This window comes from Pseudomonas sp. GD04015, assembly GCF_029837675.1.
GTDB lineage: Bacteria > Pseudomonadota > Gammaproteobacteria > Pseudomonadales > Pseudomonadaceae > Aquipseudomonas > Aquipseudomonas paralcaligenes.
Window position 1 is genome coordinate 166267 of sequence record NZ_JAOEEE010000001.1, and the last position, 111381, is coordinate 277647.

The window sequence follows — 111381 nt, forward strand, 5'->3', positions numbered from 1 at the left end:
CGCAGCGCCTTCAGTCGGCCGGTGCGTGGCCCGCGGGCTCGCTTTCCGGTAAGCTCTGCGCCCCCTGCGAGACTGACCCATGCGTGTTGCCGACTTCCATTTCGACCTGCCCGACGCCCTGATCGCCCGCCATCCGCTGGCCGAGCGGCGCTCCAGCCGCCTGCTGGTGCTGGACGGCGCGAGCGGCGAGCTGGCGCATCGGCGCTTCGCCGACCTGCTCGACTACCTGCGCCCCGGCGACCTGATGGTGTTCAACGACACCCGGGTGATCCCGGCGCGCCTGTTCGGCCACAAGGCCTCCGGCGGCAAGCTGGAAATCCTGGTCGAGCGGGTGCTGGACAGCCATCGGGTGCTGGCTCACGTGCGTTCCAGCAAGTCGCCCAAGCCGGGCTCGCTGATCCATATAGAAGGTGGCGGCGAGGCCGAGATGGTCGCCCGCCACGACGCGTTGTTCGAGCTGTGCTTCGGCGAAGAGGTGTTGCCGCTGCTGGAGCGGGTCGGCCACATGCCGCTGCCGCCCTACATCGACCGCGCCGACGACGCCTCCGACCGCGAACGCTACCAGACGGTGTATTCCGACCGCGACAAGGCCGGCGCCGTGGCCGCGCCGACCGCCGGGCTGCACTTCGACGAGGCGCTGCTGGCGGCGATCCGCGACAAGGGCGTGGACACCGCCTTCGTCACCCTGCACGTCGGCGCCGGCACCTTCCAGCCGGTGCGGGTCGAGCGCATTGAGGACCACCACATGCACCGCGAGTGGCTGCAGGTCGGCCCGGACGTGGTCGCCGCGGTCGCCGCCTGCCGCGCCCGTGGCGGCCGGGTGATCGCGGTGGGCACCACCAGCGTGCGCTCCCTGGAGAGCGCCGCCCGCGACGGTCAGCTCAAGGCGTTCAGCGGCGACACCGACATCTTTCTCTACCCGGGCAAGACCTTCCATGTGGTCGATGCCCTGGTCACCAACTTCCACCTGCCGGAATCGACCCTGCTGATGCTGGTCTCGGCCTTCGCCGGCTACCCCGAGACCATGGCTGCCTACACCGCGGCGGTCGAGGCGCAGTACCGCTTCTTCAGCTACGGCGACGCCATGTTCATCACCCGCAACCCCGACCCGCGCGGTCCCGAGGAGACTCCATGAGCCACATGTCCTTCGAGCTGCTGGCCAGCGACGGCCGTGCCCGCCGCGGCCGCCTGACCTTCCCCCGCGGCGTGGTGGAGACGCCGGCCTTCATGCCGGTGGGCACCTACGGCACGGTCAAGGGCATGTTGCCGCGCGACATCGAGGCCATCGGCGCGCAGATCATCCTCGGCAACACCTTCCACCTGTGGCTGCGTCCTGGCACCGAGGTGATCAGGAAGCACGGCGACCTGCATGACTTCATGCAGTGGCAGGGGCCGATCCTCACCGACTCGGGCGGCTTCCAGGTGTTCAGCCTGGGCGCCATGCGCAAGATCAAGGAGGAGGGCGTGTACTTCGCCTCGCCGGTCGACGGCGCCAAGGTGTTCATGGGGCCCGAAGAGTCCATGCAGGTGCAGCGCGACCTGGGCTCGGACATCGTGATGATCTTCGATGAATGCACCCCGTACCCGGCCGACTTCGACACCGCCAAGCGCTCCATGGAACTCTCGCTGCGCTGGGCCAAGCGCTCGAAGAACGCCCACGAGGGCAATCCCTCGGCGCTGTTCGGTATCGTCCAGGGCGGCATGCACGAGGAACTGCGCCTGCGTTCCCTGGAAGGGCTGCTGGAGATCGGCTTCGACGGCCTGGCCATAGGCGGCCTCTCGGTGGGCGAGCCGAAGGAAGAGATGATCCGCGTGCTGGACTTCCTGCCGCCGCACCTGCCGGCCGACAAGCCGCGCTACCTGATGGGCGTGGGCAAGCCGGAAGACCTGGTCGAGGGCGTGCGCCGCGGCGTGGACATGTTCGACTGCGTGATGCCGACCCGCAACGCGCGCAACGGCCACCTGTTCATCGACACCGGAGTGATCAAGATCCGCAACGCCGTGCACAAGCACGACGACTCGCCGCTGGACCCGGCCTGCGACTGCTACACCTGCCGGCACTTCTCCCGCGCCTACCTCTACCACCTGGACAAATGCGGCGAAATGCTGGGAAGCATGCTCAATACCATCCACAACTTGCGCCATTACCAGCGCCTCATGGCTGGTTTGCGCGAGGCAATTCAACAGGGTACATTGGCCGCCTTTGTCGACGCCTTCTATGCCCGGCGCGGCCTGCCGACGCCGCCGCTGGAGCCCTGAGAGTGGCCGGGCGGTTGAAATTTACCGCTTCGCCTCCATCTATGCGCGATGGCCGACAACAGCCGGCCAACCAGACAACAACAGTTTCAAGACCTCGAAATAGGAGTTTTCCATGAGCTTTCTGATTCCCGCCGCCTATGCCGACGCCGCCGCGCCGGCCGCTGCCGCCGGCCCCGCCGGTACCGGCTTCGAGTGGGTGTTCCTGATTGGCTTCCTGGTCATCTTCTATCTGATGATCTGGCGTCCCCAGGCCAAGCGCGCCAAGGAGCACAAGAACCTGCTCGGCGGCCTGCAGAAGGGCGACGAGGTCGTGACCAGCGGCGGCATCGCCGGCAAGGTCACCAAGGTGACCGACGACTTCGTGGTGATCGAGGTTTCCGACAACGTCGAACTCAGGTTCCAGAAGCAGGCCATCGCGGCGACCCTGCCGAAGGGCACCCTGAAAGCCATCTAACGATTCATCTTCAGTCACGACGGGGCGCTTCAGGCGCCCCGTGTCATAACGGGCGGCGTCATGCTCAACAAATATCCTCTGTGGAAGTACCTGCTGATCCTGGCCGTACTGGCCGTCGGCTTAATCTATTCCGCGCCCAATCTGTACCCGGATGACCCGGCCATCCAGATCAGCGGCGCCAGCTCCGCGCTCGAGATCGGCCAGGCCGACCTCGACCGCGTCGGCAAGGCGCTCGAAGAAGCGGGCATCAAGGTCAAGGACGCGAGCCTGACCGGTCAGGGCAAGGGCGGCCTGATCCGCCTGTTCAAGCTCGGCGACCAGCTGCCGGCCAAGGAGCTGGTGCGCCGCTCCCTCGGTGACGATTACGTGGTGGCGCTGAACCTGGCCCCGACCACGCCCCAGTGGCTGCGCAGCCTCGGCGCCGGCCCGATGAAGCTGGGCCTCGACCTGTCCGGCGGCGTGCACTTCCTGCTGGAAGTGGACATGGACAAAGCCATGGACGCCCGCCTCAAGGTCTACGAGAGCGAGATCAAGAGCCTGCTGCGCAAGGAGCGCGTGCGCTACCGCAGCCTGCCGCAGCAGGACGGCGCCATCCAGCTGGGCTTCTCCGACAGCGAGTCGCTGGAGAAGGCCCGCGGCCTGATCACCAAGAACTTCAACGACTTCGACCTGACCACCGCCGAGCGCAACGGTCTGTCGGTGCTGCGCCTGCCGCTGAGCGAGGCCAAGCGCGCGGAAATCCGCGAATACTCGATCAAGCAGAACCTGACCACCGTGCGCAACCGGGTCAACGAGCTGGGCGTGGCCGAGCCGCTGGTCCAGCGCCAGGGCGCCAACCGCATCGTGGTCGAGCTGCCGGGCGTGCAGGACACCGCCGAAGCCAAGCGCATCCTCGGCAAGACCGCCAACCTGGAATTCCGCCTGCAGGCCGAGTCCGAGGCGCCGCGCGCCACCACCGAGCCCTTCGAGTTCCGCGAGTCCGGCCGCCCGGCCGTGCTGCTGGAGCGCAGTCTGATCATCACTGGTGACCAAGTCACCGACGCCCAGGCCAGCTACGACGAGAACGGCCGGCCCCAGGTCAACATCCGCCTGGACGGCCATGGCGGCGAGCTGATGAACCGCGCCACCCGCAACAACGTGGGCCGCAGCATGGCGGTGATCTTCATCGAGCAGAAGCCGGTGACCCAGTACGTCAAGCAGATGGTCGACGGCGTCGAGAAGGAAGTGGCCGTCTCCTCCTTCAAGGAAGAGAAGAAGATCATCAGCCTGGCCACCATCCAGTCGGCGCTGGGCAGCCAGTTCCGCATCACCGGCCTGGACGGCAAGGGTGAATCCTCCGAATTGGCCCTGCTGCTCCGCGCGGGCGGTCTGGCGGCGCCGATGTACTTCGCCGAGGAGCGCACCATCGGCCCGAGCCTGGGTGCCGAGAACATCGCCAAGGGCATTGACTCCACCTGGTGGGCGCTGGTCTTCGTGTCGATCTTCGTGATCCTGATCTACAAGTTCTTCGGGATCCTGGCCACCGTGGCGCTGGCCTTCAACCTGGTGTTGCTGGTCGGCCTGATGTCGGTGATCGGCGCGACGCTGACGCTGCCCGGCATCGCCGGTATCGTGCTGACGCTGGGCATGGCGGTGGACGCCAACGTGCTGATCTACTCGCGGATACGCGAGGAGCTGAACAACGGCATGGCGGTGCAGCGGGCCATCCACGAGGGCTTCGACCGCGCCTATTCGGCGATCATCGACAGTAACCTCACCACCCTGCTGGTCGGCGGCATCCTGTTCGCCCTCGGCACGGGCCCGGTGAAAGGCTTCGCGGTCACCATGTCGCTGGGCATCCTGACCTCGATGTTCACGGCGATCATGTTCACCCGCGGCATGGTCAACCTGATCTTCGGTGGCCGTAACATGAAGAAGCTGTGGATCTGAGGAATGGCCATGATCAAGAACACCATCCGTTTCATGGCGATCCGCAACATCGCGTTCGCCATCACCGTGCTGCTGACCCTCATCGGCTTCGGCGCCCTGTTCGCCAAGGGCCTGAACTTCGGTCTGGACTTCACCGGCGGCACCCTGATCGAGCTGCAGTACGAGAAGCCGGCCGATCTGGAACTCATCAAGCGCGAGCTGGGCGAGGCCGGATACACCGACGCGGTCGTACAGAGCTTCGGCGCCACCACCGACGTGCTGGTGCGCCTGGCCGGTGACGATCCGCAGCTGGGCCGGCAGGTCGCCGACGCGCTGCAGAAGATCGACCCGGACAGCCGGTTCGAGCTCAAGCGCGTCGAGTTCGTCGGCCCGCAGGTGGGCGAGGAACTGCGCGACCAGGGCGGTTTGGCCATGCTGCTGGCGCTGGCCGGCATCCTGCTGTACCTGGCCTTCCGCTTCCAGTGGAAGTTCGGCGTCGGCGCGGTCGCCTCGTTGTTCCACGACACCGTGCTGACCCTGGGCATCCTGGCCTTCTTCCAGATTCCCTTCGACCTGACGGTGCTGGCGGCGGTGCTGGCGATGATCGGCTACTCGCTGAACGACACGATCATCATCTACGACCGTATCCGCGAGAACTTCCGTGTTCTGCGCAAGGCCGACCTGATCGAGAACATCGACATCTCGGTCACCCAGACCCTGCTGCGGACCATCGCCACTTCGTTCTCCACCGCGCTGGCGCTCATCGCGCTGTTGGTGTTCGGCGGCGATACCCTGGCCAACTTCGCCCTGACCCTGCTGGTCGGCGTGGTGGTGGGTACCTACTCGTCGGTCTACATCGGCGCGACCGTGCTGGTCTGGCTGAAGCTGACCAGCGAGGACCTGATTCCTCCGACGGTCGCCGAAGAGGTGGACGAGCGTCCCTGAGTCGCTCAGGTCGCCCGACGAAGCCCGGCCCCGTGCCGGGCTTCGTGTTTTCGGGGTGTGCGCTTCGTCGCACCTCGGGCCGCTCGGCCAGCGCAACGGGAACTCACCCCAAATGGCTCAATCCAAGGCTGGGAGTAGGGCGTGAACGCCCGGCAACCGAAGTCTCTGGAGGACCCCATGAACAAGTCGATGATCGTAGGTGCAGTGCTGGGCGCGGTGGGTGTGACCGCTGGCGGCGCGATAGCGGCCTATAGCCTGGTGGGCGGCCCCCAGTACGCCGAGGTGCTGGCCGTGCAGCCGGTCAATGAAACCATCAAGACGCCGCGCGAGGTCTGCAAGGACGTGGCCGTGACCCGCCAGCGCCCGGTGCAGGATCAGCACCAGATCGCTGGCACCGCCATCGGCGCCGTGGTCGGCGGCCTGCTGGGCAACCAGGTCGGCGGCGGCAACGGCAAGAAGATCGCCACCGTCGCCGGCGCCGTGGGTGGTGGCTACGCCGGCAACAAGGTGCAGGAAGGCATGCAGCAGCGCGACACCTACACCACCACCGAGACCCGCTGCAGCACCGTGACCGATACCAGTGAGAAACTGGTCGGCTACGACGTGAAGTACCAGCTCAACGGCAAGGTCGGCCAGGTACGCATGGATCGCGACCCGGGCAGCCAGATCCCGGTCAACAAGGAAGGCCAGCTGGTGCTGTCGCAAGTCGCCCAGTAACGGCGACCGGAAACGAAAAAGCCGCCCGAGGGCGGCTTTTTCATGGGCGCTCGATCAGCGTTTCATCGACGGCGCCAGGTGCGGCTGGATGGCGGTCAGCACCGCCTTGAAGCACTTGGTGTTGCCGGCGACCACCTGGCCCTTCTCGAGGAAGTCGTGACCGCCGCTGAAGTCGCTGACCAGGCCGCCCGCTTCCTGGATCAGCAGGGCGCCGGCGGCCATGTCCCACTCGGACAGGCCGAACTCCCAGAAGGCGTCGTAGCGGCCGGCGGCGACGTAGGCCAGGTCCAGGCTGGCGGCGCCGGCGCGGCGGATGCCGGCGGTCTGGCCGACCAGGCTGCGGAACATGCCCAGATAGTTGTCCAGGTTGTCGACCTGCTCGGCGCGGAACGGGAAGCCGGTGCCCAGCAGGGCGCCGTCCAGGCTCTTGCGGTTGCTGACGCGGATGCGCCGGCCGTTGACGGCGGCGCCACGGCCGCGGCTGGCGGTGAATTCTTCCTGGCGCACCGGGTCCAGCACCACGGCGTGCTCCAGGCGGCCGCGGTACTTGCAGGCGATGCTGACGGCGAAGTGCGGCACGCCGCGCAGGAAGTTGGTGGTGCCGTCCAGCGGGTCGATGATCCACTGGTAGTCGGCGCCGTCGCCGCTGCCGGCGATGCTGCCGCTTTCCTCGCCGAGGAAGCCGTGGGTCGGATAGGCCTTCTGCAGGGCCTGGATGATGGTCTGCTCGGCGGCGCGGTCGACTTCGCTGACGTAGTCGTTGGCATCCTTCTCGTTGACGGCGATGACGTCCAGGCGTTCGACGGAGCGGATGATCAGTTCGCCGGCACTGCGCGCAGCGCGCAGCGCGATATTCAGCATGGGCTGCATGGAAGGTTCACCTGGATCGTTAAAGAGTAAAGCCGGCCATTCTAGCAGACTGGCTTTTTCTGTGCAGCCGGCTCGTCGTTGTGCATGACATCGGGCTGGGGGCTTCTGTAACATTCATGGCCCTTTCGCATCCTCGGGCGGAGCTGGCGTTGCTGCAGAACATTCGCGTGGTGCTGGTCAATACCAGCCATCCCGGCAATATCGGTGGTGCCGCACGGGCCATGAAGAACATGGGCCTGTCGCGTCTCGTGCTGGTCGATCCGCAAGACTTTCCCAGTAGCGAGGCGGTGGCGCGCGCCTCCGGCGCTACCGACATCCTCGACAGTGCCGTGGTCGTAAAGACGCTGGAGGAGGCTTTGGTCGGCTGCAGCGTGGCCCTCGGAACCAGTGCTCGTGACCGGCGCATTCCCTGGCCGCTGCTGGACCCGCGCGAGTGTGCGACCACCTCGCTGCAACACGTCGAGCAGGGCGGCGAGGTGGCGCTGGTGTTCGGTCGTGAATACGCCGGCCTGACCAACGACGAGCTGCAGCGCTGTCAGTTCCATGTGCATATCCCGTCGGACCCCGAGTTCAGCTCGCTGAACCTGGCGGCGGCGGTGCAGGTGCTGACCTACGAGGTGCGCATGGCCTGGCTGGCCGCGCAAGGCCAGCCGACCAAGATGAACAAGCTGGAAACCACGGCGATGCTCAATACCCAGCCGGTGACCACGGATGAGCTGGAGCTGTTCTACGGCCACCTGGAGAGTACGCTGGTGGAGATCGGCTTCCTCGATCCCGCCAATCCGCGCCACCTGATGTCGCGCCTGCGGCGCCTGTACGGGCGCAGTGGCATCAGCAAGTTGGAAATGAATATCCTGCGCGGCATCCTCACGGAAACCGGGAAGGCGGTGCGTGGCGAGCCTCACAAGCGGAGTAGAGACGATGTTTGAGCGTGTGCGCGAAGATATCCAGAGCGTTTTCCATCGGGATCCGGCGGCGCGCAATGCCTTCGAAGTGGTGACCTGCTACCCGGGGCTGCACGCCGTCTGGCTGCACCGTGTCGCCCATGCCCTGTGGACGAGCGGTTGGAAGTGGCTGGCGCGGGTGGTTTCCAATTTCGGTCGCTGGCTGACCGGCATCGAGATCCATCCGGGGGCGAGGATCGGTCGGCGCTTCTTCATCGACCACGGCATGGGCATCGTCATCGGCGAGACCGCCGAGATTGGCAACGACGTCACCCTCTATCAGGGCGTGACCCTGGGTGGTACCAGCTGGAACAAGGGCAAGCGTCACCCGACCCTCGAGGACGGCGTGGTGGTCGGCGCCGGCGCCAAAGTGCTGGGTCCGTTCACCGTGGGCGCCGGCGCCAAGGTCGGCTCCAACGCCGTGGTGACCAAAGAGGTGCCGCCCGGCGCCACCGTGGTCGGCATCCCGGGGCGGATCATCGTCAAGAGCGACGACGAGCAGGAGGCCAAACGCCAGGCCATGGCCGAGAAGCTCGGCTTCGATGCCTACGGCGTGGGGCCAGACATGCCCGACCCGGTGGCGCGCGCCATCGGCCAGTTGCTGGACCATCTGCATGCCGTCGATGGCCGGCTCGAAGGCATGTGCTCCGCGCTGAAGGAACTGGGCAGCGACTACTGCGCCAAGGACCTGCCGGCGCTGCGCGACGAGGACTTCGCCGACGTCTGCAAGGAGCAGGGCGACAAGCCTGCTGCCTGACGACAGATAGTCTGCTATCATTCGCGCCCCGCACGGCCTCTATACCTGACTATTTTAATTGGTCTTATAGTTGACCTAAATAGTCGGAAAAGAGGATAATCGCGGCAACTCAGTTCACCCGTGGTGCGAAAACCATGCGTCTGACCACCAAAGGCCGTTACGCCGTCACAGCCATGCTCGATCTGGCGCTGCATGCCCAGAACGGGCCGGTTTCGCTCGCGGATATCTCCGAGCGGCAGGGCATTTCCCTGTCCTATCTGGAGCAGCTGTTCGCCAAGCTGCGCCGTGGCAACCTGGTCAGCAGCGTGCGCGGTCCGGGTGGCGGCTACCAGCTGTCGCGGGACATGCGGGTGATCCAGGTGGCCCAGGTGATCGACGCGGTGAACGAATCGGTCGACGCCACCCGTTGCCAGGGCATGGGCGACTGCCACTCGGGCGATACCTGCCTGACCCACCATCTGTGGTGCGACCTCAGTCAGCAGATTCACGAATTCCTCAGCGGCATCAGCCTGGCTGATCTGGTGACCCGGCGCGAAGTGCAGGAAGTCGCCCAGCGCCAGGACCAGCGCCGCTGTAACGGCAGGATGCCGCAGCTGGATAAGATCGAAGCGTCCGCCGTCGAGTGAGCAGGGCGCCTGCCTGAAATAGGAGATACCTGATGAGATTGCCGATTTACCTCGACTACTCCGCCACCACCCCGGTCGATCCGCGCGTGGCGCAGAAGATGAGCGAGTGCCTGCTGGTGGATGGCAACTTTGGCAACCCGGCATCGCGCTCCCACGTGTTCGGCTGGAAAGCCGAGGAAGCGGTGGAGAACGCCCGCCGCCAGGTCGCCGAGCTGGTCAACGCCGACCCGCGCGAGATCGTCTGGACCTCCGGCGCCACCGAATCCGACAACCTGGCCATCAAGGGTGTCGCGCACTTCTACGGCACCAAGGGCAAGCACATCATCACCTCGAAGATCGAGCACAAGGCGGTGCTGGACACCACCCGCCAGCTGGAGCGCGAAGGCTTCGAGGTGACCTACATCGAGCCGGGCGAAGACGGCCTGGTGACCCCGGCCATGGTCGAGGCGGCATTGCGCGACGACACCATCCTTGTGTCGATCATGCACGTCAACAACGAGATCGGCACCATCAACGACATCGCCGCCATCGGCGAGCTGACCCGCTCCCGCGGCATCCTGTTCCACGTCGACGCGGCCCAGTCCACCGGCAAGGTGGCGATCGACCTGGACAAGATGAAGGTCGACCTGATGTCGTTCTCCGCGCACAAGACCTACGGTCCCAAGGGCATCGGCGCCCTCTACGTACGGCGCAAGCCGCGCGTGCGCCTGGAAGCCCTGATCCACGGTGGCGGCCACGAGCGCGGCATGCGTTCCGGCACCCTGGCGACCCACCAGATCGTCGGCATGGGCGAGGCCTTCCGCATCGCCAAGGAAGAAATGGTGCAGGAGAACGAGCGCATCCTGGCCCTGCGCGACCGCTTCTACCGGCAGGTCGAGGGCATGGAGGAGCTGTACGTCAACGGCAGCCTCACCCAGCGCGTGCCGCACAACCTGAACCTCAGCTTCAACTACGTCGAGGGCGAGTCGCTGATCATGGCGCTCAAGGACCTGGCGGTCTCTTCCGGTTCCGCCTGTACTTCCGCCTCGCTGGAGCCTTCCTACGTGCTGCGCGCCCTGGGGCGCAACGACGAGCTGGCGCACAGTTCGATCCGCTTCACCTTCGGCCGCTTCACCACCGAGGAAGAAATCGACTACGCCGCCAGCAAGGTGGCCGATGCGGTGAACAAGCTGCGTGAGCTGTCGCCGCTGTGGGACATGTTCAAAGAAGGTGTCGACATATCCAAGGTCGAATGGCAGGCACACTGATTTCGAGTCGCCTGTAGAGCGGCACCTGATGAGAGAGGATTGGCAGCATGGCATACAGTGAAAAGGTCATCGACCATTACGAAAACCCCCGCAACGTCGGCAAGATGGATGCCGAGGACCCGAATGTCGGTACCGGCATGGTCGGCGCTCCGGCGTGCGGCGACGTGATGCGTCTGCAGATCAAGGTCAACGAGCAGGGCGTGATCGAAGACGCCAAGTTCAAGACCTACGGCTGCGGCTCGGCCATCGCCTCCAGCTCCCTCGCCACCGAGTGGATGAAGGGCAAGACGCTGGACGAGGCCGAAACCATCAAGAACACCCAGCTGGCCGAGGAACTGGCCCTGCCGCCGGTGAAGATCCACTGCTCCGTGCTCGCCGAGGACGCCATCAAGGCCGCCGTACGCGACTACAAGCAGAAGAAAGGTCTGCTCTGACACCACCGAGGATCCGCTATGGCCATCACCATGACTGAAGCCGCCGCTCGCCATGTGCAACGCTCGCTCGAAGGGCGCGGCAAGGGCGAGGGCATCCGCCTTGGCGTGCGCACCACCGGCTGCTCGGGCCTGGCCTATGTGCTGGAGTTCGTCGACGAAGTGGCGGGCGAGGATCAGGTGTTCGAGAACTTCGGCGTCAAGGTGATTATCGACCCGAAGAGCCTGGCCTACCTCGATGGCACCGAACTGGACTTCGTCCGCGAAGGCCTCAACGAGGGCTTCAAGTTCAACAACCCCAACGTGCGCGGCGAGTGCGGCTGCGGCGAGAGCTTCAACGTCTAAGGCGGGTTGTTGTGGGCAGTCCCTGTCATTTCGCCCTGTTCGAGCTGCAGCCCGCGTTCCGGCTGGATCAGGCGCAGCTGTCGGCGCGCTATCGCGAGCTGGCCAAGGCCGTGCATCCGGATCGCTTCGCCGATGCCGGCGAGCGTGAGCAGCGCCTGGCGCTGGAACAGTCGGCGCGCCTCAACGAGGCCTATCAGGCCCTGAAGAGCGCGCCGCGGCGTGCGCTTTACCTATTGGCGCTGGGCGGCCGCGAGCTGCCCTTGGAAGTGACGGTGCAGGACCCCGAGTTCCTGCTCCAGCAGATGCGCTGGCGCGAGGAACTGGAAGACCTGCAGGACAGTGCCGACCTGGCCGGCGTGGCGGCGTTCAAGAAGCGCCTCAAGGCGGCCCAGGATGAGCTGGACGAAGGTTTTTCCGCCTGCTGGGACGATGCGTCGCGACGCGAAGAGGCCGAGCGCCTGGTGCGTCGCATGCAGTTCCTCGACAAGCTGGCCCACGAAGTGCGCGATCTGGAAGAGCGCCTCGACGACTAACCCGGCGCAGCCCGCGCTGCGCGCCTGATACCTAGAGCACCATGGCCCTACTGCAGATCGCCGAGCCCGGACAGAGCCCGCAACCCCACCAGCGCCGTCTGGCGGTGGGTATCGACCTGGGTACCACCAATTCGCTGGTCGCCGCCGTCCGCAGCGGCCTGTCCGCGCCGCTGGCCGATGCCGAGGGGCGGGTGATCCTGCCGTCCGCGGTGCGCTACCACGCCGATCACGTCGAGGTGGGCGCTTCCGCCAAGGCTTCGGCCGCGCTGGACCCATTGAACACCGTGCTGTCGGTCAAGCGCCTGATGGGGCGTGGTGTCGAGGACATCAGGCAGCTCGGCGACCAGTTGCCCTATCGCTTCGCCGAGGGTGAGTCGCACATGCCGTTCATCGAGACGGTGCAGGGTGCCAAGAGCCCGGTGGAAGTATCGGCGGAAATTCTCCGCTCCCTGCGCGAGCGCGCCGAGTCGACCCTGGGCGGCGAACTGGTCGGCGCGGTGATCACGGTGCCGGCCTATTTCGACGACGCCCAGCGCCAGGCCACCAAGGATGCCGCGCGCCTGGCCAATCTCAATGTGCTGCGCCTGCTCAACGAGCCGACCGCCGCCGCCGTGGCCTACGGCCTGGACAAGGGCGCGGAGGGTGTGGTCGCGATCTATGACCTGGGCGGCGGCACCTTCGATATTTCCGTGCTGCGCCTGACCCGGGGCGTGTTCGAGGTGCTGGCGACCGGCGGCGACAGTGCCCTGGGTGGCGACGACTTCGACCATGCCATCGCCGGCTGGATCATCGAGCGGGCCGGCCTCTCCCATGACCTCGACCCGGCGGCCCAGCGCCGCCTTCTGCAAGCCGCCTGTGCGGCCAAGGAAGCGCTGACCGAGGCCGGCAGTGTGTCGGTGGTCCACGATGGCTGGTCCGGTGAGCTGAGCCGGACGCAGTTCGAGGCGCTGATCGAGCCGATGGTCGCCCGCAGCCTGAAGGCCTGCCGTCGCGCCGTGCGCGATGCTGGCATCGAGGTCGAGGAGGTCGAGTCGGTGGTCATGGTCGGCGGCTCCACCCGTGTGCCGCGCGTGCGCGAGGCGGTGGGCGAGCTGTTCGGGCGCCCTCCGCTGACCGATATCGACCCGGATCAGGTGGTGGCCATCGGCGCCGCGATCCAGGCCGACACCCTGGCCGGCAACCAGCGCGGCAACGGCGAGGAGCTGTTGCTGCTCGACGTGATCCCGCTGTCCCTGGGGCTGGAAACCATGGGTGGGCTGATGGAGAAGGTCATTCCGCGCAATACCACCATTCCCGTGGCGCGGGCCCAGGACTTCACCACCTACAAGGATGGCCAGACGGCGATGGCCATCCAGGTGCTGCAGGGTGAGCGCGAGCTGGTCAAGGACTGCCGCTCCCTGGCGCGCTTCGAGCTGCGCGGCATTCCGCCGATGGTCGCCGGCGCGGCGAAGATCCGCGTGACCTTCCAGGTCGATGCCGACGGCCTGCTCAGCGTCGCCGCCCGCGAACTGGGCTCCGGCGTCGAGGCGAGCATCCAGGTCAAGCCGTCCTATGGCCTGACCGATGGCGAGATCGCCCGCATGTTGCAGGACTCCTTCCATAATGCCGGTGGCGACAAGGATGCACGTGCCCTGCGTGAGCAGCAGGTCGATGGCGAGCGTCTGCTCGAGGCCGTGCAGTCGGCGCTGGATGTCGATGGCGAGCGGCTGCTCGGCGACGACGAGCGGATTGCCATCCTGGCGAGCATGGACGAGCTGCGCGAATTGCTGGCGACCACTGACGTGGCGGCCATCGAGCGGCAGACCAAGCGCCTGTCGCAGATTACCGACGCCTTCGCCGCGCGGCGGATGGACTCGACGGTGAAAGCCGCTCTGGCGGGGCGCACTCTGAATGAAATCGAGGATAACTGATGCCACAGGTCATTTTTCTGCCGCACGAGAAGTTCTGCCCTGATGGCATGGTCGTGGAGGCCGAGCCCGGCACGTCGATTCTCGAACTGGCCCATGCGCACCACATCGAGATGGAAAGCGCCTGTGGCGGTGTCTGCGCCTGTACCACGTGCCACTGCATCATCCGCGAGGGTTTCGACTCGCTGGAAGAGGCCGACGAGCTGGAGGAGGATTTCCTCGATCGGGCCTGGGGCCTGGAGGCACAATCGCGCCTGGCGTGCCAGGCGGTCGTCGGGACCGAGGACCTGACCGTCGAAATCCCGAAATACTCGCTCAATCATGCCGCCGAAGCGCCGCACTGATTCTAAGGAACCGTCATGAGTCTGAAATGGGCTGACGTGCTGGACATCGCCATCGAACTGGCCGAAAGCAAGCCGGATGTCGATCCGCGCTACATCAACTTCGTCGATCTGCACCGCTGGGTGCTGGCCCTGCCGGACTTCGCCGACGACCCGCAGCGTGGCGGCGAGAAGGTGCTGGAGGCCATTCAGGCGGCCTGGATCGAAGAACTCGACTGAGTCGTGCCCCTCAAGGGCACGGCCCTACGCATTTCCCCCTAACCCGCGTATAATTCGCGGGTTTAATTTTTCGCTTTAACTCTCTGGAGCTTCACATGGCTGTTCAACGTACTTTCTCCATCATCAAGCCGGATGCCGTCGCCAAGAACGTCATCGGTGAAATCACCACCCGTTTCGAGAAGGCCGGCCTGCGCGTCGTCGCTTCCAAGATGGTCCAGCTGTCCGAGCGCGAAGCCGCTGGTTTCTACGCCGAGCACAGCGAGCGCGGCTTCTTCAAGGATCTGGTTGCCTTCATGACTTCCGGTCCGGTCATCGTCCAGGTGCTGGAAGGTGAAGACGCCGTTCTGAAGAACCGTGAGCTGATGGGCGCCACCAACCCGAAAGAAGCCGCCGCCGGCACCATCCGCGCCGACTTCGCCGTTTCCATCGACGAGAACGCCGTACACGGCTCCGACTCCGAGGCTTCCGCCGCTCGCGAGATCGCGTACTTCTTCTCCGCCACCGAGGTGTGCGCTCGCATTCGCTAAGCGCGAACCGGCGAGGGTGAATCCATGACTGATGCTGCCAAGACCAACCTGCTGGGGCTGACCCAGGCGGAAATGGAAAGCTTCTTCGAGAGCATCGGGGAAAAGCGCTTCCGTGCCGGTCAGGTCATGAAATGGATTCACCACTTTGGCGTCGAGGACTTCGATGCCATGAGCAATCTCGGCAAGGCCCTGCGCGAAAAGCTCAGTGCCTGCGCCGAGATTCGCGGTCCCGAGATCGTCAGCCAGGACATCTCCGCCGACGGCACCCGCAAGTGGGTGGTCCGCGTGGCCTCCGGCAGTTGCGTCGAGACCGTGTACATCCCGCAAGGCGGCCGTGGCACCCTCTGTGTGTCGTCCCAGGCCGGCTGTGCGCTGGATTGCAGCTTCTGCTCCACCGGCAAGCAGGGCTTCAACAGCGACCTGACTGCCGCGGAAATCATCGGCCAGGTGTGGATTGCCAACAAATCCTTCGGCACCGTGCCGGCCAAGATCGACCGTGCCATCACCAACGTGGTGATGATGGGCATGGGCGAGCCCCTGCTGAATTTCGACAATGTCGTGCCGGCCATGCAGATCATGATGGACGACCTCGGCTACGGCATTTCCAAGCGCAAGGTGACCCTGTCCACCTCCGGCGTGGTGCCCATGATCGACAAGCTGGCGACCGTCACCGACGTGTCCCTGGCCCTGTCGCTGCACGCACCGAACGACGAGCTGCGCAACCAGTTGGTGCCGCTCAACAAGAAGTATCCGTTGGACGTATTACTGGCGGCCTGCCGCCGCTACATCGAGGGTCTGGGCGAGAAGCGCTTCCTGACCATCGAGTACACCCTGCTCAAGGACGTCAACGACCAGCCGGAACATGCTGCGCAGATGATCGCACTTCTCAAGGATTTTCCTTGCAAGATCAATCTGATTCCGTTTAATCCCTTCCCCTTCTCCGGTTACGAACGGCCGAGCAACAACGCCATCCGCCGTTTCCAGGATCTGTTGCACAAGGCCGGTTTCAACGTCACCGTCCGTACCACCCGTGGCGACGATATCGACGCCGCCTGCGGGCAACTGGTCGGCCAGGTGCAGGACCGTACCCGTCGCAGCGAGCGTTACATCGCCGTACGCCAGCTGGGTAACGAGGCCGCAGAGCCTCGCAACGCCGCCAACCGAAATTGAAGGGGGAATTTCATGACCTTGCGCGCCGCGCTTTATCTGTCTCTTGTCTGCCTGCTGGCCGGGTGCGTCCGCACCGGCGGCCCGGTCGATCCGATGAGCACGCGAGATGGTAGGGATGCCGCGCGCGACGCCTATATCCAGCTGGGCATCGGCCATCTGCAGAACGGCTCCACCGAGCTGGCCAAGGAGCCGTTGCGCCAGGCGCTGGCGCTGGACTCCTCCAGCGCCGAGGCCTACGCCACCCTGGCGGTGGTCTACCAGTACGAGATGGAGCCCAAGCTCGCCGACGAGAACTACCGCAAGGCCATCGCGCTGAAGAAGGGCGATGCCCGCCTGCTGAACAACTACGGCGGTTTCCTGTTCGAGCAGAAGCGTTACAAGGAAGCCTATGAGCAGTACCTCAAGGCCTCCGAGGACACCCTCTATGGCGAGCGCTCCCGGGTGTTCGAGAACCTCGGCCTGACCGCCCAGCAACTGGGCAAGCGCGAGGAAGCCAAGCACTACTTCGAGCGCGCCCTGCGGATGAACAGCCAGCGCTCGGTCTCTCTGCTGCAGATGGGCCTGCTGTCCTTCGAGGACAAGGACTACGTGGCCGCCCGCAGTTACTACGCCAGCTACAGCCAGCAGGCCCGGCAGACCCCGCAGAGCCTGTTGCTGGGCACCCGCCTGGCCCGGGTGTTCGAGGACCGCGACCAGGCGGCCAGCCTGGGGCTGCAGTTGAAGCGTCTCTATCCGGGTACCCCGGAGTATCAGCAATATCTGTCGGAGCAGTGATGAAGCCTTCGCATCCTGAAGTTGTTGCCGCGCCCCGGGTCAACCCCGGGGAGACGCTGCGCAAGGTGCGCGAAAGCCGGGACCTGGCGCTGGACGACGTGGCGGTGCAGCTCAACCTGACCGCGCAGGCCTTGCGCCATCTGGAAGAGGGCGCCTTCGAGCGGTTGCCGGGGCATACCTTCGCCCGGGGTTACGTGCGCGCCTACGCCAAGCTGATGGGGCTCGACCCCAATCGCCTGGTGAACGACTTCGACCAGTACACCGGTACCGACGCCAGTGGCGCCAGCGTGGCCAGCCTGGTGCGCATCGAGGAGCCAGCGCGCCTTTCCCAGAGCCTGGTGAAATTCTTCAGCGTGGTGGTGCTGCTGGCGCTGGGCGCGGCGGGCTTCCTCTGGTGGCAGAGCGAGACCGAGCGTCTCGGCAACGATTCGGCCAAGACCAGCAGCCTGGAGCACGTCGAGGTCGAGGCCGCCGATGGCACCACCGAGCTTCATCCGCTGGGCGAGCCGGAAGACCAGGCCGTCGCCGATGCCCAGGTGGAGCCGTCTCCAGACGAGGTGACGCCGCCGGCCGAGTCCGCCGCCGAGGCCGAAGCGCCTACGGTCGCGGGTGCCGACGCCGCTGTCCCGACACCGCCCGCCGGCGCCCAGGCTCCGGCGGTGGTTCCGACTGTCCCGCCCGCCGCCTCACCCCAGACGCCGCCGTCCACGGCCGCCGCCGAGACTCCGGCCCCGGCAGCCAGCGCCCCCGTGACGCCCGCCGCCGGCGAGGCGCTGGTCAACCTGCAATTCACCGCGGACTGCTGGACCCAGCTCACCGATGCCAACGGCAAGGTGCTGCTCAGCGCCCTCAAGCGCCGCGGCGACAGCGTGGAACTGGCCGGCAAGGCGCCGCTGGAGCTGCGCCTGGGCTACGCCCGCGGTGTGGTGGTGCTGGTCAATGGCCAGGCCGTCGACGTTGCCCCCTTCATTCACGGTGAAACCGCCCGCCTCAAACTGGGGCAGTGAGCCAGAACATGCATTGCGAATCCCCCATCAAGCGTCGCCTGTCCCGCAAGATCTGGGTCGGCTCGGTACCGGTCGGCGGCGATGCGCCGATCGCGGTGCAGAGCATGACCAACACCGAGACCTGCGACGTCGAGGCCACTGTCGGCCAGATCCAGCGCCTCGAAGCCGCCGGCGCCGACATCGTGCGCGTCTCCGTGCCCTCCATGGAGGCGGCCGAGGCCTTCGGCAGGATCAAGCAGCAGGTCAACCTGCCGCTGGTCGCCGACATCCACTTCGACTACCAGATCGCCCTGCGTGTGGCCGAGCTGGGCGTCGACTGCCTGCGCATCAACCCGGGCAACATCGGCCGTGAAGATCGCGTGAAAGCCGTGGTCGAGGCTGCCCGCGACAAGGGTATCCCGATCCGCATCGGGGTCAACGCCGGCTCCCTGGAAAAGGACCTGCAGAAGAAGTACGGCGAGCCGACGCCGGAAGCGCTGGTGGAGTCCGCACTGCGCCACGTCGAGCATCTGGACCGCCTGAACTTCCCCGACTTCAAGGTCAGCGTGAAGGCCTCCGATGTGTTCATGGCCGTCGAGGCGTACCGCCTGCTGGCCAGGCAGATCGAGCAGCCGCTGCACCTGGGCATCACCGAGGCTGGCGGTCTGCGCTCCGGCACCGTGAAGTCCGCGGTTGGCCTGGGCATGCTGCTGGCCGACGGCATCGGCGACACCATCCGCATCTCCCTCGCCGCCGACCCGGTGGAGGAGATCAAGGTCGGTTTCGACATCCTCAAGTCCCTGCGCCTGCGCTCGCGCGGCATCAACTTCATCGCCTGCCCGAGCTGCTCGCGGCAGAACTTCGACGTGGTTAAGACCATGAACGAGCTGGAGGCGCGGGTCGAGGACCTGCTGGTGCCGATGGACGTGGCCGTGATCGGCTGCGTGGTCAACGGCCCGGGCGAGGCCAAGGAAGCGCACATCGGCCTCACCGGCGGTACGCCGAACAACCTGGTCTACATCGACGGCGCCCCGGCCTCGAAACTGACCAACGACAATCTGGTGGACGAGCTGGAGAAGCTCATCCGTCGCAAGGCGGCCGAGAAGGCCGAGGCCGACGCGGCCGTCATCGCCCGCGGCTGACAAGGAATATTCGTGAGCAAGACCCTACAAGCCATCCGTGGCATGAACGACATCCTGCCGGAGCAGACGCCCGCCTGGCGCTACCTGGAAAGCACCCTGGCCAGCCTGCTCGACGGCTATGGCTACAAGGAAATCCGCCTGCCCATCGTCGAGTACACCGAGCTGTTCGCCCGCGGCATCGGCGAGGGCACCGACGTTGTGGACAAGGAGATGTACACCTTCCTCGACCGTAACGAGGAGTCCCTGACCCTGCGTCCGGAAGGCACCGCCGGCTGCGTGCGCGCGGTGCTCGAACACGGCCTGTCCGGCGGTGGCCAGGTGCAGAAGCTGTGGTACGCCGGCCCCATGTTCCGCTACGAGAAGCCGCAGAAGGGTCGCTACCGCCAGTTCCATCAGGTGGGTGTGGAAATCTTCAACCTGCCGGGGCCGGACGTCGACGCCGAGCTGATCGTGCTGACCTGGCGCCTGTGGCAGAAGCTCGGCCTGGCCGACGCGGTGACCCTGCAGCTCAACAGCCTGGGTTCCAGCGAGGCCCGCGCGACCTACCGTGACGCCCTGGTGGCCTACCTGCGGGAGCGCTTCGACCAGCTCGACGAGGACAGCCAGCGCCGCCTGACCACCAATCCGCTGCGCATCCTCGACAGCAAGAACGCCCAGACCCAGGCCCTGCTGGCCGACGCGCCGTCCCTGGCCGACTATCTGGACGAGGAGTCCCGCCTGCACTTCGAGGGCGTCAAGGCGCGCCTGGACGCGGTGGGCATCCGCTACGAGATCAACCCCAGGCTGGTCCGTGGCCTCGACTACTACAACCGCACCGTGATCGAGTGGGTCACCGACAAGCTCGGCGCCCAGGGCACGGTGTGCGCCGGTGGCCGCTACGACGGCCTGGTCGGCCAGCTCGGCGGCAAGCCGACCCCGGGTGTGGGCTTCGCCATGGGCGTGGAGCGCCTGGTGCTGCTGCTGGAGACCCTGGAACTGCTGCCGGCCGAGCTGAACAGCCCGGCGGACGTCTACCTGTGCGCCTTCGGCGAGGCCGCCGAAGTGGCCGGCCTGGGCCTGGCCGAGCGCCTGCGCGATGCCATCCCCGGGCTGCGCCTGCTGGTCAACGCCGGCGGCGGCAGTTTCAAGAGCCAGTTCAAGAAGGCCGACAAGAGCGGCGCGCGCTTCGCCCTGATTCTGGGTGAGGACGAACTGGCCGCCCGCGTGGTAGGTTGCAAACCCCTGCGCGACGACGCACAGCAACAGAACATTGCCTGGGATGCGCTGCCGGCGCATCTCGCCGCCTGCCTGCAGGCCTGAGAACAAAGCGAATAAGGAGTTATCGGGGTGAGCATGACCGAAGAAGAACAGATTGCGCAGCTGAAGGACTGGTGGCAGCGCAATGGCAAACCCCTGCTGACCGGCGGCGTGCTTGCGCTGGCCCTGGTGTTCGGCTGGCAGGGCTGGCAGCACTACAAGACTAGCCAGGCCCAGGGCGCGGGAGCGCTCTATCAGCAGATGCTCGAGTCCACCTTCACGGCCGATGGCCAGCCGGACGTCGGCAGGGTCACCGAACTCGCCGCCCGCCTGAAGAAGGAATACGGCGGCACCAGCTACGCCCAGTACGCCAGCCTGTTCATCGCCAAGCTGGCCGTGGAAAACGGCAAGCTGGACGATGCCATCGCCGAACTCAAGCCGCTGCTGGACAAGCCCGCCGACGAAGCCATCGGCGAGATGGCGCGCCAGCGCACCGCGCGCGTGCTGGCCGCCCAGGGCAAGGTCGAGGAAGGCCTGAAGTTGCTGGATGGCAAGGTCGGCAAGGCCTGGCAGGCCAGCCGCGAGGAACTCAAGGGCGACCTGCTGGTGCAGCTCGGCCGTGGCGACGACGCCCACGCCGCCTACCAGAAGGCTAAGGAGTCCCTGGCCGAGGACGCCGCCGTGGGTGGCCTGCAGATGAAGCTCGACGACCTGGCCAAAGGGGATGCCTGACGTGATGCGTTGGAAGAATGCAGCGATGCTGGCCCTGGCCGTACTGGCCGTGGGTTGCAGCAGCAACAGCAAGAAGGAACTGCCGCCGAACGAACTGCCCGACATCCAGGAAGAAGTACGCCTGGATGCCCGCTGGAGCCGTTCGGTCGGTGATGGCCAGGGTGATCTGTACAACCTGCTGACGCCTGCCAGCGACGGCGAGCGCCTGTTCGCCGCCGCCGCCGACGGCGAAGTGGTCGCCCTGGATCGCCTGACCGGCGACAAGTTCTGGGAAGTCGATCTCGATCTGCCGATCTCCGGTGGCGTCGGCGCCGGCTACGGCCTGGTGCTGGTCGGTACCCTCAAGGGCGAGGTGATCGCCCTCGACGCCAGCAGTGGCGAAGAGAAGTGGCGCGCCCGCGTCACCAGCGAAGTGCTCTCCGCCCCGGCCACCAACGGCGACGTCGTCGTGGTGCAGACCCAGGACGACCGCCTGATCGCCTTCGACGCCGGCACCGGCAGCCAGCGCTGGATCTACGAGAACAGCCCGGCCGTGCTGACCCTGCGCGGCACCAGCAGCCCGGTCATGACCAACAGCCTGGTGATCGCCGGTCTCTCGTCCGGCAAGCTCCTGGCGCTGGACGCCAGCCGTGGCATTCCGGTGTGGGAACAGCGCGTGGCTGTGCCGCAGGGCCGTTCCGAACTGGAGCGCATGGTCGACATCGACGGCAACCTGCTGCTCACCGGCGGCAACCTGTACGTGGTGAGCTACCAGGGCAAGGTCGCCGCGTTCGACGCGGAATCCGGCCGCCCGCTGTGGACCCGCGACGCGTCCAGCTACGTGGGCCTGGCCCAGGGCTTCGGCAGCGTCTACGTCAGCCTGGCCAGCGGCGCCGTGGAAGGCGTCGACGAGAACTCCAATTCCGCCCTGTGGAACAACGATGCCCTGCTGCGTCGCCAGCTGTCCGCGCCGGAAGTGTTTTCCAGCTACGTGGCGGTCGGTGACTTCGAGGGCTATCTGCACCTGCTGAGCCAGGTGGACGGCCATTTCGTCGGTCGCGAGAAGATCGATGGCGACGGCGTGCGCGTCCGTCCGCTGGTGATCGGCGACTGGATCTATGCCTACGGCAACAGCGGCAAGCTGGTCGGCCTGACCATCCGCTAAGCTGAGTTGCAAAGCCCGGCCGCTGCCGTTCGACGGCAGCGGCCTTTGTGTTTTCTGAGGTAAATGTCGATGGTTCCTGTAATCGCCCTGGTGGGCCGCCCCAACGTCGGCAAGTCGACGCTGTTCAACCGCCTGACCAAGACCCGCGACGCCATCGTGGCCGAATACGCGGGCCTGACCCGCGATCGCCAGTACGGCGAGGCCAAGTGGCAGGGGCGCACCTACATCGTCATCGACACCGGCGGCATCTCCGGCGACGAGGAAGGCATCGACGCCAAGATGGCCGAGCAGTCCCTGCAGGCCATCGAGGAAGCCGACGCCGTGCTGTTCATGGTCGACTCGCGCGCCGGCATGACCGCCGCCGACCAGATGATCGCTGAGCATCTGCGCAAGCGGAACAAGCGCCGCTTCCTGATCGCCAACAAGGTCGATACCGTCGACCCGGACATCGCCCGCGCCGAGTTCAGCCCGCTGGGCCTGGGCGACGCCCTGCCGATCGCTGCCGCCCACGGCCGCGGCATCACCCAGATGCTGGAGGCCGCGCTGGGCATCTTCCCCCGCGACGATGGCGAGCCGGAGCCGGTCGAAGGCGAGGAGGGCGCGGAAGCCCCGGCCGAAGAAGTGGTCGCCGAGGGGCAGGAGGCCAAGCGCATCCCCGGCCCGAGCGAGAAGGACGGCATCAAGATCGCCATCATCGGCCGCCCCAACGTGGGCAAGTCGACCCTGGTCAACCGCATGCTCGGCGAGGAGCGGGTGATCGTCTACGACCAGGCGGGAACGACGCGGGACAGCATCTATATCCCGTTCGAGCGCGACGAGGAGAAGTACACCCTGATCGACACCGCCGGCGTGCGCCGCCGCGGCAAGATCTTCGAGGCCGTCGAGAAGTTCTCGGTGGTCAAGACCCTGCAGGCCATCCAGGACGCCAACGTGGTGATCTTCGTGATGGACGCCCGCGAGGGCGTGGTCGAACACGACCTCAACCTGCTCGGCTTCGTGCTGGAGACCGGCCGCGCGCTGGTCATCGCCCTGAACAAGTGGGACGGCATGGAGCAGGGCGAGAAGGACTATGTGAAGACCGAACTGGAACGCCGGCTGATGTTCGTCGACTGGGCCGACATCCACTTCATTTCGGCCAAGCACGGCACCGGCGTCGGCCACCTGTACAAGTCGGTGCAGACCGCCTTCAAGGCCGCAGTCACCCGCTGGCCGACCAACCGCCTGACCCAGATCCTCGAGGACTGCGTGCAGGAACACCAGCCGCCGACCGTCAACGGCCGCCGCATCAAGCTGCGCTACGCCCACCTCGGTGGCGCCAACCCACCGCTGATCGTGATCCACGGCAACCAGGTGGATTCGGTACCGAAGACCTACACCCGCTACCTGGAAAACACCTACCGGCGCGTGCTCAAGCTGGTTGGTACGCCGATCCGCATCGAATACAAGGGCGGCGACAACCCGTTCGAGGGCAAGAAGAACAAGCTCACCGAGCGCCAGGTGAACCGCAAGAAGCGCCTGATGAGCCACCACAAGAAGGCCGAGAAGAAGCGCAAGGACAAGAAAAGGTAGTTTCCAGCACGGGGCAATCGGGTGGAGCAGCTGTACGCACAACCCGACACCCCGTCGTCCCCGCGAAGGCGGGGGCCCAGCGAGGCGGCTACTGGATTCCCGCCTGCGCGGGAATGACGGAATTTCCTGCCTGCCTTGCTCGTACAGGGCCTCTCTACCCGGTTACTCCTGGTTACAGCGGCAAGCGACAAGCTGCAAATGGAGCCGGACCGCTTTTTCTTGCGGCCTGAAGCTTGTAGCTTGCAGCTTTCCCCGAGGAAGTCCCGATGCTCGCCAGCAAGCTGCCCAATGTCGGCACCACCATCTTCACCCGCATGTCCCAGCTCGCCGCGGAGACCGGCGCGCTCAACCTGTCCCAGGGCTTTCCCGACTTCGACGGCCCGCAGGCGCTGCGCGAGGCGGTAGCCCGGCATGTGCTGGAGGGGCGCAACCAGTATTCGCCGATGACCGGTCTGCCGGCCCTGCGCCAGCAGGTGGCGGCCAAGCTCGCCCGCAGCTACGGCGTGCAGCGCGACGCGGACAGCGAGATCACCATCACCCCCGGCGCCACCGAGGCGATCTTCTGCGCGGTGCAGGCGCTGATCCATGCGGGCGACGAGGCCATCGTCCTCGATCCCTGCTACGACAGCTACGAGCCCTCGGTGGAACTGGCCGGCGGCCGCTGCGTGCATGTGCCGCTGGCGCTGCCGGACTTCTCGGTCGACTGGCAGCGCCTGGCCGACGCCATCACCCCGCGCACTCGCCTGATCTTCCTCAATTCGCCGCACAACCCCAGCGGCGCGCTGCTCACCCGCGAGGACCTGGACCGCCTGGCCGACCTGATCCGTGGCCGCGACATCCACATCATCAGCGACGAGGTCTACGAACACCTGATCTATGACGGCGCCCGCCATGCCAGCGTGCTGGCCCACGAGGAGCTGTACGCCCGGGCCTACGTGGTCAGCTCGTTCGGCAAGACCTACCACGTCACCGGCTGGAAGACCGGCTACGTGGTGGCGCCGCCAGCGCTGACCGCCGAGCTGCGCAAGATCCACCAGTACGTCAACTTCTGCGGGGTGACTCCGCTGCAGCACGCGCTGGCCGACTTCATGGCCGCGCATCCCGAGCATGTCGAGGAGCTGCCGGCCTTCTACCAGGCCAAGCGCGACCTGTTCTGCGATCTGCTGGCCGACTCGCGCTTCCGCTTCACCCGCGCGCCGGGCACCTACTTCCAGCTCGCCGACTACTCGGCGATCCGCCCGGACCTGGACGACGTGGCCATGGCCGAATGGCTGACCCGCGAGCACGGCGTGGCGACGATTCCGGTTTCCGTGTTCTACCAGCAGGCGCCAGCCGGCCTGCGCCTGGTGCGCTTCTGCTTCGCCAAGCGCGAGGAGACGCTGCGCCAGGCCGCCGACAGGCTCCGCTCCGTGTAGTGGAGTGGGAGCGGCCTTGGCCGCGATGTTTTCGCGGCCAAGGCCGCTCCCACAAAGATTTCAGGAGTTACCCATGAATAGCAGACCCGATCTCGAACTGGCCCTGATCCAGAGCGAACTGGACTGGCACGACGCCGCGGCCAACCGCGCGCGCTTCGAGCCGTTGCTGGAGCAGGCGCGCGGTGCTGATCTGGTGGTGCTGCCGGAGATGTTCAGCACCGGATTCTCCATGCGCTCGGCCGAGCTGGCCGAGCCGGAGGACGGCCCCACCACGGCCTGGCTGCGCGAGCAGGCCCGGCGCATCGACGCCGTGGTGACCGGCAGCCTGATCATCCAGGCGGCCGACGGCAGCTACCGCAACCGCCTGCTGTGGGCGCGCCCGGACGGTTCGCTGGCGCACTACGACAAGCGCCACCTGTTCCGCATGGCCGGCGAGCACAAGCACTACGCCGCCGGCGAGGAGCAGGTGCGGCTGGAGGTGAAGGGCTGGAGGGTGCGGCCGCTGATCTGCTACGACCTGCGCTTCCCGGTGTGGAGCCGCGACCCGCGTGACACCGACCTGCTGCTCTACACCGCCAACTGGCCGGCCGCGCGGCGCCAGCACTGGAACCGCCTGCTGCCGGCCCGGGCCATCGAGAACCTGTGCTACGTCGCGGCGGTGAACCGCATCGGCAGCGACGGCAACGGCCACCCCTACAGCGGCGACTCCCAGGTGCTGGACTTCCAGGGCGAAGCCCTGCTGGCGCCGGGCGATGCCCCGGGCGTGTTCAGTGTGCGTCTGCCCGCCGCCGACCTGGCGGCCTACCGCGAGCGCTTCCCGGCCCATCTGGACGCCGACACCTTCCACCTCGACTCGAACTGACAGGAGACATCCGCATGGACGCCAAGCCCGACAACAACCCCTACCAGGCGCCCCAGGCCGACCTGGTCACCGCCGGCCAGGCCAGCGGCCCGCTGTACCGTCTGAGTGCCGTGGGCATCGCCACCTTCTTCGGCACGCCGCTGGCCGGCGCCTACATCGCCGCCCACAACCTGCGCGCCCTGGGGCTTCAGGAGCGGGTGCGCAACACCTGGTGGCTGGCCATCGGCCTGTTCGCCGTCGTGATGGTGATCGGCTACTGGCTGCCGGACGGCGCGGGCATCGGCATGACCGTCGCCCAGGTGATCGGCATGCACCAGTACGCCAAGGCGCAGTTCGGCGAGGCGATGGAGGGGCACGCCGGCCCCTTCCGCTCCAACTGGCGGGCGTTCGGCATCTCCCTGCTGTTCCTGCTGGCGTTCCTCGTGGTGGTGTTCGGCGCGGCGCTGGTGATCGGCGTGGGCGAGGGCGAGATGACCACGTTGGGTGGTCCTGTGTCGGTTGAATAGCCGCAACCGCGAAAAACGCCGGGCCAGGTTATGGCTCAATTGAGTGTTGGATACCTCTGTGGGAGCGGCCTTGGCCGCGAAGCTGTGTTGTCAGCTCCATTCGCGGACAAGTCCGCTCCTACAGGGGCGAGTTCACCAACAACTGGTTGTGCCCGGTGAACAGCAATACTGCGTGGCCCGGTAGGGCGGGTGAAACCCGCGGGTTCCACCCGCCCTATGCGGCGCCAGCCTGCTTGAGGGAGGCCATGTCGATCACGAAGCGGTACTTCACGTCGCTCCTGAGCATGCGTTCGTAGGCCTGGTTGATCGACTGGATCGGGATCATCTCGATGTCTGAGACGATGCCGTGCTCGGCGCAGAAGTCGAGCATCTCCTGGGTTTCGGCGATGCCGCCGATCAGCGAGCCGGCGATGCGGCGGCGCTTGAAGATCAGGCCGAACACGTCCGGCGACGGGTGCGGCGACTCGGGGGCGCCGACCAGGGTCATGGTGGCGTCGCGCTTGAGCAGGGCCAGGAACGGGTCGAGCGGGTGCGGCGCAGCCACGGTGTTGAGAATGAAGTCGAAGCTGTTGACGTGGGCCGCCATCTCCTCGGCGTTCTTCGACACCACCACTTCGGCGGCACCCAGGCGCAGGGCGTCGTCGCGCTTGTTCGGCGAGGTGGTGAACAGCACCACGTGGGCGCCCATGGCGCTGGCGATCTTCACCGCCATGTGGCCGAGGCCGCCGAGGCCGACCACGCCGACCTTCTGCCCCGGGCCGACCTTCCACTGGCGCAGCGGCGAGTAGGTGGTGATGCCGGCGCACAGCAGCGGGGCGACCGCCGCCAGGTTGTCGGCGTGGCGGATGCGCAGGACGAACTTCTGGTCGACCACGATGTTGTCGGAGTAGCCGCCGTAGGTGTTCTCGCCGCCGAACACCGGGCCGTTGTAGGTGCCGGTGAAGCCGTTCTCGCAGTACTGCTCCAGGCCTTCGGCGCAGGAGGCGCAGTGGCTGCAGCTGTCGACCATGCAGCCGACCCCGGCGACGTCGCCGACCTTGAAGGCGCTGACGTTGGCGCCCACGGCGACCACCTTGCCGATGATCTCGTGGCCGGGCACCGAGGGGTACAGGGTGTTCTTCCATTCGTTGCGGGCGGTGTGCAGGTCCGAGTGGCAGACGCCGCAGTAGAGGATGTCGATCTTCACGTCGTCCGGGCCGACGGCGCGGCGCTGGATCTCGAAGGGGGCCATTGGCGCCTGTGGGTTCTGGGCGGCGTAGGCGAGGGTCGTGCTCATGGAAATCTCCTGGGCGGATCGATGGGCCGAAGGAGAGGTTAGTGCAGGGCGATGGCGGCGGGGTTGCACGATCCTGCCGAATCCATGCCCAGAGATGGCGGAACGAAAAGGGGGGCCGAAGCCTAATGCCAGTCAGTTAAGGTGTTTTCAATGGTTGGCGAGCGCCATCCACCCTGTGGGAGCGGACTTGTCCGCGAACGGGGCTGACAACAAAGCTTCGCGGCCAATCGGAATGCCGCCCAACCGCTCCCACAAAGGCCGAGTCTGTTCGCACGGCCGACTCAGGCATAGCCAGGGAAAAACGCCGTGATCCAGCAGGGCAATCGCGGCGTTTCTCTTAACTGACAGGCATTAGGCCGAAGCCCCCTGTGTCCGATGCCGCCGGATCAGGCCGCGGCGCTGTCGCCAGAAGCCTGGGCCAGGGCGCGGTTGAGCGCGCTGAACAGGGCGCGGAAGGTCGCGGTGGTCAGGTTCTCGTCGATGCCGATGCCGTGCAGCGGGCGGCCACCGTTCAGGCGCACCTCGATGTAGGCCGCGGCCTGGGCGTTGGTGCCGGCGCTGATGGCGTGCTCATGGTAGTCCATGATCTCGATGCTTTGCGGCAGCGCGGCGACCAGTGCCTCCAGCGGACCCTTGCCGGTGCCGTGCTTGCGGCGCGTCTCGCCGTTGTGGCTGACCTCGACGTCCACGGTGCAGATGCCGTTCTCTTCCTGCAGGCGATGGCCCTTCAGCGCGTAGGGGCTGTCGGCCTCGAGGTACTCGCTCTGCAACAGGCGATGAATCTGCTGGGCGGTCATCTCCAGGCCGAGGCGGTCGGTCTCGCGCTGCACCACCTGGCTGAACTCGATCTGCAGGCGGCGCGGCAGGGTGATGCCGTACTCCTGTTCGAGCAGGAAGGTGATGCCGCCCTTGCCGGACTGGCTGTTGACGCGGATCACCGCCTCGTAGTCGCGGCCGATGTCGGCCGGGTCGATCGGCAGGTACGGCACTTCCCAGACGGCGTCGTCCTTCTGCTGGGCGAAGCCCTTGCGGATGGCGTCCTGGTGCGAGCCGGAGAACGCGGTGTGGACCAGGTCGCCGACATACGGGTGGCGCGGGTGCACCGGAATCTGGTTGCAGTCCTCGACCACCTTGCGCACGGCGTCGATATCGGAGAAGTCGAGCTGCGGGTGCACGCCCTGGGTGTACATGTTCAGCGCCATGGTCACCAGGCAGAGGTTGCCGGTGCGCTCGCCGTTGCCGAACAGGCAGCCTTCCACGCGGTCGGCGCCGGCCATCAGTGCCAGTTCCGAGGCGGCCACGCCGGTGCCGCGGTCGTTGTGGGTGTGCAGGCTGATGATCACGCTGTCGCGCTTGTCGATGTGGCGGCCGAACCACTCGATCTGGTCGGCGTAGTGGTTCGGCGTGGCGCACTCGATGGTCGCCGGCAGGTTGAGGATCAGGCGGTTGGCCGGGGTCGGCTGGAACACGTCGATCACCGCGTTGCACACCTCGACGGCGAAGTCGGTCTCGGTGCTGCTGAACACCTCCGGCGAGTACTCGAAGCCCCAGCGGGTTTCCGGCGCGGCGTCGGCCAGGCGCTTGATGGTCTTGCCGGCGGCCACGGCGATGGCCTTGACACCCGCCTTGTCCTGGTTGAAGACGATCTTGCGGAAGCTCGGCGCGCAGGCGTTGTAGTAGTGGACGATGGCCTTCTTCGCGCCCTTGAGGGACTCGAAGGTGCGCTCGATGAGGTCGTCACGGGCCTGGGTCAGCACCTGGATGGTCACGTCGTCGGGGATGTGGCCGCCTTCGATCAGTTCGCGGACGAAGTCGAAGTCGGTCTGCGAGGCGGACGGGAAGCCCACTTCGATCTCCTTGAGACCCACCTGCACCAGGCACTTGAAGAAGCGCATCTTCTTCTCGGCGTCCATCGGCTCGATCAGCGACTGGTTGCCGTCGCGCAGGTCGGTGGACAGCCAGATCGGCGCCTTGTCGATGATCTTGTCCGGCCAGGTGCGGTCCGGGAGCTGGATCGGCGTGAACGGGCGGTACTTCTGGGACGGGTCTTTGAGCATGGTCATCGGGCTAGATCCTTGTGTCGGCGGCAGGCCGGGGCGAATCGCGAATTCGGTGGTGCGTCGGGGGGGAGGGGGCTCAGCCGCGCAGTCGCGGGCTGACCAGGCGCTGGCAGGCGTATTGACGCAGCAGGATGAGGGTGTGGGCGGTTTTCATGGCGTTCACCTTAATCAGCGAGGTGAAAGCTGGCAAGGCTTCTCGGAAAAACGCCAGAAAATCGCGCAATTGGTTTTTTATAGGATTTTTATTGCCTGATCGTGGCGTTCGGCGAGAGCGGCTTGCGTCCGGGCGCGCGGTCTCGCCACGCGCCCGGGGCGGATCAGCGGTCGGCGCCCGCCAGGCGCTGGAAGTCCGCGCCGCCGGGGTTCTGGAACACGCGCAGGCCGAAGGCGGGCAGGATCGCCAGCAGGTGATCGAAGATGTCCGCCTGGATGCGCTCGTACTGCGCCCACGCCACGGTGTTGGTGAAGCAGTAGATCTCCAGCGGCAGGCCGCTCTCGCCCGGTTGCAGGTGGCGCACCAGCAGGGTCATCTGCGGGTGTACCTCGGGGTGGTTGCGCAGGTAGCGCTCGACGTAGGCGCGGAAGGTGCCGAGGTTGGTCAGCTGGCGGCCGTTGAGCGGGTCGCCGAAGCCGGCGTTGTACTGCTGCAGCTCGGCGCGCTTCTGTTCCAGGTAGTCGCCGATCAGGTCGAAGCGGTGCAGTTGCTCCAGGCCCTCGGCGTCGAGGAAGCGCACGCTGTTCTGGTCGAGGTGCAGGCAGCGCTTGATGCGCCGGCCGCCGGACTCCTGCATGCCGCGCCAGTTCTTGAACGAGTCGGTGATGAAGCGCTTGGTGGGGATGGTGGTGATGGTCTTGTCCCAGTTCTGCACCTTGACCGTGTGCAGGGCGATGTCGATGACGTCGCCGTCGGCGTTGAGCTGCGGCATCTCCACCCAGTCGCCGACGCGGATGATGTCGTTGGAGCTGATCTGCACGCTGGCCACCAGCGACAGCAGGGTGTCCTGGAAGATCAGCAGCAGCACCGCGGCCATGGCGCCGAGGCCGGACAGCAGGATCAGCGGCGAGCGGTCGATCAGCGCGGCGATGATGAGGATCGCGGCGATGGCGAACACGGCGATCTTGAGCACCTGCACGTAGCCCTTGATGGGCCGCAGGTGGGCGTCGGGGCGGCGCTGGTAGAGGGTGTTGACCAGGCCCAGCACCTCGCTGATCGCCAGCGCCAGGGTCAGCACCACGAAGGCGCCGCAGACATTGCGCACCACGGTGACCACCTCGGCCGGCAGGCCGGCGATCAGGCCCACGCCGAGGGACAGGATCAGCGCCGGGACGATGTTGGCCAGGCGGGCGATGACCTTGGAGTCGTTGAGCACGCTGTCCTGGCCCAGGGCGGTGGCGCGCAGCGCGCGGTACAGGCCGCGCAGGAGGATGCGCTTGACCAGCCAGTTGGCGATCCAGGCGGCCAGTACCAGCAGGCTGGCGCCGATCAGGGTGAAGAGTTGCGGGTGCTGTTCAAGCCATTGCAGGGCTTCGCGATACTGTTCGGGCATGGGTCTCCTCGACAGGTGGTGTTTCCGGTGGCCGGCCGGGGCGCGGCAAAGTGCATTACCCTAACAAGGAGCGGTGGGTAATGCCGGCCGGTTTTCTTACCAAACCTGTCTGACCTGTCAGGAGAGAGATCATGAGAACTGTTTTTGTCGCGTTGCTGGGGCTGCTGGCCGGCTGCGCCAGCGGCCCGCGCAACGACCAGCTGCCGCTGGACGAACACCTGGCCAGGCTCGGGCTGCGCCAGGGCGAGGCCGTGCAGGCGATATCGCGCTATGACATCGGCGGCTGGGAGTACCTGGACAAGCGCCACATCAGCGTGGGCCGCGCGCCGGCGCGGCGCTATCTGGTGGAGTTCACCCGGCCGTGCGACCGGCTCGGCTTCTCCAGCATCATCGGCTTCAGCTCGACGGTGGGCCAGTTGACCCGCATGGACCACATCACCGTGACGGACATGGGCGACATTCCCCAGACCTGCCAGATCGAGAGTCTGTACCGGCTGGAGAGGGTGGAGAAGAAGGCGCCCTGAGGCAGACGGGGCGGCGCGCGCCGCCCCGCGAAGGTCAGAACTCGCCGCGCAGGGCGAGGGAGAAGTTGCGCGGCTCACCGTAGTAGTAGTTCACGCCGATGGCGCCAATCTTCTCGTAGTAGTACTTGTCGAAGAGATTGTTGGCGTTGAACTGGACCGAGTAGTGCTCGTTGAAGCGATACCCCAGCATCGCGTTGTAGATCGCATAGCCGCCCTGTTCGGCACGTGCGGCGCCGTTGACCGAGTAGATGTCGCTTTGCGCCTGCACGCCGCCACCCACGGTCCAGGCGGAATAGGCGCCGGGCAGCTGGTAGGTGGTGAACAGGCGCAGCAGGTGTTTCGGGTCCGTGGTGCGCAGGACGTTGCCGGCGTTGGCGGCGGTGTCCTTCAGGTACTCGGTGGTGGTGTAGGTATAGCCGCCGGCGACCTGCCAGCCGGGCATCAGCTCGCCGGAAATCTCCAGTTCCACGCCCTCGCTGCGGCTCTTGCCCGAAGCGGACTTGCAGAACCCGGTGGGGTAGTACGGCGGGCATTGCTGAACGCCGTCGGTGATCGAAGGGTCGTCCAGCGCCTTGCCGATCAGGTTGGTGCGGAACACCGAGACGGCGCTGTTCAGGCGGCCCTCGTAGAATTCGCCCTTGAGGCCCACTTCGTACACTTCGCCGGTCATGGGTTCGATTACCGAGCCCGTGCTGTCGAACACCGCCTGCGGGGAGAATATCTCGGTGTAGCTGGCGTAGGCGCTGATGGCCTCGTTCAGGTCGTAGATGAGGGCGGCGTAGGGCACCACCTCCCGATTGACCCGGTAGTCGCCGGTCGTGCTGGTGCGCTGGTCGAAGTCGTACCAGTTCAGGCGCGCGCCGAGAATGGCGGTGAGCGGATCGGCCAGCGAGATGTTCCAGCTGGCGTAGAGGGCTTCCTGGGTGGTGATGGTGTGGGTCTGCGGGTTGGCTGTCGGGCTGGTGCGGTCCTTGTTGACCTGCGACGGGTTCCAGTTGCGCAGGTCGACGCCACGGGCGTTGTAGCCCCACACAGACTCGACGCCGATGCTGTCGGACTCGTAGCGCTCGGCGCCGACGGTCAGGCGGTGTTCCCTGCCCAGCAGGTTGAAGGTGCCGTCCAGCACGGCTCCCAGGTTGGTGTGCAGGGTCCTGCCGCCGCCGTCGCTGAAGTTGTAGGACACGTCCCACAGGTAGGGATCGGTGGCGCCTCTCGGCCGCGCCAGGTTGGTCTGCTGGAAGCCGTGGTCCTTGTAGGCGAAGCGGTTGCGGCTGCCGTTCAGCTTGAGCGTCCAGCCATTGTCGAAGACGTGCTCCAGCTCGGCGAAGTACTGCGTGCCGGTACGGTCCCAGCGGGCCCAGTTGGCGCCGAGGAAGGTATCGCGGGAGAACGGCAGCGGCGAGCCGTCGAAGTCCGCCGGCAGGTTGCCCCAGGCGCCGGTGGCATCCAGTTCGGTGTATTCCAGCCCCCCGGTCAGCGTGGTGTTTGCGCCGAGGTCGGCGGCCAGCACGGTATAGAGCACGTTCTTGCGCTCCATGCGGGTGTCCTGGAAGAAGTCCTTGTCGTCGTGCACGGCGATCACGCGGCCGCGGATCGCGCCGCCGTCCACCAGCGGTCCCGACAGGTCGGCCACGTAGCGGTTGGCTTCCCAGGAGCCCAGGGTGTAGCTGGCCGAGCCCTGGAAGTCCCGGGTGGGGCGTTTGCGCACCATGTTCACCGTGCCCGAGGGGTTGCCGGCGCCGCGCAGCATGCCGCTGGCGCCCCGCAGGACTTCCACGTGGTCGAGGGTGGCCGTGTCGGGCTGGATGAAGCTGCCGCCGCCCGCGCCCTGGGCGACGGTGGCGCCGTCGAACTGGATGGCGTCGATGGAGAACCCGCGCGAGTAGTAGTTGACCCGCTCGCTGTCGGTGTAGTCGACCACGACGCCCGGGGTCTGCTCGAGAACCTGGGTCAGGTTGTTCAGGTTCTGGTCCTTCAGGCGCCGCTCGGTGAGCACGCTGACCGACTGCGGGGTGCGGCGCAGCGACTGCGGCGCCTTGCCGATGTTCACGGCGCCAGTGGTGTAGGAGTCGCTGCCCTCGGTGATGGCGCCCAGGCCGACCGCGCTGACGCTGGTGGCGCCCAGTTCGACAGCGGCGCCGGCGTCCACCTGCTCGCTCAGCACGAAGCTGCCGTTGCCCTGGTCCAGGGCCTGCAGGCCGCTGCCCTGGAGCAGCCGGGCCAGGCCCTGGCTGACGTCGTAGTCGCCCTGCAGCCCCGGCGAGGTGCGGCCGGCGGTCTGCTGCGGCGTGCTGGCGAGGGTGATGCCGGCGGCGCGGGCGAACTGGTTGAGGGCGTCTGCCAGAGTGCCGGCGGGAATCTCGTAGTGGCGGGCGCTGGCCGCGCCGGGCGCGTCGGCCGCCTGTACGGCGAGGGGGGCGGCGCTCAGCCCCAGGGCGGCGCCGAACAGTGCGCCGCGCAGGGCACGGCTCAGGGGCGAGAGGGCGGGAATCGGTCGGGAGATGGACATGGTCATGGGCGGAAACGGCTCGTGGCAGGAATGGTTCTTATTCCCTGCCGATCCATCCCCGCAGAACCCGACAGAAATTCTTCAGTTCTTTCATATGGCCCCATTGCACCGGTTGCGTGTGTGGCGTGGCGTCAGGTGCGCGCGGCGCACCCTACCGGACCGCCGGGCTTCAGGCGGCCTCGACGCGCACCCACCAGCGGGTCATGTAGCGGGTACGCACGGGCAGGGTGCGGGCCAGCACCCGCAGCAGTTCGTCGGTGTCGGCCAGGCGGAACACGCCGGACAGGCGCAGCCCGGCGACGTCCGGCGCGTAGCCCAGGTGGCCCGGGCGGTAGCGGCCGACTTCCTCGAGGAAGTGGTCCAGGCGCATGTCGCGGGTGACGATCAGGCCGTCGCGCCAGGCGTTCGGCTCCAGCGCCTGGGTCGGCAGCAGATCGGCCTCGCCGCCTGCAATCAGGTAGCGCTGGCCGGCGCCGGCGCTGAGTGGCGGCTCGCCGAAGGCGACGCTGCCCTGGTCGACGCTGAGGCAGGTGCCGGCGTCGCCCAGGCGCAGGCCGAAGCGGCTGTCGGGAGCGGCCTCGAACAGGCCGTCCGGGGTGCGCACGCGCAGCGGCGTCGCGCCGCCCGGGCGGCAGTCGAGGAACAGTTCGCCGCGGCGCAGCACGATCAGGCGCTGTGCGCCGTCCAGCTGCAGGTCGACGGCGCTGTCGGTGTTGAGGTCCAGGGTGCTGCCGTCGCCCAGCGGCAGCCGGCGGCGCTCGCCCACGGCGGTGGCCTGGTCGGCCAGCAGCGGCTGGGCCAGGCCGATGTCGCGGCCCAGCCAGGCGGCGCCGCCGGCCACCGTGGCCAGCGACAGCAGCTTGAGCGCCTGGCGCCGTTGCAGGCGGCGCGCCGAGTTCTCCAGGGTGGCCACGGTGCCGCCGGGCAGGGCGCCGAGGTCGCGGGAGATTTCCCGGTGCAGGCCGCTGATGCGCTGCCAGGCCCGTTCGTGGCGGGCGTCCTGGCGGCGCCAGTGCTCGCATTGCTGGCGCAGGGCGGGGTCGTCGCTGTGCTGCAGGCGCACCAGCCAGTCGATGGCCTGGCGCACGCGCAGCGCCTCAGCGTCGTTGTGCGGGCTGCCGCTCATGTCTCGGCCTCGTCGCCGTAGCGCAGCAGGTAGCAGTGGTACAGCGCCTCGGCCACGTAGCGCTCCACGGAGCGCACCGACACGCCGAGGCGCTCGGCGATCTGCACGTGGGTCAGGCCCTCGCACTGGGCCAGCAGGAAGGCGCTGCGCACCCTCGGCTTGAGGCCGTCGAGCATGCGGGCGATGCGTTCGAGCAGTTCCAGCACCACCTCCCGGGCTTCCGGCGACGGCGCCTCGGCCTCGGGCAGGTGGGCCAGGCTTTCCAGCCAGGCGCGCTGCAGTTCCTCCCGCCGCCAGTGGTCGATCACCAGGCCGCGGGCGACCGTGCGCAGGAACGCCCGCGGCGTGTCGATGGCGCCGAGGTCGCAGCGCTGCATGACGCGCAGGAAGGTGTCCTGGGCGAAGTCCGCGGCATCGGCGGCGTTGCCCAGGCGCGCGCGCAGCCAGGACTTCAGCCAGCCGTGGTGGTCGCTATAGAAGGTATGGAGGGTGTCGCCGGGCATGGGGCACTGCGTTGCATTTGATAATTGCTCGCATTGTCATGGCCGCGGCGGCGCTTTGCAATGCCTGGCGCGTCGCGCAGGGCCGCTCTGGCGGGCGCCCTCGGATTCTCAGGGCTGGAAGGCGCCGATGAAGATGGCCGGGTCGACCCGTGCGTCGTTGAGGCTGACGTTCCAGTGCATGTGCGGGCCGGTGGCGCGTCCGGTGGCGCCGACGCGGCCGACCACGCCGCCGCGCGGCAGCTCCTGGCCGAGCTGCACGTCCACCTTGGACATGTGGCAGAACATGCTGATCAGCCCCTGGCCGTGGTCGACGAACACCGTCTTGCCGTTGAAGAAGTAGTCGCCGATCAGGATCACCTTGCCGGCGGCGGGCGCCTTGATCGGCGTGCCGGCGCCCACGGCGAAGTCCAGCCCGGAGTGCGGGTTGCGCTCCTCGCCGTTGAAGAAGCGGCGCAGGCCGAAGGGCGAGGACAGCGGGCCATTGACCGGCTTGTCGAACAGCAGGTTGCTCGGCTGGCGCGGGCTGAACTGGCGGTAGGCGGCGGTCTGCTCGGCCAGCTCGCGTTCGATGCGGGCCAGGTTCTTCGGGCTCGGGTTGACCTGTTCCTTGTTCTTCAGGGTGATGCGCTGCTCGCGGTAGTGCTTGGCGCCGACGCTGAAGCTCAGGCTGCGGCCGTCGGCCTCCAGGCGCTGCTCGCCGGGCTTGACCGTGAGCGGGATGCCGACGATGGCGATCCAGTGCGCGCCGTCCTCGCGCACCACCAGCACCGGCTTGCCCTGGTAGCGCGCCTGGGGCGCCTGGGCGCCGTCGCCCAGGTCGAGCACCGCCACGCCGCCGGGCACCGGCTTGTTCAGCAGGCGGGTGATGAAGCCCTCGGCGTGGGCGGGGAGGGCGAGGCACAACAGCAGGGCGAGGATCGGGCGCACGGGTTAGTCCAGCAGCGAGAGGGTGACCGGGGCGAGGTGATTGTCCTCGACGCGTACGTCCAGCTCGCCCTCGCCGAGGCGCGCCTTGAGGCGCTGGCCGGGGTGGGTCTGGGCGGCGGCGCGCACGGCCTGGCCGCGTTCGTCGAGGAGGATGCTGTAGCCGCGGCCGAGGGTGGCCAGCGGGCTGACGATGTTGAGGGTCTGGGCCAGGTTGCCCAGCCGCTGCCGGCGTTCGCGCAGCAGGGCGTGGGTGGCGCGCGGCAGGCGCTCGGCCAGGCTGTCCAGGCGCTGGCGCAGCAGGGCCAGGGTGCGCCCCGGGTGCTGGGCGGCCAGGCGGCCCTCCAGGCGGGCGAGGCGGTCGTGGCGGCCGGCGGCCTGCTGGGCGAAGGCGCGGCGCAGGCGCAGGTCGAGGTCGTCCAGGCGCTGGGCCTGCTGGCGCAGGCGCTCGCCGGGGTGGCGCAGGCGCCGGGCCAGGCCGTCTAGGCGCAGCAGGTCGCGCTGCAGGCGCTGGCGCAGGGACAGCTGCAGGCGCCGGGCGAGGCTGTCCAGGCGGTGCTGCAGGTCGGAGCTGTCCGGGGCCAGCAGCTCGGCGGCGGCCGACGGCGTGGGCGCGCGCACGTCGGCGACGAAGTCGCTGATCGACACGTCGGTCTCGTGGCCCACGGCGCTGACGATGGGCGTGGCGCAGGCGGCCACGGCGCGGGCCACGGCTTCCTCGTTGAAGCACCAGAGGTCTTCCAGCGAGCCGCCGCCACGGGCCAGGATCAGCGCGTCGAAGCCCTGCGCATCGGCTAGCTGCAGGGCGCGGACGATCTGCCCGGTGGCCTCGCGGCCCTGTACGGCGGTGGGGACCAGGGTCAGCTCCACCTGCGGCGCGCGGCGGCGGAACACGCTGATGATGTCGCGGATCACCGCGCCGGTCGGCGAGCTGACGATGCCGATGCGCCGCGGATGGGTGGGCAGGGCACGCTTGCTCTCGGCGGCGAATAGGCCCTCGCCGGCGAGTTTCTCCTTGAGCGCCTCGAAGGCCAGGCGCAGGGCGCCGTCGCCGGCCGGCTCGACGGTGTCGAGGATCAGCTGGTAGTCGCCGCGCCCCTCGAACAGCGAGACCTTGCCGCGTACCTTCACCGCCAGGCCGTCACGCAGCGCCTGGCGGACCCGCGCGGCGTTCTGCCGGAACAGCGCGCAGCGCACCTGGGCCTGGCTGTCCTTGAGGGTGAAGTAGATGTGGCCGGAGGCCGGGCGGGCGAGGTTGGAGATCTCGCCTTCCACCCACACCTGGGCGAACACGTCCTCCAGCAGCAGGCGGGCGCGGTTGTTGAGCTGGCTGACGCTGAGGGCCTCGCGGTCGAGGCCGAGGCGGGCGAAGGGATCGGTGAGCATGGCCGGCATCATAGTGGCTTTGCCGGTCGCGGTCATGGGCCCCGCTGGCCGGGGAGGCCGCGGCGGCGTCATAATGAGAGCGATTCCTGTTTGTTCGCGAGTGTGATGGTGCGCATTTCCCCCGATGTTCTGTTGTCCTTCCTGGCCGGCGATGGCCTGGGCGTCGAATACCAGCCGATCCTGCGCGTCGCCGACGGCGAGCCGGTGGCCTATGAGGCGCTGGCGCGCTTCCACCACGCGCGGGTCGGCTACCTGTCGCCGGACCAGGTGTTCCGCCAGCTGCACGACAGCCCGCTGAGCCTGTTCCAGCTCGAACTGCTGATCAAGCGCCTGCAGCTGGAGGCCTGCCCGGCGGAGCTGCCGGTGTTCCTCAACATCGATCAGGACGCCTTCGAGGTGTTCCTCGGCGAGGCCCGCCACCCTATGGTCGAGCTGCTGCTGGCGCACCGCCTGGCGGTGGTGGAGATCATCGAGAACAGCTCGGTGGCCGATGCCCGAGTCAGCATCGCCATGCAGCAGGCCTTCGGCGGCGCCGGCATCCCCATCGCCCTGGACGACCTCGGCGCCCACGACAGCCTGGTGTCGTTCGACGTGCTGCTCGGCGTGCAGTACCTCAAGCTGGCCCGGGACTGGCTGTCGCGGCTGTCCAGCCCGGCGTCCATGGCGCTGCTGCGCGGTATCCTGGCGTTCGCCCGCGAGGCCGGCAAGACCGTGATCCTCGAAGGCGTGGAGGACGAGGCCCAGCTGCGCTGGGCGCGCGAACAGGGCATCGATTGCGTACAGGGCTTCCTGTTCCGCGAGCGCTTCATCCGCCACTGGGCCGGCGAGGCGCCGGCCGCGCCGCTGGAGCACTGCGCATGAGCGAGCGCCAGCTGATTCTGGTGCCGCGCCTGTCGCGGGTGCCGGACCACGAATACTGGGCGCGCAAGCTGCTCGACTGGCTGGTGCGCCAGGGCATCGTCGCGGCGCTCCCCACTACCTGCGGCCGTGGCCGGGGTGGCATGGCCTACGCCATTGGCGAGGGCGCGCGGCGGGTGGCGCTGCACCCGGAGCGGCTGCCCTACGGCCAGCCCTGCAACGGCCTGGAGATCGTCACCCGGCGCTGCATCTACACGCCGACCCACGACTTCCACGAGGAAGCCGGCTGCCCGGAGTGCCGCCAGGAGATCGGCGAGGCCTTCTTCGAGAGCCTGGACGAGTGGACGCCCGGCGACACCGACAACTTCACCTGCCCCGAATGCGGCCACGAAGACGAGGTCAACGGCTTCCTGTTCCTCCAGCCGTGCGCGTTCTCCAACCTGGGCTTCATCTTCAACGGCTGGGCCGAGGCGGGCTTCGCGCCGGCCTTCCTGGAGGCGTTCGCCGAGCGGGCGGGGTTCCCTGTCGCCCAGGTCGTCGTCGATCCCTGAGCGGCGTCAGCCCGCCGCCAGAGCGTCGCGGAAGTGGCGGACGAACCCCTGCACCAGCGCCGAGTCGTCCTGCCGGCAGGCGAGGGCGATGCTGGTTTCGCAGGCCGCGTCGGCCAGGGGCACCAGGCTGACGCCGGGTGGCGCGATGGCGCTCATGCTCTGCGGCAGCAGGGCGATGCCGAAGCCGGTCTGGATCAGTTGCAGCTGGGTGGTCTTGCGCGACACCACCCGCGCCGCCTTCGGGTAGAAACCGGCGCGCGTGCACAGCTCGGCCGCCCGGTAGCTGAGGCCGCCGCGCTGCGGATGGGGAATGGAGATGAACGGCTCGTCCACCAGCTGGGCGAGGCGCACCGATGCCGCCGCGGCCAGCGGGTGGTGGCTGGCGACGGCCAGCAGCATGGGCTCGTCGAGCAGCCGGTGCAGCACCACGCCGTCGTGCTGGCGCAGCACCGGCAGGCGCAGCAGGCCGATGTCCAGGCGTCGCTCGGCCAGCTCCTGCAGCTGGATTTCCGAAGACTGCTGGGCGATCTCCATGCGCACGCCGGGGTGCTCGGCGAGGTAGCCGGCCAGCGCCTCCATCAGCGCGCCGCTCAGCGGCACGGTGCTGGAGTGGTTGAGGCGCAGGGTGCCGCGTTGGCCGAGGCCGATCTCCCGGCTTTCCTGGCTGGCCCGTTCCAGCTCCAGCAGCAGGCCGCGCGCCCGCGGGTAGAAGGCCGCGCCGGCGTCGCTGAGCAGCGGCTGCCGCGCGGTGCGCACGAACAGGGCGGTGCCCATCTGTGCCTCCAGCTCCTTGATCTGCCGGCTCAGGGCCGACTGGGCGACGAACAGGCGCTCGGCGGCGGCGCTGAAACTGCCGCTTTCGACGATGGCGACGAAGTAGCGCAACTGGCGGGTGGAGATCATCTGTCATGCCTTTTCGAGATGGCTTGGTGATTCTAAACATATTGGTCGGCATGGCTGGGCTGGCGCTAGAGTGCCGGCGTCGTTGTGCAAGAAGGATGTCGCTCGATGGAGCTCGCCGCGCTGTTCGCCTCGCTGCCGTTTTCGCCCGTCGACTGGCTGGCGATCCTGCTGGGCATCGTCGCCGCCTACGTGGTGTTCGGTATTGCCGGCTTCGGCACGGCGCTGGTGGCGGGGCCGGTGCTGCTGCACTTCCTGCCGCTGTCGACCATCATCCCGCTGCTGGTGCTGCTGGATTTCGTCGCCGCCTTCGGCAACCTGCTGCCATCGCGGCGCGACGTGGCGCGGGCCGAGCTGCTGCGCCTGCTGCCGTGCATGGCGCTGGGCTGCGCGCTGGGCGTGACCTTCCTGCTCAATCTGAAGTCCGACGTGCTGCTGCTGGCGATGGGCCTGTTCGTCACCGCCTACGCCCTGTACAGCCTCGCGGTGCGCGTGCGCCCGGCCCGCCTGGCGGCCGCCTGGGCGGTGCCGGCCGGCACGGTGGGCGGGCTGTTCGGTGCGCTGTTCGGCAGTGGTGGCTTCCTTTACGCGCTCTATCTCAACGCGCGGCTGGCGGACAAGCAGCAGGCGCGTGCCACCCAGAGCGCGCTGATCAGTTGCAGCGCGCTGCTGCGGCTGAGTCTGTTCCTCGTCGCGGGCGTCTACGCCGACCTGAAGATGCTGGCGCTGGCCGCCTGCCTGTTGCCGCCCATGGCCCTGGGCCTGTGGTGCGGTCGGCGGCTGACCCTGAACATGTCGCGCGAAGCCTTCGTGCGGTTGGTGACCTGGCTGGTGCTGGCCAGTGGCCTGGGCCTGATCGGGCGCTACCTGAGCGGCGCCTAGCGGATTTTTCCGCGCACGTCCGCATTGAGCGCGGCGCCTGGGCTGGGTATAATGCCGCGCTTCTTATTTTTCCCTCCCGGGAGCCCCGCCATGCTGCGCATCAGCCAAGAAGCACTCACCTTCGACGACGTTCTGCTCATCCCCGGTTACTCCGAAGTCCTGCCCAAGGACGTCAGCCTCAAGACCCGCCTGACCCGAGGCATCGAGCTGAACATCCCGCTGCTGTCCGCCGCCATGGATACCGTCACCGAAGCCCGCCTGGCCATCGCCATGGCCCAGGAAGGCGGCATCGGCATCATCCACAAGAACATGACCATCGAGCAGCAGGCCACCGAGGTGCGCAAGGTCAAGCGCTACGAGTCCGGCGTGGTCAAGGACCCGATCACCATCGACGCCGACGCCAGCGTGGGCGACCTGTTCGACCTGACCCGCCAGCACAACATCTCCGGCGTGCCGGTGCTGTACAACGGCGACCTGATCGGCATCGTCACCTCCCGCGACGTGCGCTTCGAGACCAACATGAGCGCCCGGGTGCGCGACGTGATGACGCCGAAGGAGCGCCTGGTCACCGTCAAGGAAGGCGAGGACAAGGATGCCGTGCGCAAGCTGCTGCACAAGCACCGCATCGAGCGCGTGCTGATCGTCGATGACCAGTACCGCCTCAAGGGCATGATGACCGTCAACGACATCGAGAAGGCCAAGGCCTACCCGCTGGCCAGCAAGGACGACCAGGGCCGCCTGCGCGTGGGCGCCGCGGTCGGCACCGGCGCCGACACCGGCGACCGGGTCGCCGCGCTGGTCGCCGCCGGCGTCGACGTGATCATCGTCGACACCGCCCACGGCCACTCCAAGGGCGTGATCGACCGCGTGCGCTGGGTCAAGCAGAACTTCCCGGACGTCCAGGTGATCGGCGGCAACATCGCCACCGGCGAGGCCGCCAAGGCGCTGGTCGAGGCCGGCGCCGACGGCGTCAAGGTCGGCATCGGCCCGGGCTCCATCTGCACCACCCGCATCGTCGCCGGCGTCGGCGTGCCGCAGATCAGCGCGGTGGCCAACGTCGCCGCCGCCCTGGCCGGCACCGGCGTGCCGCTGGTCGCCGATGGCGGCATCCGCTTCTCCGGCGACCTGTCCAAGGCCATCGTCGCCGGCGCCTCCGCGGTGATGATCGGCTCCATGCTGGCCGGCACCGAGGAAGCCCCGGGCGAGGTCGAGCTGTTCCAGGGCCGTTCCTACAAGGCCTACCGCGGCATGGGCTCGCTGGGCGCGATGGCCCAGGCCCAGGGTTCCTCCGACCGCTACTTCCAGGACTCCTCGGCCGGCGCCGAGAAGCTGGTGCCGGAAGGTATCGAGGGCCGCGTGCCGTACAAGGGCGCGATGAGCGCCATCGTCCACCAGCTGATGGGCGGCCTGCGCGCCTCCATGGGCTACACCGGCTGCGCCACCGTCGACGAGATGCGCACCAAGCCGGAGTTCGTGCGCATCACCGGCGCCGGCATGGCCGAGTCCCATGTGCACGACGTGCAGATCACCAAAGAAGCCCCGAACTATCGCGTGGGTTAATCCACTGCAATGAATCGACACGGGGCTGACTGATCAGCCCCGTGTCATTTGTGACTTCCGCTACGAGAGACGGCCATGGCCCACGACATTCACGCCCACCGCATCCTCATCCTCGACTTCGGCTCCCAGTACACCCAGCTGATCGCCCGCCGTGTGCGCGAGATCGGCGTGTACTGCGAGATCCATCCGTTCGACATGACCGACGCCGACATCCGTGCCTTCGCCCCGCGCGGCATCATCCTCGCCGGCGGCCCGGAGTCGGTGCACGAGGCCGACAGCCCGCGCGCGCCGCAGGCGGTGTTCGAGCTGAACGTGCCGCTGTTCGGCATCTGCTACGGCATGCAGACCATGGCCGAGCAGCTCGGCGGCAAGGTGGAAGGCTCCGACCTGCGCGAGTTCGGCTACGCCCGCGTCGACGTGGTCGGCAAGGCCCGCCTGCTCGACGGCATCGAGGACCACGTGGACACCGACGGCGTGCTCGGTCTCGACGTGTGGATGAGCCACGGCGACAAGGTCACCGCGCTGCCGGCCGGCTTCCACATCCTGGCCAGCACCCCGAGCTGCCCGATCGCCGCGATGGCCGACGACAGCCGCGCCTACTACGGCGTGCAGTTCCACCCGGAAGTGACCCACACCAAGCAGGGCGGTCGCATCCTCTCCCGCTTCATCCTCGACATCTGCGGCTGCGAGGCCCTGTGGACCCCGGCCAACATCGTCGAGGACGCCATCGCCACCGTGCGTGCCCAGGTGGGTTCGAGCAAGGTGCTGCTGGGCCTGTCCGGCGGCGTCGACTCCTCGGTGGTCGCCGCGCTGCTGCACAAGGCCATCGGCGACCAGCTGACCTGCGTGTTCGTCGACAACGGCCTGCTGCGCCACCAGGAAGGCGACCAGGTGATGGCCATGTTCGCCGAGAACATGGGCGTCAAGGTGATCCGCGCCAACGCCGAGGACAAGTTCCTCGGCCGCCTGGCCGGCGTCGCCGACCCGGAAGAGAAGCGCAAGATCATCGGTCGTACCTTCATCGAGGTGTTCGACGAGGAAGCCACCCGGCTGCAGGACGTGAAGTTCCTGGCCCAGGGCACCATCTACCCGGACGTGATCGAGTCGGCCGGCGCCAAGACCGGCAAGGCCCACGTGATCAAGAGCCACCACAACGTCGGCGGCCTGCCGGAGGACATGCAGTTCTCCCTGGTCGAGCCGCTGCGCGAGCTGTTCAAGGACGAAGTGCGCAAGATCGGCCTGGAACTGGGCCTGCCCTACGACATGGTCTACCGCCACCCCTTCCCGGGCCCGGGCCTGGGCGTGCGCATCCTCGGCGAGGTGAAGAAGGAATACGCCGACCTGCTGCGCCTGGCCGACCACATCTTCATCGAGGAACTGCGCAACTTCGACTGGTACCACAAGACCAGCCAGGCCTTCGTGGTGTTCCAGCCGGTGAAATCGGTCGGCGTGGTCGGCGACGGCCGCCGCTACGCCTGGGTTGTCGCCCTGCGCGCGGTGGAAACCATCGACTTCATGACCGCCCGCTGGGCGCACCTGCCCTACGAGCTGCTGGAGAAGGTCTCCAACCGCATCATCAACGAGATATCCGGCATCTCCCGCGTCACCTACGACGTGTCGAGCAAGCCGCCGGCGACCATCGAGTGGGAATGATTCCGCGTCTGGCACAGCCAGGCACCTGATGGCATGAAATGCCGCTAAGCCCGCGTAATTGCGGGCTTTTTTTTGTTTGTGTTTGGCACGATCTGGCAACGGGAGGAAGCGCCAAGCACCGTTTGAGCATGGCATTAAAGCTGGTATTATGGTTTGGCGATGCCATGATTGATGCCGATACCATGCTGCGTTCTTTTGTGTGTTCATGGTATTAATATTCTATAAGTTACTGTTTCGTAAGAAAAAATACGATAAATTCGAGATTTTTTCAGCATGGTATCGGAGACGAAGAAGGACAAGGTACATGCTGACCGATACCAAGCTGCGCAATCTCAAGCCCAGGGACAAACTCTACAAAGTGAATGACCGGGAAGGTCTCTATGTGGCAGTGACTCCAGCCGGCTCCATCTCGTTCCGTTACAACTACTCAATCAACGGTCGGCAGGAGACCATCACCTTTGGGCGTTATGGTGTCGGTGGCATCACCCTGGCCGAAGCCCGCGAGCTGTTGGGTGACGCCAAGAAGATGGTTGCGGCGGGCAAGTCGCCGGCCAAGGAGAAAGCCCGAGACAAGGCGCGGGTGAAAGATGCAGAGACGTTCGGTGCCTGGGCGGAGAAGTGGCTGCGTGGCTACCAGATGGCCGACTCCACCCGCGATATGCGCCGCTCGGTTTATGAGCGTGAGCTGAAGCCGAAATTCAGCAATCAGAAGCTGGTGGAGATCACCCACGAAGACTTGCGGGCGCTGGCTGATGCCATTGTTGAGCGAGGCGCACCGGCCACCGCCGTTCATGTGCGTGAAATCGTGTTGCAGGTATTTCGCTGGGCCATCGAGCGTGGGCAGAAGGTCGAAAACCCGGCAGAACTGGTGCGCCCAACAAGCATCGCTCGATTCGAGCCACGTGACCGAGCGTTGACGCCAGAAGAAATTGGGCTGATGTACCAGTACATGGAGCGAGTGGGCACAAGCCCAACAAACCGTGCGGCGGCCAAGCTGTTATTGCTGACGATGGTGCGCAAGAGCGAGCTGACCAATGCGACCTGGAGCGAGATCAATTTCAGCGAAGCGTTGTGGACGATTCCAAAGGAGCGGATGAAACGCCGTAACCCGCACCTGGTATTTCTGTCCCAGCAGGCTCTGGATATTTTCATTGCCATGAAAACCTTTGCCGGTGGTTCCGACTTCGTTTTGCCATCACGGTACGACTCGGATGCGCCGATGAGCGCTGCCACACTTAACCAGGTGCTGACGCTGACTTACAAGGCGGCGCAGAAAGATGGGAAGTCACTTACCAAGTTCGGACCGCATGATTTGCGGCGCACAGCCAGCACGCTGTTGCATGAGGCCGGCTACAACACCGACTGGATCGAGAAGTGCCTGGCGCACGAGCAGAAGGGCGTGAGGGCTGTCTACAACAAGGCTGAGTACCGCGAGCAGCGGGCGGCGATGTTGCAGGATTGGGCCGATATGATTGATGAGTGGACTTCGGGAGGCAGTAAGGGTTGATGTTTTTGCTATCTTTGATAGCATTGAAGTTGATGCCGTGAATTTATAAATAAGGCCGCCATTGGCATCGGGCAGGTCAATTACCGATTAGCTGCTTCGCGCAGCTACTCGATGAATAGCAACTATTCATTTGAGAGGTATTGACCCATGCAAAATATAAAGACCCTCATCAACAGGAAGAAGCTCCTGGAGATGATCCCGCTTTCGACACGAACAATTTATAACCTGGAGCAGCGAGGGGATTTTCCACGCCGTATCGCGTTAACCAGTAGAAATGTCGCCTGGGATTTGTCAGAGGTCGAAGAGTGGATTGAGGCACGTAAATCATCGGGTGATCAAGCTGCGCGACCTGGCCCTATAGAGGGCTAGTTATATGGCTCTTGATCTTATGGCGGCTTTCACGGAATTGCCGCCACCCATTGATTATGTTCTGCCTAATATGGTTGCTGGCACTGTTGGTGCTCTTGTGTCGCCTGGTGGGGCTGGTAAATCCATGTTGGCCCTTCAATTGGCTGCACAGATTGCAGGCGGGCCTGATTTACTTGAAATAGGCGAGTTTCCCACCGGGCAAGTGGTCTATCTGCCTGCTGAAGATCCACCGGCCGCTATTCACCATCGTCTGCACGCCCTTGGGGCACACCTCAGCGCAGCGGAACGGCAAGCCGTGGCTGATGGTTTGCTCATTGAACCCTTGATCGGTAAATGCCCAAACATCATGGCTGCTAGCTGGTTCGATGCTCTCAAACGAGCCGCTGAAGGTCGTCGCTTGATGATCTTGGACACTTTGCGGCGCTTCCACATTGAGGAGGAGAACGCTAGCGGGCCGATGGCGCAGGTTGTTGGGCACATGGAGGCCATAGCCGCTGATACAGGCTGCTCCATTGTGTTTCTGCACCACGCGAGTAAAAGCGCAGCCATGATGGGGTCGGGCGATCAACAGCAGGCCAGTCGTGGATCGTCCGTACTGGTTGATAACATCCGTTGGCAATCGTACCTATCCGGCATGACGCAAGGCGAGGCCGAGATACTGGGGGTCGATGATTGTCAGCGTGGGTATTTTGTCCGCTTTGGCGTCAGCAAGGCCAACTATGGCGCACCTTTTCAAGAACTCTGGTTTAGACGGCACGACGGCGGCGTGTTGAAGCCTGCTGTACTGGAGCGGCAGTGCAAGGTGAAAAGGAGACAGCGTGAAGAAGCCTAAGCATGACCTGACCCACGTCCGACATGATCCCGCGCACTGTTTGGCACCTGGCCTGTTCCGCAGCCTCAAGCGTGGCGATCGCAAACGCTGCAAGCTGGACGTGACCTACACCTTTGGCGAGGACGAATCCATGCGTTTCGTCGGATTCGAACCTCTCGGGGCCGATGATATGCGTCTTTTGCAAGGCATCGTGGCCCTTGGCGGCCCGAACGGCATCTTGCTAACCCCGGAACCGACCAGTGAGACGGGGCGACAGCTACGGCTATTCCTTGAACCCCGTTTCGAAGCCATTGAGCAAGACGGCTTGGTGGTTCGTGAGAGCCTGACCAAACTGCTCTCAGAAACGGGCATGACGGATAGCGGCGACAACATCAAGGCGCTCAAAGCCAGCCTGCTGCGCATGTCGAACGTCACCATCCTTGTGACGAAGGGACGGCGGCAAGCCGCGTTCCACCTGATGAGTCATGCTTTTGACGAGACGGACGGCAGGCTATGGGTTGCCCTGAATCCGCGTATTGCCGAAGCGATCCTGGGGCATCGTCCATATGCCCGTATCGACATGGCGGAAGTGCGGGTGCTACAGACTGATCCGGCACGGCTGATGCACCAACGGCTATGCGGCTGGATCGACCCCGGCAAATCCGGGCGCGTGGAACTGGACACGCTTTGCGGCTATGTCTGGCCAGATGAAGCCAATGCCGAAGCTATGAAAAAACGCCGTCAGACTGCCCGGAAGGCACTGGCCGAACTTGCCGCCGTGGGTTGGGTAGTGAACGAATACGCCAAGGGAAAATGGGAGATCAAGAGGCCTGGCCCCACGGCAACTGCACCCGTTTACCGTCGTAACGTTCCCTTGTTACCGTCGTAACGCTCCCCTTCTGCCGTCGTAACGTTCCCCGTCCCAATTTGGAAAACCCAGACGGTGCGCTGCTTTGCGGGCAGTTTGGGAAATCCATCCAAGATTATCTAAAGATAATCCATCATGCGCGGTGCAGCTCGCGCCTTGAGGGCGCGTTCTGACCTTGCCAATAAAGCCCTGGCGGGCTTTATCAATCGGCCATAGGCCGATGGTTTAACGCCAAGAAGAGAAGGCGGCTTCAGTGGCCGCTGAAACGCCTTGTGAGAGGGGAAAACAACCCGGAGTCCCTTATTCCATGAGCTGAAGCAGAATCTGCGTCTAACGGTGCTGGAGGGCCGCTGTGTGCACTTGTAGTTATCTGTACTGAAACCTTGGCTCGAAACGTGAAATGGCTAAGCAGTGCCCATTCGTTCGGTAAGAATAATAAGAAGATTATTATTCTTATTATTACCAAGCAGGAATGAGCCGTGTGTGTTGGACGCCCATAACCAGTAACCTGCGTGAAGGTGTCAACATCAGGAAAGGTTGCCCCTCAAGTATCAATACGTCGCCTTAGTGGTATGACGGGAGGGGAGGCAAATTTCTTGTGTTCATTGACACTTGAGGGGCGGGTTATGCCCTTCTTTTTTGGCGTCCAACTCGCCCCATCGGGGCGAATGGTTTGTGTCGATTGTTGGCATTTTAGGTTCCGATTTAAAGCCGATTGAGCAGCGATTTTGAAGCGACTATGTCGATTGCAGGCCGATTTGGTGACGATTACGGTTATGTTGCCAAGAATCGGTGTTTGTTTGACGATAAAACGCTTTACGTTCGATATGCGCTAGATTTTCAATAGTGGGTGAAATGCGGGCAGGATGGGTGAAGTTAGCTAACCGGCAAGCCGGTTATCTATCTTCACTGTCCCTTATTCGCGCCGGGGGCACTCAACGGGAATCCTGCCCTGCGGGGCTGATCGGCTACCGCCGGTTGCAAGAGTATAGGTCTTGCTATTTTTAATATCTTTGATAGCATGGTTGTCGGGTACACCAAAAGGGTATTGATATGGCAAATGTGCTTATCAGGAATTTACCCGCCGAGGTGCACCGTGCGTTGAAAGTTCGAGCAGCGCTCAACGATAGGAGCACCGACGCGGAAATACGCGAAATACTGACGGCGGCAGTACAGCCGCTAGAGCTTGAAGAGATTGGCCGGGAAGTTGGCTTGTCCGAAAGCGATAAAAAAACAGAGTAGTTTTACGTTTGTAAGTCCGGGCCTCAGCGCCAAGGGCAATACCGATCAGCTAGTGGCGTAGCTCTTCGATGAAACGTTGCCGAGAACAAGCACAACGCTTGGTCAAGGCAATGCCTTCTTTTCATCGACGGAGTACGACCATGAAGTCCAAAATTTTAGCGGCTAAAAAAACCGCTCTAGCCGTTGCACTCGCAACCGGCTTTATCACCACTACCACCGCCCCTGTGCAAGCTGGTATCCCCGTCATCGACGGCGGCAACCTGGCCCAGAACATCATGACGGCCATCGAGTCGGTGGCGCAGACGCTCAAGCAGATTGAGCAGTACCAGACCCAGTTGCAGCAGTACGAAAATCAGCTCCAGAACACGATGGCCCCAGCCGCGTATATCTGGGATCAGGCGCAGACTACGATCAACCGGCTGATTGCCGCGCAAAACACGCTGGCCTATTACGAGAACCAGCTAGGCAGCCTGGATCGTTACCTGGCCAAGTTTCAGGACGTGGCCTATTACCGCAGCTCGCCATGCTTCAACGGCAGCGGCGGATGCACGCCGGCCGAAAAGGCAGCGATGGAAGAGAACCGCCGCCTGGCGTCAGAGTCGCAAAAGAAGGCCAACGATGCCCTGTTCCAGACCGTTGCCGACCAGCAAAAGGCTTTGAAGGATGACGCCCGTACCCTGGAGCGGCTGCAAGGCGCGGCCCAGGGTGCAACTGGCCAGCTACAGGCCATCGGCTACGCCAACCAGCTCGCCAGCCAGCAGGCCAATCAGCTCTTGCAGATTCGCACCATGTTGACCGCCCAACACAACGCGGAGGCAGCCCGGATTGCAGCAGAACTCGATGCCGAGGCGCGAGGTGATGCCAGGGCCGAGCAAATGCGTACCTGGACGTTTCGCCCGAGTCCGGCAGACAACTACTAGGGAGGCGGTGAGATGAAAAAAATCTTTTTTACTACCGCGGCTACGTTGCTGTTGTTGGCTGGATGTGAACAGGAAAGGATGCCCGAACCAAATGCGGCGACGTGTGCCCCCGATGCGTTCCAGGCAGCACTGAATGAAATGCGCAGCGAAGCGAACCGAGAGGCCTTTACCGAGGAATGCAGAGCATTCCAGAAGGCCAAGCAGATGCGTCAGTGGGAGTTCAAGCCCAGCCCTAAAGATGATTATTGAGGTGGTCGCCATGAGAAAGAAAATTGCTCTAGGTGGCTTGATGATGGTCGCCACAATGGTGCTGGCTGAACCTGCAATGGCGCAGGAGCTAAGTAGCAGCGGTGTTATGAATGATGTGCTCAAGCGTTTTCATGATGCTGCCGCAACATGGGGGCCAGCTATTGAGTCCGCTGCATCGCGTTTGTTCTGGACGCTGGTTGTGATTTCGATGGTCTGGACATTCGGCATGATGGCTTTGCGCAAGGCCGACATTGGCGAGTTCTTCGCGGAGTTCGTTCGCTTCACGATCTTCACCGGCTTTTTCTGGTGGTTGCTGACGAATGCGAACCAGGGCATGAATATCGCCGGTACGATTGTTCAGTCATTGCAAACTCTGGGCGCGCAGGCGGGGGGACTTTCCAATAGCAATCTTGGGCCCTCCAGCATCCTTGATCTTGGTTTCGAGTTATACAACCGCACAGTACAGGCCACCTCGGAGCTGGGATGGCGGCAGATGGCAACTGCTCTGGTCATGGAGCTAATGGCCCTGGCTGTTTTGTTTGTCCTGGCGTTGATTGCGGTCAACCTGTTGCTGTTGCTCGCATCAGCCTGGATTCTGTTGTATGCCGGTGTGTTCTTCCTTGGCTTTGGTGGAAGTCGTTGGACTTCCGACATGGCGATCAATTACTACAAGACCGTGCTGGGCCTGGCCGCACAGCTTATGGCAATGGTGCTTCTGGTTGCGATTGGCAAAGAGTTCATCAATCACTACTACACGCAAATCAGCGAGAACATGGCATCCCAGGAACTGGCCGTGATGTTGGTTATATCGGTCATCTTGCTTTTCTTGGTCAACAAAGTTCCGCCGATGATTTCTGGTCTTGTGTCTGGTGGTGGTATTGGCGCAGCCGGTGGAATTGGAAACTTCGGTGCGGGTGCGGCAGTTGGGGCGGCGGTGACGGCGGCCAGTATGGCAACTGGCGGCGCTGCCCTGGCAGGTAAAGCGGTTATGGGTGCCGCAGCCGGTGCAGCCGGAGGTGCAAGTGCACTCCAAGCGGCTTTTCAGAAAGCATCAGCGAGTATGGAAACCGGCGGTGACATGTCCAGCATGGGGTCAGTTGTCAGCAGTGGCGGAAACGGTGGTGGTGAAGCGGGTACTGCTGGCAGTAGCCCATTCGCCCAAGCGGCTGGCTTTGGTGACAGCGGCAGTAGCTCAAGCGGTGGCGGCTTTGCCAAGGCCGCGAAGCTGGCCACAGGCACGGCCTCCGAGTTAGCCAAGGGTGTCGGCTCTCAAGTGAAGCAGGGATTCCAGGAGCGAGTGAGCGAAACCACAGGCGGAAAACTGGCTGCTTCGATACGCGAAAGCATGGAGCCGAAAGAAGCAAGCCAATCTGGCCAGTTCGAGGGCAATAGCTTGGGCGCCGATTCTGGCCCAGATAGTAACGAAGTCAGGAGTTAGCACGATGACGACATCAACATACATGGCCGCATTGGCGGCCCTGGATGAAGCGCCAAGGGAAGAAGTCAGCCAGGTATTTATTTCGCCGCTGGGTGATCAATCGACCGAGGTCGATGCAGAGACAGAAACAGCCGCTTTTGTATCACGGCCAGACCCTATGAGAGAGAGCGAAACTAAGCCGATAAGTATTGAGGTTAATGGCGGCAGGAATGAGCGGTCAGCATTCGCGGAGGCGGCGGGGCTGTACCTGTAGGCGCACCGGGCTGGCCACAACCAGCCCGGCACTTTCAATCAACACCTACTGGAGAGGTGAATTATGACAACACAACATATTATCGAACCAGGGCAAGCAGTGCATCAAGCAGCGGCTATTCTTTCTTCTTTGGAGTACATCAACCAAGCGGAAGCGCGGAGCCTTGGGCCATTGGCCGAAGCCGTCGCTAATGCTTTTATGGTGGTGTACTACCAAGCTGAAACGGGCCGGGCGACACAGGCTGATTTTCAAGAAGCAATGAACGCCTTGCGCCAAGCGTGCAGCTAATGACGAAAGGGCGGCCACTCGAACTGGCCGCCTTTTTCAATCTTCACTGTTTGGCCATTCCCGACCCACAGACGGCGCATCCATCCATTCGCGTTCCTCCGGCGGCAGCGGGTAAGCCCCGGATGCTTCCGCGTCGGCCAGTAGTTCGGCCAGTGTGTAGCGCACCCGACCAGTGGAAACGGCGCGGGCCGTGTCGGCCTTCTCATGCAGCCTGTTCTCTAGGTTCTTTGGGTCTGTCATCGGGCGACCTCAGCAAGCATGGATACTAGGTGTTCCAGGTCAGTGATCGAATGCGCCAGGAAGCGGCCGGCGCGGCAATCTGCAATCATTTCCTCAGTTTTTTCCTACTCATGTTCAACCTCGTTCGTACCAGCTCTTCGAGCGATTCACCACGCGCACGACCAGCAGCATCACCGGCACTTCGACCAGGACGCCGACCACGGTTGCCAATGCAGCGCCGGAGTGCAGACCGAACAAGCTGATGGCGGCCGCCACGGCCAGCTCGAAGAAGTTGCTGGCACCGATCAGGGCCGAAGGACAGGCGACAGAGTGCTTTTCCCCCGCCCGCTTGTTCAGCCAGTAGGCTAACCCGGAATTGAAGAACACTTGAATCAAGATCGGCACGGCTAGCATGGCGATCACTAACGGCTGCCGGATGATGGCCTCGCCCTGGAAGGCGAACAGTAGAACCAACGTCAGCAGCAGCGCGGCCATCGACCACGGCCCGATCTTCTGCATGGCCCGTTCAAAGGCGGCCTGTCCTTGCTTGAGCAGATGCCGCCGCAAGAGCTGCGCCAGGATCACCGGCACGATGATGTAGAGCACGACCGAAATCAGCAGCGTGTCCCAAGGCACCGAGATCGAGGACATGCCCAGCAGCAGGCCGACGATGGGCGCGAAGGCCACGATCATGATGGCGTCGTTCAGAGCCACTTGCGAGAGCGTGAAAAGCGGGTCGCCGTTGGTAAGGCGGCTCCACACGAACACCATTGCCGTGCAGGGCGCGGCGGCCAGCAAGATCAAGCCCGCGATGTAGCTGTCCAGTTGATCGGCCGGCAGGAACGGAGCGAACACTTGTCGGATGAACAGCCACCCCAGCAGGGCCATCGAGAATGGCTTGACGGCCCAATTCACGAACAGCGTGACGCCGATGCCGCGCCAATGCTCTTTGACCTGGTGCAGCGCCCCGAAGTCGATCTTGACCAGCATCGGGACGATCATTACCCAAATCAGCAGGCCCACCGGCAAATTGACCTGGGCCACTTCCATGCGGCCTATGGCCTGGAACACGTCAGGAAGGCCCTGGCCGAGCGCAACACCGGCGACGATGCACAGGGCCACCCACAGCGTCAGGTAACGCTCGAAGCCGCTCATCGGGGCCTGGCGCGGCTTCGCGGCGATGGCCTGTGCGCCGGCGCTCATGCTTCCTGCTCGGTCTTGCCGATGTTCGCCAGCTCGCGCTTGATGGCCGTCTGGTCAAGCATTTTGAGAGGCAGATTCACGAACAGGCGGACGCGGTTCATCATGTGCCGGAAGGTTTGTTCGAAGGCCCGGCGCTTCTCGGCGTCAGTGCCTTCGACGGCGGCCGGGTCTTCAAATCCCCAATGCGCCGAGATCGGCTGACCAGGCCACACCGGACACATTTCGCCGGCGGCGTTGTCGCAGACGGTGATGATGAAGTCCATCTTCGGTGCGTCGGGCGTGGCGTACTCGTCCCAGCTCTTGCTGCGCAGATTCTCGGTCGGGTAATTCACCGACTCCACCTTTTCGACGGCGAAGGGATTGACCTTGCCGGTTGGGTGACTGCCGGCGCTGTAGGCGCGGAAGCGCCCTTGCCCCATCGTGTTGATGAGAGCTTCGGCCATGATGCTGCGCGCCGAATTGCCGGTGCAGAGGATGAGGACGTTATAGATTCTTTCGGTCATGATGTTTCGCTTTCTGGTAGTGGCTGGGGAGCAATGGCGATGGATGAAAGATCGGTGGCCTCGTCGATGACGTGGCCGGCCGCTTTCCGTTCGGAATAGCGGTCTGTCAGTGCTTCACGGTGCGGCCGTACCAGCGCCGTGAAGCGCACCAGTTCTTCCATCACATCGGCTATTCGGTCGTAGTACGGCGAGGGCTTCATGCGGCCCGCCGCGTCGAACTCTTGGAACGCTTTGGCGATACTCGACTGGTTCGGAATGGTGAACATTCGCATCCAGCGGCCGAGCAGACGCAAGGTGTTCACGGCGTTGAAGCTCTGCGAGCCGCCGGATACCTGCATCACGGCCAGGGTGCGGCCTTGGGTCGGCCGGATGCCGGCCATTTCAAGCGGCAGATGGTCAATCTGCGCCTTCATGACACTGGTAATCTGACCGTGGCGTTCCGGGCTGCACCAGACTTGTCCCTCTGACCACTCGGACAGGGCGCGCAGCTCCTTGACGGCCGGGTGATCGTCGCTTTGCACTTGATCGGGCAACGGCAAATCGGACGGGTCGAAGATGCGTGTTTCTGCGCCAAAGAATTGCAGCAGCCGGGCCGCTTCCTCGACGGCCAGCCGTGAGAACGAGCGGGCGCGCAGCGAGCCATACAGCAGCAGGATACGCACCGGCGGGGCGTCGGGTGCCAGCCCGAGCGCCGGGCGCTCGATGGCAAAGGATTTGTCCAAAGCGGGCAAAGAATCGGGGTCGGAAAGATGGCGAAGTCTCATGCCAACACCTTCCCGGCTTCCGTGGTGCAAGACAGGTTGCACACCTGGCCGCCGCAGCAGTTTTCCGTGAGAAAGGCCACCAGGTTAGTGGCCGTCGAAAAGTTCGCCTCGTAGATCACAAATCGGCCTTCTTGCCGCGACGTGACCATGCCGGCGTGTGCCAGCTCTTTCAGGTGGAAGGATAGCGAAGACGGCGGGATGCCGGCCGCTTCGCTGATTTTTCCGGCGGCCATGCCGGCGGGGCCGGCCTGGACGAGAAGCCGGAACACCGCGAGGCGCGATTCTTGAGCGATGGCCGCCAGGGCGGCTACAGCATTTATCGTTTCCATGTTTCAATAATAGTCGAAATATGGAGTGTGCTCAATAGCTCATTTAAGCTGTAAAAATGAGCTAGGCGCATTTAGATCGATATGTGATAAATTGGCCTGCCAGTTTAAGATGGGTGCATTTGAGTATGCCCAAAGGAGCCCGCAAGTATGCGCAGGACGAAGCCAGTAGCCGCGCCGATGGTGGCGCGGGTCTATCTGCGCGTCAGCACCGACGCGCAGGACTTGGAACGCCAAGAGGCGATCACTACGGCCGCGAAGGCCGCCGGCTACTACGTCGCCGGCATCTACCGTGAGAAGGCATCCGGCGCACGCGCCGACCGGCCTGAGCTGCTGCGCATGATCGGCGACCTACAGCCCGGCGAGGTGGTCATTGCCGAGAAGATCGACCGCATCAGCCGCCTACCTTTGCCCGAGGCCGAGCGCCTGGTGGCCTCGATACAGGCCAAAGGCGCACGCCTGGCCGTCCCTGGCGTGGTCGATCTATCCGACCTGGCGGCCGAGGCCCAGGGCGTCGCCAAGATCGTGCTGGAAGCCGTGCAGATCATGCTTTTTCGCCTGGCCTTGCAGATGGCCCGCGACGACTACGAGGACAGGCGCGAACGCCAGCGCCAAGGCATTGAGTTGGCCCGCCAGGCCGGGCGGTACAAGGGCCGCCGTGCTGATCCGAAGCGCCGCGCCCAAGTTGTCGCGCTGCGCAAGTCCGGCTACAGCATCAACAAGACCGCCGAGCTGGCCGGGTACAGTGCGGCCCAGGTGAAACGGATATGGGCCGAGGTCAGCCAGGCCGAAGCGAAGCAGCACGGCGCGTTCGTGGAGGACGCATTGACGGAAGCCGATGCCCTGGCCGCTGTCGGCCAGGATGAGCGCCAGGAGGAAAGGGCATGAAGAAGCCGAACCAAGACGACGAGCCGTTTTTCATCACCGAGGAGATTGCGGCCGAAATGATCGCCGGCGGCTATGAGTTCGAGCTGCCGCCCATTCCTTGCACCATCCGCCTACGCGACGTGCTGGAGCGCATGACCGATGCTGAGCTAGCATTGCAGCCGGGCGAGATCGCCGACCAGGAGCGTGAACGCTGCCGGCGCAAGCCGTGTTCAACCTCATGATCTGGTCATGGTATTTTTCATGGCACTGAGCCTGATAGTTCTTGCAAATTGTTGTCACTAAAGGGTTTTGTGTGCTTGTTTACAATCGAGTGGGAGTGACGGGCACTGGCTGGCAATGTCTAGCAACGGCAGGCATTTCGGCTGAGGGTAAAAGAACTTTCCGCTAAGCGATAGACTGTATGTAAACACAGTATTGCAAGGACGCGGAACATGCCTCATGTGGCGGCCAGGACGGCCAGCCGGGATCGGGATACTGGTCGTTACCAGAGCCACCGACCCGAGCAAACCCTTCTCTATCAGATCGTTGACGAGTATTACCCGGCATTCGCTGCGCTTATGGCAGAGCAGGGAAAGGAATTGCCGGGCTATGTGCAACGGGAATTTGAAGAATTTCTCCAATGCGGGCGGCTGGAGCATGGCTTTCTACGGGTTCGCTGCGAGTCTTGCCACGCCGAGCACCTGGTCGCTTTCAGCTGTAAGCGTCGCGGTTTCTGCCCGAGCTGTGGGGCGCGGCGGATGGCCGAAAGTGCCGCCTTGCTGGTTGATGAAGTACTGCCTGAACAACCCATGCGTCAGTGGGTGTTGAGCTTCCCGTTTCAGCTGCGTTTCCTGTTTGCCAGCCGGCCCGAGATCATGGGGTGGGTGCTGGGCATCGTTTACCGCGTCATTGCCACGCACCTGGTCAAGAAAGCGGGCCATACCCACCAAGTGGCCAAGACGGGCGCGGTCACCCTGATCCAGCGTTTTGGATCGGCGCTCAATCTGAATGTTCACTTCCACATGCTGTTTCTCGACGGTGTGTATGTCGAGCAATCCCACGGCTCAGCGCGTTTCCGCTGGGTCAAGGCGCCGACCAGCCCAGAGCTCACCCAGCTGACGCACACCATCGCCCACCGGGTGGGTCGCTATCTGGAACGGCAAGGCCTGCTGGAACGGGATGTCGAAAACAGCTATCTGGCCTCGGATGCGGTGGATGACGACCCGATGACACCCCTGCTGGGGCACTCGATCACTTACCGTATCGCTGTCGGTTCACAGGCGGGGCGAAAGGTGTTCACTTTGCAAACTCTGCCGACCAGTGGTGATCCGTTCGGTGACGGGATTGGCAAGGTAGCCGGGTCCAGCCTGCACGCCGGCGTGGCGGCCAGGGCCGATGAACGCAAGAAGCTCGAACGGCTGTGCCGGTACATCAGCCGCCCGGCGGTATCCGAGAAGCGGCTGTCGTTAACACGAGGCGGCAACGTGCGCTACCAGCTCAAGACGCCGTACCGGGACGGCACCACGCACGTCATTTTCGAACCATTGGATTTCATTGCAAGGCTGGCCGCCCTGGTACCGAAGCCCAGAGTCAACCTAACCCGCTTCCACGGGGTGTTCGCACCCAACAGTCGGCACCGGGCGTTGGTCACGCCGGCAAAACGGGGCAGGGGCAACAAGGTCAGGGTGGCTGATGAACCGGCAACACCAGCACAACGGCGAGCGTCGATGACATGGGCGCAACGGCTCAAGCGTGTTTTCAATATCGACATCGAGACCTGCAGCGGCTGCGGCGGCGCCATGAAAGTCATCGCCTGCATTGAAGACCCTATAGTGATCAAGCAGATCCTTGATCACCTGAAGCACAAAGCCGAAACCAGCGGGACCAGGGCGTTACCCGAAAGCCGGGCGCCACCGGCTGAGCTGCTCCTGGGTCTGTTTGACTGACGAGCCTGAAGGCCAACGATACCAATCAAAATGCTGCGTTCACAGCGCCGCGGCAGGGATCCGCCGTGCTGGTTGTCGGAAAAGGAGCCGCTAGTGGGAAAGAGGAGGGTAAATTTTCAGCGTTGCTGGCTCCCCGTCAGCCGGATTGGGTTGCATCGCAGGGGTGTCGAAAGAGTCAACTGCGGTCCAAAGCTGTTGGACTTGGGTGAAAAGGGCGTTTATTCTTCCTATACGTTGTCGGCAGCGGGCCAAAAAGGAATACGTCCATGCCCATCGAGGTGAAACCGGCTGTGAGCGCGGGTTCAAGCATATAGCCCGACAGGCGCGTATCCTTGCCGATCACGACACGATGGCGGTGGTCACCGCGACGAAAGACACGGCCAGCCGCCATGCCGACGCGCAAGGCGGTTTCCGCCGTCATCGCGCCTTCGTTGGCTTTGCCACGAATACCGTCTGTGCCGAAATATTTGCGCACCATAAGGTCGATTATCCTGTCGTCGGGTCGCCCTCAAAGGGGACATGCCTGCTGAACCGCGAATATAGAGAAATATCCCGAATGTGCAGTTAACGAATTCTTGCGGTTTCTTTCAGCGCCGCCAATACCGCCAGCCCGTCGCGCAAGGGGCGCGGCTCGTGTGTGCGGATGAAGTCAGCTCCACCTGCGGCGGCGGCAAGCTCTGCAGCGAGTGTCGCGGCCCCGACATCCCCCGGACCACGGCCTGTGAGCGCGCGCAGAAAGGATTTGCGCGAAACAGACAGAAGCACCGGCAAATCGAAGCGCAGCCGCAATTCATCGAACCGCGCCAGCACCGAGAGCGAGGTTTCGGGAGCAGCCCCCAGAAAAAACCCCATGCCGGGATCAAGGACAAGGCGGTTGCGTTTGATACCGGCACCCGTCAGCGCCGCGATGCGCGCGTCAAAGAACGCCGCAATGTGATCCATGATGTCGCCAGCGGGTGCCTCGCGCCGATCTGCCTGCCCGTCTTGCACCGAATGCATAACGACGAGTTTGGCAGATGATTTCGCCAATTGCGGATAGAACGCAGCGTCTGGAAAACCGCGAATATCATTGAGATAGGCCACACCACGCGACAAGGCATAGGCTTGCGTCGCGGGTTGATAACTGTCGAGCGAGACGGGAATGCCATCTGCCTTGAGCGCGTCCAGCACCGGCGCGATACGCGCGATTTCTGTGTCGGACGAAACAGGCGCGGCGTCGGGATTGCTGGATGCCGGACCGAGGTCGATCACATCTGCCCCCTCGGCCATCAGCTTACGCGCCTGCGCAATGGCTGCGTCTGGCGCCAGATACCGGCCTCCATCGGAGAAACTGTCCGAGGTTATGTTGACGATGCCGAAAATGATGAGCGATTTATTCATGGGGGCTTCTATAATAATAATAATCGAGCATGAGTCTCATACGGATGCTCGGGTCGAAAGGGAATCCCCAGGCGAGTAACCTGTTTGCGGTGATCCATTAGCTGCAGGAGCAGAAGAGCATACATCTGGAAGCAAAGCCAGGAAAGCGGCCTATGGAGCTGTGCGGCAGCGCTCAGTAGGCAATTTTTCAAAATATTGTTAAGCCTTTTCTGAGCATGGTATTTTTCATGGTATTACCAATTAGCAGGAAAATAAGCCATTGAATATAAAAGATAAAAATGTCTTGTTTACAATAGAGTGGGAGTGAAACCGGGTCCTTCGGGGACTATCGGTGCCTGAACAGACGTCGCAGTGTGATGATGCTCGGTGGTGGAGTGTCTTGGAATTGGGTGGCCGCGGAGCGTTGGGATCCAACGGTCACGATCCGATACTGCGTGTGCCAGGTGACACTCTCGAACGGATGAGCTGAAAGATAAGCAGGCGGTCGGATCGGCCGCCCGTTATCGGGCCAATGAAGTGATGTGAATCTGGACTCGATGGAGGGAGGTTCACCGGTCAAGCCGTGTGCGGGTCATTGCCGACCAGGCAGCGTGGCTTGGAGGATCAGCAGTTTCAGGTTCCTGTGAAAGGAATTTTTCCTCGGAAGTTCTTCGCTCCGAGCGTTACCACTCCATCGACCCCTGCTCTGAAGTCTTTTGAGTCAAAGAGTGGCGTGCCCACATCCAGCAGCAGTCGATCAGCAGCGCGAGTGCCGTGGTCGATGTATTCGCGGACCAATCTCTTGCTTGCTGCGTGCGCCAGTGTTGGTCCATGGGCGAGTGTCTTGGCAAATTCAAAGGCTTTGCTCTGCAGTTCGCCGTCTTCGACGACATAGTTGACGATGTTCCAGCGCTCGAACGATTCGGCGGAGTAGGTCGCGCCGGTGAAGCAGATTTCCCTTGCGCGAGCAGGCCCGCAGCGTTCTGCGAGAAGGTGCCCGCCGCCCAGGTAGGTGGTTGCGCCGATATGCTGTTCAACCTGGGCGAATTTCGCCGAGCGGGCGGCGAAAATGATGTCGCAGCGCAAAGCCAGTTCAAGCCCCGCAGCAAAGCAGAGGCCCTGAACGGCACAAATGATTGGTGCGGGATAATCCTCAAGGCGCATCACATCGAACAGCCCCTTCTGAATGAAGGCGCGAGCCTGTACTGCGTCGACGCCGACGAACGTAGCGCCAATGTTGACCCCTGCGCCGAAGTGGTCCCCGACGGAGCGCACCAGAACCGCTCGTGGCCGGGCCTGTTCCAGCGCGTCAATGGCCAGGGACAACTGATGCATGACCTCCCTGTCCATCAGGTTGATTGGAGGATTGTCGACGGTGATCGTGCCAACCCCTTCGATCATCTCGAAAGTTACAAGCGACATTGTTGCTTCTCCTCTCCTGGCTCCGCGATGACGCGTGAGCGCATGGCATTGCTGATTTGCGAATCGTCGGCTCATCGGTGGATGCGATGCGATTGGCCATGGCCCCCTCAGCGGGTGGTGGAGTAGCCGCCATCCAGCGGGATGATGGCGCCTGTGATGTAGGCCGAAGCTGCCGATGACAGGAAGATGGTCGTGCCAGCCACGTCGGAGGCCAGGCCGATACGGCGACGCGGGATGACCTTGGTGATCTGGTCGGCGTGATCTTTCAGCATGAATTCGGTCATCTTGGTCTCGAACGGACCGGGTGCGATGGCGTTCACGTTGATGTTCGCGCGAGCCAGATGAGCCGCCAGATGGCGGGTCAGGTGATGCACGGCCGCTTTGCTGGCGGAATACGAGTAGTTGCCGTAGTCAGGGCTGGTCAGGCCATCGATTGAGCCGATGTTGATCACGCGCGCTGGATCTTCAGCATTGCCGGCAGCCTGGAGTGCCGCGCCGAGTTTCTGAGTCAGGAAGAAAACGGACTTCAGGTTGATGTCCATGACCTTGTTCCAGCCGTTCTCCGGGAATTCGCCGAACTTGGCGCCCCAGGTGGCGCCAGCATTGTTCACCAGGATGTGGAGCTTGGGCTCGCGACGCAGAAACGCTTCGGCGAAGGCGTTCACCTGCTCGGAAGAGGACAGGTCGGCCGCGATACCCACGGCCTCGCCGTACTGCTTCAGCTCGGCCTCTGCCTCGGCACATGCCTCTGCCTTGCGGGACACGACGTAGGTTTTCACACCCGCCTGCACGAGACCTTTTGCGATCATCAGGCCGATACCGCGAGTGCCTCCCGTAACCAGGGCAACTTTGCTGCTCACATCAAAGAGATCATTTTTCGTAGTCATGACGATTCCAGTCAGAAGTTGAGGTTTACGGGGTAGGCCTTCAGGGCCTGCTCGATGTCGCTCGCCGCCTCAAGGCGGCTAATGCGCAGCTCGGCATCCGGAAGCAGGTAGGCGAAATAGAACTGGCCCTGCGCACGCTTCGCGACGTGATCGATGGGTAGGTCGGTGGCGTCCAGGGTGGAGAGAGCCCGCAGCCACAGGGTGGCCATGACGCCATGACCCACGAGCCCCAGGAATTCACGCGCACACTGCAACGCGGCGAACGGTGAGCGTTGAAGATCGGCCTTCAGGGCTGTCACCACATCCTCGATGCGGCTAAGCAACTTGAGGGTGCGTTTCACGTACTCGGTGTGCTGGCCATCCTCCGGCAACTCAGCGACCTGCTCGCGCAGCCATGCGAGGGTTGCATCGATGGCTTGATGGCGGCCGTCGTCCAACCGGCGCAGCACCAGGTCGAGGGCCTGCACGTCGTTGGTGCCTTCGTAGATGGGCAGAATCTGCACATCCCGCAGCAAGACCTCGATGCCCGTGTCCTTGATGTAGCCGTGCCCGCCGTGGGTTTGCATGGCGGCCGTAGCAACCTCCACTCCCATCTCACTGCTGATGGCCTTCGAGCAGGACATGAGCACTGGCAGAATCACTTGGGCACTCTTCCGAACGGCCGGATTGGCCTGGTCGAGAGACTGCTCGTTGACCAGGGAGGTCATGAAGGCCAGCATGCGCGCCGATGAAGTCAGCGTACGCATACGCACGATCTCGCGGCGGATGTTCGGGTGCTCGGCGATGGGAAGCGGTTCTTTGCTGCCACCCACCAGATCGCGGCCCTGGATGCGCTCCAGCGCGTAGGCAATGGCGTTTTGACTGGCTATTTCCGCCACGCCAATCGCTTGGAAGGAAGTACCGATCCGGGCCAGCTTCATCATGTTGAACATGCCCGGCAGGCCGGCGCCTGGAGCACCGACGATCCAGCCCTGGGCATTCTCGAACAACAGCTCGGCCGTGGCAGAGCCATGGATGCCCATCTTCTCTTCTACCCGCGGGCAGGTAACGCCATTTCGCGCCCCCAGACTGCCATCTGCGTTGACGTGGACCTTGGGCACGATGAACAAGCCAAGGCCAGCCAGGCCGGCAGGCGCGCCTTGGATGCGAGCCAGCACCAGGTGAACGATATTGGGCGTCAGATCATGATCGCCGCCGGTGATGAAAATCTTGGTGCCGGAGAGGCGATAAGTCCCATCATCGCTCTGAACCGCTGTGGTCCGAAGCAGCGACAGGTCTGTCCCGCAATGCGGCTCGGTCAGGCACATGGTGCCGTTCCATGCACCGCTGCCAACCTGCCGGAGATAGGTCTCCTTGAGATAGTCCGAGCCGATGCTCTTCAGCACCGAGTACACGCCGAGGCGAAGCGAGGTGTACAGCGCGAAGGACATCGAGCCGGAACTCAACACTTCATCGCATGCGAAGCCGAAAGGAAGCGGCAGACCCTGGCCGCCGTCCTCGATGGCTGTGTGCAGAGCCCCCCAGCCATCCGCTACGAAGTCGTTATAGACGCTGTGGTAACCGGTAGGCGCCTTCACTCCATCGGCGGTGACCGTACAGCCTGCACGGTCTGCCGACTCGATCAGAGGCGCTAGGCGGTCCGAAGCGAACTGGCCCAGCGTCTGCAGCACGGTTCCCATCGTTTCCACCGAAGCCTCTTCGCCGGCGACAGAAGCGTACTCTCTGGCAAGCACATGACCCGCCAGGAACTGGTATTCACCTACGGGAGCGCGATAAGTCGTCATGGAGTCGCCTCACTCGCCCTTGAAGGTCAGGCCCTTGTTGAGCACCTGGGCACCTTCTTTGGAGAAACGCTCCACGGCATCCATCATGTCGCGGGAGGCGTATACCGCGGGGGCCGAGTCCAGCAGGCGCTGGTCGGCGGCGGCCTGCCCGTGGGCCACGGCGGTATTGATCAGATGCTTGGAGGCGGCATAGGCAACGGTCGGGCCGTTCGCGAGTTTGCTGGCGTAGGCGCGAGCCTTCAGTTCCACTTCCGCGTCCGGCATGACGCGGTTGATCAGGCCCCACTCGAGCATGGTCTTGGCGTCGTAGATGCCGGCGGAGAAGACCATTTCCTTGGCACGAGCCAGGCCGACACGGGCGATCAGGCGCTGAGCGCCGCCCAGCAGGGTGGTGGTGCCGATGCGGGCCTCGACCTGGCCGAAATTGGCCGACTCGCCTGCGAAGATGATGTCGTGGACCTGGGCCATCTCACAGCCGCCGCCCAGGCACATGCCGCGGATGGCGACGACAGTGGGGAAGGGCAGGTTTTCAAAACGCTGCAGCTCAGGGATGGAACGGCCGAGCACGCGGCGGGCGGTGTTGGCGTCACTGCCAGCGAAGTTGTCGATCACGTCGGCACCGGCACAGAAGTGGTCCCCTTCGGCGATGGTCAGGAAGGCGCGGGCCTTGGCCTCGACGGCCTGATCGACGGTCTCCATCAGGCCCCGGAAGGATTTGCTGGTCAGCAGGTTCATCGGGCCGTCGCAGAAAGTGGCGATCGCCAGGGCACCATCCATCTCGAATTTAACGGTCATGGGAAATTCCTCGTTGGCAGGTTTCATCGGGCAAGCCGATGGCGTCCCGCTGCATGGCAGCGGGTGGTTGAAGGATGAAAATCAGCGGCCCTTGAAGACGGCCGGGCGGCGCTCGGCGAAGGAACGCAAGCCTTCCATGAAGTCTTCCGAGGCGAAGCAGGTCTTCTGGATCTGCGGGATGCAGTCGATGGCTGCCTGCTCGCCTTCCTGGAGGTATTTGAGGGCGGCTGCCTTTGCCGCGCGCAGGCCGATCGGAGCGTTCTTGCAGATCAGCCGGGCGATCTCCATGGCCCGCTCCTTGTGCTTGCCGAAGGGGTGCACTTCCTGCACGAAGCCGATTTCCAGGGCGCGCCGGGCATCGAACTCGTCGCAGAGGAACAGGTGGTACATCGCATTGCCCCAGCCCGTGCGGGTCAGGTAGCGGAAGTGTGCGCCGCCGAGCGGGGCGATGCCGCGCTTGGACTCCATCTGGCAGAAGGTGGCCGTATCGGCGGCGATGACGATGTCGCCTGCGAGCATCATTTCGATGCCGACCGTGTAGGTCTTGCCATGGACGACGGAAATCACCGGCTTGGTGCAGCGGTGATGGAGGCCGAACGGATCGACCCAGCCCTCGGGCAGCGGCTTGGCTGTGGCTGTCGGACCGAAGAATTTCGGCATGTCCAGGCCGGCGGTGGTGTGTTCGCCTTCCGGGCACAGTACGGCGACCCAGATATCGTCGTCGTTGTTGACGGTGGTGAGATGCCCGGCCAGTTGCTCGATCATCTCCGGGGAGAAGGCGTTGAGCTTGGCTGCGTTGTCGACCGAGATGACGGCGATATGGTCTGCGACCACCATGCGCACTTCGCCAACTTTTTTCTCTTCACTCATGTTCTTGATCCTCACTCTGGGGCTGCGTAAAAAACATTTGGGTGCCTAAGCAGGGGCCGCCGATGGAGTCAGGCGACGCCGCGTTCATGGCCATTCCAGTAGGGCGCGCGAATCAGACGCCGCAGCACCTTGCCGGTGGCGTTGCGTGGAAGGTCTTCCACGAAGTCGACGGACTTGGGGATCTTGAAACCGGCGACCTTGCCCCTGGCATGGGCGATGAGGTCCGCGGCCGTCAGCTCTGCCCCGGGCTTGAGTACGGCGACGGCTTTGACGGACTCGCCCCATTGCTCATCGGGAACGCCGATCACGGCGACATCGGCAATGGCGGGGTGGCTGTAGAGGATGTTTTCAACTTCGGCGGGGTACACGTTTTCGCCCCCGGTAATGATCATGTCCCGCTTGCGGTCGTAGATGTACAGGTAGCCCCTCTCATCCACGTAACCCATGTCGCCGGTGTGAAACCAGCCATCCTGAATGGCTGCGCGAGTATCGTCTGGGCGGTTCCAGTAGCCCTTCATCACTTGCACTGTGCGGCAGGTGATTTCACCAATGTCGCCAGCGGGCAGCGGTTGGCCATACACATCGATAATGCGGATCTCGGCTCCCCCGGTGGCCGCTCCGCATGAAAGAGCCAGGTCGTCGTTGCCGGCCGCGATCTGCCGATGGTCATCGATGGTCAGGTAGGTGACCGGCCCCGAGGTTTCGGTGAGGCCGTAGATCTGTCCGAATCCTGTATGGGGCAGAGCCCGCATGGCCTCCAGAAGTAGCGAAGTGGCCATTGGCGCGGCGCCATAGATGATCGTCTTGAGGCTTCCGCAGCTGCGGCCGGTCTGGGCCATGGCGGCAATCAGGCCGCGGATCATCACCGGCACCATGACGGTCATGGTGACCTGTTCGCGCTCGATGATTTCTGCAATCTCGGCAGGGACGAATTCACCCACCGTGACTATTCGCGCCCTCATGGCGAGGCCGAAGATACCGAGGAGAGAGCCGGCAACATGGGCATTCGGGAGGCACAGCAGCACTACGTCATCCGGGCCAATCTGCCCGTAGGGGCTGTTCCCTCCAGTCACGAGCGAGGCGAGCGGTGCCGTGAAAATGTTCTCGCTGGTGAGCCGGACACCCTTCGGCAAACCGGTTGTGCCGCTGGTATAGAGCTGGAAGCAGTCATCCGTCAGTTGCATCGTCGACTTCGCGGGAGCTGCCGACTGCGCAGCGCGCCAGGCCGCGTATTCATCCCCCATGGCGATGAAGTGCTGAACGAAGCCCAGTTGTGGCCTGATCCGCTCGATCAGATCCGTAAAGGCCGGCCCGTAGAAGACCACGCGCGGCAGGCAGTCGGACAGGATCTGGGCGATTTCAGGTGCGGAAAGGCGGATGTTGAGCGGAGCCAGGACCAGGTTGGCGCGTGCCGCGCCCAGCCAGACTTCATAGAACTGGTCGCTGCTTTGATCGAGGATCGCGATGCGCTCCTGATCGGTGGTGCCGAATGCCGACAGGCCGTTGGCAACCTGGTTGGCTCGCGCATCCAGTTCGGCGTAGGTGGTTGACCTGCTGCCAAATACCAGGGACGTGCGATCAGGGTGGAAGGCTTCTGTTGCACGGGCAACGTCAGCCAGAGTCATCTCAGCCATCGACGTATTCTCCTGACAAGCGCCTTGATTGTTCTTGGGTGCGCTTTCAGGGGGCGATCCTAGGGGAAGCCAGGAATCAACAACGTCTGCCAGAAGACACTCTCTGGTTTTTCTGCAGGTTTTTTCGGCGCTACTGGCTGGCGCGGGCCAGTCGCTGATGCTCGCTGATGTAGCGTCTGAGGCCTTCGGGGTCTTTCACCGTGACTTTGCCGTAATCGGTTTCAATCAACTTCAGATGACGTAACTCCGTGACAACCCGGTTCACGCTCTGTCGCGTGGAGCCCACCATGAGCGCGATGTCGGCCTGGGACAGGGCGAGGTCGGATTCATGGCTGCCGCCGCGCGCGTCGCAGAGCCAGAGGAAGCGGGAGGCGACCCTGGCCGGGACCGGCTGTGTCAGATTTTCCTCGAGAAGCCTCAGTGCGCCCCGGAGCCGCCGGCTCAGCTGCGCGCTGACCGCCGATGCCGCTTCCGGATGAGCGGCAAGGATCTCGGAGAAGTCCTTCGCCGACCAGGCGCGCAACTCCACCGGGCCACGGCTGATGACGGTGACGGGCGAGGGATCGCCGTCCGAGACGGAGCTGTCCCCCACCAGGTCGCCGGGCTGGTAGATGTAGATCAGCACTTCCTGGCCGTCCTCGGTCAGGATGCAGTGGCGGATTTCCCCGGAAACGATCTGGAAGACGTCGATGACGGGATCGCCCTGCCGGTAGATCGTGGTGCCGTCGGCGAAGGCCCTGGTCCTCGCCTTCGCCAGCAGGGCGTGTCGGGTCTCGGGGCTGAGGTCTGCGATCCAGTTGAAGCCGCTCATGGTCGTCATGGCTCCTCGATGGGGCTGGTCCGGTACCTCCGCCCCTTGACGCCTGGAAGGCAGCGCCAGCCCGGCATGGGTGAACAAGGCAAACCGAACGTTTGGTTTGGATCATCTAAGCAAAGGCCCCATGGGCGGTCAATCCGCCACCCATCACCTTCGGGCATACTGGGCGCCTTGCCGGCAGAGGAGACGCAGCATGGAACGGTTCACCGGTGGTTGCCTGTGCGGCGACGTCCGCCTCGTGGCGTCGGGTCGCCCCTACCGGGTCGGCCTCTGCCACTGCCTCGACTGCCGCAAGCACCACGGCGCCCTGTTCCACGCCTCGGCGATCTTTCCCCGGGAGGCGGTGGTGATCGAGGGCGAGACGCGCGACTATGCCGGGCGGTGCTTCTGCCCGCGCTGTGGTTCGTCGGTCTTCTCGCGCAGCGGGGACGAGGTCGAGGTGCATCTGGGCACCCTGGACGAACCCGACCGGTTCGTGCCGACCTACGAGAGCTGGACCGTCCGCCGCGAGTCCTGGCTGCCGCCATTTCAGCTGGCGAGACGCTACGAGCACGACCGCGACGACACGAGCCGCTTCGAGGAATAGCCCGCCTTTCGCCATCCGCTACGCAACAGGAGACATGCAATGTTCGGGATCACCGATTACGGCGCTTTCGTCATCGCCTTCGTGGTGCTGCTGATGATTCCGGGGCCGGGCAACCTGGCGCTGATCACCTCCACCGGCAAGGGTGGCGTGCGCGGTGGGCTGGCCTCGACCCTCGGCATCATCCTCGGCGACCAGGTGCTGATGTGGTTGGCGGTGGCCGGCGTCGCCGCGCTGCTGGCGGCCTATCCGACCGCCTTCCATGCCGTGCAGTGGCTGGGCGCGGCCTACCTGGTGTGGCTCGGCGCGCGCATGCTGCTGGCCAGGCCGGGCAGCGCGCCGACGGTGAGCATCAGCGCCGGCCATTACCTGCGCCAGACCGCGGTGATCACCCTGTTCAACCCCAAAGCCATCGTCTTCTACATGGCCTTCTTCCCGCTGTTCATCGACCCGGCGCGGCACCAGGGCCTGCTGACCTTCGCCGTGATGGCGCTGACCGTGGCGGCGCTGACCTTCCTCTACGGGCTGGCGATGACCCTGCTGACCCATCACCTGGTCGAGCGCATGCGCGCCCGGCCGCAGCTGGGCAAGGCGCTGGAGCGCCTGGCCGGCCTGTGCCTGGTCGGTTTCGGCCTCAAGCTCGCGCTCAGCCGCTGAGCGGGGCTGCGCGATCTGTCGCAGCCATTTCTTGAGAATCAGATGCAGTTGGCCCGTATAATCCCGCTGGTAACTTTTTGTTTCAGAGGGAAGTGGCTTATGTCGGCACATCGAGTAACCGGGCTGGCGCGTGTGATCGGCGCCGGTGTCCTGTCCTGCGGCCTGCTGCTCGCCAGTGGCGCGCGCGCCGACGATCCGGTGACCCTGACGCTCTACAACGGCCAGCACGAGGCCACCGGCAAGGCGGTGGCGGCGGCCTTTGAAAAGAAGACCGGCATCAAGGTGCTGATCCGCAAGGGCGGCGGCGGCCAGCTGGCCAACCAGATCGCAGAGGAGGGCGAACGCTCGCCGGCCGACATCATCTACACCGAGGAGGCGCCGCCGCTGGTCAAGCTGGCGAGCCAGGGCCTGCTGGCCCAGGTCGACCCGGCGACCCTCGCGCAGATCGACCCCAAGCTGTCGGATGACCAGGGCCGCTGGCTGGGCATCACCACCCGCGTGCGGGTGTTGGCCTACAACCCCGAGCTGGTCAGCGAGGCCGAGCTGCCGAAGAGCGTGCTGGAAGTGGCCGAGCCCGAGTGGGACGGCAAGATCGCCTTCGTGCCCAGCAGCGGCGAGTTCGTCGGCCAGACCGCCGCGGTGATCCGCCTCAACGGCCGCGAGGCCGCCGAGGAGTGGCTGGTCGGGCTCAAGGCGTTCGGCTCCACCTACACCAACAACGTCATCGCCATGAAGGCGGTGGAGAACGGCGAGGTCGGCGCGGCGCTGATCAACAGCTACTACTGGATGGCGCTCAAGCGCGAGAAGGGCGAGCTGAAGTCCAAGCTGCACTACTTCGCCGACGGCGACGCCGGCGGCCTGGCCAGCGTCTCCGGCGCGGCGGTGGTGAAATCCACCAAGCACCCGAAGGAGGCCCAGCAGTTCCTCGCCTTCATGATCAGTGAGGAAGGCCAGAAGGTGGTGCTGAGCAAGTCGCCGGAATACCCGGTGAACAAGGCCGTGGCCGCCGACCCGCTGCTCAGGCCGTTCGACCAGCTCAAGCCGCCGGCCATCACCGCCGCCGAGATCGGCCTGGCCGAGGATGCCCTGGACCTGCAGCGCGAAGCCGGGATGAACTGACATGCAGGTGGATGTGCTCGAGCAGGAGCTGCCGGCCCCGGCTCACATCGGCGGCCGGCGTCGCAAGGCGCCGCCGTTGTGGTTGCAGTTGCCGGTATTGGCGCTGCTGCTGGTGGCCGCGCTGCCACTGTTCTACGTGGTGACGCGCACCGTCCAGGCCGGCTGGCACGAGGCCTGGCACCTGCTCTGGCGGCCCTTCGTGTTCGGCCTGCTGGCCAACACCCTGAAACTGATGGTGCTGGTCACCGTGGGCTGCGCGGTGATCGGCATGGCACTGGCCTGGCTGGTCGAGCGCAGCGACCTGCGCTGGCGCCGGCAGTGGAACGTGCTGCTGTGCCTGCCGTTCGCCATCCCGTCCTTCGTCGCCGGCTTCACCTGGATTTCCATCGGCCCGATGTTCGAGGGCCTGGGCGGCACGGTGCTGGTGATGGTGCTGTCGAAATATCCGCTGGTGTACCTGCCGGTGGCCGCCACCCTGCGCAGCCTGGACCCGGCGCTTGAGGAGTCGGCGCGCATGCTCGGCTATAACCGCCGGCAGATCTTCTGGCGCGTGACCCTGCCGCTGGTGCGCCCGGTGCTGATGGCCACCAGCCTGCTGGTGGCGGTACACATGCTGGTGGAGTTCGGCGCGCCGTCGATCATGCGCTACCAGACCTTCACCACGGCGATCTACCAGCAGTTCGAACTGGAGTTCTCCAACACCAACGCGGCCATGCTCTCGGCGCTGCTGCTGGGCATGTGCCTGATCATGCTGTGGGGCGAGTTCCGCCTGCGTGGGCGCGGCTACGCGCGCACCGGTCAGGGCGTGGCGCGGCAGGCCGCGCGGGTGCGCCTCGGGGCCTGGGGGTGGCCGTTGCAGGCGCTGCTGCTGGCGCTGGTGGCAGTGGGCTGCGGCACGCCACTGACCATGCTCGGCTTCTGGATCGCCGAGGGCAGCTCGGCCAGCTTCCCGGTGGCGGACATCCTCTCCACCCTCTGGTCGTCGCTGTCGCTGTCCTTCGGCGGCGCGCTGCTGAGCTGCCTGCTGGCGCTGCCGGTGTGCCTGGTGGTGGTGCGCTACCACGGGCGCATGGCCTGGCTGGCCGATCGCCTGCCGTACCTGCTGCACGCCCTGCCGGGGCTGGTGATCGCCCTGTCGCTGGTGTTCTTCGCCCTCGGCTACGTGCCGGCGCTGTACCAGACCACCCTGTTGCTGCTGGTGTGCTACGCGCTGCTGTTCATGCCGATGGCCCAGGGCTCTATCCGCGTGGCGCTGGAGAAGGCCTCGCCGCAGCTGGAGGAGGCTTCGCGCACCCTCGGCCAGACGCCGCTGGCGACTTTCCTCAAGGTCACCCTGCCGATCATCTTCCCGGCGATTGGCGCCGGCTTCGTGCTGGTGTTCCTCGACTGCATGAAGGAACTGACCGCCACCCTGATCCTCGGCCCGACCGGCCTGGACACCCTGGCCACCGCCGTGTGGTCGCACACCGGCAACCTGGAGTACGCCGGGGCGGCGCCCTACGCGGCGCTGATCGTGCTGGTGTCCGGGGTGCCGGTGTATCTGCTGACCACCCGCGCCTATGCACGGCGCGGCGCCTGACAAACGGTGCGACGAATTGTCCGCCGCCGCGATCCGCCCGACGCGCTATCGTGCGCGCCGGGGCAGTGCCCGCAGAGGCGCGCCCGACACCTGATTAGCGCCCGTGCCGTTACCGCTTCAGGAGCCTGAATCATGAGCTTCACCCGCAGACAAGTGCTCGCCGGCCTGGCCGGCCTCGGCGTGGTCGGCCTCGGCGCCGGTGGCGTGCGCTACTGGCTGGGCCGCCCGGAGAACGTCGCGACCCATGACTACGAACTGATCGCCGCGCCGCTCGACGTGGAGCTGGTGCCCGGCCACAAGACGCCGGCCTGGGCCTACGGCGGCCAGGCGCCCGGCCTGGAGCTGCGCTGTCGCCAGGGCGAGCGCCTGCGCGTGCGCTTCATCAACCAGCTGGACGTGGACACCACCATCCACTGGCATGGCATCCGTCTGCCGCTGGAGATGGACGGCGTGCCCTATGTGTCGCAATTGCCGGTCAAGCCCGGCGAGTTCTTCGACTACGACTTCCTCTGCCCGGACGCCGGCAGCTACTGGTACCACCCGCACACCGCCAGCACCGAGCAGCTCGGCCGCGGCCTGGTCGGCCCGCTGATCGTCGAGGAGCGCGAGCCGACCGGCTTCCGCCACGAGCGCACCCTGTGCCTGAAGACCTGGCACGTCGACGAGCAGGGCGCCTTCACCGACTTCCTGGTGCCGCGCCTGGCCGCCCGCGAAGGCACCCGCGGGCGCCTGTCGACCATCAACGGCCAGCCACTGCCGACCCTGGAGCTGCCGGCCGGGCAGGTGGTGCGCCTGCGCCTGATCAACGTCGACAACACCATCACCTACCGCCTCAACCTGCCGGGTGGCGAGGCGCGCATCTATGCCCTGGACGGCAATCCGGTCGCGCCGCGCCCGCTGGGCAAGGAGTACTGGCTGGGCCCGGGCATGCGCATCGACCTGGCGCTGAAGGTGCCGCCGGCGGGGCAGGAACTGCCGTTGCGCAACGGTCCGCTGCGCCTGGCGACGATCAAGGGCGTGGCCAGCACCGACGCTGCCGGCGACTGGCCGTCGGCGCTGCCGGCCAACCCGCTGCCGGAGCCCGACCTGGCCCGCGCCGATACCCTGCGCTTCAACTTCGAGTGGGCGGCGGCGCTGTCCGGCGACGTGAGCAAGGGCGGCAGCTACAAGTACTGGCAGATCAACGGCCAGGCCTGGGATATCAACGACAAGACCTGCGCCGACCGGCCCATCGCCAGCCTGAAGAAGGACGGCCACTACATCTTCGTGCTGCGCAACATGGCCCAGTACCAGCACCCGATCCACCTGCACGGCATGGCCTTCAAGGTGCTGGACTCGGACCGCCGCGACATCGTGCCGTACTTCACCGACACCTACCTGCTGGGCAAGAACGAGACGGCGCGCATCGCCTTCGTCGCCGATAATCCGGGGGTGTGGATGTTCCACTGCCATGTGATCGACCACATGGAGACCGGCCTGATGGCCGCCATCGAGGTGGTGTGATGCGCCAGCCGCGAATCATCGACCGCAGCCAGGACGAGCGCTTCATGCGCGAGGCCCTGGAACTGGCCCGCCAGGGCGCCGCGCTCGGCGAGGTGCCGGTGGGCGCGGTGCTGGTGCAGGACGACAAGGTGGTGGGGCGCGGCTACAACTGCCCGATCGGCACCCATGACCCCAGCGCCCACGCCGAGATGGTGGCGATCCGCATGGCCGCCCAGGCCGCGCAGAACTACCGCCTGCCCGGCAGCACCCTGTACGTGACCCTGGAGCCGTGCAGCATGTGCGCCGGGCTGATCGTGCACTCGCGCATCGCCCGAGTGGTCTACGGCACCACCGAGCCCAAGGCCGGGGTGGCGGTGAGCCGCGGGCAGTTCTTCGAGCAGACCTTCCTCAACCACCGGGTGCTGATCGAGGGCGGCGTGTGCTCGGAGGAAAGTAGTGAACTGCTGAGAAGTTTCTTTCGAGCCCGGCGTCAATCTGCCGACTGAGACAAGGTTCCGTCATTGATTGGGGTAAAGCCCTAATTTTGAGTGTGGATGGTCAGATGGCTAGAGTTTATTGGCCACGCAGTATTATTCCGTAGTGCACGCCTCTCTTCGGGGCTGCCCCTTGTTTCGCCTTGGCCTGACGTTGCTATCTAAAAATATATTCTTGAATTTCACGCCGAGGTAGCATGTTGATGTCAGTGATGCCGGTGATTTCTCATGTTTATTTCAAAATGGTTCGTGTGGAGCTATTATGCCCGCGGAGGTTAACTCCGCTCGAGCCACACGCTTGGATGTGCGGTGCTGGCAGGGTATACATATGCTAAGGATGACATATGCAAAAAATGAAACCGTCTTTGAAGAAAAGCCTTCTCCTGCTTGCAGTTGCAAGCTTCGACCTGTCCGCTAAAGATTATTCGAGGGCGGTCATAACAAAGGTCTACTTTCAGCCGCAGCAGATAAGTCAGCAGGAGGTGTCTGGTCGTATACTTGCCTGGGGAAACCCTGCTGACAATAATATTTATCTGGTTGCAAGGAATTTAGGTCCTAGAAGTAAGCCGGCCGATCCTTTCGAGATGCTGCCTGTGAGCGTGGGGTATCAGGTCTCTCGCTATACATCGGTTGATTTGGGAGGGGATGCCGGCACGCCAGCTAACCGGGCCAAATGGCAGCGCGGATATGTGGATGATGACGCCAATGGCAGTACGGCCTTCCAGCTCAAAGGCACGGCAGCTGGTATCATGATCAACTCGCACACATGGAAGCCGAGTCATACGATGAATGACGGAGGCCCAAATGCTCAGTATGGTTTGGCATTCAATCCGATCCGACAGACTTTTGCCAATCAGGCAGACATTCTTACTGTTCAGGCAACGGTAGGCGTGCCATGGGTTAATACGGGTGGCGCTCCCAAGTGCCAGGGTGAAATGACCCCCTCGGGGCAGCTTGGATTTGGTTTCAGATTCAAGGATATCACCACGAATACCTTTATCGACTTTGGTGTGAATCTGTACGAAAGCAGACCTGTTGGGTGCGTGTATGGTGGAGACTATATCGGTAGCGATACGCATCTGTCGTTTGTGTCGGCTCCTTTGAGCGTCAAGTCAAAGTATATAGATGTTTCCCCTTTTGTTGAGCCTGTGTGTAAGGCTCAGAAGAATGTTGTCTACGGTAATAAGTGTTGGGTAAGGATTCATATACCTTATGAGAAATTTGCCTTGGCCCTTCGGGATATAAGAAATCAGCATGGTTCTAGCCTATCCTTGAATCCTGCTGACTATTTCATGACGGCGGCCTGGACTGGGATGGAAATTGCCAACGTTGCAGGAAGTGCAAATAACATGTCCATGGGGGCCTCGATAGAGGAGTTCATGGTATTTAACGTGCATGCTCCGAATTAGTTGGTGCCATTAGCTTTGGTAGTCAGTGGCTGGATGCCACTGACTACCTATGAAACCAGGGGCGGTATGTGCGGGAGCGCTTGGAGTCGACTCGGTTACAGTGCTGTAAATAACCCAGTCTGGATTGACCTGGAACCGCTTTGCAGCGAAGCGGCTCGCTGCTAGGCTGCGCGCACCTCGGACATTTCGGAGATTCGCCTGTGAAACAGGGAGTGTTGTTGTCGCTGATGCTGTTCGGCCTCCAGGCCCAGGCGGCCGAAGAGAAGGTCTATCTCCTGGCCACGGCCGGCCTGAACGACTCCAACCTGGCGCAGAGCATCTTCCTTCACGAAGCGGATATCACCAGCCTCGACGCCTGCCGCGAGGCGCTCCGGCAGGGCCAGCGCGATGGCGACTGGCTGAAATACCACCACATCCTGCGTCGAGACAGGATGCAGGGTTTCAGCGTGCAGATGCAGTACCGCTGCGTGACTGGCACCCAGGACATCCAGCCCTGGTTCGACCGCGCGCGCTATGACCACCCCTACCTGATCCGCGTCGACGAACAGTCGAGCATGACCGTGCGCCGGATGGACACCATGGCGGCCTGCATGGGCGCCTACCGCGCCCTGCCCGCCGCCCGGCAGGCCATCAGTCACTGCGCCAAGAGCAACCAGAAAGTGCTCTAGTCAGAGCGGGTTCTGCTCTTCCTTGGGCTTGGTCTTGTCCACGCCCGGCACGTGCAGGCCGCTCTCAGCGACCCGGGTGCCTTCGAGCTGGGGCTGGGTCACCCAGTTGAGGATGTCGTAGTAACGGCGCACGTTGCGCACGAAGTGCACGGTCTCGCCGCCGCGGGCGTAGCCGTAGCGGGTCTTGCTGTACCAGCGCTTCTGCGACAGGCGCGGCAGCATCTTCTGCACGTCCAGCCATTTGTTCGGGTCCAGGCCCTCGGCCTGGGCCAGCTTGCGGGCGTCCGCCAGGTGGGCGATGCCGATGTTGTAGGCGGCCAGGGCGAACCAGGTGCGGTCCGGCTCGCTCATGTCTTCGGTGAGGCCGCTGTGCACCAGGGTGAAGTACTTGGCGCCGCCGGCGATGCTCTGTCGGGGGTCGAGCCGGTTGACCACGCCCATCGCCTGGGCGGTGCTCTGGGTCAGCATCATCAGCCCGCGCACGCCGGTCTTGGAGGTGGCGTCGGCGGTCCAGAGGGATTCCTGGTAGCCGATGGCGGCCAGCAGGCGCCAGTCCACCTTGTGCTTCTCGGCGGCCTGCTTGAAGTGCTGCTCGTAGCGCGGCAGGCGCTGTTGCAGATGCTTGGCGAAGGTGTAGGCGCCGACGTAGCCGAGCACGTCGACGTGACCGTAGTAGCGCTCCTTGAGGCGCTGCAGGCTGCCGTTCTCCTGGACCAGGGCGAGGAAGTGGTCGACCTCGCGCAGCAGGCTGTCGTCCTCGCCGGCGGCCACCGCCCAGCCCAGGCTGCGCGCCTCGCCCAGGTCGAAGGCGACGCGCACGTTGGGGAAGTAGACCTGATTCATCGCCAGTTCGTTGGAGTCGACCAGGGTCAGGTCCACCTGGCCCTCGTCGACCATGCGCAGCAGGTCCACCACCTCGACGTCGATGGATTCCTCGTACTGCAGCTCCGGCAGGGTCTTCTTCAGTTCGGCCAATTGCTCGGCGTGGCTGCTGCCCTTGAGCACCAGGATGCGCCGGCCGACCAGGTCCTCGGGGCGGGTGGGGCGGCGCTGGCCGTCGCGGTAGACCACCTGCGGGGTGACGTCGAGGTAGGGGCGGGAGAAGTTGGCCTGGGTCCGGCGGCCGCTGCTGGAGACCAGGCCGGCGGCGGCCAGCACCGGGCCGCCCGGCTGGTTGAGGCGGATGAACAGGTCGTCCAGGTTGTCGGCGGTCTCCACCTTCAGCTCGACGCCCAGGCTGTCGGCGAAGCGCTTGGCCAGCTCGTACTCGAAGCCGGTCTCGCCGCTGCGGTCCTGGAAGTAGGTGGTGGGGCTGTTGCGGGTGATCACGCGCAGCACACCCTCCTCCTGCACGCGCTCGAGGGTGCTGGGCTGCTTGGCGACGGAGCCGTCGCAGCCCGCGAGCATCAGAAGGATAACGGTCGCCAACAGGGAGGCGGTCGAGCGAATGCGCAACGCGATGTGGGCAAACATCGGCGCAGTATACGCAAAGCCCGGTGGGCGCCATATCTCGACAGATTTCCGGCGCTTTGCTAGTGCGGCATGGGTGTGCCGTCGCGCGGCGCTTTAGGCTAGAATGCACGGCCTCCAAGCACACCCCTTCCCAGAGGCTGTTCACGATGTTGATCCTGCGCGGCGCGCCCGCTCTCTCCGCCTTCCGCCACGGCAAACTGCTTTCGCAACTGACCGCCAAGGTCCCCGCCGTGACCGGGCTGTACGCCGAGTTCGCGCACTTCGCCGAAGTGACCGGTGTGCTCACCGCCGACGAAGAGCAGGTGCTGGCCCGGCTGCTGAAGTACGGCCCGAGCGTGCCGGTGCAGGAGCCCGCCGGCAGGCTGTTCCTGGTCATTCCGCGCTTCGGCACCATCTCGCCCTGGTCGAGCAAGGCTACGGACATCGCCCGCAACTGCGGCCTGGCCAAGATCGAGCGCCTGGAGCGCGGCATCGCCTACTACGTCGCCGGCGAGCTGAGCGAGGCCGACAGCCAGGCCGTCGCCGCTCTGCTGCACGACCGCATGACCCAGCTGGTGCTGGGCGCGCTGGAACAGGCCGCCGGCCTGTTCAGCCACGCCGAGCCCAAGCCGCTGACCGCCGTAGACGTGCTCGGCGGCGGCCGCGCCGCGCTGGAGCAGGCCAACGTCGCGCTGGGCCTGGCCCTGGCCGAGGACGAGATCGACTACCTGGTGAAGAGCTTCACCGAGCTGGGCCGCAACCCGCACGACGTCGAACTGATGATGTTCGCCCAGGCCAACTCCGAGCACTGCCGCCACAAGATCTTCAACGCCAGCTGGGACATCGACGGCCAGAGCCAGGACAAGTCCCTGTTCGGCATGATCAAGAACACCTACGAGCTGCACCGTGAGGGCGTGCTGTCCGCCTACAAGGACAACGCCTCGGTGATCGTCGGCCACCAGGCCGGACGCTTCTTCCCCAATCCGCAGACCCGCGAATACGGCGCGACTCAGGAGCCGGTTCACATCCTGATGAAGGTGGAGACCCACAACCACCCGACCGCCATCGCCCCGTTCCCCGGTGCCTCCACCGGCTCCGGCGGCGAGATCCGCGACGAGGGCGCGACCGGCCGCGGCGCCAAGCCCAAGGCCGGCCTGACCGGCTTCACCGTGTCCAACCTGAACATCCCCGGTTTCGAGCAGCCCTGGGAGAAACCCTACGGCAAGCCCGAGCGCATCGTCACCGCGCTGGACATCATGATCGAGGGCCCGCTGGGCGGCGCCGCATTCAACAACGAGTTCGGCCGCCCCGCGCTGAACGGCTACTTCCGCACCTTCGAGCAGGCCGTGCAGAGCCCGCGCGGCGAGGAAGTGCGTGGCTACCACAAGCCGATCATGCTGGCCGGCGGCCTCGGCAACATCCGTGAAGACCACGTGCAGAAGGGCGAGATCTCGGTCGGCGCCAAGCTGATCGTGCTCGGCGGCCCGGCCATGCTGATCGGCCTGGGCGGCGGCGCCGCGTCTTCCATGGCCACCGGCGCCAGCTCCGCCGACCTGGACTTCGCCTCGGTGCAGCGCGACAACCCGGAAATGGAGCGTCGCTGCCAGGAAGTGATCGACCGCTGCTGGCAGCTGGGCGCCGACAACCCGATCAAGTTCATCCACGACGTCGGCGCCGGCGGCATCTCCAACGCCCTGCCGGAACTGATCAACGATGGCGGTCGCGGCGGTCGCTTCGAGCTGCGCGCGGTGCCCAACGACGAGCCGGGCATGGCCCCGCTGGAAATCTGGTGCAACGAGTCCCAGGAACGCTACGTGATGTCGGTCGACGCCGCCGACTTCGAGCGCTTCAAGGCCATCTGCGAGCGCGAGCGCTGCCCGTTCGCGGTGGTCGGCGAGGCCATCGCCGAGCCGCACCTGACCGTCTCCGACAGCCACTTCGGCAACAAGCCGGTGGACATGCCCCTGGAAGTGCTGCTCGGCAAGCCGCCGCGCATGCACCGCAGCGTAGCCCGCGAAGCGGAGCAGGGCGACGACTTCAGCGCCGCCGGCGTCGACATCACCGAAGCCGTGAGCCGTGTGCTGCGCCACCCGGCCGTGGCCAGCAAGAGCTTCCTGATCACTATTGGCGACCGCACCATCACCGGCCTGGTCGCCCGCGACCAGATGGTCGGTCCGTGGCAGGTGCCGGTGGCCGACTGCGCCGTGACCGCCACCAGCTTCGACGTCTACACCGGCGAGGCCATGGCCATGGGCGAGCGCACCCCGCTGGCCCTGCTCGACGCGCCGGCCTCCGGCCGCATGGCGGTCGGCGAGACCATCACCAACCTGGCCGCCGCGCGCATCGAGAAACTCTCCGACATCAAGCTGTCCGCCAACTGGATGGCCGCCGCCGGTCACCCGGGCGAGGACGCGCGCCTGTACGATACGGTCAAGGCCGTGGGCATGGAGCTGTGCCCGGCGCTCGGCATCACCATCCCGGTGGGCAAGGACTCCATGTCCATGAAGACTCGCTGGCAGGACGAGGGCGTCGACAAGAGCGTGACCTCGCCGCTGTCGCTGGTGATCTCCGGCTTCGCCCCGGTGCAGGACGTGCGCCAATCGCTGACCCCGCAGCTGCGCCTGGACAAGGGCGAGACCGACCTGATCCTGATCGACCTCGGCCGCGGGCAGAACCGCATGGGCGGCTCGATCCTGGCGCAGACCTACGCCCAGCTCGGCCAGACCGTGCCGGACGTGGACGATGTCGAAGACCTCAAGGCCTTCTTCGCCGTGATCCAGGGCCTCAACGCTGACGGCCACATCCTGGCCTACCACGACCGCTCCGACGGTGGCCTGCTGACCACCGCCCTGGAAATGGCCTTCGCCGGCCACTGCGGCCTCAACCTGTTCCTCGACGGCCTGGCCGACGACGCCTCCGAGCTGGCCGCCGTGCTGTTCAACGAGGAGCTGGGTGCGGTGATCCAGGTGCGCCAGGACGCCACTCCGGAAATCCTCGCCCAGTTCAGCGCCGCCGGCCTGGACGACTGCGTGGCCGTGATCGGCCAGCCGGTCAACGGCGGCGATGTGGCCATCAGCTTCAACGGCGCGCCGGTGTTCGGCGGAGAGCGTCGCCTGCTGCAGCGTCAGTGGGCCGAGACCAGCTACCGCATCCAGCGCCTGCGCGATAACGCCGACGGCGCCGATCAGGAGTTCGACCTGATCCTCGACGAGGACAACCCCGGCCTGTCGACCAAGCTGTCGTTCGACGTCAACCAGGACATCGCTGCGCCCTATATCAAGAAGGGTGCACGGCCGAAGGTGGCGGTCCTGCGCGAGCAGGGCGTCAACGGCCAGGTGGAGATGGCCGCGGCCTTCGACCGCGCCGGCTTCAGCGCGATCGATGTGCACATGAGCGACATCCTCGCCGGCCGCGTCAGCCTGGACGAGTTCAAGGGCCTGGTGGCCTGCGGCGGCTTCTCCTACGGCGACGTGCTCGGCGCCGGCGAGGGCTGGGCCAAGTCGGTGCTGTTCAACAGCCGCGCCCGCGATGGCTTCGCCGCCTTCTTCGCACGCAAGGACAGCTTCGCCCTCGGTGTGTGCAACGGCTGCCAGATGATGAGCAACTTGCACGAGCTGATCCCCGGCACCGAGTTCTGGCCGCACTTCGTGCGCAACCGCTCGGAGCAGTTCGAGGCGCGCGTGGCTATGGTCCAGGTGCAGGAATCGGCGTCGATCTTCCTTCAGGGCATGGCCGGTTCGCGCATGCCGATTGCCATCGCCCACGGCGAGGGCCATGCCGAGTTCGAGAGCGAGGAGGCGCTGCTGGAGGCCGACCTGTCCGGCACGGTCGCGTTGCGCTTCATCGACAACCACGGCAAGGTCACCGAGACCTACCCGGCCAACCCGAACGGCTCGCCGCGCGGCATCACCGGTCTGTGCAGCCGCGACGGCCGCGTGACCATCATGATGCCGCACCCGGAGCGGGTGTTCCGCGCCGTGCAGAACTCCTGGCGCCCGGACGAGTGGCAGGAAGACGGCGGCTGGCTGCGCATGTTCCGCAACGCCCGCGTCTGGGTCGACTGATCGCGCCGCCCCTCTCCCGTGAGGGCGAGGGGCCTGCCGCGGCGGCGTGATGGCCGACGAATCCCTCCTTCCCGAAGTCCGCCAGATCAACCCTGGCGAGACCCATCTGTTGTGCCGCTGCGGGCGCTCGCCCGTGTTGCCCGATTGTCCCCCCGGTTGCACCGAGGGCCTGTGCCTGCAGCCCGTGCGCCAGCAGCGGGTGCTGCTCTGTCGCTGCGGCCTGTCCCGGCGTCTGCCTTATTGCGACGGCAGTCACAGTCCGCCCGCCGAGGGCTTTCGAGAGCGCTGGCGCCGCTTCACCCAGGGTGATTAAACCGGTCGGTCTTATGGCTAATGGCTCTAGGGCCAGTCCGGACGTTTCGTTTCTGCAACACTCCAATCCAGACTTGCGAACTAGGCCGCGCGCCAGGGATAAGGCACAATGCCAGTATTGCCTTGGCAGAGCGGCTCTCGGGTCGCTGTATTCGTCGATGCTCGGAGGGGCTGGATGTACAAGTTCTGTTTCTATGTGCCGGAAAGCCATCTGGAAGAAGTGAAGGCTGCGGTGTTCGCGGCGGGTGCGGGACGTATCGGAAACTATGACAGCTGCTGCTGGCAGACCCTGGGCAAGGGCCAGTTCCGCCCGCTGGCCGGCAGCGATCCCTTCCTCGGTCAGGTCGACCGGATCGAGGAAGTGGCGGAATGGAAGGTGGAGCTGGTGGTGGCCGACGAGCTGATCCACGACACGGTCAAGGCCATGAAGAAGAGCCATCCCTACGAGACGCCCGCTTTCGATGTGTGGCGATTATCCGACCTGCAGTTCTGACCCGCTCTGCATGACAGAGGCCCCGGCCTGAGCCGCAGGGTTGTTCCACTTGAGAAAAACGCCGCGACCCCATGGGAGTCGCGGCGTTTTTTCTTGAGCCGATTTCGGGTCTGTGCCTGCATGCGTAGGGTGCGCCGCGCGCACCGGGAAAATGTACAGCTTGCCGGTGCGCACGGCGCACCCTACGACTGATCCTGTCTCTAGCGCAGGTGCTGCTTCAGCTCGGCGCTCGCCTGGCGCAGGGCCGTTTGCACGGCAGGCACGTGGGCCAGCGGGTTGAGCAGGCCGTAGTCGTGGATCATGCCGTTGACCCGCACCGCGGTGACCGTGACGCCGGCGGCGTCCAGCTTGCGCGCGTAGGCCTCGCCTTCGTCGCGCAGCACGTCGAACTCGGCGGTCTGCACCAGTGCCGGCGGCAGGCCCTTCAACTGCTCGACCGAGGCCCGCAGCGGCGAGGCGAAGCGTTCGGCACGCTGCTTCGGGTCGGTGGTGTAGTTGTCCCAGAACCACCGCATCATCGGCTTGGTCAGGAAGTGGCCCTGGGCGAACTGGCCATACGAGGCGGTCTCGAAGTCGGCGTCGGTCACCGGCCACAGCAGCAGCTGGAAGCGCAGCCTGGGCGTGCCGGCCTCCTTCGCCTTGAGCGCGACCACCGCGGCCATGTTGCCGCCGACGCTGTTGCCGGCCACGGCCAGGCGCGAGCTGTCCACGCCGATCTCCTTGCCGTGTTCGCCGACCCACCGGGTGGCGGCGTAGGCCTGGTCGATGGCGGTCGGGTACCTGGCTTCCGGCGACGGGGTGTAGCCGACGTAGACGGCCACGGCGCCGGAGTTCACCACCAGGTCGCGGATCAGGCGGGCGTGGGTCGGGTAGTCGCCGAGCACCCAGCCGCCGCCGTGGAAGAACATGAACACCGGCAGGTCGCCTTTCACGCCCTCGGGACGAACGATGGTCAGCGGGATCGACTGGCCGGAGGCCTCGATGGTCTTCTCGCTGACGCTCACCCCGGAGAGGTCGACCTCGACCGAGGCCTGGGCGCCGACCAGCACGGCGCGGGCGTCCTGCGGGCTGAGGCTTTCCAGTGGCTTGCCGCCGCCGGCTTCCAGGGCCTCGAGGAAGGCCTGGGTATGGTGTTCCACGCCGGGGCTACCGGCGGCGAAGGCGTTGCCGATGGCCAGGGCGAGCAGGCTGCTGGCGGCGATTGTCTTGATGGTCATGGTGGTTCTCCTTGCTGCCTGTCGGATTCAGACCAGTACCAGGCGTACGTCGATGTTGCCGCGGGTCGCGTTGGAGTACGGGCAGACCTGGTGGGCGGCGGCGATCAGTTCCTCGGCCACGGCGCGGTCGAGGCCCGGCAGGCTGATGCCGAGTTCCACTTCCAGGCCGAAGCCGCCGGGAATCTGGCCGATGCCGACCTTGCCGGTGATCGAGGCGTCGGCCGGGAGGGCCTGCTTCTTCTGGCTGGCGACGAATTTCAGGGCGCCGATGAAGCAGGCCGAATAACCGGCGGCGAACAGTTGCTCGGGGTTGGTGGCTTCGCCGCCGGCGCCGCCCAGCTCGCGCGGGGTGGTCAGTTTGACGTCGAGGAAACCGTCGGAGGAAACGGCACGGCCGTCGCGGCCTCCGGTGGCAGTGGCGGTAGCGGTGTACAGGGGCTTGATGGTTTGCATGAGCGGATCTCCAGTTTGATTGCTGTCTAAAATCTTGCGCGCTAAGTAAGTGCGCTGGATGAAATTTATTGTCGTTTTATTTTGCGCGCAATTTATTTGTTAGATGAATTTGCGCTAGCGCTACGCCTGGTGAGGAATAAGCGCAGCGGTGGGGGCTGGAGGAGGGGCGTTGCCGGGGTGGTGAGGTCAGACGGCGTTCTGCAGCTGGTCGCGCAGGGCGACGATGCGATCCTTGAGTTCGCTGATCTGCGCCTCGCTCTGGCCGGCCGCTTCGAGGATGCAGCCGGGGAAGCGCTCGGCCTCGTGCTGCAGGGCGCGGCCCTTGTCGGTCAGGCGCAGCTCCACCACGCGCTCGTCGGCGCTGCTGCGGGTGCGGGTGATCAGGCCTTCGCCTTCCAGGCGCTTGAGCAGCGGGGTCAGCGAGCCGGGGTCGGTGAGCAGGCGCGCGCTGATCTCGCCCACGGTGATGCCGTCGCCTTCCCACAGCACCAGCATGGCCAGGTACTGTGGGTAGGTCAGGCCGATGCTCTGCAGCAGCGGCTTGTAGACCTTGGTCATCAGCAGCGAGGTGGAATGCAGGGCGAAGCACAGCTGGTTGTCCAGGCGCAGGACCTCGCAGGAACGGGGCGTTTTCATGGCGGGCTCTCCGATCGATATCTGCGCAACAATTTATCGCGCCAATTATCCCCCGACAAATCGCGGGCATGAAAAGGCTGTGTCCCCGTTACGTGCTGGTAGCGCCATCCTGCCTTTATGGGAGCGGCTAGGCGGCATGCCGAATGGCCGCGAATTTCGCGGCTGAAGCCGCTCCTGCAAGATGTGCAACCACTAGCGTGGACATAGGGCATGAAAAAGGGCGCCCGTGGGCTAATGCCTATCAGTTAAGGCATTTTCCATGGTTGGCGAGCGCCATCGATCCTGTGGGAGCGGACTTGTCCGCGAACGGGGCTGACAACAAAGCATCGCGGCCAAGGCCACTCCCACAAAGCCCGTGGGCGCCTCGCTCGTCTCTTTCGCGCCCTCAGGGGCGGATTTCGATCAGAGTGCCGTCCTGCACCAGTTTCCAGACTTCGCGCATGTCGGCGTTCTGCATGGCGATGCAGCCCTCGGTCCAGTCCAGGGTGCCGAAGAACCACTCGGGGTATTCGTCGTCCAGCGGGGTGCCGTGGATCATGATCATGCCGCCGGCCGGCACGCCCTGCTTGCGCGCGTTGGCCGCGTCGCGGGCGTTGGGGTAGGAGATGTGCATGGACAGGTTGTACCTGTCGCTGGTCTTGCGCCAGTCGATCCAGTAGAAGCCTTCCGGCGTGCGGTTGTCGCCCTCGCGTACCTTGGCCCCCTTGGGTTGCTTGCCCAGGGAGATGCGGTAGGACTTGAGCACTTCGCCGCGCCCCATCAGGTGCAGCTTGCGCTCGGACTTGAGCACGAGGACCTTGTCCACCGTCTTGCCGCCGAGGGCGGACGCGGCGGAGGCGTGGGAGAGGCTGACCACGGTAATGCAGAGTAGGGCGAGCAACCAGCGCATGGGATGTTCCGAGGGCGTTTCCGTTGGCCCCGATTCTGAGATCGGGTTGTCAGCGCGGAGTCTGCCTATAGCGCCAGGCTTGTTCAATCCTCGTCAGCCGGATGGTGGCTGGGTAGCATCGGTCGGCGACTGACATCTCATCCCGGAGTCCGTGATGTTCCAACCCACGCTGCTGCGCACCCTGACCCTCGACCCGGCGGATCACCCCTTGGGCCATGCCCATCTCGGCGCAGCCAGTGCGCTGGTCCGCATCGACCGGCATTTATACGTGGTGGCCGATGACGAGCTGCATTTGGGCCTGTTCACCCTTGGCGATCCGGGGCCTGGCCGGCTGCTGCGTCTGTTCGAGGGCGATCTGCCGATTGAGAAGGCGGCCCGCAAGGCCGTCAAGCCGGATCTGGAGGTGCTGGCCCTGTTGCCGGCAATGGCTGGCTATCCCGAGGGAGCGCTATTGGCGTTGGGGTCGGGCTCGACGCCGGAGCGCCAGCGTGGCGTGCTGCTGGGGCTGGCAGAGGGCGCGCGGCCTCGGCAGGTCGACCTGGCTCCGCTGTATCAGCCGCTGCGGCAGCGCTTCGCCGACCTGAACATCGAGGGCGGCTTCCTGCTCGGTGACGAGTTGCTCCTGTTGCAGCGTGGCAACCAGGGCCGGGCTGCCAATGCCGCCGTGCGCTACTGCTGGGCCGAGCTGCGGGATTGGCTGAATGGCGGAGGGAGTGCTCCCGCGCCTCGCGCCGTCCAGCCGCTCGAACTGGGTGAGCTGGCGGGCGTGGCGCTGGGCTTCACCGACGGAGCGGCGCTGGCGGATGGCCGCTGGCTGTTCAGCGCGGTGGCGGAGAACACGGCGGACAGCTACAACGATGGCGCTTGCCTGGGCGCCGTGATCGGTCTGGTCGGGCATGACGGCCGGGTGCGGCGGTTGGCCGAGCTGGACGGCCGCTGGAAAGTGGAGGGCATCGCGCTGGGCGAGGCGGGCGACGACCTGCTGCTGGTCACCGACGCGGATGATCCGGCGACGGCGGCCAGCCTGTTGCGTCTGTCGCTGTCAGGGCTTCTGGGTCAGTGATACGGCCAGTTCGTCGACCTGGATGGCCCAGTCGGAATCGCGCTTGAGCGACTCGGCGAGGAAGTTGGCCTGCGCCTCGGTCCAGAACGGCGCCTTGGCCAGCTTCTCGCCATTGGACAACTGATGGTCGCGGATGAAAGCGGCGATCTCCTCGTTGCTGGAGGGCAGCCCGAGCTGCTCGAACAAGGTGCGCAGGCTGTGGTGGTTGCTGGTGTCCATGGCAATGCTCCCGTTCGGGTGAGTGACGTTTACCTGAGAGGGCGAAAGGCGGCCAGACCCTCGTTGCGCACAGGATAGTGCTGCTCGCGGCGGTCGGCGAAATAACATTCCAGAGTACGTCCGACCGTGGGGAAGGCCAGCTCGTTCCAGGGGATTTCCCGCTCGTGGAACAGCTGCACCTCCAGGCTTTCCTCGCCGGCGCAGAAGTCCAGGTCGGCCAGTTCGGCGCGGAAGAACACGTAGAGCTGACTGATGTGCGGCAGATCGAACAGGGTGTACAGGTGCAGGTCGCGCACTCGCGCGCAGGCTTCTTCGTCGGTCTCGCGCATGGCCGCCTCGGCCATGGTCTCGCCGTTCTCCATGAAGCCGGCCGGCAGGGTCCAGAAGCCGCGGCGCGGTTCGATGGCGCGGCGGCACAGCAGCACCTGCTCGCCCCACACCGGCAGGCAGCCGGCGACGATGCGCGGGTTCTGGTAGTGGATGAAGTGGCACTGCGTGCAGACGAAGCGCATGCGGTTGTCGCCCGCGGGAATACGCTGTTCCACGGCGCTGCCGCAGTTGCAGCAGAATTTCATGTGGGCTCTCCACTAGGGCCTGTTGACGTTTCGTTCGCGAACCGCGTTGCTGCGCAAAGTCGCGCCTAGCCTGGCGCGATTTTGCGCGCAACTCGAAGGGACGGGCCTGTTGTTGCGCGGAGCGTTGTTACTCGACGGCTCATTTGGACGACCAAACTTCGCGTCTCGCGCCTAGCCCCGCGCAACAACAGGCGCCGTCGCGGCCGTGAACGAAACGTCAACAGACCCCAGGTTCGCCATCTTGGCTCCAGACGGCGGAGCGTCGCAAGGTCTTGGGCACTCCGCGCCTTCGTGCCATGATGCCGGGTATAACGAAGAACCGAGAATCGACATGCTCGACGAGCTCCTGCAGCGCGTGCGCGGCCATACTCCGCGCAGCCTGGAGACCGACCCGCGCCATCCCGAGGCGGCCGTGCTGGTGCCGCTGACCCGCTGCGACGAGCCGGAACTGGTGCTGACCCTGCGCGCCAGCGGCCTGTCCACCCACGGTGGCGAGGTGGCCTTCCCCGGCGGGCGGCGCGACCCGGACGACATCGACCTGGCCTTCACCGCGCTGCGCGAGGCGGAGGAGGAAGTCGGCCTGCCGCCCGGCCTGGTGGAAATGGTCGCCCCGCTCAGCCCGCTGGTGTCGCGCTTCGGCATCCGCGTCACGCCCTGGGTCGGGGTGGTGCCGGACTACGTCGAGTACCGGCCCAACGACGACGAGATCGCCGCGGTGTTCTCGGTGCCGCTGCGCTTCTTCATCGAGAGCCCGCCCGAGGTCACCCACCGCATCGACTACGAGGGGCGCAGCTGGTACGTGCCCTGCTACCACTACGACAACTACAAGATCTGGGGCCTGACGGCGGTGATGATCGTCGAGCTGGTCAACCTGGCGTTCGACGCCGGCATCGACCTGGAGAGGCCACCGCAGCCGTCGGTCCGGATCATCAAGGTCTGAGAGGAGACACCCCATGAAGTACCGCCTGGGCGATGCCCGTGTCGAGACCCATCCCGAGAGCTGGATCGCGCCCACCGCCAGCGTGATCGGCAAGGTGAAGCTGGAGAAGGGCGCCAACGTCTGGTTCGGCGCCGTGCTGCGCGGCGACAACGAACTGATCCTCATCGGTGAGAACAGCAACGTGCAGGACGGCACTGTGATGCACACCGACATGGGCTTCCCGCTGACCCTGGGCAAGGGCGTCACCGTCGGCCACAACGTGATGATGCACGGCTGCACGGTGGACGATTACAGCCTGATCGGTATCAACGCGGTGATCCTCAACGGCGCCAAGATCGGCAAGTACTGCATCATCGGCGCCAACAGCCTGATCCCCGAGGGCAAGGAGATTCCCGACGGCAGCCTGGTGATGGGCAGCCCGGGCAAGGTGGTGCGCGAACTCAACGAACAGCAGAAGAAGATGCTCGAGGGCAGCGCCGCCCACTACGTGCACAACGCCCAGCGCTACGCCCGCGACCTGGCCGAGGACGAGGCGTGAGCGACGAGCGCCCGGTCAAGTCGCCCTGCGTGAGCATCTGCGCGCTGGACGAGCAGGACATCTGCATCGGCTGCCAGCGCACCGCGGCCGAGATCACCCGCTGGGGCCGGATGGACAACCACGAGCGGCGCGCAGTCCTGGCGCTGTGCCTGGAGCGCGCCCGCGCCGCCGGCCAGTTGCTGCAGCCGGCCGGCCACTGATTTCCCCTGCCTTTCACCCTTCACCGCGTTTTTCATTCGAGGATGTCTTGATGCCCCGTATCGGTACCCCCCTGTCGCCCACCGCGACCCGCGTCCTGCTCTGTGGCTCCGGCGAGCTGGGCAAGGAAGTGGTGATCGAACTGCAGCGCCTGGGCTGCGAGGTGATCGCCGTCGACCGTTACGCCGACGCCCCGGCCATGCAGGTGGCGCACCGCAGCCACGTGATCAGCATGCTCGACGGCGCCGCCCTGCGCGCGGTGATCGAGGCGGAGAAGCCGCACTACATCGTGCCGGAGATCGAGGCCATCGCCACCGACACCCTGGTGGAACTGGAAGCCGAGGGCTACACCGTGGTGCCCACCGCCCGCGCCGCCAGGCTGACCATGAACCGCGAGGGCATCCGCCGCCTGGCCGCCGAGGAGTTGGGCCTGCCGACCTCGCCGTACCACTTCGCCGACACCTACGAGGCCTACACCGAGGCGGTGTGCTCGGTCGGCTACCCCTGCGTGGTCAAGCCGATCATGAGTTCCTCTGGCAAGGGCCAGAGCGTGCTGAAGAGCGACGCCGACCTGCAGGCCTCCTGGGACTACGCCCAGGAAGGCGGGCGCGCCGGCAAGGGTAGAGTCATCGTGGAAGGCTTTATCGACTTCGACTACGAGATCACCCTGCTCACCGTGCGCCACGTCGGAGGTACCTCGTTCTGCGCGCCGGTCGGCCATCGCCAGGTCAAGGGCGACTACCACGAGTCGTGGCAGCCGCAGGCGATGAGCGCCGCCGCCCTGGCCGAATCCGAGCGGGTCGCCCTGGCGGTGACCGAGGCTCTCGGCGGGCGCGGCCTGTTCGGCGTGGAACTGTTCGTCAAGGGCGACCAGGTGTGGTTCAGCGAAGTGTCGCCGCGTCCGCACGACACCGGCCTGGTCACCCTGATCTCCCAGGACCTGTCCGAGTTCGCCCTGCACGCGCGGGCCATCCTCGGCCTGCCGATCCCGGCGATCCGCCAGTTCGGCCCATCCGCCTCCGCGGTGATCCTGGTCGAGGGCGAATCGCGCCAGGTGGCTTTCGCTAATCTTGGCGCCGCCCTGGCCGAGCCGGACACCGCGCTGCGCCTGTTCGGCAAGCCGGAAGTCAGCGGCCAGCGGCGCATGGGCGTGGCCCTGGCCCGCGACGAGAGCGTGGATGCGGCGCGGGCCAAGGCGGTGCGCGCGTCCGAGGCGGTCAAGGTCGAGCTGTGAGCCGCCTGCGCGCCGGGTTGTGGTGGGGGCTGGCGCTGGCGGCGTTGCCGCTCGTGTTGCCCCTGGCGATCCACACCCGGCGCACGGCGCTGCGCCTGCCGCCGGCGGGCGGGGAGCAGAGTGGCCTGGCCGGCGCCGAGCTGGCGGGCGAGCCCCTGCGCCTGCTGCTGGTCGGCGAATCCACCGTGGCCGGGGTCGGTGTCGAGGCGCAGGAAGTGGCGCTGGCCGGGCAGCTGGCCCGGGCACTGGCCCTGCGCGAGGGGCGGCCAGTGGCCTGGCGCGCCTGCGGCGAGAACGGCATCACCGCCGCCGAGGCCGGCGAGCGCCTGCTGCCGGTGGCGCTGGCGGAGCCGGCCGATCTGGTGCTGCTGGTGTTCGGAGTCAACGACACCACCCACCTGAGTTCGCTGGCGCGCTGGGAGGATTCGCTGCGCTCGCTCAGCCGCGCCTTGAGCGAGCGGGGCGGGAAGGTGGTGTTCACCGGCGTGCCGCCGATCCAGCATTTCAGCGCCTTGCCCTGGCTGCTGCGGCAGTTGCTGGGACGGCGCGCGGCGCTGCTCGATGCGGCGCTGCGCCGGGTCAGCGCCGAGGAACGGGCCGAGTACGCGCCGGTGGCGCTGCGCTTCAGCCCGGACTACCTGGCGCGCGACGGCTACCATCCTTCGGCCCTGGGCTACCGCGTCTGGGCCGAGCACCTGGCCGAGCGCCTCGGCGGGCTGCGTTGAGAGGTAGGGTGCGCCGCGCGCACCGGGCGAACGGCTAGTAGCGCGTGCCCGGCCGGGCGCGCCAGGCGCGCACGCTCAGCACGCGGTTCTCGTTGGCTTCGAGGATTTCCAGGCGGTAGGGGCCGATCTTCAGGCACACCGGACTGTCGGGGATGCTTTCCAGCGCCTCGGTGACCAGGCCGTTGAGGGTCTTCGGGCCGTCGCTGGGCAGGCGCCAGCCCAGGCTCTTGTTGATCTCGCGGATGCTGGCGGCGCCGTCGATGACCTGGCTGCCGTCGCCCTGGGCCTGGATTTCCGGATTGTCGGCGTCTTCCTCGTAGCTGAAGTCGCCGATGATCTCGTTGAGCAGGTCTTCCAAGGTGACGATGCCCTGGATGTCGCCGTACTCGTCCACCACCAGGCCGAGGCGGCGCTTCTCCTTCTGGAAGTTCACCAACTGGGTGGCCAGTGGTGTGCCCTCGGGCACGAAGTAGGGCGGCACGCAGCTGGCCAGCAGCGCCTCGTGGCTGAGCTGGTCGCGGGTCAGCAGGGCGGCCAGGCGGCGCATGTGGACGATGCCCTCGATCTGGTCGATGCCGCCGCGGTACACCGGCAGCCGGGTGTGATCGACCCGGCGCAGCAGCTCGATGATCTCCGCCAGCGGGGCGTCGAGGTCGATGCCGATGACCCCGCCGCGCGGGATCATGATGTCGTTGACCGTGACGTTCTCTAGCTCCAGCAGTTGCAGCAGGGCGTGCTGGCGCCGCTCGCGGGCTTCTTCGGGCAGGTGCCGGCGCTCGCCGGCGTCCTGCACCTGCGCCCCGCCGGCGGCGCGGCGGGTGAGGAGGGGCAGGCGTTCACGGGCCAGCAGCACGCCGCCGGCGATCAGGATCGCCGCCAGCAGCCACCATTCGTAGGGGGCGAGGTTCATGGCGTCAGATATGCAGGATGAATTCGCGGACCAGCTTGCTGCCGAAATAGGCCAGCATCAGCAGGCAGAAGCCGGCGAGGGTCCAGCGGATCGCCTTGTGCCCGCGCCAGCCGAGCTGGTGGCGGCCCCACAGCAGCACGGCGAACACCAGCCAGGCCAGGCAGGAGAGCAGGGTCTTGTGCGCCAGGTGCTGGGCCAGCAGGTTGTCGACGAACAGCCAGCCGGACACCAGCGACAGCGACAGCAGCAGCCAGCCGGCCCAGAGGAAGCCGAACAGCAGGCTCTCCATGGTCTGCAGCGGCGGGAAGTTGCGGATCAGCCCGGACGGGTGCTTGTGCTTGAGCTGGTGGTCCTGTAGCGACAGCAGCAGCGACTGGAACATGGCGATGGTCAGCAGGCCATAGGCCAGGATCGACAGCAGGATGTGGGCGAGGATGCCCGGCGCCTCGTTGATCGGCTGGCTGGTGCCGCCCGGCACGAACTCCGCCAGCAGCACGGTCAGCGCGCCGAGGGGGAACAGGAGCAACAGCAGGTTCTCCACCGGGATGCGCGCGGAGCCGAGCAGGGTCAGGGCGATCACCGCGCAGGCGATCAGACTGGAAGCGTTGAAGAAGTCCAGATTGAGGCCAGCGCCCGGCAGCAGCTGCAGCGTGAGGCTGACCGCATGGGCGACCAGGGCGAGGGCGCCGAGCAGGCCCAGCAGGCGCTTGTCCGGCGCCTGCTGGCGGCCGAAGCGCAATCCCTGGTAGAGGGTGGCGCCGGCGTAGAGGCCGGCGGCGGCGAGACTGGGCAGCAGAGGGTGCATAAATCCGTGTATGGCTGGGCCCGAAAGGCCGTGAGTGTGGCACATAAGAAGCGTTTCACGAAAGACCGCCGGCGGTGTCGGCGGCCCTGCCAGTTGGTTATACTCCGCGGCTTGCCGCAAGTACCCCGTTCAAAGGATCGCGCATGTTCGAGAACCTAACCGACCGCCTGTCACAGACGCTGCGCCATGTCACCGGCAAGGCCAAGCTGACCGAGGACAACATCAAGGACACCCTGCGCGAGGTGCGCATGGCCCTGCTCGAGGCCGACGTCGCCCTGCCGGTGGTCAAGGATTTCGTCAACAAGGTCAAGGAACGCGCGGTCGGCACCGAGGTATCGAAGAGCCTGACCCCGGGCCAGGCCTTCGTGAAGATTGTCCGCGCCGAGCTGGAAGAGCTGATGGGCGCGGCCAACGAGGACCTCGCCCTGGCCGTGACTCCGCCGGCCGTGGTGCTGATGGCCGGCCTGCAGGGCGCGGGCAAGACCACCACCGCCGGCAAGCTGGCGCGCTTCCTCAAGGAGCGCAAGAAGAAGTCGGTGATGGTGGTGTCCGCGGACGTCTACCGCCCGGCGGCGATCAAGCAGCTGGAGACCCTGGCCGGCGAGGTCGGGGTGACCTTCTTCCCCTCGGACATCAGCCAGAAACCGGTGGCCATCGCCCAGGCGGCGATCGCCGAGGCCAAGCTGAAGTTCATCGACGTGGTCATCGTCGACACCGCCGGCCGCCTGGCCATCGACGAAGAGATGATGGCCGAGATCCAGGCCGTGCACGCCGCGATCAAGCCGGCCGAGACCCTGTTCGTGGTCGACGCCATGACCGGCCAGGACGCCGCCAACACCGCCAAGGCCTTCGGCGACGCCCTGCCGCTGACCGGCGTGGTGCTGACCAAGGTCGACGGCGACGCCCGTGGCGGTGCCGCGCTGTCCGTGCGGCAGATCACCGGCAAGCCAATCAAGTTCATCGGCATGGGCGAGAAGAGCGAGGCACTGGAGCCCTTCCACCCGGACCGCATCGCCTCGCGCATCCTCGGCATGGGCGACGTGCTCAGCCTGATCGAGCAGGCCGAGCAGACCCTCGACCGCGAGAAGGCCGAGAAGCTGACCAAGAAGCTGAAGAAGGGCAAGGGCTTCGACCTCGAAGACTTCCGCGACCAGCTGCAGCAGATGAAGAACATGGGTGGCCTCGGCGGCCTGATGGACAAGCTGCCGTCCATCGGCGGGGTCAACCTGTCGCAGATGGCCGGCGCTCAGGGCACGGCGGAGAAGCAGTTCAAGCAGATGGAGGCGATCATCGGCTCCATGACCCCTGCCGAGCGTCGCGATCCGGAACTGATCAGCGGCTCGCGCAAGCGCCGCATCGCCCTCGGCTCCGGCACCCAGGTGCAGGATGTCGGGCGGCTGATCAAGCAGCACAAGCAGATGCAGAAGATGATGAAGAAATTCACCGCCAAGGGCGGCATGGCCAAGATGATGCGCGGTCTCGGCGGCATGATGCCGGGTGGCGTGCCCAAGCTGTGATGACGGGCCGCCGATGGGTGGCCGAAAAAGAGATTTGCAAACGGCCGGATAATCCTTAGAATATGCGGCCTTTCGGGCCTAGGCCCCTCAAAGTGTGTGCCTCAAGTTAGCACCGATTACAGGAACGAAGTTCAATGGTAACCATCCGTCTTGCTCGTGGCGGCTCCAAGAAGCGCCCCTTCTACCACCTGACCGTGACCAACAGCCGCAATGCGCGCGATGGTCGCTTCGTCGAGCGCATCGGTTTCTTCAACCCGGTCGCCACCGGTGCCGAAGTGAAGCTCTCCGTGAACCAGGAGCGCGCTGCCTACTGGCTCGGCCAGGGCGCTCAGCCGTCTGAGCGTGTTGCTCAGCTGCTGAAGGAAGCTGCCAAGTCCGCAGCTTGAGTGATATGAACGCTACGCCGCCCGCCGAGGACCTGGTCGTTCTCGGCAAGATCACTTCGGTGCACGGCGTGCGTGGGGAAGTGAAGATCTATTCCTTCACCGACCCGATCGACAATCTGCTCGACTACCGCCACTGGACGCTCAAGCGCGACGGTGAGGTCAGGCAGATGGAGCTGGTCAGCGGCCGCCTGCAAGGCAAGGTGCTGGTAGCCAAGCTCAAGGGACTCGATGACCGCGAAGTGGCACGCACTCTCGCGGGTTTCGACATTTGTGTTCCCCGCGAGCAGTTGCCCGACCTCGAAGAAGGCGAGTTCTACTGGTACCAACTGGTAGGGCTGAAAGTGATCGATCTGCAAGGGCAACTGCTCGGGCGTCTCGATCACCTGCTGGAAACCGGCGCCAACGATGTGATGGTGGTCAAGCCCTGTCCGGGCAGCCTGGATGATCGCGAGCGCCTGCTGCCGTATACCGAGCAGTGCGTGCAGCGGGTCGACCTGGCCGCCGGCGAGATGCGGGTGGACTGGGACGCGGACTTCTGAGCCCCTGGCTCTTGCCTGAGCGAGTGGCCATGCGTGTCGAAGTCATCAGCATCTTCCCGGAGATGTTCGCCGCCATCAGTCAGTACGGCATTACCAGTCGTGCGGTGAAGCAGGGGCTGCTGCAGTTGAACTGCCGGCAGCTGCGCGACTACACCGACGACCGCCACCAGACCGTGGACGATCGCCCCTTCGGCGGCGGCCCCGGCATGGTGATGAAGATCAAGCCCCTGGAAGAGGCTCTGGTTGCGGCCAAGGCCGATGCGGGGGACGCAGCGAAGGTGATCTACCTGTCGCCGCAGGGCCGCCAGCTGAATCAGCAGGGGGTTCGTGAACTGGCTGGCGAGCAGGCGCTGATTCTCATCGCCGGCCGCTACGAAGGCATCGACGAGCGCTTCATCGAGGCGCATGTCGATGAGGAATGGTCGATCGGCGATTACGTCCTCTCCGGCGGTGAGCTTCCGGCGATGGTGCTGATCGATGCTGTAACGCGGTTGCTGCCGGGCGCGCTCGGGCATGCAGATTCCGCCGAGGAGGACTCGTTCAGCGATGGCCTCCTCGATTGCCCGCACTACACCCGACCCGAGGTGTACGAAGGCAAACGTGTTCCGGACGTGCTGCTCAGCGGCAACCACGAACACATCCGGCGCTGGCGTCTCCAACAGTCCCTCGGTCGGACCTGGGAGCGCCGAGTCGATCTTCTGGATAGCCGCTCGCTTTCTGGAGAAGAGAAGAAGCTGCTGGAGGAATACATCCGCCAGCGGGACGATAGTTAACGTATCGATGGCAAACCGTGGTTTGTCTTAGGAGCACAGCATGACCAACAAGATCATTCAGCAGCTCGAAGCCGAGCAGATGAACAAAGAAATCCCGGCCTTCGCCCCGGGTGACACCGTCATCGTCCAGGTGAAGGTGAAGGAAGGCGACCGTTCCCGTCTGCAGGCCTTCGAAGGCGTCGTCATCGGCAAGCGCAACCGCGGCCTGAACAGCGCCTTCACCGTGCGCAAGATCTCCAGCGGCGTGGGCGTCGAGCGTACCTTCCAGACCTACTCCCCGCTGATCGACAGCGTCAGCGTCAAGCGCCGCGGCGACGTGCGCAAGGCCAAGCTGTACTACCTCCGCGACCTGTCCGGCAAGGCGGCTCGCATCAAGGAAAAACTGTCCTGATCGGACAGCTCTTCCGAGCAGAAGAAAGCAGCCTCCGGGCTGCTTTTTTCGTTTCTGGGGCTCGCTGACCGGCGAACCCGATTCCTGCCGAGCGACAACAAGTACAACGCAGCACAGGCAGCCACATCCCATCGAGAGCAGTAGTGGCATGACCCCGAGAGAGCAAGAGATCCAGCGTCGCACCGACCTGTCGGAAACCCGCGTGGCCAAGGCGGTGTTTCCGCCGACCACCAACCATCACAACACGCTGTTCGGCGGTACTGCGCTGGCCTGGATGGACGAAGTGTCCTTCATCGCCGCGACGCGCTTCTGCCGCCTGCCGCTGGTGACCGTGTCCAGCGACCGCATCGACTTCAAGCACGCCATTCCCGCCGGTTCCATCGTCGAGCTCATTGGTCGGGTGATCGCGGTCGGCAACACCAGCCTCAAGGTCGAGGTGGAAGTGTTCGTCGAGGGTATGTACTGCGGCGGCCGGGAGAAGGCCATCAGCGGTGTATTCAGCTTCGTCGCCATCGGCGACGACAAGAAGCCGGTGCCGGTGCTGCCGGGTTTCGCCTGAGAGAGGCGCCTTCGGGCGCCTTTCTCAGGTATCGGCCTCGATCAGGGCGAGCAGCGTCCAGCCGGCCCCGGGTTCGAACGGCAGCGGGTCGCAGGCCACGTGCACCCAGCCTCGCGGATCGAAGGCCAGCAGCACGACCGCTCGCTCGCTGTGCAGCGCGCGGTAGTCTGCCCAGCCGAAGCTGGCGCTGAGGGTCGTGCTGCGCACCTCGCCGCCGCGTGCCAGCAGGCTGGCCAACTGGCCGTAGCTGTGGGCGGGCAGGCCCAGCGGGCGGCCGCGATGTTCGTCGCTGACCCTGTGCTTCTCGCTCAGCCGCTGTTCGCGCGGGCTCTGCAGGTAGTAGAGGTTGTTCTTGCCGAAATCCGGGCGGAAGCGGGCGCAGGCCAGGTTGTTGAGTTCCGCGGAGGGCGACAGCGCCAGCAACTGGCCAATGCCGGTGAGGTCCAGGTGGGCGTCGGCGTGCTGCGAACTGGGGTTGCCGAAATAGGTGGGCAGGCCATCCATGCGCGCGGCGCCGATGTTCTCCCAGCTCGAGTCCGTCAGCAGCACCCGGCTGCCCTGCTGTTGCAGCGCCCGCCCTACAGCGCGGGCCACCGGGTTGGCACCGAGGATCAGGAAACCGCGCGCGGCGGGCTCCGCCACGCCCAGCATGCGCGCCAGTGGCCGTGCCGTGGCGCTTTGCAGCACCACGGTGCCGATGATGACCAGGAATGTCAGCGGCACCAGCAGGTGGGCCTGCTCGTAGCCGTGCTGCTGCAGGCGCTGTGCGAAGATCGCCGAGACGGCGGCCGCGACGATGCCGCGCGGGGCGATCCAGGCCAGCAGGGCGCGCTCGCGCCAGCTCAGGCTGGAGCCGGCGGTGCTGATGGCAACGTTGAGAGGTCGGGCGATCAGCTGGATCACCGCCAGCAGGAGCAGGGTGGCGGGGCCGAGGGCGAGCAGGGCGGCCAGGTCCAGGCGGGCGGCGAGGATGATGAACAGGCCGGAGATCAGCAGGACGCTGAGGTTCTCCTTGAAGTGCAGGATGTGGCGCACGTCCACGCCGCGCATGTTTGCCAGCCACATGCCCATCACGGTCACCGCGAGCAGGCCGGATTCGTGCACCAGTTCGTTGGCGCCGATGAAGATGGCCAGTACCGCGGCCAGGGCGCCGAGATTCTCCAGGTATTCCGGCAGCCAGTGGCGACGCAGGACTAGGCCGAACAGCCAGCCTCCCGCCGCGCCGAAGGCACTGCCGCAGGCGATCACCGCGGCGAAGGTAGTGAGGCTCTCGCTCCAGGCGGCTCCGATGTCGCGGCTGACGATGAAGCTGAACACCACTACGGCGAGCAGGGCGCCGATGGGGTCGATGACGATGCCTTCCCAGCGCAGGATGTTCCCCACCGAGGCGCGTGGGCGCATGACCCTCAGCATGGGGGCGATCACGGTCGGCCCCGTGACCAGGGTCAGGGTGCCGAACAGCAGCGCCAGGTCCCAGGAGAAGCCCAGCAGGTAGTGGGTGGCGATGGCGATCACGGCCCAGGTGCTGAGGGCGCCCCAAGTGACCATGCGCCTGACCACGCTGCCGATCTCGCGCAGTTCCTGCAGCTGCAGGGTCAGGCTGCCCTCGAACAGGATCAGCGCCACCGACAGCGAGACCATGGGGAACAGCAGGGAGCCGAACAGCTGCTCCGGCTGCAGCCAGCCGAGGATCGGGCCGGCGAGGATGCCGCATAGCAGCAGGAAGAGGATCGCCGGGAGACGCATGCGCCAGGCCAGCCATTGACTGGCGAGAGCGGCGGCGCCGATGCCGCCGAGGCCGAGCAGGATATGGGATTCGCTCATCAGGACTCCTTGTCGCTGGTGGTGGTGCTGCGGGCTATGGAAGACTAGCGCGCCTGTCCTGACGAAATACAGCTGCGCATGCCCGTTCTCGACCATCCCCTGATCGACCGCTTCCTCGACGCCCTGTGGCTGGAGAAAGGGCTGTCGCCGCATACCCGCGCCGCCTATCGCAGCGATCTCGGTCACTTCCATTCCTGGCTGGAGCAGCGCGGCGGCGCGCTGCAGCACGCCGGTCGCGAGAGCATCCTCGACCACCTGGGCTGGCGCTTGGAGCAGGGCTACAAGGCGCGCTCCACCGCGCGCCTGCTCTCCGGCCTGCGCGGTTTCTACCGCTACCTGCTGCGCGAGGGGCTGATCGCCGAGGACCCGACCCTGCAGGTGGAGCTGCCGCAGCTCGGCCGGCCGCTGCCCAAGTCGCTGTCCGAAGCGGACGTCGAGGCGCTGCTGGCGGCGCCGGAGCTGGACGATCCCATCGGCCTGCGCGACCGCGCCATGCTCGAGGTGCTCTATGCCTGCGGCCTGCGGGTAACCGAGCTGGTGTCCCTGGCCCTGGAGCAGGTCAATCTGCGCCAGGGTGTGCTGCGGGTATTCGGCAAGGGCAGCAAGGAGCGCCTGGTGCCGCTGGGCGAGGAGGCCATCGTCTGGGTCGAGCGCTACCTGCGCGAGGCGCGGCCCTTCCTGCTCGACGGCAAGCCCAGTGACGTGCTGTTCCCCAGCCTGCGCGGCGAGCAGATGACCCGGCAGACCTTCTGGTACCGGATCAAGCACCAGGCCCGGGTGGCCGGCATCGCCAAGCCGCTGTCGCCGCACACCCTGCGCCACGCCTTCGCCACCCACCTGCTCAACCACGGCGCCGACCTGCGCGTGGTGCAGATGCTGCTGGGCCACAGCGATCTGTCCACTACGCAGATCTACACCCACATCGCCCGCGCCCGCCTGCAGGAGCTGCACGCCCAGCACCACCCGAGGGGGTGAGCCTCTTGCGACGCACGGCGTCGCAGGCGAACGGTCGTCGCGCCGCAGTCCGTCCGCTCTGCCGTTCCGCCCGACGTCCGTGGTCGGCTTGCGGAGCGCTCTATGGTAGGCTGGCGCGCTTGTCACAGGAGTTTCCCATGTCCGTTTTTCGTGTTCTGGGCGTTGCCGTGCTAGGGCTCGCCGCTTCCGTGGCGCTGGCCGCCGATCCCGACCAGGCCATCCGCGCCACCCTGACCAAACTGCAGCCCGACATGCCCATCGAAGCCATCGCCGAGAGCCCGATGACCGGCCTGTACCAGGTGCACCTCAAGGGCGGTCGCCTGCTCTATGCCAGCGCGGACGGCCAGTTCCTGATGCAAGGCAACCTCTATCAGATCAAGGGCGAGGATGCCGTCAACCTGACCCGCCAGGCCGAGAGCAAGGGCGTGGCCAAGGAAATCGAGTCCATTCCCCTGAAGGAAATGGTGGTGTTCGCGCCCAAGACTCCGGCCAAGGCCCATATCACCGTGTTCACCGACACCGACTGCGGCTACTGCCAGAAGCTGCACAGCGAAGTGCCCGAGCTCAACCGTCGCGGCATCGAAGTGCGCTACGTGGCCTTCCCGCGCCAGGGCGTCGGCAGCCACGGCTACAACACGCTGGTCAGCGTGTGGTGCGCCAAGGACCGCCAGGCCGCGATGGACAAGGCCAAGGCCCGCGAGGATCTGCCGGCGGCGAGCTGCGACAACCCGGTCGCCAAGCAGTACGAGGTGGGCCAGCTGGTGGGCGTCACCGGCACGCCGACCGTCGTGCTCGGCAACGGCGAGGTGATTCCGGGCTACCAGCCGGCTCCGCAACTGGCCGAAGTTGCCCTGCAGGCCAAGTAATCAGGCGGTCGGCCCGATTGACCTGGGTTGTGGCGCTTCGTAAAGTGCGGCTCTTTTGTATGCGGCCGGGGTTCGCCCCGGCCGTTTCGTGTAGGCAGATGGGGAAGACAACGTGAAACCGGTGAAAGTGGGCATCTGTGGGCTGGGGACCGTCGGTGGCGGCACCTTCAACGTACTCAAACGCAACGCCGAGGAGATCGCCCGCCGTGCCGGGCGTGGAATCGAAGTCGCGCAGATTGCCGCCCGTCGCCCCAACCCGAAGTGTGAAACCGGTGCCACCCCCATCACCGCCGACATCTTCGACGTGGCGAACAACCCGGACATCGACGTGGTCATCGAGCTGATCGGCGGCTACACCCTGGCCCACGAACTGGTGCTCAAGGCCATCGACAACGGCAAGCACGTGGTCACCGCCAACAAGGCGCTGATCGCCGTGCACGGCAACGAGATCTTCGCCAAGGCCCGCGAGAAGGGCGTGATCGTCGCCTTCGAGGCCGCCGTGGCCGGCGGCATCCCGGTGATCAAGGCGATCCGCGAGGGCCTGGCTGGCAACCGCATCAACTGGCTGGCCGGCATCATCAACGGCACCGGCAACTTCATCCTCTCCGAGATGCGCGAGAAGGGCCGCGCCTTCGCCGACGTGCTCAAGGAAGCCCAGGCGCTGGGCTACGCCGAGGCCGACCCGACCTTCGACGTGGAAGGCATCGACGCCGCCCACAAGCTGACCATCCTGGCGTCCATCGCCTTCGGCATCCCGCTGCAGTTCGACAAGGCCTACACCGAGGGCATCAGCAAGCTGACCAGCGCCGACGTGAACTACGCCGAGGCCCTGGGCTACCGCATCAAGCACCTGGGCGTGGCGCGCCGCACCGACGCCGGCATCGAGCTGCGCGTGCACCCGACCCTGATCCCGGACGACCGCCTGATCGCCAACGTCAACGGCGTGATGAACGCGGTGATGGTCAACGGCGACGCCGCTGGCAGCACCCTGTTCTACGGCGCTGGCGCCGGCATGGAGCCGACCGCGTCGTCCGTGGTGGCCGACCTGGTCGACGTGGTCCGCGCGCTGACCACCGACCCGACCAACCGCGTGCCGCACCTGGCCTTCCAGCCGGATTCGCTGTCCGATCACCCGATCCTGCCGATCGCCGAGTGCGAGAGCGCCTACTACCTGCGCATCCAGGCCAAGGACCGCCCGGGCGTGCTGGCCCAGGTGGCGAGCATCCTGTCCGAGCGTGGCATCAACATCGAATCGATCATGCAGAAGGAGGCCGAGGAGCACGACGGCCTGGTTCCGATGATCCTGGTCACCCACCGTGTCGTCGAGGCACGCATCGACGACGCCATCGCCGCCCTCGAGGGGCTGGCCGACGTGGTCGGCAACGTCGTGCGCATCCGCGTCGAGCAACTGGTCTGAGGTAGAGAGTCATGCGTTATATCAGCACCCGCGGCCAGGCCCCGGCCCTCAATTTCGAAGACGTCCTGCTGGCCGGCCTGGCCAGCGATGGCGGCCTGTACGTTCCGGAGAACCTGCCGCGCTTCACCGTCGAGGAGATCGCCTCCTGGGCCGGCCTGCCGTACCACGAGCTGGCCTTCCGGGTGATGCGCCCGTTCGTCGCCAGTAGCATCGCCGATGCCGACTTCAAGAAGATCCTCGAAGACACCTACGGCGTGTTCGCCCACAACGCCGTGGCGCCGCTGCGCCAGCTCAACGGCAACGAGTGGGTGCTGGAGCTGTTCCACGGCCCGACCCTGGCGTTCAAGGACTTCGCCCTGCAACTGCTCGGTCGCCTGCTCGACCACGTGCTGAGCAAGCGCGGCGAGCGCGTGGTGATCATGGGCGCCACCAGCGGCGACACCGGCTCGGCGGCCATCGAGGGCTGCAAGGCCTGCGAGCACGTCGACATCTTCATCATGCACCCGCACAACCGGGTGTCCGAGGTGCAGCGCCGGCAGATGACCACCATCCTCGGCGAGAACATCCACAACATCGCCATCGAGGGTAACTTCGACGACTGCCAGGAGATGGTCAAGGCCAGCTTCGCCGACCAGGGCTTCCTCAAGGGCACCCGCCTGGTGGCGGTCAACTCGATCAACTGGGCGCGGATCATGGCCCAGATCGTCTACTACTTCCACGCCGCACTGCAGCTGGGCGGCCCGGCCCGTTCCGTGGCCTTCTCGGTGCCGACCGGCAACTTCGGCGACATCTTCGCCGGCTACCTGGCGCGCAACATGGGCCTGCCGATCAGCCAGCTGATCGTGGCGACCAACCGCAACGACATCCTGCACCGCTTCATGAGCGGCAACCAGTATGTGAAGGGCGACCTGCACCCGACGCTGTCGCCGTCGATGGACATCATGGTGTCGTCCAACTTCGAGCGCCTGCTGTTCGACCTGCACGGCCGTAACGGCGCCGCCATCGCCGGGCTGATGGACACCTTCAAGCAGGGCGGCGGCTTCAGCGTCGAGGAAGACCGCTGGACCGAGGCGCGCAAGCTGTTCGACTCCCTGGCGGTGAACGACGAGCAGACCTGCGAGACCATCACCGAGGTGTACAAGGAGTGCGGCGAGCTGCTCGACCCGCACACCGCCATCGGTGTGCGCGCGGCGCGCGAGTGCCGGCGCAGCCTGGCCATCCCGATGGTCACCCTGGGCACCGCGCACCCGGTCAAGTTCCCGGAAGCGGTGGAGAAGGCCGGCATCGACGCGGTTCCGGCGCTTCCGCCGCACCTGGCCGACCTGTTCCAGCGCGACGAGCGCTGCACCGTGCTGGCCAACGACCTGAAGACCGTGCAGCAGTTCGTCGCCGCCCACGGCAATCGCGGCAAACCGCTCTGATCGGCTGGCCGTGACCGAAGCCCCGCCTCGTGCGGGGCTTTTTGTTGTTGAGCGGCATGTGCTTCGTAGGGTGCGCCGTGCGCACCGTTGGGCCGGTTCGTAGCCTGGATGAAATCCGGGGATGCGGTGTCTGGCCGATTACCGAGCGTTCGGACACTTCTGGTTTCGCCCACCCGGGCGACTCACTTTTCTTTGTTTGCGCAAAGAAAAGTAAGCAAAAGAAAGCGCACCCCGGCATCCGGCCCTTCGCTTCGCGAAGGGTTCCCTCCTTCCGGCGCCGCTCCGGGGGCCGGCTTGCAAGGGCCATCCATGGCCCTTCAAGCCTCTCGCCGCATCCCTGCGGCTCGTCCCCCTGCGCGACACCTCCACTCGGCCTCCTGACGGGGACTCCGGCTCCGAGCTGCCTGATGACTTCCTGCCGCTGCGCGGGCTGAGCTTCTATTTCCGGGGTGATTGAGGGATTTGTAGCGTCCCCGTGTAGTAGCCAGCTGTTACCCTGAGGGCGGCGAAGTGGCGCAGACTGCCGTCACATCCACCGAGGAGGCCCTGCCATGACGGCGAAGAAGATTCTGATGCTGGTCGGCGATTACGTCGAAGACTACGAGACCATGGTGCCGTTCCAGGCCCTGCAGATGGTCGGCCATACGGTGCATGCCGTGTGCCCCGACAAGAGTGCCGGGCAGACCGTGCGCACCGCCATCCACGATTTCGAGGGCGACCAGACCTACAGCGAGAAGCCGGGGCATAACTTCGCCCTCAACTTCGATTTTGCCAAGGCCCGCGCCGAGGACTACGACGGCCTGCTGATCCCCGGTGGCCGTGCCCCCGAGTACCTGCGCCTGAACGCCGAGGTGATCGCCCTGGTACAGGCCTTCGCCAAGGCCGGCAAGCCGATCGCCGCCGTGTGCCACGGCGCCCAGCTGCTGGCCGCCGCCGACGTGCTCAAGGGCCGTGGCTGCAGCGCCTACCCGGCCTGCGCGCCGGAAGTGCGGCTGGCCGGTGGCGAATACGTGGAAGTGCCGATGGACGGCGTGCACGTGGACGGCAACCTGGTCACCGCCCCGGCCTGGCCGGCGCATCCGGCCTGGTTGGCGGCGTTCCTGAAAGTCCTGGGCTAAATAAACAAGAGAGAATCTCGCGAGCTAGAGGCAGGCAAGGCGAGAAGGGGCGAGGGCGCGGAGTTTACGAAAGGTAAATGAGCAGCCCGAGCCCCTTCTCAACACAGCCTGGCCGACGCGCAGCAGATTCGGGAGCAATGAGATGTGCGAGTTGTATGTGAAGGCTGACCCGATCCTCTACGAATCGCGCTCGCGCTCTCTGCGCATCCGCGGGGTGGTCACCACCCTGCGCCTGGAGAACCAGTTCTGGGACATCCTGCGCGAGATCGCCGAGGTGGACGGCATGACCACCAACCAGCTGATCACCAAGCTGTACGACGAGGTCATGGAGTACCGCGGGGAGGTGGTCAACTTCGCCTCCTTCCTGCGGGTCAGCTGTACCCGCTTCCTGGCGCAGCGACCGCAGCAGCAGGGCGCCGAGGTGCTCAGCCTGGTGCAATCGCGCTAGAAGGGCTTGTCGGCGTTCGACGTAGGGTGCGCTGTGCGCACCGAGCGCGCATAGCATCATCGGTGCGCGCAGCGCACCCTACGGTAGGGCCTCAGTGCTTGCGCGGCACCGGCTTGAGCAATTCTTCCGGCGGCATCTCGCAGTTGATCTTGCGGCCCAGCAGTTCTTCGATCGGCGGCAGGGCGAAGGCATCGTCCTCGCCGGCGAAGCTGATCGAAGTGCCGCTGGCACCGGCGCGGCCGGTGCGGCCGATGCGGTGCACGTAGTCGTCTGGCACTTCCGGCAGGGTGAAGTTGATCACGTGGCTGATGCCGTCGACATGGATGCCGCGGCCGGCCACGTCGGTGGCGACCATCACGCGGATCTTGCCCTCGCGGAAGCCTTCCAGGGTCTTGATCCGCTTGTGCTGCGGCACATCGCCGGACATCTGCGCGGCGCTCACGCCGTCGCGGATCAGCTTCTCCTCGATGCGCCGCACTTCGTCGCGGCGGTTGGCGAACACCATCACCCGCTGCCAGTCGTTCTGCGTCACCAGGTTGTACAGCAGCTTGTACTTGTCCTTGCTGGACACGGCGTAGACGTGCTGCTCGACGGTGTCGCTGGCGACGTTCTCCGGCTCGATCTCGACGATGGCCGGGTTCACCGTCCACTGCCGTGCCAGGTTCATCACATCCTCGGTGAAGGTCGCGGAGAACAGCAGGGTCTGGCGGTCGCCCTTCATCGGGGTCTGGCGGATGATCTGGCGGACCTGGGGGATGAAGCCCATGTCGAGCATGCGATCGGCCTCGTCCAGCACCATCACCTCGACCATGTCCAAGTGCACCTCGCCGCGCTGGTTGAAGTCCAGCAGGCGGCCGGGGGTGGCGACCAGGATGTCGCAGTAGCGCGATTCCAGCTGCTTGAGCTGCTTGTCGAAGTCCATGCCGCCGACGAAGCTCATCACGTTGAGGCCGGTGTACTTGGTCAGGGCCTCGGCGTCCTTGGCGATCTGCACCACCAGCTCGCGGGTCGGCGCGATCACCAGCGCGCGCGGCTCGCCCATGTAGCGCTCTTTCGGCGGCGTGGTCTGCAGCAGCTGGGTGATGGTCGAGACCAGGAAGGCGGCGGTCTTGCCGGTGCCGGTCTGGGCGCGGCCGATGGCGTCCTTGCCCTTGAGGGTGTGACCGAGCACCTGGGCCTGGATCGGCGTGCAGTAGGGGAAGCCCAGGTCGTGGATGGCGTGCATCAGCTCCGGCGCCAGGCGGAAGTCGTGGAAGCGGGTCTTGCCTTCCTGCGGCTCGACCACGAAGTCTTCCAGTTTCCAGGTGTCCACCGGCTTGGCCGGGCGCTCGCGGCGCGGCTTGTCGGCGCGCGGCTTCCTGGCGTCCTTGGCCGGCCTGGCCTCGCTGGCCTGCTTCGGTTGGTTTTGGCGCGGGCCGGCCTGGGGGGCGGGGGCGCTGGGAGTGCTGGCGGGGATGCTGCTGGCGGGCTGTTCGGCATCGCCCTTGCTGAAGATTTTCTTGAGTGCTTTGAGCACGGCCGTCTCGTATTGGTCAAGGAATGAACGGCCGCCAGTGTAAAGCAAGATGCCCGCACGGCGAAGTGCCGCGCGGGCGGGCCGTCGTTCAATCGGGCAGGTTGGCCAGCAGCAGGTCGCGCACGTTGCCGCCCATGATCGCGGCGATGTCGGCGTCGCCGAAGCCGGCGCGCTGCAGGCCCTCGGTGATCTGCGCCAGGCCGGTGGTGTCGAACGGCGCGCGGATGGTGCCGTTGAAGTCCGAGCCCAGGGCCACGTGGGCGACGCCGACCTTGTCCACGGCGTAGCGGATGGCGCGGACGATGGCGCCGACGTTGGTCTCGCAGACCGCCGCGTCCCAGTAGCCGATGCCGATCACCCCGCCGCCGGCGGCGATGCGCCGCAGATGGTCGTCGGTGAGGTTGCGCGGCCCGGGGCAGGTGCCGGCCACGCCGGTGTGGGAGACCAGCACCGGCCGGGTGGCGACGGCGAGCACGTCGTCGATCAACGGCTTGGAGGCATGGGCCAGGTCGACCAGCATGCGCTTCTCTTCCAGGCGGGCGATCACCTGGCGGCCCAGCGGGGTCAGCCCGCTCTTTTCCAGGCCATGGGCCGAGCCGCCCACCTCGTTGTCGAAGAAGTGGGTCAGCCCTGCGATGCGGAAACCGGCGTCGTACAGGCGGTCGACGTTCTCCAGCTTGCCCTCGATCGGGTGCAGGCCCTCGGTGGCCAGGATGGCGGCCACCCGCCGCGGGTCGCGCCGCCAGTCCTCCAGGTAGCGGCCCAGCTCGCCGCGACTGCTGATAAGCACCAGTTGCCCGTCGCTGGCGGCGGCCGCCTGCTTCAGCTTGCCGGCCTGGTACAGGGCGCGCTGGAGCAGGCTGTCCCAGGTCGCCCGGGGCCAGCGCTGGGCCATGGCGAGCAGGGTGATGTTGTCGCTGTCGGCGCCGTTGCGTTCGTAGTTGATGCCGCGGGGCGTCTTGGTGACGGTGGAGAACACCTGCAGGCCGACGCGTCCTTCCAGCAGCCGTGGCAGGTCGGAATGGCCGTAGCCGTGGCGCTCCAGCAGGTCGCGCTGCCAGAGCAGGGCGTCGTCGTGCAGGTCGGCGACGAACAGGGTCTGGTGCAGCTTCTCGGCCTTGTCGCTGGCGGGGTAGGGCGCCGGTGTCGCCACGCCGTTCATCTGGCGGTCGAGCAGGGTGGGCAGGGTGAAGAAGATTCCCGCGCCGACGAGCACGAGGATCAGCAGGATGAGCAGCAGCTTGCGCATGTGGGGCATCCGATCGTTGTTGTTATGCGCCGGACTCTAGCAGGACGCTTGCCGACAAGGCGACGGGATGGCGGTTTTGCCGGGTGGTTCGGCGCTGGGGCCGTGTCAGCCGAACAGGCAGTTGCGGCCCTGCTGCTTGGCCTTGTACAGGGCCGCGTCGGCGCGGGCGATGAGGGTTTCCAGGCCGTCCCTCTCCTGCATCTGCGCCATGCCGATGGAGATGGTGACGCCCGGCAGCACGCCCACCGGCGAATAGAAGGAGCCGACCTGTTCCAGGCTCTGGCGCAGCCGCTCGCCGATGGTGCGTGCGTCGCCGGCGTCCAGCTCGGGCAGGAGGATGACGAACTCCTCGCCGCCGTAGCGCACCATGCTGTCCTTCGGCCGCAGCTGGTTGCGCAGGGTATGGGCCACCAGGCACAGGGCGTAGTCGCCGGCCAGGTGGCCGTGCTGGTCGTTGTAGGCCTTGAAGTGGTCGACGTCGAGCATGAGCATGCACAGCGGCTGGCCGTTGAAGGCGCAGCGGGTGCTCTCGCGCTCGTAGACGTGCTCCAGCCAGCGGCGGTTGAAGCAGCCGGTGAGGATGTCGATGTTGGCGTTCTGCTCACTGTCGAGGATCAGCCGGTTGCCCTGGCGCACCCGCTCGCAGAGCAGTTGCAGCAGGTTCTGCATCAGCTCGGGCGACTGCCCGAACAGGCTGACCAGCGATTCGCGGTGCAGGCGCAGGACCCGCGAGGGCTGGGTCGCCACCACGTAGGCCGAGGGCCGTTCGTTGTCGATGAAGCTGATCTCGCCGGCGCAGTCGCCCGAGCGCAGGGTGCTGACCGGCTGGTTGTCCAGCGAGCCGAGGTAGACCTTGAGTTCGCCTTCCAGCAGCAGGTAGAGGTGCTGGTTGCGGTTGAATGGAGACAGCAGGATTTCGCTGCTATCGAGGTCGCAGGCGCAGAATTCGCTCAGGAGCTGCTGCAGGTTGTTGGCCGCGACGTTCTGGAACAGCCGCAGCTGACGAATCTGCCGGAGATCCTGCGGCCAGGGCGCGTTTTTCATCGCGGTAATGAATGTGGCTGGCGGCGGAGGGGCATATCGCGAAAATACTCCCTGTATAGGGCGAACACCTGAATGCGACCATAAGCCCCGCCCCGAGGCTGGCGCAATGCTGGCGCGGAGCGCCGCCGACCAGCGGTCGCAAGCGATGGACGGGCCCTGGAGGCCCGTCAGTCGGTTGACTCGGCAGGCTCTGAATTGCGCCTTCGGACGGAGTTTTGACGCGCTCGTCAGGCCTTCAGCAACTGCTTGAGCCAGGCGCCGATGTCCTGGATTTCCTCGAGCATCACTTCGTGGCCCATGGAGTATTCGCGCCAGGTGACCGGCACGTCCAGGCGTTCGAGGGCATCGTGGGCGGCGCGGCCCATCTGCAGCGGCACCACCTGGTCCTGGGTACCGTGCAGGCACAGCACTGGCAGGCGGCGCCGGGATTCGTCCAGCTGCAGGTCATCGGCGAAGGTCGGCGCGTAGGTGGACAGCGCCATCAGCCCGCCCAGCGGCCCCTGCCAGCGCAGGAAGGCGGTGTGGTAGACCACCGCGCCGCCCTGGGAGAAGCCCGCCAGCACGATGCGCGCCGGGTCGATGCCGGCGTCGCGCTGCGCTTCGATCAGCTCGATCACGGTCTGCGCCGAGGTTTCCATCTCGTCCATGCTGATCGCGCGGGCCGGGTTCATGGCCAGGATGTCGTACCAGCTCGGCATGGACCAGCCGCCGTTGATGGTCACCGGCCGCGTCGGTGCCTGGGGCAGCACGAAGCGGGTGGTCGTCAGGTGCTGCTGCAGCATCTTGGCCACCGGCTCGAAATCGTAGCGGTCGGCGCCGAGGCCGTGTAACCAGATGACGCAGGAATCTGCCGCGAGTGACGGATCGAGTATCAGGGGTGCTTGCATGTCTGCTCCAATTTGGTGCGCAAGGTCGTTCGTGGAAATCGGACGTCTTCCTGTCGTGGGTGAATCACGTAAGAAGATGTCGCACGGTTAGAACTTCTTCTCTTGACCGGGGCCGGATGGCTTCCGGTTAATGGGATGGTACGAGCTTTGCTTTGTAAAACCGGTCCGGTGGGGGCCGCCTGCAGGCGGAAAACCGGACCCGCTGTATCTCTTTCCCGTAAGACCTACGGAGATGAAAGGCTCATTCGCCGGTCCGCGGAACGGCATCTAGACTCTTTCAGGTTCGAACCCCGGTCGATTGCGCCATGTTGGCGGGATCGAACGTGCCTCACAAGGGTACGGCGGCAGGACCGAGATATGACCAAACAAGAACACTTGGAGGTTTTGATGAAGATGGTGAAATCCACCCTGGCAGTACTGACCACGGCTGCGGTGCTCGGAGTGAGCGGTTTCGCTCATGCCGGTGCGACCCTGGATGCGGTGAAGAAGAAAGGCTTCGTGCAGTGCGGTATCAGCGATGGCTTGCCCGGTTTCTCCTACGCCGACGCCAAGGGTAACTACCTGGGGATCGATGTGGATATCTGCCGTGCCGTCGCTGCCGCCGTGTTCGGCGACGCCTCCAAGGTCAAGTACAGCCCGCTGACCGCCAAGGAGCGCTTCACCGCGCTGCAGTCCGGCGAAGTCGACATGCTGTCGCGCAACACCACCTGGACCAGCTCCCGCGACGCGGCCATGGGCCTGAACTTCACCGGCGTGACCTACTACGACGGTCAGGGCTTCCTGGTGAACAAGAAGCTCGGCGTTTCCAGCGCCAAGGAACTGGACGGCGCCACCGTGTGCATCCAGGCAGGCACCACCACCGAGCTGAACCTGTCCGACTACTTCCGCGCCAATGGCCTGAAGTACACCCCGATCACCTACGATACCTCCGACGAGAGCGCCAAGTCCCTGGAGTCCGGCCGCTGCGACGTGCTGACTTCCGACCAGTCCCAGCTCTACGCCCAGCGCATCAAGCTGGCCGCGCCGGACGAGTACGTGGTGCTGCCGGAAGTGATCTCCAAGGAGCCCCTCGGCCCGGCCGTGCGCCAGGGTGACGAGGAGTGGTTCGACATCGTGCGCTGGAGCCTGTTCGCGCAGCTCAACGCCGAGGAACTGGGCGTGACTTCCGCCAACGTGGAAGAAATGGCCAAGTCCACCAAGAACCCGGACATCGCCCGCCTGCTGGGCGCCGAGGGTGACTTCGGCAAGGATCTCAAGCTGCCGAAGGACTGGGCCGTGAAGATCGTCAAGCAAGTCGGCAACTACGGTGAAATCTTCGACCGCAACGTCGGCGCCGGCAGCGAGCTGAAGATCGAACGTGGCCTCAACGCCCTGTGGAACAAGGGTGGTCTGCAATACGCACCGCCGGTGCGCTGACCGCCATGCCATCGCCCCCTCGCGGGGCGATGGCGCTTCTGATTCCGCAAACTCCGCGCCGCGCATACCGGGCGCGGAGTTTCCATTAGGACTGTTCGCGTTCCGGCTGGCCGGCGCCCGGACGGGTCCCTAGAGGGCTGACATGCAAAATCCTG

116 protein-coding genes and 1 pseudogene (1 of these 117 only partly in view) are annotated in these 111381 nt (G+C 65.3%); 79 read left to right on the forward strand and 38 right to left on the reverse strand.

Annotated features, from left to right (window positions below):
* Positions 1-79: 79 nt before the first annotated feature.
* From queA to N7640_RS00860, 6 genes are all read left to right on the forward strand, one after another.
* Complete coding sequence (gene queA / locus N7640_RS00835; protein WP_279903175.1) at positions 80-1135, forward strand: tRNA preQ1(34) S-adenosylmethionine ribosyltransferase-isomerase QueA; 1056 nt, start codon at positions 80-82, stop codon at positions 1133-1135.
* Positions 1136-1140: 5 nt separating this feature from the next.
* Positions 1141-2259 (forward strand): tRNA guanosine(34) transglycosylase Tgt, encoded by a 1119-nt coding sequence (tgt, locus tag N7640_RS00840; RefSeq protein ID WP_279903348.1) that lies wholly within the window; start codon positions 1141-1143, stop codon positions 2257-2259.
* Between the two features lie 112 nt (positions 2260-2371).
* A complete protein-coding gene (gene yajC / locus N7640_RS00845; RefSeq protein WP_279903174.1) occupies positions 2372-2713 on the forward strand; it encodes a preprotein translocase subunit YajC in 342 nt (113 codons plus the stop codon).
* Between the two features lie 60 nt (positions 2714-2773).
* On the forward strand, positions 2774-4642 hold the full coding sequence (gene secD / locus N7640_RS00850; protein WP_220815512.1) for a protein translocase subunit SecD: 1869 nt from the start codon (positions 2774-2776) through the stop codon (positions 4640-4642).
* A 9-nt stretch (positions 4643-4651) separates the two neighbouring features.
* Positions 4652-5566, forward strand: coding sequence for a protein translocase subunit SecF (gene secF, locus N7640_RS00855; RefSeq protein WP_279903172.1), 915 nt, complete (start codon positions 4652-4654; stop codon positions 5564-5566).
* Positions 5567-5743: 177 nt separating this feature from the next.
* The gene (locus N7640_RS00860; RefSeq protein WP_279903171.1) at positions 5744-6283 is read left to right on the forward strand and encodes a glycine zipper 2TM domain-containing protein; all 540 of its coding nucleotides are present in this window, start codon (positions 5744-5746) and stop codon (positions 6281-6283) included.
* Between the two features lie 54 nt (positions 6284-6337).
* Here N7640_RS00860 and suhB read toward each other — a convergent pair whose 3' ends face one another.
* Entirely contained in the window at positions 6338-7153 is an 816-nt protein-coding gene (gene suhB, locus N7640_RS00865; RefSeq protein WP_220815509.1) for an inositol-phosphate phosphatase, read from the reverse strand.
* A 149-nt stretch (positions 7154-7302) separates the two neighbouring features.
* Between suhB and trmJ the strand changes: the two genes are divergently transcribed.
* From trmJ to N7640_RS00975, 22 genes are all read left to right on the forward strand, one after another.
* Complete coding sequence (trmJ, locus tag N7640_RS00870) at positions 7303-8082, forward strand: tRNA (cytosine(32)/uridine(32)-2'-O)-methyltransferase TrmJ (protein ID WP_220815508.1); 780 nt, start codon at positions 7303-7305, stop codon at positions 8080-8082.
* Positions 8075-8854 carry a serine O-acetyltransferase gene (gene cysE / locus N7640_RS00875; protein ID WP_279903170.1) on the forward strand — a complete coding sequence of 260 codons (780 nt, stop codon included), beginning with the start codon at positions 8075-8077 and terminating at the stop codon, positions 8852-8854. Before trmJ ends, cysE begins: the two co-directional genes overlap by 8 nt.
* 134 nt (positions 8855-8988) lie before the next feature.
* Positions 8989-9480 (forward strand): Fe-S cluster assembly transcriptional regulator IscR, encoded by a 492-nt coding sequence (gene iscR, locus N7640_RS00880; protein ID WP_220815506.1) that lies wholly within the window; start codon positions 8989-8991, stop codon positions 9478-9480.
* Positions 9481-9512: 32 nt separating this feature from the next.
* Complete coding sequence (locus N7640_RS00885; protein WP_279903169.1) at positions 9513-10727, forward strand: IscS subfamily cysteine desulfurase; 1215 nt, start codon at positions 9513-9515, stop codon at positions 10725-10727.
* A 47-nt stretch (positions 10728-10774) separates the two neighbouring features.
* On the forward strand, positions 10775-11161 hold the full coding sequence (iscU, locus tag N7640_RS00890; RefSeq protein ID WP_220815504.1) for a Fe-S cluster assembly scaffold IscU: 387 nt from the start codon (positions 10775-10777) through the stop codon (positions 11159-11161).
* An 18-nt stretch (positions 11162-11179) separates the two neighbouring features.
* The gene (gene iscA / locus N7640_RS00895) at positions 11180-11503 is read left to right on the forward strand and encodes an iron-sulfur cluster assembly protein IscA (RefSeq protein WP_220815503.1); all 324 of its coding nucleotides are present in this window, start codon (positions 11180-11182) and stop codon (positions 11501-11503) included.
* An 11-nt stretch (positions 11504-11514) separates the two neighbouring features.
* Positions 11515-12036, forward strand: coding sequence for a co-chaperone HscB (gene hscB / locus N7640_RS00900; protein ID WP_279903168.1), 522 nt, complete (start codon positions 11515-11517; stop codon positions 12034-12036).
* A gap of 41 nt (positions 12037-12077) precedes the next feature.
* A complete protein-coding gene (hscA, locus tag N7640_RS00905; protein WP_279903167.1) occupies positions 12078-13946 on the forward strand; it encodes a Fe-S protein assembly chaperone HscA in 1869 nt (622 codons plus the stop codon).
* Positions 13946-14287: an ISC system 2Fe-2S type ferredoxin gene (fdx, locus tag N7640_RS00910; RefSeq protein WP_220815500.1), complete on the forward strand. Its 342-nt coding sequence runs from the start codon at positions 13946-13948 to the stop codon at positions 14285-14287. The genes hscA and fdx overlap by 1 nt, the downstream gene beginning before the upstream one ends.
* Before the next feature lie 15 nt (positions 14288-14302).
* Positions 14303-14503, forward strand: a complete 201-nt coding sequence (iscX, locus tag N7640_RS00915; RefSeq protein WP_220815499.1) for a Fe-S cluster assembly protein IscX — start codon at positions 14303-14305, stop codon at positions 14501-14503.
* Between the two features lie 95 nt (positions 14504-14598).
* Positions 14599-15030: a nucleoside-diphosphate kinase gene (gene ndk / locus N7640_RS00920; protein WP_043308688.1), complete on the forward strand. Its 432-nt coding sequence runs from the start codon at positions 14599-14601 to the stop codon at positions 15028-15030.
* Between the two features lie 24 nt (positions 15031-15054).
* Positions 15055-16200 (forward strand): 23S rRNA (adenine(2503)-C(2))-methyltransferase RlmN, encoded by a 1146-nt coding sequence (rlmN, locus tag N7640_RS00925; RefSeq protein ID WP_220815498.1) that lies wholly within the window; start codon positions 15055-15057, stop codon positions 16198-16200.
* Positions 16201-16212: 12 nt separating this feature from the next.
* Positions 16213-16974, forward strand: a complete 762-nt coding sequence (pilW, locus tag N7640_RS00930; protein ID WP_220815497.1) for a type IV pilus biogenesis/stability protein PilW — start codon at positions 16213-16215, stop codon at positions 16972-16974.
* Positions 16974-17981, forward strand: coding sequence for a helix-turn-helix domain-containing protein (locus N7640_RS00935; protein ID WP_279903166.1), 1008 nt, complete (start codon positions 16974-16976; stop codon positions 17979-17981). The genes pilW and N7640_RS00935 overlap by 1 nt, the downstream gene beginning before the upstream one ends.
* 8 nt (positions 17982-17989) lie before the next feature.
* Positions 17990-19102 (forward strand): flavodoxin-dependent (E)-4-hydroxy-3-methylbut-2-enyl-diphosphate synthase, encoded by a 1113-nt coding sequence (ispG, locus tag N7640_RS00940; protein WP_279903165.1) that lies wholly within the window; start codon positions 17990-17992, stop codon positions 19100-19102.
* A 12-nt stretch (positions 19103-19114) separates the two neighbouring features.
* The gene (hisS, locus tag N7640_RS00945; protein ID WP_279903163.1) at positions 19115-20401 is read left to right on the forward strand and encodes a histidine--tRNA ligase; all 1287 of its coding nucleotides are present in this window, start codon (positions 19115-19117) and stop codon (positions 20399-20401) included.
* 33 nt (positions 20402-20434) lie between these two features.
* Positions 20435-21070 (forward strand): tetratricopeptide repeat protein, encoded by a 636-nt coding sequence (locus tag N7640_RS00950; protein ID WP_220815564.1) that lies wholly within the window; start codon positions 20435-20437, stop codon positions 21068-21070.
* Positions 21063-22214, forward strand: coding sequence for an outer membrane protein assembly factor BamB (gene bamB, locus N7640_RS00955; protein ID WP_279903161.1), 1152 nt, complete (start codon positions 21063-21065; stop codon positions 22212-22214). The genes N7640_RS00950 and bamB overlap by 8 nt, the downstream gene beginning before the upstream one ends.
* A gap of 69 nt (positions 22215-22283) precedes the next feature.
* The gene (gene der, locus N7640_RS00960; protein WP_220815492.1) at positions 22284-23783 is read left to right on the forward strand and encodes a ribosome biogenesis GTPase Der; all 1500 of its coding nucleotides are present in this window, start codon (positions 22284-22286) and stop codon (positions 23781-23783) included.
* 266 nt (positions 23784-24049) lie between these two features.
* Entirely contained in the window at positions 24050-25198 is a 1149-nt protein-coding gene (locus N7640_RS00965; RefSeq protein WP_279906168.1) for a pyridoxal phosphate-dependent aminotransferase, read from the forward strand.
* Positions 25199-25271: 73 nt separating this feature from the next.
* Positions 25272-26060 carry an amidohydrolase gene (locus N7640_RS00970; protein WP_279903158.1) on the forward strand — a complete coding sequence of 263 codons (789 nt, stop codon included), beginning with the start codon at positions 25272-25274 and terminating at the stop codon, positions 26058-26060.
* Between the two features lie 14 nt (positions 26061-26074).
* Complete coding sequence (locus N7640_RS00975) at positions 26075-26566, forward strand: hypothetical protein (RefSeq protein ID WP_279903157.1); 492 nt, start codon at positions 26075-26077, stop codon at positions 26564-26566.
* 214 nt (positions 26567-26780) lie between these two features.
* Here N7640_RS00975 and N7640_RS00980 read toward each other — a convergent pair whose 3' ends face one another.
* Both N7640_RS00980 and leuA read right to left on the reverse strand, forming a co-directional pair.
* The gene (locus N7640_RS00980) at positions 26781-27842 is read right to left on the reverse strand and encodes an NAD(P)-dependent alcohol dehydrogenase (RefSeq protein WP_279903156.1); all 1062 of its coding nucleotides are present in this window, start codon (positions 27840-27842) and stop codon (positions 26781-26783) included.
* A 386-nt stretch (positions 27843-28228) separates the two neighbouring features.
* A complete protein-coding gene (leuA, locus tag N7640_RS00985) occupies positions 28229-29905 on the reverse strand; it encodes a 2-isopropylmalate synthase (RefSeq protein ID WP_279903155.1) in 1677 nt (558 codons plus the stop codon).
* Between leuA and N7640_RS00990 the strand changes: the two genes are divergently transcribed.
* The gene (locus tag N7640_RS00990; protein WP_279903154.1) at positions 29892-30155 is read left to right on the forward strand and encodes a hypothetical protein; all 264 of its coding nucleotides are present in this window, start codon (positions 29892-29894) and stop codon (positions 30153-30155) included. The two genes, leuA and N7640_RS00990, sit on opposite strands and share 14 nt — an antisense overlap.
* 64 nt (positions 30156-30219) lie before the next feature.
* Here the strand turns inward: N7640_RS00990 and N7640_RS00995 are convergent, their stop codons facing one another.
* On the reverse strand, positions 30220-31449 hold the full coding sequence (locus N7640_RS00995) for a mechanosensitive ion channel family protein (RefSeq protein ID WP_279903153.1): 1230 nt from the start codon (positions 31447-31449) through the stop codon (positions 30220-30222).
* Positions 31450-31580: 131 nt separating this feature from the next.
* On the opposite strand from N7640_RS00995, the gene N7640_RS01000 reads away from it, so the two are divergent.
* Complete coding sequence (locus N7640_RS01000; protein WP_279903152.1) at positions 31581-31973, forward strand: DUF6491 family protein; 393 nt, start codon at positions 31581-31583, stop codon at positions 31971-31973.
* A 34-nt stretch (positions 31974-32007) separates the two neighbouring features.
* Here the strand turns inward: N7640_RS01000 and N7640_RS01005 are convergent, their stop codons facing one another.
* From N7640_RS01005 to xseA, 5 genes are all read right to left on the reverse strand, one after another.
* Positions 32008-34488 carry a TonB-dependent siderophore receptor gene (locus N7640_RS01005; RefSeq protein WP_279903151.1) on the reverse strand — a complete coding sequence of 827 codons (2481 nt, stop codon included), beginning with the start codon at positions 34486-34488 and terminating at the stop codon, positions 32008-32010.
* Between the two features lie 163 nt (positions 34489-34651).
* Complete coding sequence (locus N7640_RS01010) at positions 34652-35608, reverse strand: FecR family protein (protein WP_279903150.1); 957 nt, start codon at positions 35606-35608, stop codon at positions 34652-34654.
* Entirely contained in the window at positions 35605-36111 is a 507-nt protein-coding gene (locus tag N7640_RS01015) for a sigma-70 family RNA polymerase sigma factor (RefSeq protein ID WP_279903149.1), read from the reverse strand. Before N7640_RS01015 ends, N7640_RS01010 begins: the two co-directional genes overlap by 4 nt.
* Positions 36112-36219: 108 nt before the next feature.
* The gene (locus N7640_RS01020) at positions 36220-37038 is read right to left on the reverse strand and encodes a peptidoglycan DD-metalloendopeptidase family protein (protein ID WP_279903148.1); all 819 of its coding nucleotides are present in this window, start codon (positions 37036-37038) and stop codon (positions 36220-36222) included.
* A 3-nt stretch (positions 37039-37041) separates the two neighbouring features.
* Positions 37042-38421 carry an exodeoxyribonuclease VII large subunit gene (xseA, locus tag N7640_RS01025; RefSeq protein ID WP_279903147.1) on the reverse strand — a complete coding sequence of 460 codons (1380 nt, stop codon included), beginning with the start codon at positions 38419-38421 and terminating at the stop codon, positions 37042-37044.
* Between the two features lie 105 nt (positions 38422-38526).
* Between xseA and N7640_RS01030 the strand changes: the two genes are divergently transcribed.
* Positions 38527-39282 (forward strand): EAL domain-containing protein, encoded by a 756-nt coding sequence (locus tag N7640_RS01030; RefSeq protein WP_279903146.1) that lies wholly within the window; start codon positions 38527-38529, stop codon positions 39280-39282.
* Positions 39279-39830 carry a sugar ABC transporter ATPase gene (locus N7640_RS01035; protein ID WP_279903145.1) on the forward strand — a complete coding sequence of 184 codons (552 nt, stop codon included), beginning with the start codon at positions 39279-39281 and terminating at the stop codon, positions 39828-39830. Before N7640_RS01030 ends, N7640_RS01035 begins: the two co-directional genes overlap by 4 nt.
* A 6-nt stretch (positions 39831-39836) precedes the next feature.
* Here the strand turns inward: N7640_RS01035 and N7640_RS01040 are convergent, their stop codons facing one another.
* Positions 39837-40733, reverse strand: coding sequence for a LysR substrate-binding domain-containing protein (locus N7640_RS01040; RefSeq protein WP_279903144.1), 897 nt, complete (start codon positions 40731-40733; stop codon positions 39837-39839).
* A 120-nt stretch (positions 40734-40853) separates the two neighbouring features.
* Here N7640_RS01040 and N7640_RS01045 point away from each other — a divergent pair, with 120 nt between their 5' ends.
* The 13 genes from N7640_RS01045 to N7640_RS01105 all read left to right on the forward strand — a co-directional run bounded on the left by N7640_RS01045 (position 40854) and on the right by N7640_RS01105 (position 52770).
* The gene (locus N7640_RS01045; protein ID WP_279903347.1) at positions 40854-41612 is read left to right on the forward strand and encodes a sulfite exporter TauE/SafE family protein; all 759 of its coding nucleotides are present in this window, start codon (positions 40854-40856) and stop codon (positions 41610-41612) included.
* Positions 41613-41702: 90 nt separating this feature from the next.
* Entirely contained in the window at positions 41703-43172 is a 1470-nt protein-coding gene (guaB, locus tag N7640_RS01050) for an IMP dehydrogenase (protein WP_279903143.1), read from the forward strand.
* Between the two features lie 75 nt (positions 43173-43247).
* Positions 43248-44825, forward strand: coding sequence for a glutamine-hydrolyzing GMP synthase (gene guaA, locus N7640_RS01055; protein WP_220815476.1), 1578 nt, complete (start codon positions 43248-43250; stop codon positions 44823-44825).
* Positions 44826-45129: 304 nt separating this feature from the next.
* Positions 45130-46332 carry a site-specific integrase gene (locus tag N7640_RS01060; protein WP_000954590.1) on the forward strand — a complete coding sequence of 401 codons (1203 nt, stop codon included), beginning with the start codon at positions 45130-45132 and terminating at the stop codon, positions 46330-46332.
* Positions 46333-46479: 147 nt separating this feature from the next.
* Complete coding sequence (locus N7640_RS01065; RefSeq protein WP_001179606.1) at positions 46480-46701, forward strand: AlpA family phage regulatory protein; 222 nt, start codon at positions 46480-46482, stop codon at positions 46699-46701.
* A 4-nt stretch (positions 46702-46705) separates the two neighbouring features.
* Complete coding sequence (locus N7640_RS01070; protein WP_001162384.1) at positions 46706-47533, forward strand: helicase RepA family protein; 828 nt, start codon at positions 46706-46708, stop codon at positions 47531-47533.
* Positions 47520-48401: a replication protein C, IncQ-type gene (repC, locus tag N7640_RS01075; RefSeq protein WP_000743064.1), complete on the forward strand. Its 882-nt coding sequence runs from the start codon at positions 47520-47522 to the stop codon at positions 48399-48401. The genes N7640_RS01070 and repC overlap by 14 nt, the downstream gene beginning before the upstream one ends.
* Before the next feature lie 1032 nt (positions 48402-49433).
* Entirely contained in the window at positions 49434-49622 is a 189-nt protein-coding gene (locus N7640_RS01080; protein WP_000024442.1) for a stabilization protein, read from the forward strand.
* A 140-nt stretch (positions 49623-49762) separates the two neighbouring features.
* On the forward strand, positions 49763-50542 hold the full coding sequence (trbJ, locus tag N7640_RS01085) for a P-type conjugative transfer protein TrbJ (protein ID WP_000836966.1): 780 nt from the start codon (positions 49763-49765) through the stop codon (positions 50540-50542).
* 12 nt (positions 50543-50554) lie between these two features.
* Positions 50555-50791 (forward strand): entry exclusion lipoprotein TrbK, encoded by a 237-nt coding sequence (trbK, locus tag N7640_RS01090; RefSeq protein ID WP_000718002.1) that lies wholly within the window; start codon positions 50555-50557, stop codon positions 50789-50791.
* A gap of 10 nt (positions 50792-50801) precedes the next feature.
* Positions 50802-52229, forward strand: a complete 1428-nt coding sequence (trbL, locus tag N7640_RS01095; RefSeq protein ID WP_001405816.1) for a P-type conjugative transfer protein TrbL — start codon at positions 50802-50804, stop codon at positions 52227-52229.
* Between the two features lie 4 nt (positions 52230-52233).
* Complete coding sequence (locus N7640_RS01100; protein ID WP_000213809.1) at positions 52234-52482, forward strand: hypothetical protein; 249 nt, start codon at positions 52234-52236, stop codon at positions 52480-52482.
* A gap of 63 nt (positions 52483-52545) precedes the next feature.
* Complete coding sequence (locus N7640_RS01105; RefSeq protein ID WP_000211355.1) at positions 52546-52770, forward strand: type I toxin-antitoxin system ptaRNA1 family toxin; 225 nt, start codon at positions 52546-52548, stop codon at positions 52768-52770.
* A 36-nt stretch (positions 52771-52806) separates the two neighbouring features.
* Here the strand turns inward: N7640_RS01105 and N7640_RS25515 are convergent, their stop codons facing one another.
* The 5 genes from N7640_RS25515 to N7640_RS01125 all read right to left on the reverse strand — a co-directional run bounded on the left by N7640_RS25515 (position 52807) and on the right by N7640_RS01125 (position 55788).
* On the reverse strand, positions 52807-53010 hold the full coding sequence (locus N7640_RS25515) for a hypothetical protein (protein ID WP_057729319.1): 204 nt from the start codon (positions 53008-53010) through the stop codon (positions 52807-52809).
* A 114-nt stretch (positions 53011-53124) separates the two neighbouring features.
* Complete coding sequence (arsB, locus tag N7640_RS01110; RefSeq protein WP_001272375.1) at positions 53125-54192, reverse strand: ACR3 family arsenite efflux transporter; 1068 nt, start codon at positions 54190-54192, stop codon at positions 53125-53127.
* On the reverse strand, positions 54189-54695 hold the full coding sequence (locus N7640_RS01115; protein WP_000140066.1) for an arsenate reductase ArsC: 507 nt from the start codon (positions 54693-54695) through the stop codon (positions 54189-54191). Before N7640_RS01115 ends, arsB begins: the two co-directional genes overlap by 4 nt.
* On the reverse strand, positions 54692-55459 hold the full coding sequence (gene arsH / locus N7640_RS01120) for an arsenical resistance protein ArsH (protein ID WP_001239389.1): 768 nt from the start codon (positions 55457-55459) through the stop codon (positions 54692-54694). Before arsH ends, N7640_RS01115 begins: the two co-directional genes overlap by 4 nt.
* Complete coding sequence (locus N7640_RS01125) at positions 55456-55788, reverse strand: metalloregulator ArsR/SmtB family transcription factor (protein WP_000447876.1); 333 nt, start codon at positions 55786-55788, stop codon at positions 55456-55458. Before N7640_RS01125 ends, arsH begins: the two co-directional genes overlap by 4 nt.
* A gap of 147 nt (positions 55789-55935) precedes the next feature.
* Between N7640_RS01125 and N7640_RS01130 the strand changes: the two genes are divergently transcribed.
* From N7640_RS01130 to N7640_RS01140, 3 genes are all read left to right on the forward strand, one after another.
* Positions 55936-56673: a recombinase family protein gene (locus tag N7640_RS01130; protein WP_001366550.1), complete on the forward strand. Its 738-nt coding sequence runs from the start codon at positions 55936-55938 to the stop codon at positions 56671-56673.
* Positions 56670-56894, forward strand: coding sequence for a hypothetical protein (locus tag N7640_RS01135; protein ID WP_000743213.1), 225 nt, complete (start codon positions 56670-56672; stop codon positions 56892-56894). Before N7640_RS01130 ends, N7640_RS01135 begins: the two co-directional genes overlap by 4 nt.
* A 210-nt stretch (positions 56895-57104) precedes the next feature.
* Positions 57105-58598 (forward strand): IS91-like element ISVsa3 family transposase, encoded by a 1494-nt coding sequence (locus N7640_RS01140; protein WP_001120888.1) that lies wholly within the window; start codon positions 57105-57107, stop codon positions 58596-58598.
* Positions 58599-58773: 175 nt separating this feature from the next.
* Here N7640_RS01140 and N7640_RS01145 read toward each other — a convergent pair whose 3' ends face one another.
* The 9 genes from N7640_RS01145 to N7640_RS01185 all read right to left on the reverse strand — a co-directional run bounded on the left by N7640_RS01145 (position 58774) and on the right by N7640_RS01185 (position 68160).
* Positions 58774-59076, reverse strand: a complete 303-nt coding sequence (locus N7640_RS01145; RefSeq protein ID WP_000251875.1) for a phosphoglucosamine mutase — start codon at positions 59074-59076, stop codon at positions 58774-58776.
* 86 nt (positions 59077-59162) lie between these two features.
* A complete protein-coding gene (gene sul2, locus N7640_RS01150; RefSeq protein ID WP_001043260.1) occupies positions 59163-59978 on the reverse strand; it encodes a sulfonamide-resistant dihydropteroate synthase Sul2 in 816 nt (271 codons plus the stop codon).
* A 612-nt stretch (positions 59979-60590) separates the two neighbouring features.
* Entirely contained in the window at positions 60591-61379 is a 789-nt protein-coding gene (locus N7640_RS01155; protein WP_279903140.1) for an enoyl-CoA hydratase/isomerase family protein, read from the reverse strand.
* Positions 61380-61486: 107 nt separating this feature from the next.
* The gene (locus N7640_RS01160; protein WP_279903139.1) at positions 61487-62266 is read right to left on the reverse strand and encodes an SDR family oxidoreductase; all 780 of its coding nucleotides are present in this window, start codon (positions 62264-62266) and stop codon (positions 61487-61489) included.
* A gap of 11 nt (positions 62267-62277) precedes the next feature.
* A complete protein-coding gene (locus N7640_RS01165; RefSeq protein WP_279903137.1) occupies positions 62278-64050 on the reverse strand; it encodes an acyl-CoA dehydrogenase family protein in 1773 nt (590 codons plus the stop codon).
* Between the two features lie 9 nt (positions 64051-64059).
* The gene (locus N7640_RS01170) at positions 64060-64845 is read right to left on the reverse strand and encodes an enoyl-CoA hydratase/isomerase family protein (RefSeq protein WP_279903136.1); all 786 of its coding nucleotides are present in this window, start codon (positions 64843-64845) and stop codon (positions 64060-64062) included.
* An 81-nt stretch (positions 64846-64926) separates the two neighbouring features.
* Positions 64927-65715 (reverse strand): crotonase/enoyl-CoA hydratase family protein, encoded by a 789-nt coding sequence (locus N7640_RS01175; RefSeq protein WP_279903135.1) that lies wholly within the window; start codon positions 65713-65715, stop codon positions 64927-64929.
* Positions 65716-65783: 68 nt separating this feature from the next.
* On the reverse strand, positions 65784-67349 hold the full coding sequence (locus tag N7640_RS01180) for a long-chain-fatty-acid--CoA ligase (RefSeq protein ID WP_279903134.1): 1566 nt from the start codon (positions 67347-67349) through the stop codon (positions 65784-65786).
* Between the two features lie 130 nt (positions 67350-67479).
* Positions 67480-68160, reverse strand: coding sequence for a Crp/Fnr family transcriptional regulator (locus N7640_RS01185; protein WP_279903133.1), 681 nt, complete (start codon positions 68158-68160; stop codon positions 67480-67482).
* A gap of 199 nt (positions 68161-68359) precedes the next feature.
* Here N7640_RS01185 and N7640_RS01190 point away from each other — a divergent pair, with 199 nt between their 5' ends.
* The 8 genes from N7640_RS01190 (at position 68360) to N7640_RS01225 (ending at position 76157) form a co-directional block, all read left to right on the forward strand.
* Positions 68360-68752 (forward strand): GFA family protein, encoded by a 393-nt coding sequence (locus N7640_RS01190; RefSeq protein ID WP_279903132.1) that lies wholly within the window; start codon positions 68360-68362, stop codon positions 68750-68752.
* A gap of 39 nt (positions 68753-68791) precedes the next feature.
* A complete protein-coding gene (locus tag N7640_RS01195; RefSeq protein WP_279903131.1) occupies positions 68792-69406 on the forward strand; it encodes a LysE family transporter in 615 nt (204 codons plus the stop codon).
* A 99-nt stretch (positions 69407-69505) separates the two neighbouring features.
* On the forward strand, positions 69506-70525 hold the full coding sequence (locus N7640_RS01200) for an extracellular solute-binding protein (protein WP_279903130.1): 1020 nt from the start codon (positions 69506-69508) through the stop codon (positions 70523-70525).
* Position 70526: 1 nt separating this feature from the next.
* Complete coding sequence (locus N7640_RS01205) at positions 70527-72104, forward strand: iron ABC transporter permease (RefSeq protein ID WP_279903129.1); 1578 nt, start codon at positions 70527-70529, stop codon at positions 72102-72104.
* A 132-nt stretch (positions 72105-72236) separates the two neighbouring features.
* Positions 72237-73607: a multicopper oxidase family protein gene (locus tag N7640_RS01210; protein WP_279903128.1), complete on the forward strand. Its 1371-nt coding sequence runs from the start codon at positions 72237-72239 to the stop codon at positions 73605-73607.
* Positions 73607-74092, forward strand: a complete 486-nt coding sequence (tadA, locus tag N7640_RS01215; protein ID WP_279903127.1) for a tRNA adenosine(34) deaminase TadA — start codon at positions 73607-73609, stop codon at positions 74090-74092. Before N7640_RS01210 ends, tadA begins: the two co-directional genes overlap by 1 nt.
* A gap of 332 nt (positions 74093-74424) precedes the next feature.
* Positions 74425-75489, forward strand: coding sequence for a hypothetical protein (locus N7640_RS01220; RefSeq protein WP_279903126.1), 1065 nt, complete (start codon positions 74425-74427; stop codon positions 75487-75489).
* 227 nt (positions 75490-75716) lie between these two features.
* Positions 75717-76157: a hypothetical protein gene (locus tag N7640_RS01225; protein ID WP_347815585.1), complete on the forward strand. Its 441-nt coding sequence runs from the start codon at positions 75717-75719 to the stop codon at positions 76155-76157.
* Here N7640_RS01225 and mltF read toward each other — a convergent pair whose 3' ends face one another.
* On the reverse strand, positions 76158-77630 hold the full coding sequence (gene mltF, locus N7640_RS01230; RefSeq protein ID WP_279903125.1) for a membrane-bound lytic murein transglycosylase MltF: 1473 nt from the start codon (positions 77628-77630) through the stop codon (positions 76158-76160).
* Between the two features lie 146 nt (positions 77631-77776).
* On the opposite strand from mltF, the gene purL reads away from it, so the two are divergent.
* The 3 genes from purL to N7640_RS01245 all read left to right on the forward strand — a co-directional run bounded on the left by purL (position 77777) and on the right by N7640_RS01245 (position 82478).
* The gene (gene purL / locus N7640_RS01235; RefSeq protein ID WP_279903124.1) at positions 77777-81673 is read left to right on the forward strand and encodes a phosphoribosylformylglycinamidine synthase; all 3897 of its coding nucleotides are present in this window, start codon (positions 77777-77779) and stop codon (positions 81671-81673) included.
* Positions 81674-81722: 49 nt separating this feature from the next.
* Positions 81723-81986: a CDGSH iron-sulfur domain-containing protein gene (locus N7640_RS01240; protein WP_279903123.1), complete on the forward strand. Its 264-nt coding sequence runs from the start codon at positions 81723-81725 to the stop codon at positions 81984-81986.
* Between the two features lie 174 nt (positions 81987-82160).
* On the forward strand, positions 82161-82478 hold the full coding sequence (locus N7640_RS01245) for a YqfO family protein (protein ID WP_279903122.1): 318 nt from the start codon (positions 82161-82163) through the stop codon (positions 82476-82478).
* A gap of 200 nt (positions 82479-82678) precedes the next feature.
* Here the strand turns inward: N7640_RS01245 and N7640_RS01250 are convergent, their stop codons facing one another.
* From N7640_RS01250 to N7640_RS01265, 4 genes are all read right to left on the reverse strand, one after another.
* On the reverse strand, positions 82679-83695 hold the full coding sequence (locus tag N7640_RS01250) for an alpha/beta hydrolase (RefSeq protein ID WP_279903121.1): 1017 nt from the start codon (positions 83693-83695) through the stop codon (positions 82679-82681).
* Between the two features lie 27 nt (positions 83696-83722).
* On the reverse strand, positions 83723-84148 hold the full coding sequence (locus N7640_RS01255) for an organic hydroperoxide resistance protein (RefSeq protein WP_279903120.1): 426 nt from the start codon (positions 84146-84148) through the stop codon (positions 83723-83725).
* Positions 84149-84334: 186 nt separating this feature from the next.
* On the reverse strand, positions 84335-84784 hold the full coding sequence (locus N7640_RS01260) for a MarR family transcriptional regulator (RefSeq protein WP_279903119.1): 450 nt from the start codon (positions 84782-84784) through the stop codon (positions 84335-84337).
* 385 nt (positions 84785-85169) lie between these two features.
* A complete protein-coding gene (locus N7640_RS01265) occupies positions 85170-85673 on the reverse strand; it encodes a L,D-transpeptidase family protein (protein WP_279903118.1) in 504 nt (167 codons plus the stop codon).
* Between the two features lie 154 nt (positions 85674-85827).
* Between N7640_RS01265 and N7640_RS01270 the strand changes: the two genes are divergently transcribed.
* Entirely contained in the window at positions 85828-86736 is a 909-nt protein-coding gene (locus N7640_RS01270) for a hypothetical protein (protein ID WP_279903117.1), read from the forward strand.
* Here N7640_RS01270 and N7640_RS01275 read toward each other — a convergent pair.
* Both N7640_RS01275 and N7640_RS01280 read right to left on the reverse strand, forming a co-directional pair.
* Positions 86716-86955 (reverse strand): DUF2789 domain-containing protein, encoded by a 240-nt coding sequence (locus N7640_RS01275; protein ID WP_192318279.1) that lies wholly within the window; start codon positions 86953-86955, stop codon positions 86716-86718. The two genes, N7640_RS01270 and N7640_RS01275, sit on opposite strands and share 21 nt — an antisense overlap.
* Positions 86956-86984: 29 nt before the next feature.
* Positions 86985-87530, reverse strand: a complete 546-nt coding sequence (locus N7640_RS01280; RefSeq protein WP_279903115.1) for an NUDIX hydrolase — start codon at positions 87528-87530, stop codon at positions 86985-86987.
* A 331-nt stretch (positions 87531-87861) separates the two neighbouring features.
* Between N7640_RS01280 and N7640_RS01285 the strand changes: the two genes are divergently transcribed.
* From N7640_RS01285 to N7640_RS01305, 5 genes are read left to right on the forward strand one after another with little or no spacing between them, the layout of a single operon-like run.
* Positions 87862-88470, forward strand: coding sequence for a CoA pyrophosphatase (locus N7640_RS01285; protein ID WP_220815454.1), 609 nt, complete (start codon positions 87862-87864; stop codon positions 88468-88470).
* Between the two features lie 13 nt (positions 88471-88483).
* On the forward strand, positions 88484-89008 hold the full coding sequence (locus N7640_RS01290) for a gamma carbonic anhydrase family protein (RefSeq protein WP_279903114.1): 525 nt from the start codon (positions 88484-88486) through the stop codon (positions 89006-89008).
* Complete coding sequence (locus tag N7640_RS01295; RefSeq protein WP_279903113.1) at positions 89005-89208, forward strand: DUF1289 domain-containing protein; 204 nt, start codon at positions 89005-89007, stop codon at positions 89206-89208. The genes N7640_RS01290 and N7640_RS01295 overlap by 4 nt, the downstream gene beginning before the upstream one ends.
* Positions 89209-89258: 50 nt before the next feature.
* Positions 89259-90440: a formate-dependent phosphoribosylglycinamide formyltransferase gene (gene purT / locus N7640_RS01300; protein ID WP_279903112.1), complete on the forward strand. Its 1182-nt coding sequence runs from the start codon at positions 89259-89261 to the stop codon at positions 90438-90440.
* Complete coding sequence (locus N7640_RS01305; RefSeq protein WP_279903111.1) at positions 90437-91165, forward strand: SGNH/GDSL hydrolase family protein; 729 nt, start codon at positions 90437-90439, stop codon at positions 91163-91165. The genes purT and N7640_RS01305 overlap by 4 nt, the downstream gene beginning before the upstream one ends.
* Before the next feature lie 34 nt (positions 91166-91199).
* Here the strand turns inward: N7640_RS01305 and N7640_RS01310 are convergent.
* A pseudogene (locus N7640_RS01310) lies at positions 91200-91895 on the reverse strand (transporter associated domain-containing protein); the annotation flags it as partial.
* Positions 91896-92079: 184 nt separating this feature from the next.
* A complete protein-coding gene (gene ccsA, locus N7640_RS01315; protein ID WP_220815448.1) occupies positions 92080-92880 on the reverse strand; it encodes a cytochrome c biogenesis protein CcsA in 801 nt (266 codons plus the stop codon).
* Between the two features lie 143 nt (positions 92881-93023).
* On the opposite strand from ccsA, the gene ffh reads away from it, so the two are divergent.
* The 6 genes from ffh to N7640_RS01345 all read left to right on the forward strand — a co-directional run bounded on the left by ffh (position 93024) and on the right by N7640_RS01345 (position 97045).
* Positions 93024-94397, forward strand: a complete 1374-nt coding sequence (ffh, locus tag N7640_RS01320; RefSeq protein WP_279903109.1) for a signal recognition particle protein — start codon at positions 93024-93026, stop codon at positions 94395-94397.
* 134 nt (positions 94398-94531) lie between these two features.
* Complete coding sequence (gene rpsP / locus N7640_RS01325; protein WP_220815446.1) at positions 94532-94783, forward strand: 30S ribosomal protein S16; 252 nt, start codon at positions 94532-94534, stop codon at positions 94781-94783.
* Between the two features lie 5 nt (positions 94784-94788).
* Complete coding sequence (rimM, locus tag N7640_RS01330; protein WP_220815445.1) at positions 94789-95322, forward strand: ribosome maturation factor RimM; 534 nt, start codon at positions 94789-94791, stop codon at positions 95320-95322.
* 11 nt (positions 95323-95333) lie between these two features.
* Positions 95334-96095, forward strand: coding sequence for a tRNA (guanosine(37)-N1)-methyltransferase TrmD (trmD, locus tag N7640_RS01335; RefSeq protein ID WP_279903108.1), 762 nt, complete (start codon positions 95334-95336; stop codon positions 96093-96095).
* 40 nt (positions 96096-96135) lie between these two features.
* Positions 96136-96486, forward strand: coding sequence for a 50S ribosomal protein L19 (rplS, locus tag N7640_RS01340; RefSeq protein WP_220815443.1), 351 nt, complete (start codon positions 96136-96138; stop codon positions 96484-96486).
* Between the two features lie 148 nt (positions 96487-96634).
* Entirely contained in the window at positions 96635-97045 is a 411-nt protein-coding gene (locus N7640_RS01345; protein ID WP_220815442.1) for an acyl-CoA thioesterase, read from the forward strand.
* A gap of 24 nt (positions 97046-97069) precedes the next feature.
* Here the strand turns inward: N7640_RS01345 and N7640_RS01350 are convergent, their stop codons facing one another.
* Positions 97070-98869 (reverse strand): sodium:proton antiporter, encoded by a 1800-nt coding sequence (locus tag N7640_RS01350; RefSeq protein ID WP_279903107.1) that lies wholly within the window; start codon positions 98867-98869, stop codon positions 97070-97072.
* Positions 98870-98947: 78 nt separating this feature from the next.
* Between N7640_RS01350 and xerD the strand changes: the two genes are divergently transcribed.
* The 6 genes from xerD (at position 98948) to N7640_RS01380 (ending at position 105114) form a co-directional block, all read left to right on the forward strand.
* Positions 98948-99844: a site-specific tyrosine recombinase XerD gene (xerD, locus tag N7640_RS01355; protein WP_279903106.1), complete on the forward strand. Its 897-nt coding sequence runs from the start codon at positions 98948-98950 to the stop codon at positions 99842-99844.
* 137 nt (positions 99845-99981) lie between these two features.
* Positions 99982-100710 carry a thioredoxin fold domain-containing protein gene (locus tag N7640_RS01360; protein WP_220815439.1) on the forward strand — a complete coding sequence of 243 codons (729 nt, stop codon included), beginning with the start codon at positions 99982-99984 and terminating at the stop codon, positions 100708-100710.
* Positions 100711-100822: 112 nt separating this feature from the next.
* Complete coding sequence (locus tag N7640_RS01365; RefSeq protein WP_220815438.1) at positions 100823-102127, forward strand: homoserine dehydrogenase; 1305 nt, start codon at positions 100823-100825, stop codon at positions 102125-102127.
* 11 nt (positions 102128-102138) lie between these two features.
* On the forward strand, positions 102139-103548 hold the full coding sequence (gene thrC, locus N7640_RS01370) for a threonine synthase (RefSeq protein ID WP_279903105.1): 1410 nt from the start codon (positions 102139-102141) through the stop codon (positions 103546-103548).
* Between the two features lie 551 nt (positions 103549-104099).
* A complete protein-coding gene (locus N7640_RS01375) occupies positions 104100-104666 on the forward strand; it encodes a DJ-1/PfpI family protein (RefSeq protein ID WP_279903104.1) in 567 nt (188 codons plus the stop codon).
* A gap of 142 nt (positions 104667-104808) precedes the next feature.
* Entirely contained in the window at positions 104809-105114 is a 306-nt protein-coding gene (locus N7640_RS01380; RefSeq protein WP_279903103.1) for a ribbon-helix-helix domain-containing protein, read from the forward strand.
* Between the two features lie 91 nt (positions 105115-105205).
* Here N7640_RS01380 and rhlB read toward each other — a convergent pair whose 3' ends face one another.
* From rhlB to N7640_RS01400, 4 genes are all read right to left on the reverse strand, one after another.
* Positions 105206-106630 (reverse strand): ATP-dependent RNA helicase RhlB, encoded by a 1425-nt coding sequence (gene rhlB, locus N7640_RS01385; protein WP_279903102.1) that lies wholly within the window; start codon positions 106628-106630, stop codon positions 105206-105208.
* A gap of 88 nt (positions 106631-106718) precedes the next feature.
* Positions 106719-107879, reverse strand: a complete 1161-nt coding sequence (locus N7640_RS01390; RefSeq protein WP_279903101.1) for a membrane dipeptidase — start codon at positions 107877-107879, stop codon at positions 106719-106721.
* Positions 107880-107984: 105 nt separating this feature from the next.
* A complete protein-coding gene (locus N7640_RS01395; protein ID WP_279903100.1) occupies positions 107985-108923 on the reverse strand; it encodes a GGDEF domain-containing protein in 939 nt (312 codons plus the stop codon).
* Between the two features lie 227 nt (positions 108924-109150).
* Positions 109151-109810, reverse strand: coding sequence for an alpha/beta hydrolase (locus N7640_RS01400; protein WP_279903099.1), 660 nt, complete (start codon positions 109808-109810; stop codon positions 109151-109153).
* 387 nt (positions 109811-110197) lie between these two features.
* On the opposite strand from N7640_RS01400, the gene N7640_RS01405 reads away from it, so the two are divergent.
* Both N7640_RS01405 and N7640_RS01410 read left to right on the forward strand, forming a co-directional pair.
* Positions 110198-111226, forward strand: coding sequence for an amino acid ABC transporter substrate-binding protein (locus N7640_RS01405; RefSeq protein WP_220815560.1), 1029 nt, complete (start codon positions 110198-110200; stop codon positions 111224-111226).
* Positions 111227-111368: 142 nt separating this feature from the next.
* Positions 111369-111381 carry the 5' portion of an amino acid ABC transporter permease gene (locus N7640_RS01410; protein WP_279903098.1) on the forward strand. The gene runs 1172 nt beyond the window's last position, so the window shows 13 of its 1185 coding nt (coding positions 1-13); its start codon is at positions 111369-111371; the stop codon falls past the right edge of the window.

Coding starts and splice junctions, on each gene's coding strand:
- N7640_RS01270 (WP_279903117.1), top strand. CDS start 85,828: ATGTTCCAACCCACGCTGCTGCGCACCCTGACCCTCGACCCGGCGGAT.
- N7640_RS00995 (WP_279903153.1), bottom strand. CDS start 31,449: ATGCCCGAACAGTATCGCGAAGCCCTGCAATGGCTTGAACAGCACCCG.
- N7640_RS01280 (WP_279903115.1), bottom strand. CDS start 87,530: ATGAAATTCTGCTGCAACTGCGGCAGCGCCGTGGAACAGCGTATTCCC.
- N7640_RS01345 (WP_220815442.1), top strand. CDS start 96,635: ATGACCCCGAGAGAGCAAGAGATCCAGCGTCGCACCGACCTGTCGGAA.
- N7640_RS01350 (WP_279903107.1), bottom strand. CDS start 98,869: ATGAGCGAATCCCATATCCTGCTCGGCCTCGGCGGCATCGGCGCCGCC.
- N7640_RS01165 (WP_279903137.1), bottom strand. CDS start 64,050: ATGACGACTTATCGCGCTCCCGTAGGTGAATACCAGTTCCTGGCGGGT.
- N7640_RS01155 (WP_279903140.1), bottom strand. CDS start 61,379: ATGTCGCTTGTAACTTTCGAGATGATCGAAGGGGTTGGCACGATCACC.
- N7640_RS01145 (WP_000251875.1), bottom strand. CDS start 59,076: ATGGTGCGCAAATATTTCGGCACAGACGGTATTCGTGGCAAAGCCAAC.
- iscR (WP_220815506.1), top strand. CDS start 8,989: ATGCGTCTGACCACCAAAGGCCGTTACGCCGTCACAGCCATGCTCGAT.
- der (WP_220815492.1), top strand. CDS start 22,284: ATGGTTCCTGTAATCGCCCTGGTGGGCCGCCCCAACGTCGGCAAGTCG.
- N7640_RS00970 (WP_279903158.1), top strand. CDS start 25,272: ATGAATAGCAGACCCGATCTCGAACTGGCCCTGATCCAGAGCGAACTG.
- N7640_RS01010 (WP_279903150.1), bottom strand. CDS start 35,608: ATGAGCGGCAGCCCGCACAACGACGCTGAGGCGCTGCGCGTGCGCCAG.
- ccsA (WP_220815448.1), bottom strand. CDS start 92,880: ATGCACCCTCTGCTGCCCAGTCTCGCCGCCGCCGGCCTCTACGCCGGC.
- N7640_RS01125 (WP_000447876.1), bottom strand. CDS start 55,788: ATGGAAACGATAAATGCTGTAGCCGCCCTGGCGGCCATCGCTCAAGAA.
- arsB (WP_001272375.1), bottom strand. CDS start 54,192: ATGAGCGCCGGCGCACAGGCCATCGCCGCGAAGCCGCGCCAGGCCCCG.
- N7640_RS25515 (WP_057729319.1), bottom strand. CDS start 53,010: ATGACAGACCCAAAGAACCTAGAGAACAGGCTGCATGAGAAGGCCGAC.
- N7640_RS01160 (WP_279903139.1), bottom strand. CDS start 62,266: ATGACTACGAAAAATGATCTCTTTGATGTGAGCAGCAAAGTTGCCCTG.
- xerD (WP_279903106.1), top strand. CDS start 98,948: ATGCCCGTTCTCGACCATCCCCTGATCGACCGCTTCCTCGACGCCCTG.
- secF (WP_279903172.1), top strand. CDS start 4,652: ATGATCAAGAACACCATCCGTTTCATGGCGATCCGCAACATCGCGTTC.
- trbL (WP_001405816.1), top strand. CDS start 50,802: ATGAGAAAGAAAATTGCTCTAGGTGGCTTGATGATGGTCGCCACAATG.
- ffh (WP_279903109.1), top strand. CDS start 93,024: ATGTTCGAGAACCTAACCGACCGCCTGTCACAGACGCTGCGCCATGTC.
- N7640_RS01185 (WP_279903133.1), bottom strand. CDS start 68,160: ATGAGCGGCTTCAACTGGATCGCAGACCTCAGCCCCGAGACCCGACAC.
- trbK (WP_000718002.1), top strand. CDS start 50,555: ATGAAAAAAATCTTTTTTACTACCGCGGCTACGTTGCTGTTGTTGGCT.
- rpsP (WP_220815446.1), top strand. CDS start 94,532: ATGGTAACCATCCGTCTTGCTCGTGGCGGCTCCAAGAAGCGCCCCTTC.
- N7640_RS01380 (WP_279903103.1), top strand. CDS start 104,809: ATGTGCGAGTTGTATGTGAAGGCTGACCCGATCCTCTACGAATCGCGC.
- N7640_RS01195 (WP_279903131.1), top strand. CDS start 68,792: ATGTTCGGGATCACCGATTACGGCGCTTTCGTCATCGCCTTCGTGGTG.
- pilW (WP_220815497.1), top strand. CDS start 16,213: ATGACCTTGCGCGCCGCGCTTTATCTGTCTCTTGTCTGCCTGCTGGCC.
- N7640_RS01135 (WP_000743213.1), top strand. CDS start 56,670: ATGAAGAAGCCGAACCAAGACGACGAGCCGTTTTTCATCACCGAGGAG.
- cysE (WP_279903170.1), top strand. CDS start 8,075: ATGTTTGAGCGTGTGCGCGAAGATATCCAGAGCGTTTTCCATCGGGAT.
- N7640_RS01245 (WP_279903122.1), top strand. CDS start 82,161: ATGTACAAGTTCTGTTTCTATGTGCCGGAAAGCCATCTGGAAGAAGTG.
- N7640_RS00965 (WP_279906168.1), top strand. CDS start 24,050: ATGCTCGCCAGCAAGCTGCCCAATGTCGGCACCACCATCTTCACCCGC.
- N7640_RS01200 (WP_279903130.1), top strand. CDS start 69,506: ATGTCGGCACATCGAGTAACCGGGCTGGCGCGTGTGATCGGCGCCGGT.
- thrC (WP_279903105.1), top strand. CDS start 102,139: ATGCGTTATATCAGCACCCGCGGCCAGGCCCCGGCCCTCAATTTCGAA.
- N7640_RS01005 (WP_279903151.1), bottom strand. CDS start 34,488: ATGACCATGTCCATCTCCCGACCGATTCCCGCCCTCTCGCCCCTGAGC.
- N7640_RS01275 (WP_192318279.1), bottom strand. CDS start 86,955: ATGGACACCAGCAACCACCACAGCCTGCGCACCTTGTTCGAGCAGCTC.
- N7640_RS01205 (WP_279903129.1), top strand. CDS start 70,527: ATGCAGGTGGATGTGCTCGAGCAGGAGCTGCCGGCCCCGGCTCACATC.
- N7640_RS01390 (WP_279903101.1), bottom strand. CDS start 107,879: ATGCGCAAGCTGCTGCTCATCCTGCTGATCCTCGTGCTCGTCGGCGCG.
- N7640_RS01030 (WP_279903146.1), top strand. CDS start 38,527: ATGGTGCGCATTTCCCCCGATGTTCTGTTGTCCTTCCTGGCCGGCGAT.
- arsH (WP_001239389.1), bottom strand. CDS start 55,459: ATGAGACTTCGCCATCTTTCCGACCCCGATTCTTTGCCCGCTTTGGAC.
- N7640_RS01405 (WP_220815560.1), top strand. CDS start 110,198: ATGAAGATGGTGAAATCCACCCTGGCAGTACTGACCACGGCTGCGGTG.
- N7640_RS01035 (WP_279903145.1), top strand. CDS start 39,279: ATGAGCGAGCGCCAGCTGATTCTGGTGCCGCGCCTGTCGCGGGTGCCG.
- N7640_RS01395 (WP_279903100.1), bottom strand. CDS start 108,923: ATGAAAAACGCGCCCTGGCCGCAGGATCTCCGGCAGATTCGTCAGCTG.
- suhB (WP_220815509.1), bottom strand. CDS start 7,153: ATGCAGCCCATGCTGAATATCGCGCTGCGCGCTGCGCGCAGTGCCGGC.
- N7640_RS01180 (WP_279903134.1), bottom strand. CDS start 67,349: ATGGCTGAGATGACTCTGGCTGACGTTGCCCGTGCAACAGAAGCCTTC.
- queA (WP_279903175.1), top strand. CDS start 80: ATGCGTGTTGCCGACTTCCATTTCGACCTGCCCGACGCCCTGATCGCC.
- hscA (WP_279903167.1), top strand. CDS start 12,078: ATGGCCCTACTGCAGATCGCCGAGCCCGGACAGAGCCCGCAACCCCAC.
- mltF (WP_279903125.1), bottom strand. CDS start 77,630: ATGTTTGCCCACATCGCGTTGCGCATTCGCTCGACCGCCTCCCTGTTG.
- N7640_RS01070 (WP_001162384.1), top strand. CDS start 46,706: ATGGCTCTTGATCTTATGGCGGCTTTCACGGAATTGCCGCCACCCATT.
- N7640_RS01080 (WP_000024442.1), top strand. CDS start 49,434: ATGGCAAATGTGCTTATCAGGAATTTACCCGCCGAGGTGCACCGTGCG.
- N7640_RS01105 (WP_000211355.1), top strand. CDS start 52,546: ATGACAACACAACATATTATCGAACCAGGGCAAGCAGTGCATCAAGCA.
- N7640_RS01375 (WP_279903104.1), top strand. CDS start 104,100: ATGACGGCGAAGAAGATTCTGATGCTGGTCGGCGATTACGTCGAAGAC.
- iscX (WP_220815499.1), top strand. CDS start 14,303: ATGAGTCTGAAATGGGCTGACGTGCTGGACATCGCCATCGAACTGGCC.
- leuA (WP_279903155.1), bottom strand. CDS start 29,905: ATGACCATGCTCAAAGACCCGTCCCAGAAGTACCGCCCGTTCACGCCG.
- N7640_RS01175 (WP_279903135.1), bottom strand. CDS start 65,715: ATGAGTGAAGAGAAAAAAGTTGGCGAAGTGCGCATGGTGGTCGCAGAC.
- N7640_RS01285 (WP_220815454.1), top strand. CDS start 87,862: ATGCTCGACGAGCTCCTGCAGCGCGTGCGCGGCCATACTCCGCGCAGC.
- purL (WP_279903124.1), top strand. CDS start 77,777: ATGTTGATCCTGCGCGGCGCGCCCGCTCTCTCCGCCTTCCGCCACGGC.
- N7640_RS00885 (WP_279903169.1), top strand. CDS start 9,513: ATGAGATTGCCGATTTACCTCGACTACTCCGCCACCACCCCGGTCGAT.
- N7640_RS01255 (WP_279903120.1), bottom strand. CDS start 84,148: ATGCAAACCATCAAGCCCCTGTACACCGCTACCGCCACTGCCACCGGA.
- N7640_RS00935 (WP_279903166.1), top strand. CDS start 16,974: ATGAAGCCTTCGCATCCTGAAGTTGTTGCCGCGCCCCGGGTCAACCCC.
- N7640_RS00975 (WP_279903157.1), top strand. CDS start 26,075: ATGGACGCCAAGCCCGACAACAACCCCTACCAGGCGCCCCAGGCCGAC.
- tgt (WP_279903348.1), top strand. CDS start 1,141: ATGTCCTTCGAGCTGCTGGCCAGCGACGGCCGTGCCCGCCGCGGCCGC.
- N7640_RS01240 (WP_279903123.1), top strand. CDS start 81,723: ATGGCCGACGAATCCCTCCTTCCCGAAGTCCGCCAGATCAACCCTGGC.
- N7640_RS00950 (WP_220815564.1), top strand. CDS start 20,435: ATGACCGAAGAAGAACAGATTGCGCAGCTGAAGGACTGGTGGCAGCGC.
- N7640_RS01265 (WP_279903118.1), bottom strand. CDS start 85,673: ATGCGCTGGTTGCTCGCCCTACTCTGCATTACCGTGGTCAGCCTCTCC.
- fdx (WP_220815500.1), top strand. CDS start 13,946: ATGCCACAGGTCATTTTTCTGCCGCACGAGAAGTTCTGCCCTGATGGC.
- iscA (WP_220815503.1), top strand. CDS start 11,180: ATGGCCATCACCATGACTGAAGCCGCCGCTCGCCATGTGCAACGCTCG.
- N7640_RS01140 (WP_001120888.1), top strand. CDS start 57,105: ATGCCTCATGTGGCGGCCAGGACGGCCAGCCGGGATCGGGATACTGGT.
- guaB (WP_279903143.1), top strand. CDS start 41,703: ATGCTGCGCATCAGCCAAGAAGCACTCACCTTCGACGACGTTCTGCTC.
- N7640_RS01250 (WP_279903121.1), bottom strand. CDS start 83,695: ATGACCATCAAGACAATCGCCGCCAGCAGCCTGCTCGCCCTGGCCATC.
- bamB (WP_279903161.1), top strand. CDS start 21,063: ATGCCTGACGTGATGCGTTGGAAGAATGCAGCGATGCTGGCCCTGGCC.
- N7640_RS01190 (WP_279903132.1), top strand. CDS start 68,360: ATGGAACGGTTCACCGGTGGTTGCCTGTGCGGCGACGTCCGCCTCGTG.
- ispG (WP_279903165.1), top strand. CDS start 17,990: ATGCATTGCGAATCCCCCATCAAGCGTCGCCTGTCCCGCAAGATCTGG.
- N7640_RS01000 (WP_279903152.1), top strand. CDS start 31,581: ATGAGAACTGTTTTTGTCGCGTTGCTGGGGCTGCTGGCCGGCTGCGCC.
- N7640_RS01130 (WP_001366550.1), top strand. CDS start 55,936: ATGCGCAGGACGAAGCCAGTAGCCGCGCCGATGGTGGCGCGGGTCTAT.
- secD (WP_220815512.1), top strand. CDS start 2,774: ATGCTCAACAAATATCCTCTGTGGAAGTACCTGCTGATCCTGGCCGTA.
- N7640_RS01290 (WP_279903114.1), top strand. CDS start 88,484: ATGAAGTACCGCCTGGGCGATGCCCGTGTCGAGACCCATCCCGAGAGC.
- purT (WP_279903112.1), top strand. CDS start 89,259: ATGCCCCGTATCGGTACCCCCCTGTCGCCCACCGCGACCCGCGTCCTG.
- trbJ (WP_000836966.1), top strand. CDS start 49,763: ATGAAGTCCAAAATTTTAGCGGCTAAAAAAACCGCTCTAGCCGTTGCA.
- N7640_RS00980 (WP_279903156.1), bottom strand. CDS start 27,842: ATGAGCACGACCCTCGCCTACGCCGCCCAGAACCCACAGGCGCCAATG.
- N7640_RS01220 (WP_279903126.1), top strand. CDS start 74,425: ATGCAAAAAATGAAACCGTCTTTGAAGAAAAGCCTTCTCCTGCTTGCA.
- N7640_RS01115 (WP_000140066.1), bottom strand. CDS start 54,695: ATGACCGAAAGAATCTATAACGTCCTCATCCTCTGCACCGGCAATTCG.
- N7640_RS01100 (WP_000213809.1), top strand. CDS start 52,234: ATGACGACATCAACATACATGGCCGCATTGGCGGCCCTGGATGAAGCG.
- N7640_RS01360 (WP_220815439.1), top strand. CDS start 99,982: ATGTCCGTTTTTCGTGTTCTGGGCGTTGCCGTGCTAGGGCTCGCCGCT.
- N7640_RS01170 (WP_279903136.1), bottom strand. CDS start 64,845: ATGACCGTTAAATTCGAGATGGATGGTGCCCTGGCGATCGCCACTTTC.
- N7640_RS01060 (WP_000954590.1), top strand. CDS start 45,130: ATGCTGACCGATACCAAGCTGCGCAATCTCAAGCCCAGGGACAAACTC.
- guaA (WP_220815476.1), top strand. CDS start 43,248: ATGGCCCACGACATTCACGCCCACCGCATCCTCATCCTCGACTTCGGC.
- N7640_RS01400 (WP_279903099.1), bottom strand. CDS start 109,810: ATGCAAGCACCCCTGATACTCGATCCGTCACTCGCGGCAGATTCCTGC.
- rplS (WP_220815443.1), top strand. CDS start 96,136: ATGACCAACAAGATCATTCAGCAGCTCGAAGCCGAGCAGATGAACAAA.
- N7640_RS01065 (WP_001179606.1), top strand. CDS start 46,480: ATGCAAAATATAAAGACCCTCATCAACAGGAAGAAGCTCCTGGAGATG.
- yajC (WP_279903174.1), top strand. CDS start 2,372: ATGAGCTTTCTGATTCCCGCCGCCTATGCCGACGCCGCCGCGCCGGCC.
- N7640_RS01260 (WP_279903119.1), bottom strand. CDS start 84,784: ATGAAAACGCCCCGTTCCTGCGAGGTCCTGCGCCTGGACAACCAGCTG.
- N7640_RS00860 (WP_279903171.1), top strand. CDS start 5,744: ATGAACAAGTCGATGATCGTAGGTGCAGTGCTGGGCGCGGTGGGTGTG.
- N7640_RS01040 (WP_279903144.1), bottom strand. CDS start 40,733: ATGATCTCCACCCGCCAGTTGCGCTACTTCGTCGCCATCGTCGAAAGC.
- N7640_RS01210 (WP_279903128.1), top strand. CDS start 72,237: ATGAGCTTCACCCGCAGACAAGTGCTCGCCGGCCTGGCCGGCCTCGGC.
- rlmN (WP_220815498.1), top strand. CDS start 15,055: ATGACTGATGCTGCCAAGACCAACCTGCTGGGGCTGACCCAGGCGGAA.
- rimM (WP_220815445.1), top strand. CDS start 94,789: ATGAACGCTACGCCGCCCGCCGAGGACCTGGTCGTTCTCGGCAAGATC.
- sul2 (WP_001043260.1), bottom strand. CDS start 59,978: ATGAATAAATCGCTCATCATTTTCGGCATCGTCAACATAACCTCGGAC.
- N7640_RS01015 (WP_279903149.1), bottom strand. CDS start 36,111: ATGCCCGGCGACACCCTCCATACCTTCTATAGCGACCACCACGGCTGG.
- tadA (WP_279903127.1), top strand. CDS start 73,607: ATGCGCCAGCCGCGAATCATCGACCGCAGCCAGGACGAGCGCTTCATG.
- iscU (WP_220815504.1), top strand. CDS start 10,775: ATGGCATACAGTGAAAAGGTCATCGACCATTACGAAAACCCCCGCAAC.
- xseA (WP_279903147.1), bottom strand. CDS start 38,421: ATGCTCACCGATCCCTTCGCCCGCCTCGGCCTCGACCGCGAGGCCCTC.
- ndk (WP_043308688.1), top strand. CDS start 14,599: ATGGCTGTTCAACGTACTTTCTCCATCATCAAGCCGGATGCCGTCGCC.
- N7640_RS01225 (WP_347815585.1), top strand. CDS start 75,717: ATGCTGTTCGGCCTCCAGGCCCAGGCGGCCGAAGAGAAGGTCTATCTC.